This is a genomic window from Sanguibacter sp. HDW7 (genome assembly GCF_011300875.1).
Taxonomy (GTDB): Bacteria; Actinomycetota; Actinomycetes; order Actinomycetales; family Cellulomonadaceae; genus Flavimobilis.
Genome location: NZ_CP049862.1, coordinates 681,339 through 793,847, shown reverse-complemented (window position 1 = coordinate 793,847; position 112,509 = coordinate 681,339). Strand labels below are relative to the sequence as shown.

Annotated in this window: 112 protein-coding genes and 1 riboswitch (2 of these 113 running past the window's edge); of the genes, 25 read left to right on the top strand and 87 right to left on the bottom strand. The window is 71.9% G+C overall.

The genetic code is table 11. The features are described 5' to 3' along the window. On the top strand, positions 1–278 hold the 3' portion of the coding sequence (locus G7063_RS03675; RefSeq protein WP_166413183.1) for an aquaporin. Its footprint begins 718 nt before the window's first position; only the last 278 of its 996 coding nucleotides appear in the window; its start codon lies beyond the left edge, outside the window; the stop codon is at positions 276–278. 130 nt (positions 279–408) lie between these two features. Here the strand turns inward: G7063_RS03675 and G7063_RS03670 are convergent, their stop codons facing one another. Next, entirely contained in the window at positions 409–834 is a 426-nt protein-coding gene (locus G7063_RS03670; protein ID WP_166413182.1) for a DUF3017 domain-containing protein, read from the bottom strand. 106 nt (positions 835–940) lie between these two features. Here G7063_RS03670 and G7063_RS03665 point away from each other — a divergent pair, with 106 nt between their 5' ends. Next, a complete protein-coding gene (locus G7063_RS03665) occupies positions 941–2,443 on the top strand; it encodes an FAD-dependent oxidoreductase (RefSeq protein ID WP_166413181.1) in 1,503 nt (500 codons plus the stop codon). Between the two features lie 493 nt (positions 2,444–2,936). Here G7063_RS03665 and purH read toward each other — a convergent pair whose 3' ends face one another. Further along, positions 2,937–4,556 carry a bifunctional phosphoribosylaminoimidazolecarboxamide formyltransferase/IMP cyclohydrolase gene (purH, locus tag G7063_RS03660; protein WP_166413180.1) on the bottom strand — a complete coding sequence of 540 codons (1,620 nt, stop codon included), beginning with the start codon at positions 4,554–4,556 and terminating at the stop codon, positions 2,937–2,939. A 35-nt stretch (positions 4,557–4,591) separates the two neighbouring features. After that, positions 4,592–4,681: riboswitch (ZMP/ZTP riboswitch) on the bottom strand. A 39-nt stretch (positions 4,682–4,720) separates the two neighbouring features. After that, a complete protein-coding gene (locus G7063_RS03655; RefSeq protein WP_166413179.1) occupies positions 4,721–5,509 on the bottom strand; it encodes a TetR/AcrR family transcriptional regulator in 789 nt (262 codons plus the stop codon). A 125-nt stretch (positions 5,510–5,634) separates the two neighbouring features. Between G7063_RS03655 and G7063_RS03650 the strand changes: the two genes are divergently transcribed. Together G7063_RS03650 and G7063_RS03645 are read left to right on the top strand one after the other, a co-directional pair. Further along, positions 5,635–6,585: an NAD-dependent epimerase/dehydratase family protein gene (locus tag G7063_RS03650; RefSeq protein WP_166413178.1), complete on the top strand. Its 951-nt coding sequence runs from the start codon at positions 5,635–5,637 to the stop codon at positions 6,583–6,585. A gap of 50 nt (positions 6,586–6,635) precedes the next feature. Further along, positions 6,636–7,154: a ferritin gene (locus tag G7063_RS03645; protein ID WP_166413177.1), complete on the top strand. Its 519-nt coding sequence runs from the start codon at positions 6,636–6,638 to the stop codon at positions 7,152–7,154. A 172-nt stretch (positions 7,155–7,326) separates the two neighbouring features. Here the strand turns inward: G7063_RS03645 and G7063_RS03640 are convergent, their stop codons facing one another. The 8 genes from G7063_RS03640 to G7063_RS03605 form a co-directional block, all read right to left on the bottom strand. Beyond that, entirely contained in the window at positions 7,327–7,872 is a 546-nt protein-coding gene (locus G7063_RS03640; RefSeq protein WP_166413176.1) for a hypothetical protein, read from the bottom strand. A 258-nt stretch (positions 7,873–8,130) separates the two neighbouring features. Further along, a complete protein-coding gene (gene purN / locus G7063_RS03635) occupies positions 8,131–8,787 on the bottom strand; it encodes a phosphoribosylglycinamide formyltransferase (protein ID WP_166413175.1) in 657 nt (218 codons plus the stop codon). 57 nt (positions 8,788–8,844) lie between these two features. Then, the gene (locus G7063_RS03630; protein WP_166413174.1) at positions 8,845–10,500 is read right to left on the bottom strand and encodes a DUF6350 family protein; all 1,656 of its coding nucleotides are present in this window, start codon (positions 10,498–10,500) and stop codon (positions 8,845–8,847) included. A gap of 155 nt (positions 10,501–10,655) precedes the next feature. Continuing rightward, complete coding sequence (cydC, locus tag G7063_RS03625; protein ID WP_166413173.1) at positions 10,656–12,401, bottom strand: thiol reductant ABC exporter subunit CydC; 1,746 nt, start codon at positions 12,399–12,401, stop codon at positions 10,656–10,658. Further along, on the bottom strand, positions 12,398–14,080 hold the full coding sequence (locus G7063_RS03620; RefSeq protein WP_206188202.1) for an ABC transporter ATP-binding protein: 1,683 nt from the start codon (positions 14,078–14,080) through the stop codon (positions 12,398–12,400). The genes cydC and G7063_RS03620 overlap by 4 nt, the downstream gene beginning before the upstream one ends. 146 nt (positions 14,081–14,226) lie before the next feature. Further along, complete coding sequence (gene sucD / locus G7063_RS03615; RefSeq protein WP_166413172.1) at positions 14,227–15,117, bottom strand: succinate--CoA ligase subunit alpha; 891 nt, start codon at positions 15,115–15,117, stop codon at positions 14,227–14,229. A gap of 33 nt (positions 15,118–15,150) precedes the next feature. Beyond that, positions 15,151–16,329 carry an ADP-forming succinate--CoA ligase subunit beta gene (sucC, locus tag G7063_RS03610; protein WP_166413171.1) on the bottom strand — a complete coding sequence of 393 codons (1,179 nt, stop codon included), beginning with the start codon at positions 16,327–16,329 and terminating at the stop codon, positions 15,151–15,153. Positions 16,330–16,487: 158 nt separating this feature from the next. Then, entirely contained in the window at positions 16,488–18,509 is a 2,022-nt protein-coding gene (locus G7063_RS03605; protein WP_166413170.1) for an acyltransferase family protein, read from the bottom strand. Positions 18,510–18,791: 282 nt separating this feature from the next. Between G7063_RS03605 and G7063_RS03600 the strand changes: the two genes are divergently transcribed. Then, positions 18,792–20,726, top strand: coding sequence for an NAD(P)/FAD-dependent oxidoreductase (locus G7063_RS03600; protein WP_166413169.1), 1,935 nt, complete (start codon positions 18,792–18,794; stop codon positions 20,724–20,726). An 84-nt stretch (positions 20,727–20,810) separates the two neighbouring features. Here the strand turns inward: G7063_RS03600 and pcrA are convergent, their stop codons facing one another. From pcrA to G7063_RS03575, 5 genes are all read right to left on the bottom strand, one after another. Then, positions 20,811–23,321, bottom strand: a complete 2,511-nt coding sequence (gene pcrA / locus G7063_RS03595; RefSeq protein WP_166413168.1) for a DNA helicase PcrA — start codon at positions 23,319–23,321, stop codon at positions 20,811–20,813. Between the two features lie 50 nt (positions 23,322–23,371). After that, positions 23,372–23,854 (bottom strand): DUF456 domain-containing protein, encoded by a 483-nt coding sequence (locus G7063_RS03590; RefSeq protein WP_166413167.1) that lies wholly within the window; start codon positions 23,852–23,854, stop codon positions 23,372–23,374. Between the two features lie 105 nt (positions 23,855–23,959). After that, positions 23,960–24,316, bottom strand: a complete 357-nt coding sequence (locus G7063_RS03585; protein WP_166413166.1) for a hypothetical protein — start codon at positions 24,314–24,316, stop codon at positions 23,960–23,962. 78 nt (positions 24,317–24,394) lie between these two features. Further along, on the bottom strand, positions 24,395–25,066 hold the full coding sequence (locus G7063_RS03580) for a response regulator transcription factor (protein WP_166413165.1): 672 nt from the start codon (positions 25,064–25,066) through the stop codon (positions 24,395–24,397). Between the two features lie 124 nt (positions 25,067–25,190). After that, positions 25,191–26,504, bottom strand: coding sequence for an ATP-binding protein (locus G7063_RS03575; protein WP_240916172.1), 1,314 nt, complete (start codon positions 26,502–26,504; stop codon positions 25,191–25,193). A gap of 135 nt (positions 26,505–26,639) precedes the next feature. Between G7063_RS03575 and G7063_RS03570 the strand changes: the two genes are divergently transcribed. Both G7063_RS03570 and G7063_RS03565 read left to right on the top strand, forming a co-directional pair. Continuing rightward, the gene (locus G7063_RS03570; RefSeq protein ID WP_166413164.1) at positions 26,640–28,073 is read left to right on the top strand and encodes a PspC domain-containing protein; all 1,434 of its coding nucleotides are present in this window, start codon (positions 26,640–26,642) and stop codon (positions 28,071–28,073) included. Further along, positions 28,070–28,621 (top strand): hypothetical protein, encoded by a 552-nt coding sequence (locus G7063_RS03565; protein ID WP_166413163.1) that lies wholly within the window; start codon positions 28,070–28,072, stop codon positions 28,619–28,621. The genes G7063_RS03570 and G7063_RS03565 overlap by 4 nt, the downstream gene beginning before the upstream one ends. Positions 28,622–28,709: 88 nt before the next feature. Here G7063_RS03565 and G7063_RS15210 read toward each other — a convergent pair whose 3' ends face one another. The 3 genes from G7063_RS15210 to G7063_RS03550 form a co-directional block, all read right to left on the bottom strand. Then, entirely contained in the window at positions 28,710–29,309 is a 600-nt protein-coding gene (locus G7063_RS15210) for a hypothetical protein (protein ID WP_240916171.1), read from the bottom strand. A 322-nt stretch (positions 29,310–29,631) separates the two neighbouring features. Next, complete coding sequence (gene guaA / locus G7063_RS03555) at positions 29,632–31,209, bottom strand: glutamine-hydrolyzing GMP synthase (RefSeq protein ID WP_166413162.1); 1,578 nt, start codon at positions 31,207–31,209, stop codon at positions 29,632–29,634. Between the two features lie 50 nt (positions 31,210–31,259). Continuing rightward, complete coding sequence (locus G7063_RS03550; protein ID WP_166413161.1) at positions 31,260–31,664, bottom strand: DUF3817 domain-containing protein; 405 nt, start codon at positions 31,662–31,664, stop codon at positions 31,260–31,262. A 59-nt stretch (positions 31,665–31,723) separates the two neighbouring features. Here G7063_RS03550 and G7063_RS03545 point away from each other — a divergent pair, with 59 nt between their 5' ends. Together G7063_RS03545 and G7063_RS03540 are read left to right on the top strand one after the other, a co-directional pair. Beyond that, positions 31,724–33,502: an ABC transporter ATP-binding protein gene (locus tag G7063_RS03545; RefSeq protein ID WP_166413160.1), complete on the top strand. Its 1,779-nt coding sequence runs from the start codon at positions 31,724–31,726 to the stop codon at positions 33,500–33,502. Next, positions 33,499–35,241, top strand: coding sequence for an ABC transporter ATP-binding protein (locus G7063_RS03540; RefSeq protein ID WP_166413159.1), 1,743 nt, complete (start codon positions 33,499–33,501; stop codon positions 35,239–35,241). Before G7063_RS03545 ends, G7063_RS03540 begins: the two co-directional genes overlap by 4 nt. Positions 35,242–35,351: 110 nt before the next feature. Here the strand turns inward: G7063_RS03540 and G7063_RS03535 are convergent, their stop codons facing one another. Continuing rightward, positions 35,352–36,251, bottom strand: a complete 900-nt coding sequence (locus G7063_RS03535; protein ID WP_166413158.1) for an SURF1 family protein — start codon at positions 36,249–36,251, stop codon at positions 35,352–35,354. A gap of 324 nt (positions 36,252–36,575) precedes the next feature. On the opposite strand from G7063_RS03535, the gene pta reads away from it, so the two are divergent. After that, entirely contained in the window at positions 36,576–38,657 is a 2,082-nt protein-coding gene (pta, locus tag G7063_RS03530; protein ID WP_240916170.1) for a phosphate acetyltransferase, read from the top strand. A gap of 35 nt (positions 38,658–38,692) precedes the next feature. Then, positions 38,693–39,991 (top strand): acetate kinase, encoded by a 1,299-nt coding sequence (locus tag G7063_RS03525; RefSeq protein WP_166413156.1) that lies wholly within the window; start codon positions 38,693–38,695, stop codon positions 39,989–39,991. A 148-nt stretch (positions 39,992–40,139) separates the two neighbouring features. Here G7063_RS03525 and G7063_RS03520 read toward each other — a convergent pair whose 3' ends face one another. The 3 genes from G7063_RS03520 to G7063_RS03510 form a co-directional block, all read right to left on the bottom strand. Continuing rightward, positions 40,140–40,295 carry a hypothetical protein gene (locus G7063_RS03520; protein ID WP_166413155.1) on the bottom strand — a complete coding sequence of 52 codons (156 nt, stop codon included), beginning with the start codon at positions 40,293–40,295 and terminating at the stop codon, positions 40,140–40,142. A 35-nt stretch (positions 40,296–40,330) separates the two neighbouring features. Continuing rightward, positions 40,331–40,879, bottom strand: coding sequence for a hypothetical protein (locus G7063_RS03515; RefSeq protein ID WP_166413154.1), 549 nt, complete (start codon positions 40,877–40,879; stop codon positions 40,331–40,333). Positions 40,880–41,021: 142 nt separating this feature from the next. Next, the gene (locus tag G7063_RS03510; RefSeq protein WP_166413153.1) at positions 41,022–42,701 is read right to left on the bottom strand and encodes a succinic semialdehyde dehydrogenase; all 1,680 of its coding nucleotides are present in this window, start codon (positions 42,699–42,701) and stop codon (positions 41,022–41,024) included. 200 nt (positions 42,702–42,901) lie between these two features. Between G7063_RS03510 and G7063_RS03505 the strand changes: the two genes are divergently transcribed. Then, entirely contained in the window at positions 42,902–43,633 is a 732-nt protein-coding gene (locus G7063_RS03505; RefSeq protein WP_166413152.1) for a hypothetical protein, read from the top strand. A 99-nt stretch (positions 43,634–43,732) separates the two neighbouring features. On the opposite strand, the gene G7063_RS03500 is transcribed toward G7063_RS03505, so the two are convergent. Next, complete coding sequence (locus G7063_RS03500) at positions 43,733–44,857, bottom strand: GuaB3 family IMP dehydrogenase-related protein (RefSeq protein WP_166413151.1); 1,125 nt, start codon at positions 44,855–44,857, stop codon at positions 43,733–43,735. Between the two features lie 75 nt (positions 44,858–44,932). Here G7063_RS03500 and G7063_RS03495 point away from each other — a divergent pair, with 75 nt between their 5' ends. After that, entirely contained in the window at positions 44,933–45,412 is a 480-nt protein-coding gene (locus G7063_RS03495) for a nucleoside deaminase (RefSeq protein ID WP_166413150.1), read from the top strand. Between the two features lie 51 nt (positions 45,413–45,463). Here G7063_RS03495 and G7063_RS03490 read toward each other — a convergent pair whose 3' ends face one another. The 3 genes from G7063_RS03490 to aceA form a co-directional block, all read right to left on the bottom strand. Then, positions 45,464–46,846 carry a DUF4190 domain-containing protein gene (locus G7063_RS03490; protein WP_166413149.1) on the bottom strand — a complete coding sequence of 461 codons (1,383 nt, stop codon included), beginning with the start codon at positions 46,844–46,846 and terminating at the stop codon, positions 45,464–45,466. Positions 46,847–46,962: 116 nt separating this feature from the next. Then, entirely contained in the window at positions 46,963–48,612 is a 1,650-nt protein-coding gene (aceB, locus tag G7063_RS03485) for a malate synthase A (RefSeq protein WP_166413148.1), read from the bottom strand. Between the two features lie 65 nt (positions 48,613–48,677). Continuing rightward, positions 48,678–49,991: an isocitrate lyase gene (aceA, locus tag G7063_RS03480; protein WP_166415179.1), complete on the bottom strand. Its 1,314-nt coding sequence runs from the start codon at positions 49,989–49,991 to the stop codon at positions 48,678–48,680. A gap of 255 nt (positions 49,992–50,246) precedes the next feature. On the opposite strand from aceA, the gene G7063_RS03475 reads away from it, so the two are divergent. From G7063_RS03475 to G7063_RS03465, 3 genes are all read left to right on the top strand, one after another. Further along, entirely contained in the window at positions 50,247–51,035 is a 789-nt protein-coding gene (locus tag G7063_RS03475) for an exonuclease domain-containing protein (RefSeq protein ID WP_370520732.1), read from the top strand. 107 nt (positions 51,036–51,142) lie between these two features. Beyond that, positions 51,143–51,517, top strand: a complete 375-nt coding sequence (locus G7063_RS03470) for a TfoX/Sxy family protein (RefSeq protein ID WP_166413147.1) — start codon at positions 51,143–51,145, stop codon at positions 51,515–51,517. Beyond that, the gene (locus G7063_RS03465) at positions 51,514–52,668 is read left to right on the top strand and encodes an SGNH/GDSL hydrolase family protein (RefSeq protein ID WP_166413146.1); all 1,155 of its coding nucleotides are present in this window, start codon (positions 51,514–51,516) and stop codon (positions 52,666–52,668) included. The genes G7063_RS03470 and G7063_RS03465 overlap by 4 nt, the downstream gene beginning before the upstream one ends. Positions 52,669–52,765: 97 nt before the next feature. On the opposite strand, the gene G7063_RS03460 is transcribed toward G7063_RS03465, so the two are convergent. Together G7063_RS03460 and G7063_RS03455 are read right to left on the bottom strand one after the other, a co-directional pair. Then, positions 52,766–53,425, bottom strand: a complete 660-nt coding sequence (locus tag G7063_RS03460; RefSeq protein ID WP_166413145.1) for a bifunctional 2-polyprenyl-6-hydroxyphenol methylase/3-demethylubiquinol 3-O-methyltransferase UbiG — start codon at positions 53,423–53,425, stop codon at positions 52,766–52,768. A 55-nt stretch (positions 53,426–53,480) separates the two neighbouring features. Next, positions 53,481–54,335 carry a GPP34 family phosphoprotein gene (locus tag G7063_RS03455; RefSeq protein ID WP_166413144.1) on the bottom strand — a complete coding sequence of 285 codons (855 nt, stop codon included), beginning with the start codon at positions 54,333–54,335 and terminating at the stop codon, positions 53,481–53,483. A gap of 133 nt (positions 54,336–54,468) precedes the next feature. On the opposite strand from G7063_RS03455, the gene G7063_RS03450 reads away from it, so the two are divergent. Continuing rightward, positions 54,469–55,233 (top strand): hypothetical protein, encoded by a 765-nt coding sequence (locus G7063_RS03450; protein ID WP_166413143.1) that lies wholly within the window; start codon positions 54,469–54,471, stop codon positions 55,231–55,233. 4 nt (positions 55,234–55,237) lie between these two features. Here the strand turns inward: G7063_RS03450 and G7063_RS03445 are convergent, their stop codons facing one another. The 3 genes from G7063_RS03445 to G7063_RS03435 all read right to left on the bottom strand — a co-directional run bounded on the left by G7063_RS03445 (position 55,238) and on the right by G7063_RS03435 (position 58,862). Continuing rightward, positions 55,238–56,155 carry a pseudouridine synthase gene (locus G7063_RS03445; RefSeq protein WP_240916169.1) on the bottom strand — a complete coding sequence of 306 codons (918 nt, stop codon included), beginning with the start codon at positions 56,153–56,155 and terminating at the stop codon, positions 55,238–55,240. A 25-nt stretch (positions 56,156–56,180) separates the two neighbouring features. Then, on the bottom strand, positions 56,181–57,680 hold the full coding sequence (gene guaB, locus G7063_RS03440; RefSeq protein WP_166415176.1) for an IMP dehydrogenase: 1,500 nt from the start codon (positions 57,678–57,680) through the stop codon (positions 56,181–56,183). A 99-nt stretch (positions 57,681–57,779) separates the two neighbouring features. Continuing rightward, positions 57,780–58,862, bottom strand: coding sequence for a MerR family transcriptional regulator (locus G7063_RS03435; RefSeq protein ID WP_206188201.1), 1,083 nt, complete (start codon positions 58,860–58,862; stop codon positions 57,780–57,782). Positions 58,863–59,137: 275 nt separating this feature from the next. Here G7063_RS03435 and G7063_RS03430 point away from each other — a divergent pair, with 275 nt between their 5' ends. Further along, positions 59,138–59,431, top strand: coding sequence for a WhiB family transcriptional regulator (locus tag G7063_RS03430; protein WP_166413142.1), 294 nt, complete (start codon positions 59,138–59,140; stop codon positions 59,429–59,431). A 112-nt stretch (positions 59,432–59,543) separates the two neighbouring features. Here the strand turns inward: G7063_RS03430 and G7063_RS03425 are convergent, their stop codons facing one another. From G7063_RS03425 to G7063_RS03415, 3 genes are all read right to left on the bottom strand, one after another. Beyond that, the gene (locus tag G7063_RS03425) at positions 59,544–60,212 is read right to left on the bottom strand and encodes a GNAT family N-acetyltransferase (RefSeq protein WP_166413141.1); all 669 of its coding nucleotides are present in this window, start codon (positions 60,210–60,212) and stop codon (positions 59,544–59,546) included. A gap of 110 nt (positions 60,213–60,322) precedes the next feature. Then, positions 60,323–60,619 carry a co-chaperone GroES gene (gene groES / locus G7063_RS03420; protein WP_166413140.1) on the bottom strand — a complete coding sequence of 99 codons (297 nt, stop codon included), beginning with the start codon at positions 60,617–60,619 and terminating at the stop codon, positions 60,323–60,325. Positions 60,620–60,834: 215 nt separating this feature from the next. Next, entirely contained in the window at positions 60,835–61,644 is an 810-nt protein-coding gene (locus tag G7063_RS03415; RefSeq protein ID WP_166413139.1) for a magnesium transporter, read from the bottom strand. A gap of 368 nt (positions 61,645–62,012) precedes the next feature. On the opposite strand from G7063_RS03415, the gene G7063_RS03410 reads away from it, so the two are divergent. Next, positions 62,013–63,266 (top strand): class I SAM-dependent methyltransferase, encoded by a 1,254-nt coding sequence (locus G7063_RS03410; RefSeq protein WP_166413138.1) that lies wholly within the window; start codon positions 62,013–62,015, stop codon positions 63,264–63,266. A 1-nt stretch (position 63,267) separates the two neighbouring features. After that, positions 63,268–64,404 (top strand): glutamate--cysteine ligase, encoded by a 1,137-nt coding sequence (locus tag G7063_RS03405; RefSeq protein ID WP_166413137.1) that lies wholly within the window; start codon positions 63,268–63,270, stop codon positions 64,402–64,404. A gap of 135 nt (positions 64,405–64,539) precedes the next feature. Here the strand turns inward: G7063_RS03405 and tsaD are convergent, their stop codons facing one another. Further along, positions 64,540–65,583 carry a tRNA (adenosine(37)-N6)-threonylcarbamoyltransferase complex transferase subunit TsaD gene (gene tsaD, locus G7063_RS03400; protein ID WP_166413136.1) on the bottom strand — a complete coding sequence of 348 codons (1,044 nt, stop codon included), beginning with the start codon at positions 65,581–65,583 and terminating at the stop codon, positions 64,540–64,542. 92 nt (positions 65,584–65,675) lie between these two features. Between tsaD and G7063_RS03395 the strand changes: the two genes are divergently transcribed. Beyond that, the gene (locus G7063_RS03395; protein ID WP_166413135.1) at positions 65,676–66,305 is read left to right on the top strand and encodes a malonic semialdehyde reductase; all 630 of its coding nucleotides are present in this window, start codon (positions 65,676–65,678) and stop codon (positions 66,303–66,305) included. Positions 66,306–66,396: 91 nt separating this feature from the next. On the opposite strand, the gene G7063_RS03390 is transcribed toward G7063_RS03395, so the two are convergent. The 6 genes from G7063_RS03390 to G7063_RS03365 are packed head-to-tail and all read right to left on the bottom strand — an operon-like array spanning position 66,397 to position 71,951. After that, positions 66,397–67,278, bottom strand: coding sequence for a sulfurtransferase (locus G7063_RS03390; protein WP_166413134.1), 882 nt, complete (start codon positions 67,276–67,278; stop codon positions 66,397–66,399). Positions 67,279–67,289: 11 nt separating this feature from the next. Further along, the gene (gene rimI / locus G7063_RS03385) at positions 67,290–67,886 is read right to left on the bottom strand and encodes a ribosomal protein S18-alanine N-acetyltransferase (RefSeq protein WP_166413133.1); all 597 of its coding nucleotides are present in this window, start codon (positions 67,884–67,886) and stop codon (positions 67,290–67,292) included. 29 nt (positions 67,887–67,915) lie between these two features. Beyond that, on the bottom strand, positions 67,916–68,629 hold the full coding sequence (tsaB, locus tag G7063_RS03380; RefSeq protein WP_166413132.1) for a tRNA (adenosine(37)-N6)-threonylcarbamoyltransferase complex dimerization subunit type 1 TsaB: 714 nt from the start codon (positions 68,627–68,629) through the stop codon (positions 67,916–67,918). 5 nt (positions 68,630–68,634) lie between these two features. Beyond that, on the bottom strand, positions 68,635–69,147 hold the full coding sequence (tsaE, locus tag G7063_RS03375) for a tRNA (adenosine(37)-N6)-threonylcarbamoyltransferase complex ATPase subunit type 1 TsaE (RefSeq protein WP_166413131.1): 513 nt from the start codon (positions 69,145–69,147) through the stop codon (positions 68,635–68,637). Further along, on the bottom strand, positions 69,144–70,325 hold the full coding sequence (gene alr / locus G7063_RS03370; protein WP_166413130.1) for an alanine racemase: 1,182 nt from the start codon (positions 70,323–70,325) through the stop codon (positions 69,144–69,146). Before alr ends, tsaE begins: the two co-directional genes overlap by 4 nt. Positions 70,326–70,340: 15 nt before the next feature. Further along, a complete protein-coding gene (locus tag G7063_RS03365; RefSeq protein WP_166413129.1) occupies positions 70,341–71,951 on the bottom strand; it encodes an NAD(P)H-hydrate dehydratase in 1,611 nt (536 codons plus the stop codon). A gap of 72 nt (positions 71,952–72,023) precedes the next feature. Here G7063_RS03365 and G7063_RS03360 point away from each other — a divergent pair, with 72 nt between their 5' ends. Further along, entirely contained in the window at positions 72,024–73,010 is a 987-nt protein-coding gene (locus G7063_RS03360; RefSeq protein WP_166413128.1) for an LLM class F420-dependent oxidoreductase, read from the top strand. A 65-nt stretch (positions 73,011–73,075) separates the two neighbouring features. On the opposite strand, the gene glmS is transcribed toward G7063_RS03360, so the two are convergent. After that, positions 73,076–74,941 carry a glutamine--fructose-6-phosphate transaminase (isomerizing) gene (glmS, locus tag G7063_RS03355; protein ID WP_166413127.1) on the bottom strand — a complete coding sequence of 622 codons (1,866 nt, stop codon included), beginning with the start codon at positions 74,939–74,941 and terminating at the stop codon, positions 73,076–73,078. Between the two features lie 119 nt (positions 74,942–75,060). Here glmS and coaA point away from each other — a divergent pair, with 119 nt between their 5' ends. After that, positions 75,061–75,972 (top strand): type I pantothenate kinase, encoded by a 912-nt coding sequence (gene coaA / locus G7063_RS03350; RefSeq protein WP_166415174.1) that lies wholly within the window; start codon positions 75,061–75,063, stop codon positions 75,970–75,972. Here the strand turns inward: coaA and G7063_RS03345 are convergent. The 7 genes from G7063_RS03345 to G7063_RS03315 all read right to left on the bottom strand — a co-directional run bounded on the left by G7063_RS03345 (position 75,920) and on the right by G7063_RS03315 (position 82,945). Continuing rightward, positions 75,920–76,618 (bottom strand): DedA family protein, encoded by a 699-nt coding sequence (locus tag G7063_RS03345; protein WP_166413126.1) that lies wholly within the window; start codon positions 76,616–76,618, stop codon positions 75,920–75,922. The genes coaA and G7063_RS03345 overlap by 53 nt on opposite strands. A gap of 147 nt (positions 76,619–76,765) precedes the next feature. Further along, positions 76,766–77,449 (bottom strand): peptide deformylase, encoded by a 684-nt coding sequence (locus G7063_RS03340; protein WP_166413125.1) that lies wholly within the window; start codon positions 77,447–77,449, stop codon positions 76,766–76,768. Beyond that, entirely contained in the window at positions 77,446–78,810 is a 1,365-nt protein-coding gene (glmM, locus tag G7063_RS03335) for a phosphoglucosamine mutase (RefSeq protein WP_166413124.1), read from the bottom strand. Before glmM ends, G7063_RS03340 begins: the two co-directional genes overlap by 4 nt. A gap of 277 nt (positions 78,811–79,087) precedes the next feature. Continuing rightward, a complete protein-coding gene (rpsI, locus tag G7063_RS03330) occupies positions 79,088–79,579 on the bottom strand; it encodes a 30S ribosomal protein S9 (protein ID WP_166413123.1) in 492 nt (163 codons plus the stop codon). A gap of 48 nt (positions 79,580–79,627) precedes the next feature. Then, on the bottom strand, positions 79,628–80,071 hold the full coding sequence (rplM, locus tag G7063_RS03325) for a 50S ribosomal protein L13 (RefSeq protein ID WP_166413122.1): 444 nt from the start codon (positions 80,069–80,071) through the stop codon (positions 79,628–79,630). Between the two features lie 238 nt (positions 80,072–80,309). Then, positions 80,310–81,233 carry a rhodanese-related sulfurtransferase gene (locus tag G7063_RS03320; RefSeq protein ID WP_166413121.1) on the bottom strand — a complete coding sequence of 308 codons (924 nt, stop codon included), beginning with the start codon at positions 81,231–81,233 and terminating at the stop codon, positions 80,310–80,312. Positions 81,234–81,262: 29 nt separating this feature from the next. Then, positions 81,263–82,945, bottom strand: a complete 1,683-nt coding sequence (locus tag G7063_RS03315) for an ABC-F family ATP-binding cassette domain-containing protein (protein WP_166413120.1) — start codon at positions 82,943–82,945, stop codon at positions 81,263–81,265. A gap of 104 nt (positions 82,946–83,049) precedes the next feature. Between G7063_RS03315 and G7063_RS03310 the strand changes: the two genes are divergently transcribed. Next, positions 83,050–83,517 carry a DUF5709 domain-containing protein gene (locus G7063_RS03310; protein WP_206188200.1) on the top strand — a complete coding sequence of 156 codons (468 nt, stop codon included), beginning with the start codon at positions 83,050–83,052 and terminating at the stop codon, positions 83,515–83,517. 82 nt (positions 83,518–83,599) lie between these two features. Here G7063_RS03310 and truA read toward each other — a convergent pair whose 3' ends face one another. Next, positions 83,600–84,502, bottom strand: a complete 903-nt coding sequence (gene truA, locus G7063_RS03305; RefSeq protein WP_166415173.1) for a tRNA pseudouridine(38-40) synthase TruA — start codon at positions 84,500–84,502, stop codon at positions 83,600–83,602. Positions 84,503–84,773: 271 nt separating this feature from the next. Between truA and G7063_RS03300 the strand changes: the two genes are divergently transcribed. After that, on the top strand, positions 84,774–85,547 hold the full coding sequence (locus G7063_RS03300) for an ROK family protein (RefSeq protein WP_166415172.1): 774 nt from the start codon (positions 84,774–84,776) through the stop codon (positions 85,545–85,547). Positions 85,548–85,678: 131 nt separating this feature from the next. Here G7063_RS03300 and rplQ read toward each other — a convergent pair whose 3' ends face one another. From rplQ to G7063_RS03120, 36 genes are all read right to left on the bottom strand, one after another. Next, positions 85,679–86,200 (bottom strand): 50S ribosomal protein L17, encoded by a 522-nt coding sequence (gene rplQ / locus G7063_RS03295; RefSeq protein ID WP_166413119.1) that lies wholly within the window; start codon positions 86,198–86,200, stop codon positions 85,679–85,681. Positions 86,201–86,263: 63 nt separating this feature from the next. Continuing rightward, the gene (locus tag G7063_RS03290; RefSeq protein ID WP_166413118.1) at positions 86,264–87,268 is read right to left on the bottom strand and encodes a DNA-directed RNA polymerase subunit alpha; all 1,005 of its coding nucleotides are present in this window, start codon (positions 87,266–87,268) and stop codon (positions 86,264–86,266) included. 169 nt (positions 87,269–87,437) lie between these two features. Beyond that, a complete protein-coding gene (rpsK, locus tag G7063_RS03285; protein WP_102509332.1) occupies positions 87,438–87,845 on the bottom strand; it encodes a 30S ribosomal protein S11 in 408 nt (135 codons plus the stop codon). Positions 87,846–87,922: 77 nt separating this feature from the next. Then, on the bottom strand, positions 87,923–88,297 hold the full coding sequence (gene rpsM, locus G7063_RS03280) for a 30S ribosomal protein S13 (protein WP_166413117.1): 375 nt from the start codon (positions 88,295–88,297) through the stop codon (positions 87,923–87,925). Positions 88,298–88,479: 182 nt separating this feature from the next. Further along, positions 88,480–88,593: a 50S ribosomal protein L36 gene (rpmJ, locus tag G7063_RS03275; protein ID WP_098457534.1), complete on the bottom strand. Its 114-nt coding sequence runs from the start codon at positions 88,591–88,593 to the stop codon at positions 88,480–88,482. 78 nt (positions 88,594–88,671) lie between these two features. Continuing rightward, the gene (infA, locus tag G7063_RS03270; protein ID WP_012867920.1) at positions 88,672–88,893 is read right to left on the bottom strand and encodes a translation initiation factor IF-1; all 222 of its coding nucleotides are present in this window, start codon (positions 88,891–88,893) and stop codon (positions 88,672–88,674) included. Between the two features lie 246 nt (positions 88,894–89,139). Then, positions 89,140–91,704, bottom strand: coding sequence for a LuxR C-terminal-related transcriptional regulator (locus G7063_RS03265; protein WP_166413115.1), 2,565 nt, complete (start codon positions 91,702–91,704; stop codon positions 89,140–89,142). Positions 91,705–91,953: 249 nt separating this feature from the next. Beyond that, the gene (map, locus tag G7063_RS03260) at positions 91,954–92,793 is read right to left on the bottom strand and encodes a type I methionyl aminopeptidase (RefSeq protein ID WP_166413113.1); all 840 of its coding nucleotides are present in this window, start codon (positions 92,791–92,793) and stop codon (positions 91,954–91,956) included. An 18-nt stretch (positions 92,794–92,811) separates the two neighbouring features. After that, positions 92,812–93,390, bottom strand: coding sequence for an adenylate kinase (locus G7063_RS03255; protein WP_166413112.1), 579 nt, complete (start codon positions 93,388–93,390; stop codon positions 92,812–92,814). After that, the gene (secY, locus tag G7063_RS03250; RefSeq protein ID WP_166413110.1) at positions 93,387–94,670 is read right to left on the bottom strand and encodes a preprotein translocase subunit SecY; all 1,284 of its coding nucleotides are present in this window, start codon (positions 94,668–94,670) and stop codon (positions 93,387–93,389) included. The genes G7063_RS03255 and secY overlap by 4 nt, the downstream gene beginning before the upstream one ends. A gap of 212 nt (positions 94,671–94,882) precedes the next feature. Then, complete coding sequence (rplO, locus tag G7063_RS03245) at positions 94,883–95,362, bottom strand: 50S ribosomal protein L15 (RefSeq protein WP_166413108.1); 480 nt, start codon at positions 95,360–95,362, stop codon at positions 94,883–94,885. A gap of 2 nt (positions 95,363–95,364) precedes the next feature. Beyond that, the gene (gene rpmD / locus G7063_RS03240) at positions 95,365–95,547 is read right to left on the bottom strand and encodes a 50S ribosomal protein L30 (RefSeq protein ID WP_166415171.1); all 183 of its coding nucleotides are present in this window, start codon (positions 95,545–95,547) and stop codon (positions 95,365–95,367) included. Then, positions 95,547–96,206, bottom strand: a complete 660-nt coding sequence (rpsE, locus tag G7063_RS03235) for a 30S ribosomal protein S5 (RefSeq protein ID WP_166413106.1) — start codon at positions 96,204–96,206, stop codon at positions 95,547–95,549. The genes rpmD and rpsE overlap by 1 nt, the downstream gene beginning before the upstream one ends. A 37-nt stretch (positions 96,207–96,243) precedes the next feature. Then, complete coding sequence (gene rplR / locus G7063_RS03230) at positions 96,244–96,615, bottom strand: 50S ribosomal protein L18 (RefSeq protein ID WP_166415170.1); 372 nt, start codon at positions 96,613–96,615, stop codon at positions 96,244–96,246. 2 nt (positions 96,616–96,617) lie between these two features. Next, positions 96,618–97,157, bottom strand: coding sequence for a 50S ribosomal protein L6 (rplF, locus tag G7063_RS03225; protein ID WP_166413104.1), 540 nt, complete (start codon positions 97,155–97,157; stop codon positions 96,618–96,620). 20 nt (positions 97,158–97,177) lie between these two features. After that, complete coding sequence (gene rpsH / locus G7063_RS03220; RefSeq protein ID WP_102509343.1) at positions 97,178–97,576, bottom strand: 30S ribosomal protein S8; 399 nt, start codon at positions 97,574–97,576, stop codon at positions 97,178–97,180. A gap of 75 nt (positions 97,577–97,651) precedes the next feature. Continuing rightward, positions 97,652–97,837: a type Z 30S ribosomal protein S14 gene (locus G7063_RS03215; RefSeq protein WP_166413102.1), complete on the bottom strand. Its 186-nt coding sequence runs from the start codon at positions 97,835–97,837 to the stop codon at positions 97,652–97,654. A 1-nt stretch (position 97,838) separates the two neighbouring features. Then, a complete protein-coding gene (rplE, locus tag G7063_RS03210; RefSeq protein ID WP_166413099.1) occupies positions 97,839–98,402 on the bottom strand; it encodes a 50S ribosomal protein L5 in 564 nt (187 codons plus the stop codon). After that, positions 98,402–98,752, bottom strand: coding sequence for a 50S ribosomal protein L24 (gene rplX, locus G7063_RS03205; protein ID WP_166413098.1), 351 nt, complete (start codon positions 98,750–98,752; stop codon positions 98,402–98,404). Before rplX ends, rplE begins: the two co-directional genes overlap by 1 nt. Before the next feature lies 1 nt (position 98,753). Beyond that, positions 98,754–99,122: a 50S ribosomal protein L14 gene (gene rplN / locus G7063_RS03200; RefSeq protein ID WP_166413096.1), complete on the bottom strand. Its 369-nt coding sequence runs from the start codon at positions 99,120–99,122 to the stop codon at positions 98,754–98,756. Between the two features lie 127 nt (positions 99,123–99,249). After that, positions 99,250–99,522, bottom strand: a complete 273-nt coding sequence (rpsQ, locus tag G7063_RS03195) for a 30S ribosomal protein S17 (protein WP_102510575.1) — start codon at positions 99,520–99,522, stop codon at positions 99,250–99,252. Between the two features lie 8 nt (positions 99,523–99,530). Beyond that, positions 99,531–99,770, bottom strand: coding sequence for a 50S ribosomal protein L29 (gene rpmC, locus G7063_RS03190; RefSeq protein WP_166413094.1), 240 nt, complete (start codon positions 99,768–99,770; stop codon positions 99,531–99,533). Beyond that, the gene (gene rplP / locus G7063_RS03185; protein WP_102509349.1) at positions 99,770–100,189 is read right to left on the bottom strand and encodes a 50S ribosomal protein L16; all 420 of its coding nucleotides are present in this window, start codon (positions 100,187–100,189) and stop codon (positions 99,770–99,772) included. Before rplP ends, rpmC begins: the two co-directional genes overlap by 1 nt. Positions 100,190–100,191: 2 nt before the next feature. Then, positions 100,192–101,007 (bottom strand): 30S ribosomal protein S3, encoded by an 816-nt coding sequence (rpsC, locus tag G7063_RS03180; RefSeq protein ID WP_166413092.1) that lies wholly within the window; start codon positions 101,005–101,007, stop codon positions 100,192–100,194. Then, the gene (gene rplV, locus G7063_RS03175; protein WP_166413090.1) at positions 101,007–101,414 is read right to left on the bottom strand and encodes a 50S ribosomal protein L22; all 408 of its coding nucleotides are present in this window, start codon (positions 101,412–101,414) and stop codon (positions 101,007–101,009) included. The genes rpsC and rplV overlap by 1 nt, the downstream gene beginning before the upstream one ends. After that, on the bottom strand, positions 101,411–101,692 hold the full coding sequence (gene rpsS, locus G7063_RS03170) for a 30S ribosomal protein S19 (protein WP_102509352.1): 282 nt from the start codon (positions 101,690–101,692) through the stop codon (positions 101,411–101,413). Before rpsS ends, rplV begins: the two co-directional genes overlap by 4 nt. Before the next feature lie 14 nt (positions 101,693–101,706). Continuing rightward, positions 101,707–102,543, bottom strand: coding sequence for a 50S ribosomal protein L2 (gene rplB / locus G7063_RS03165; protein WP_166413088.1), 837 nt, complete (start codon positions 102,541–102,543; stop codon positions 101,707–101,709). A 34-nt stretch (positions 102,544–102,577) separates the two neighbouring features. After that, the gene (gene rplW / locus G7063_RS03160) at positions 102,578–102,880 is read right to left on the bottom strand and encodes a 50S ribosomal protein L23 (protein ID WP_102509354.1); all 303 of its coding nucleotides are present in this window, start codon (positions 102,878–102,880) and stop codon (positions 102,578–102,580) included. Beyond that, a complete protein-coding gene (gene rplD / locus G7063_RS03155; protein WP_166413086.1) occupies positions 102,877–103,572 on the bottom strand; it encodes a 50S ribosomal protein L4 in 696 nt (231 codons plus the stop codon). Before rplD ends, rplW begins: the two co-directional genes overlap by 4 nt. An 8-nt stretch (positions 103,573–103,580) precedes the next feature. Further along, a complete protein-coding gene (gene rplC, locus G7063_RS03150) occupies positions 103,581–104,237 on the bottom strand; it encodes a 50S ribosomal protein L3 (protein WP_166413084.1) in 657 nt (218 codons plus the stop codon). A gap of 17 nt (positions 104,238–104,254) precedes the next feature. After that, positions 104,255–104,563 carry a 30S ribosomal protein S10 gene (rpsJ, locus tag G7063_RS03145; RefSeq protein ID WP_102509357.1) on the bottom strand — a complete coding sequence of 103 codons (309 nt, stop codon included), beginning with the start codon at positions 104,561–104,563 and terminating at the stop codon, positions 104,255–104,257. 578 nt (positions 104,564–105,141) lie between these two features. After that, positions 105,142–106,338, bottom strand: coding sequence for an elongation factor Tu (gene tuf / locus G7063_RS03140; RefSeq protein WP_166413082.1), 1,197 nt, complete (start codon positions 106,336–106,338; stop codon positions 105,142–105,144). A 134-nt stretch (positions 106,339–106,472) separates the two neighbouring features. Then, a complete protein-coding gene (gene fusA, locus G7063_RS03135) occupies positions 106,473–108,575 on the bottom strand; it encodes an elongation factor G (RefSeq protein WP_166413080.1) in 2,103 nt (700 codons plus the stop codon). A gap of 93 nt (positions 108,576–108,668) precedes the next feature. Then, on the bottom strand, positions 108,669–109,139 hold the full coding sequence (gene rpsG / locus G7063_RS03130; RefSeq protein ID WP_102509360.1) for a 30S ribosomal protein S7: 471 nt from the start codon (positions 109,137–109,139) through the stop codon (positions 108,669–108,671). Continuing rightward, positions 109,139–109,513, bottom strand: coding sequence for a 30S ribosomal protein S12 (gene rpsL, locus G7063_RS03125; protein ID WP_166413078.1), 375 nt, complete (start codon positions 109,511–109,513; stop codon positions 109,139–109,141). Before rpsL ends, rpsG begins: the two co-directional genes overlap by 1 nt. Before the next feature lie 480 nt (positions 109,514–109,993). Continuing rightward, positions 109,994–112,509 carry the 3' portion of a DNA-directed RNA polymerase subunit beta' gene (locus G7063_RS03120; RefSeq protein WP_166413076.1) on the bottom strand. It continues 1,363 nt past the right edge of the window, so the window shows 2,516 of its 3,879 coding nt (coding positions 1,364–3,879); its start codon lies off the right edge, out of view — the gene reads right to left on this strand; its stop codon occupies positions 109,994–109,996.

Sequence of the window (112,509 nt, the reverse complement as noted above, 5' to 3'; positions counted from 1 at the left end):
CCCTCAAGCAGGTGTGGGTCTTCGTCGCCGCGCCCCTCGTCGGCGCCGTCCTCGCGGGGCTCGTCGCGCGCATCATCGCGCTCGGAACCGCGCCCGTCGCCCTCGAGGACGAGCCCGAGGTCGTCGAGATCGTCGAGCTATCCGAGGACGGCGAGCTCGTCGCCGCCGCGGACGAGGACGCCCCGGTCGCCGACGCGTCCGACGACGACGCGTCCGGTGAGGCTGCCTCGGACGAGACCGCCTCGACCGACGGTGACGCGGAGCCCGCGCGCTCCTGAACCGATGACGACGGCCCGGCGCCCCGAGACCACTCGGAGCGCCGGGCCGTCGTCATGCGCCGCGACTCGTAGCGCTCCTGCACACTCGAACGGTGCGGGAGCCCTCCGAGTCGTCGGGTGCGTGGGCTCGTCAGTCGACGGGCGCCGTGAGCGCGAGCGCGACGAGCGCGACCGCCGCACCGAGGTAGAACCCCACGTCGAGCCAGCGGCTGCGGACCTCGAGGCCCGCAACAGGCTCGCGCACGACGAGCCGCACGATGCCCGCGAGCGCCGACTGCGCCGCGAGCGCGAGCGCCGCAACCTGCGGCCCCGCCACGACGGCCAGCACGCAGACGACCGCGACGAGTCCGACGTTCACCCAGATCCACACGTTGCGACGAGGCGCGATCGCACGCGCAGCCTGCTCGGCGTCGTCGAAGTGCGCAGGGACGACCGCGTCCTCCGGCAGCTGTGCGTCCTCGGGCAACGGGGCGTCGTCTGACAACGGGGCGTCGTCGGGCACGACCGGGTCGCCAGCGACTGCCGGGTCCTGCCCGGGCTGCGCGCCCTCGCCCATCGGTCCTCCTCGTGACGTCACGACGTCCGAGCCTACCCGCGTCCCACGGTGCAGCTGTGCCGCACGCCACCCCGACGTGCACGTGACCCGCGACTACGGTGGGGTCGTGACCGAGACGCACCTGTTCGAGCCTGCAGCCCCCTTGCCGTCCGACGCGTCGGTGCTCGTCGTCGGCGCAGGTCTCGCGGGGCTCCGGACCGCGGCGCTGCTCCGCGAGCACGGTCACGCGGGCCCGGTGCACCTCGTCGGCGAGGAGCCGCACGCTGCGTACGACCGGCCGCCGCTGTCGAAGCACCTGCTCGACGACGGCTGGCACGTCGACCTCGGCGAGGACCTCGGCATCGACCTCCGAGCGCTCGACGTGGACGCGCTGCTCGGGACCAGGGTCACGCGGATCGACATCGACGGCGAGCAGTTCCGGGCAGCGCTCGTGCCGACGGGCTCCGACGGCACGGACGACGAGCTCGTCGTCGACGCCGTCGTCCTCGCGACCGGGTCACGCGCCCGCACCGTCCCGGGGTGGGAGCACGCGCTCACGCTCCACACGCACGACGACGCCGTCCGGCTGCGCGCGCTGCTCGGCGGGCGCGAGCGGCCGCGGCTCGTGTGCATCGGCGCCGGGTGGATCGGCTCGGAGGTCGCGGGGGTCGCGGCAGCGGCGGGTGCCGACGTCACGGTCGTCGAGGCCGCCCCGTTCCCGCTCGCGTCCGCGCTCGGCTCCGACGGTGCGCTCGTCGCCCCGTGGTTCGCGGCGGCGGGCGTGACGCTGCTGACGGAGACGGCGGTCGCAGCCGTCGAGCCCGACGGCGTCATCCTCACCGACGGACGCAGGTTCGACGCCGACGTCGTGCTCGCGGCCGTCGGTGCACGGCCGGCTCCCCTGCCCGACGGGTCGCTCACTGGCATGCTCGCGACGATGTTTGACGGCGACGTCGTCGTCGACAGCGGCATGCGCCCGCTCGCCGTCGGCGAGGTGCCCGATGGTCTCGACCTCGGGTCGCTCTCGACGGCCGACCCGTACGTGACGGCGACGTCGGGGCCGCTCGCCCGCGTCCGCGTCGTGGGTGATGCCGCCGTCCGGGTCTCGCACCGCGGCCTCGTCCGCAGCGGGCACTGGGACGCTGCGCTCACGACGCCCGACCTCGCGGTCCGCGCGTTGCTCGACCCGACCGCCGTGCTCGCCGACCCCGTGCCGTACGTCTTCTCGACGATGCTCGGGCACGAGGTCGCGATGTTCGGCGAGCGCCCCTCTGGCACCGTTCCCGTCCTGCGCGGCGACCCTGCAGGCGACGAGGGATGGGCGGCGCTGTGGTTCGTCGGCGAAGGTCCGTCGAGCGGGGAGGCGTCGAGCACGGAACCGTCGGGCACGGATCTGCCCGATGCGGAGCTGCCCGACGCGGGCGCTCTGCACGACCCGGACTCGCTGCACGACGCGGGCGCGACGCACGAAGCGAGCGCGACGCACGACGACGGCCTGCGCGCCCTCGCGGGGATCCTCGTCGTCGACCGTCCGCGCGACGTCGCGGCTGCCCGCCGCCTCTTCCGCGCGCCGTCGCTCCCCCGCCTCGACCCGGTCCGCGCTGCGGACCCGACGCTCCCTCTGCGTTGACCATCCCAGCGCCCCTGCGCTGAGCCCCCGGCCCCTGCGCCCCACCTTCGCCAGTGTTCCGATAGCCGATCCGACCACGTCACACGTACGGATCAGCTATCGAGCACCACCCCTTCGGCCACCCACCTGGCCCGGTCCACGATCGCGCTCCTCGATAGGCGATCCGGACAGCTCCCACGTACGGATCGGCTATCGAGCACCTCCCCTTGGGCCCTAGCCCAGCCCCACCCACCCCAGCGCTCCTCGATAGGCGATCCGACCACGTCACACGTACGGATCGGCTATCGAACGATGGTGCTCATGGCTCGATAGCCGATCGGGCCACCTCACACGCACGGATAGGCTATCGAGCCACTTCGGCGCCAGCAGGGAGGGCGCCGCGGCTGCGGCTCCACGGCAACGACTCAACGGCGATGACTCAACGGCAACGCCTCCGCGACGACGACAGCCCTCCCGCGCGCGGTGCGCGGGAGGGCCGTCGTCGATGAGTGGCTCAGTGCGCGAAGTGGCGCGTGCCCGTGAGGTAGAGCGTCACCCCGGCGGCTGCCGCGGCGGCGATGACCTCGTCGTCGCGCACGGACCCGCCCGGCTGGACGACGGCGCGCACGCCGGCGTCGAGCAGGACCTGGAGGCCGTCGGCGAACGGGAAGAACGCGTCCGACGCGGCGACGGACCCGGCCGCACGCTCGCCCGCACGCTCGACCGCGAGGCGGCACGAGTCGACACGGTTGACCTGGCCCATGCCGACGCCGACCGAAGCCCCACCGGTCGCGAGGAGGATCGCGTTCGACTTCACGGCACGCACCGCGCGCCACGCGAACGCGAGGTCCGCGAGCGTCGCGTCGTCGGCGGCCTCGCCGGTCGCGAGCGTCCACGTCGTCGGGTCGTCGCCCGCCGCGTCGAGGCGGTCGACTGCCTGGACGAGCATCCCGCCCGAGATGGGGCGCGTCTCGACGGGCGCGGACGGCGCCGCGTCGACGAGCAGGAGGCGCACGTTCTTCTTGGCGCGAAGGATGTCGAGGGCCTCGGGCTCGAAGCCGGGTGCAACGACGACCTCGGTGAAGACCTCCGCGATCTGGCGCGCGGCCTGCGGCGAGACGACGTCGTTGAGCGCGATGACGCCGCCGAACGCGGACAGCGGGTCGCACGCGTGCGCCTTGGCGTGCGCGTCGGCGATGTCGGTGCCGACCGCGATGCCGCACGGGTTGGCGTGCTTGATGATCGCGACCGTCGGCTGCTCGCCGTGGTCGTGCGCGGCGCGCCACGCGGCGTCGGCGTCGACGTAGTTGTTGTAGCTCATGGCCTTGCCGTGCAGCTGCGTGGCCTGCGCGAGCCCGTCCGTGGAGCCGTCGACGTAGAGCGCGGCGCGCTGGTGCGGGTTCTCGCCGTAGCGCAGGACGTCCGCGCGCGTCCACGTGCCGCCCATCCACGACGGGAAGCCCGTCGAGACCTGCTCGCCGTCGACCTCGACCGCGTCCGTCGGAGAGACGACCGAGCCCATCCACGACGCGACCGCGACGTCGTACGACGCCGTGTGGATGAACGCGGCGGTCGCGAGCGCCTTGCGCTCGGCGTACGTGAAGCCGCCCGCGCCGAGCGCCGCGACGACCGAGCCGTACTGCGCAGGGTCCGTGACGACGGCAACCGACGGGTGGTTCTTCGCGGCCGCACGCACCATCGTGGGGCCGCCGATGTCGATCTGCTCGACGCACTCGTCGGGGCTCGCGCCCGACGCGACGGTCGCCGTGAACGGGTAGAGGTTGACGACGACGAGCTCGAAGGGCACGACGCCCAGCTCGTCGAGCTGCGCGAGGTGGTCTCGCTTGCGGGTGTCCGCGAGGATGCCCGCGTGGACGCGCGGGTGGAGCGTCTTGACGCGGCCCTCGAGGCACTCGGGGAAGCCCGTGAGCTCCTCGACGCCCGTGACGGCGATGCCCGCGGCGGCGATCGTGCCGGCGGTCGAGCCGGTCGAGACGATCTCGACGCCCGCGTCCGCGAGAGCGCGGGCGAGGTCGATGAGACCGGTCTTGTCGTAGACGGAGACGAGGGCGCGGCGCACTGGGCGGCGGGCGTCGTCCGCGAGCGCGGGGGCGGGGGTGTGGGCGGCGGACATGAGGGGCTCCTCGGGGTTCGCGGACGGCGGGTGTGCCGGGACGCCCAGGCGGGCGGCGTACCTCGACGCGAACCTCGGCCGCTCCCCGGTGGTTCACCCCACCTGCGCCAGTCACGACCGGAACCATCCTAGCGGGCCGCACCGATCCGGGGCTGAGACGCCCGTCACGCCTGCGGGGCGCTCCCAGGGTCGGCATCGGCAGCGTCGAGATCAGCAGGGTCGACGCGCAGGCCGACGCCTGCGGCGAGGGTCGCGACGGTGACGTCGTACGCGTGCCCGTCGTCCGCGGCGACGCCCCGCGTGTGGGCGAAGAGCTCGGCGGAGACGGCTCCGACGAGGCCCGCGAAGAGGGTGAGGGAGCGCGCGACGGCGGCGGCGGCCTCGGGCTGCTTGTGGGGGGCGTCGGGGCCGAGGCCCGCGTGGGCGAACGTCATGGGCGTGACGGTGCGGGCGACGGCGTCGGGCGTGAGCTCGGGGCCGGCGGGGTCGAGCGTGCCGTCGGCGAGGCCGGCGTCGAGCACGGCGGCGAGGACGAGCCAGAGCCGGATCGCGGCGCGCACGGTGTCCTGCGGGGCCTCGTACGCGCGGACGGGAGTGCCGTAGACGAGCTCGAACGCGCTGCGGTCGCCCAGCGCCCACATGCGGAAGGCGCGCGCGACCTCGAGCCAGGTGCGCGCGGGGGTGTGCCCGGCGGCGCGCGAGGTCGCGTGGGCGTGCTCGACGGCGTCGCCGACCGCGTCGTAGGCGTCGATGACGAGGAGCGTGAGGAGCGCGTCGCGGGAGGGCACGTAGCGGTAGACGGCGGAGGAGACCATGCCGAGGTCGCGGGCGATGGCGCGGAGCGAGAGCCCGGCGGGGCCGTCGGCGGCGAGGCGCGCGCGGGCTGCGACGAGGAGGTCCGCCATGACGGCGGCCCGGGCGCGCTCGCGTGCGGTGCGGGGCGTGGAGGGCATGCCGCATGGTCTCGCGACTGAGCACCGCTCCGCAACGAGAGCACTGCTCTTGACCGCGCCGCCACAGCTGAGCGAGCATTGCTCACAACAGAGAGCACCGCTCACACTTCGTTCGAGGAGCCCCCATGACCACCACCCTCCACGCCGTCCTCGGCCACGGACCTGTCGGCGCGACCCTCTCCCGCCGCCTCCTCGAGGCAGGGCACGACGTCCGCGTCGTCACCCGCTCCGGAGCCTCGACCGACGGCGCCCCCGACGTCGAACAAGTCCGCGCCGACGCGTCCGACCCGACCGCCCTGCTCGCCGCCATCCGGGGAGCAGGCGTCGTCCACGTCTGCGCCAACCCGCCCTACCACCGCTGGCCGCAGACGTGGCCGACCCTCACGGCGAGCATCCTCGACGCCTCCGCCCGCGCGGGCGCCGACGTCGTCCTCGCCGGCAACCTCTACGCCTACGGCCGCCCCACCGGCCCCATGACCGAGGACCACCCGCTCGTCGCGACCGAGGCCAAGGGCCGCACCCGCGCCGACGTCTGGCGCGCCGCGCTCGCCCGGCACGAGGCCGGCGACCTCCGCGTCACCGAGATCCGCGGGTCCGACTACGTCGGCCCCCTCGCCCGCGCCACCGCGCACGCCGGCGAACGCCTCGTCGCACCCCTCCTCGCCGGCCGCACGCTGCGACCCATCGGCTCCGCCGACGCCCCGCACTCCTGGACCTACCTGCCCGACCTCGCCGACGCGATGATCGCCGCCGCAACGACCGACGCGGCCTGGGGCCACGCCTGGCACGCGCCGAGCCCGGAGCCGCTCACGTTCCGTGAGCTCGCCGCGCGGTTCGCGACCGCGGCCGACGTCCCTCTCCCGACGATCTCCGCCCTGCCCAGCACCGCCGTCCGCGCCGTGGGGCTCGTCGTGCCGATGATGCGCGAGCTCGGGCGCGTCGCCCACCAGCACGACGCCCCGTGGATCCTCGACTCGACCCGCAGCGAGGCCGTGCTCGGGCTCGCGCCAACCCCGTGGGAGACGATCGCCGACGCGACGATCGCCTGGTGGCGCGACGACGTCCGTGCCCGGTGAGCAGCACGGACCTCCTCGCGCGGGCGGCGGACGACGACTACCGTCGACCTATGAGCATCGACCCGCGTTTCGCCGCCGCCCTCGCCGACCAGATCACGCTCGAGCTCGAGTCGTCGATCGCCTACCTCCAGCTCTCGATCGCCCTCGAGGACCACGACCTGCCGGGCATGGCGCGCTGGATGCGCCTGCAGTCCGACGAGGAGCGCGTCCACGCCGCGAAGTTCACCGCGCACGCGACCGACCGCGGTCTCGCGCCGCAGATCGGCGCGATCGCGTCGCCCATCATCGACACGTCGAGCGTCGTCAAGTGCTTCGAGGCGTCCCTCGCCCACGAGAAGAAGGTCTCGGAGTCCATCCGCAACCTCTACCGCCTCGCGCACGAGGTCGGCGAGATCGACGTCGTCCCTCTGCTCCACTGGTTCATCGACGAGCAGGTCGAGGAGGAGGCGAGCGTCGGGGAGATCCTCGGCCGCCTGCGCCTCGTCGGGGACGACGGCTCCGGTCTGCTGCGCATCGACGACCAGCTCGGCTCGCGCCCGGGCACGGACCCGGCCGCCGCGACGGACTGACCCCGGCTCCCCGCTGCAGCGCAGCACGCCGCAGCACCTTCCGAGAACGACTCGTAGGCCCTCAGCACCGTTCGATGGTGCTGAGGGCCTACGAGTCGAAACCCTCTGGCTACTCGTAGCACCGTTGCACACTCCGCCGCGCACACCGCGTGCGCGGGAGCGTGCAGGGACGCTACGAGTCGAGGGGGTCGGGGGTTGCGAGAGCGTCGAACGACGTCGCGAGATCGTCGGGGAGACCGACGACGAGGAGCCCGTCGTCCAGCGGCACCTCCGTCACCGCACTCCGGCGACCGTCCGTCACCGTGACCCGCGCGACCGCTCCCGCACGCAGCACGACATCCCGACGGATCGCCGCGAGCCCCAGCCCAGGACGCATGCGGCCGAGCATCTCGTACCAGCCGCCGAGGTCGTCGAGCAGCTCGACCCACTTCTCGCGCGGCGTGATCGGCTCCTTCGGGAACCGCTTCGGCGTCCACACGCGCGGCGCCACCGGACCCAGTGCACCGGACACCGCCGCCTCGAGCCCGGCGTCGCTCACCACCAGAGGGACGACGACGGTGCGGCCTCCGACGAGCGCGAGGGTCGCGATCGAGCCACGTGCGTGGTCCGGCACCGCCTCACCGACGTCGACGGCCACGACGACGGGCTCGGCCTGACCGCGTTCGAGCGCCGCAAGGCGCAGCAGCAGTTCACCGGGCGCGAGTTGGCTCTCGTCCATCGTGCTCCTTCGGTCGTCGGTCTGCGGCTCACGCTACGCCGGTCGCGGACGGTAGGCGGGTCACCGCCAGGGCGCTGACCTGGCTGAGCTGGGCGGGTGGTCGGTCCCGTCCGGCCACCCCGCCCCGACTCGTAGCATCCCGACACACTCGAACGCTGCCCACGCAGTGTGCACACGCGCTACGAGTCGACTCGCTGGGATGACTCGTAGGGCCCCAGCACCATCGAACGGTGCTGGGGCCCTACGAGTCGGAACGCGTCAGCGGCCGATGCGCGTGCGGCGGCCATCGACGATGAGGCCGCCGCGCGCGATGCGTCCGACGTTCTCGACGAGCATCGCCCGCTCGACGACCTTGATGCGCTCGTGCAGCGTCTCCTCGATGTCGTCGTCGGTGACGTCGACCGCGACCTGCGCGACGATCGGACCCGTGTCGACGCCGGCGTCGACGACGTGCATCGTCGCCCCCGTGACGCGGGCCCCGCCCGCGAGCGCGTCGCGCACGCCGTGCGCGCCCGGGTACGACGGCAGCAGCGCGGGGTGCGTGTTGAGGGTGCGCCCGCCGAAGCGGGCGAGGAACGCCTCGCCGACGATCTTCATGAAGCCCGCCGAGACGACCCAGTCGGGGCTGAACACCGCGACGGCCTTCGTGAGGGCCGCGTCCCACTCCGCGCGCGTGCCGAAGTCGCCGACGCGCACGACGGCCGTCGGCACGCCCGCGTCCCGCGCGTGGTCGAGCCCGCCGATGCCCGGACGGTCCGCGACGACTCCGACGACGCGCGCCCCGTAGGCGGGGTCGTCGTGCGCGTCGAGCAGCGCGCGCAGGTTCGAGCCGGTCCCCGAGACGAGGACGACGAGGCGGACGACGTCGGTCCGTCCGGCGGCGGAGGGGTGGGGCGCGATGCTGGAGTCGTTCACGGCACCACGGTAGCGGCGCGGTCACGCTCGCCGCGCGGCGGTCCGTGCCCGGAGGGCTCAGCCCGCGGAGGGCGCGCTCGCGCTCGTCGTGGAGCTCGGCGCGGACGACGTCGTGCGGCCCGTGACGACGGTGCGCGTCGTCGGGGTCGTGAGCGTCGTGCGCGCGGTCCGGGCGCTCGCGCCGGTGCCGGCGGTCTGCGTCGTCGCGGAGGTGCCCGTCGTCGCGGTCGTACCCGCAGTGCGCGAGGACGCCGTGGTCCTGGAGGTCCCGGCGGTGCGCGAGGTCGCGCTCGAGCGCGGGGTCCCGGTCGTGCGCGCGGTCCCGGTCGTGCGCGCGGTCGACGACGACGCTCCCGTCGCCGACGACGAGCCCGTGCGGGCGCGGTCCGAGCCGTCGCCCGTCGTCCCCGTCGCAGCACCGTCGGCGGTATCCCCGCCCGCCACAGCAGCGCCGTCCCGCCGCACCGCGGCGCGGGCGCTGCCTGCGAGCCTGCGGAACCACGCGAGCGTCGCCGGGTGCAGCAGGACCGCCGTGAGCGCCGCGCCGACGAGCACCTCCCCCGCGACGACGAGGCCGACGACGACGGCGTCGGCGCCGACCTGCTGCATGCGGCCCGGGCCGACGCCGCCCGAGGCGAGCGACACGAGGACGCCCACCAGGACGCCGGAGGTCACGGCGACGGCGAGCAGCGAGCCGAGCAGCGTCGTCCAGCGGCGGTCCGGCACGCGCCGGTGCACGAACACCCCGGCGACGACGCCGACGAGCACGAGGACCGCCGGGACGACGACCCACGCGGCAGCGGGCTGCCCCGTCGGGATCGTGCCGACGAGCGGGACGACGGGCATGGGGCCGACGACCGCCGTCGTCGGTGAGAAGAGCGTGCCGGTGCCGAACGAGAAGCCGACGCCTGTGACCCAGGCGAGCGCCCACACGACGAGGTCGGCGGCGAACATCGCCTGCGCACCCGCGAGGACGACCGCGTCGAAGCCCGTGACGCCGAGCTGCTCGACGATGTCGAGCATGGGCCCACGCCCCGCGAAGATCCACACGACGAGCAGCACCGTCGCCGCCACGATGCCGAGCGCCGCCGCGACGAGCCCCGCGCGCATGCCGAGCCGCAGCCAGGCGGGCAGCCGCGACGTGAGCGGCTCGAGCGCGCCCGCGAGCCGCGGCCCGTCGGGATGCGTGACGTAGCCGGCGCCGAGGCCGAGCGCCGCGAGGACAGCGCCGCCGATCCCCGCCATGACGAGCTGCGGGCCGCCTGCGAGCCCCGCAGCGAGCACCAGGAGCACGGACGCGACCGCATAGGTCGCGATGCCAGCGCCGTAGGCCGCGCCGACGGGCCGCATGGTGCGGCGCGCGGACGCGTGGAGGACGAAGGCGCACAGGAGCGAGAGCCCGAGGGGCACCATCGAGATCATCGTGCCGCCGACCGCGACGGGCACGCCGTGCGCGAGCAGCCACAGCGCGAGCCCGACCTGCACGGACGCGTACCAGCTGACGTCGGCGTTCGACGGGTCGCCCGACGACAGCACGAAGACGACGAGCGCGGGCAGCGTGACGAGCAGGACAGTGAGGACGCACGCCTGCACGGCCGCGAGGACCCCCGACAGCCAGGGGGTGTGCTCGGTGCGGTGCGGTGCGGGCCCGCCGTCGATGACGCGGCCGCGGCGGCGTCCGAGGACGGCGAGCGCTCCTGTCGGTGCGCTCATCGTCCCATCGTCGCCCACTGCGGGGCCGCAGGCCGCGGGCGACACGCTCCGGCGACGTCACAGCGGCGTCGCGACGTCACAGCAACGCCCGCGCGCGGCCACGCGCGACCTTCCTGCCGCACGTACCGGCCGCCAGCGCCCGGCCCGCGCCCCGCTCAGCCGCGCGCGAGGAGCGCCGCGTACGCGCCGTCGGAGGCGACGAGCTCGTCGTGCGTCCCGGACTCGAGGACGCGACCCGCGTCGAGCACGACGATCCGGTCCGCGTGGCGCACGGTCTCGAGCCGGTGCGCGATCTGCACGACGGTGCGCCCGGCTGCGAGCTCGGCGAGCGCCGCCGTGATCCCGGCCTGGGTCGTCGCGTCGAGCTGGCTCGTCGCCTCGTCGAGCACGAGGACGGGCGCGTCCTGGAGGAACGCGCGCGCGATCGCGACGCGCTGCCGCTGCCCGCCCGACAGTCGCGTGCCGTGCTCGCCGACCCGCGTGTCGAGACCCTGCGGGAGGCCCTCGACGACGTCCGTGAGGCGGGCGCGCGCGAGGGCGTCGGCCAGCTCCGCGTCGGTCGCTGCGGGCCGGGCGAGCAGGAGGTTCTCGCGCAGGGTCGCGTGGAAGAGGTAGGGCCGCTGCGGCACGAGCGCGACCTGCGCACGCAGGTCGGCGAGCGTGAGGTCCCGCACGTCGGTGCCGTCGAGCGCCACGCGACCCACGTCGGGGTCGAAGGCGCGCAGGAGCATCTGGACGACGGTCGACTTGCCTGCGCCGGAGGCTCCGACGAGCGCCGTCGTCGACCCCGCGGCGAGGTCGAGGTCGATGCCGTCGAGCGCGGGCGTGAGCGCCCGGGCGTCGTCGGGAGCGGGGTAGGCGAAACGCACCCCCTCGAAGCGCACGGCGCGGCCGCCCGTTGCCGGGGCGAGGGCGACCGGGTCCGCGGGATCGGCGGTCGCGGGCGGTGCGTCCGTGATCTCGAAGAGGCGGCGCGCAGACGCGAAGGCCTGGTCGAGATCGGCGACGAACTCCTCGACGCCCGTGAGCGCAGGGAAGAGCCCGAGAACGAGGGCGATGGCCGTGACGAGCTCCGGCCAGCCGAGCGAGCCTGCGGCGACGAGACCGGCGCCGACCCATGCGAGCACAAGGACCGTGACGGGCACGAGGGCCGTCCCGGCGGCGCGCCGCACGGAGACCGCGTCGCCCGCACCGCGCAGCGCCCGGCCCGACTCCTCGCCGAGGCCGTCGAGCTCGGCGAGCCGCCGCTCGGTCGCGTCGAACGCGAGGATCTCGCGCACGCCCTGGACGTCGTCGGTGACATGCTGCGCGAGGCGGCCGCGCGCGACGCGCAGGTCGCGCGCGAGACCGTCGGTGCGACGCGCGCGCCACCTCGGCACGGCGAGTCCCGAGACCGCGAACGCGACAGCCGTGACGACCCCGAGCGCGGGATGCGTCCACGCGCCGACGACGAACGGGCCGGCAACGCCGACGATGACCGCGGAGGTCGCGGGCACGAGCGTGTGCGCGAAGAACACCTCGACACGGTCGACGTCTCGCGTCACGCGTGCGACGAGGTCGCCCGTGCGGCGGCCGTCCGTCGCGGCGGGCGCCTGCGGCTCGAGCGTGCGGAAGAAGTGGACGCGGAGGATCGCGAGCGAGCGGAACGCGACGAGATGGCCGAGGTACTGCTCGAGGTAGCGCGCCGCCCCCTTGCCGAGCGCGACGAGCGCGAGCGTCCCGAGGACCGCCCACGCGCCCGGGGCCCGGCCTGCGGCGGAGTCAGCGACCGCGCGCGCGGCGACGACGAGGAGGGCCGCGCCGGTCGCGAGCCCGAGCAACCTCATGACGAGGGAGCCGAGCAGCGGCGGCAGGACCGACCGGGTGAGCGCGAGCAGCCTGCGGGTGTCGGCGCGCCTCATGCCCGCCCCTCCTCGGTCGGTGCGGGGGTGGCGCCTGCGGCGTCGACCCGGACGGCGTCGTCGATCTGTCCGGCTGCGAGCCGGACCACGCGGTCGCCCGGTCGGACGGCGCTCGGACGGTGGGTGATCGTAAGGACCGTGCGGCCCACGCTCGCGGCGGCGAGAGCTGCCGTGACCTCGGCCTCGGACGCGAGGTCGATCTGCGCGGTCGGCTCGTCGAGGACGAGCATCGGTGCGTCGCGCAGGACTGCGCGCGCGATCGCGAGGCGCTGCGCCTGACCGCCCGAGAGGCTGAGGCCGCGCTCGCCGACGGGCGTCGCGAGGCCGCGCGGCATCGCGCGGACGTCGCCCGCGAGGTGCGCGACCTCGAGCGCCGCCCACAGGACGTCGTCGGTCGCGTCCGGAGCCGCGAGACGGAGGTTCTCGGCGAGCGTGCCCGTGAAGAGGTACGTGCTCTGGGAGACGGTCGCGACGAGCCGACGCACCTCGGCACGCGGCAGGTCCGAGGTCGCGACCCCACCGAGCCGGACCTCGCCCGCAGCGGGCAGCCACGTCCCGGCGAGGAGGTCGGCGATCGTCGACTTGCCCTCGCCCGAGCGTCCGACGAGCGCGACGCGCTCGCCCGGCGCGACCGTGAGGCGCGCGCCGTCGAGCACGGGCGTGCCGTCCGGGTACGCGAAGGTCACGGCGTCGAGCTCGACGGCGATGCCGGCCTCCTCGACGTCCGCCGTGCGGCCCGCGTCGGAGGGGTCGGCGACGAGCGGCTCGCGCGCGCAGAACGCGGCGATCTCCTTGCCCGCGGCACGGCCGGCCATGCCGATGTAGAAGAACTGGCCGATCCGGTCGAGCGGATCGAGCAGGAGCGTCGCGAGCAGCACGAGCGCGAAGCCCTCACCCGGCGTGAGCGCGCCGTCGCGGACGCCGAGGGTCGCGAGCCACGCGGCGAGGCCGACGAAGCCCATCCAGAAGACCGTGTCGGCGACGAGGATGATGAGCTGGTTGCCGAGGAGCATGCGCATGACCGCGCGGCGCACCCGCTCGGCGGCCGCGGCGAGCTCGAGCGCCCGGCGTTCGCCCGCCCCGAGGAGGCGCAGGGTCGTGAGGCCCTGGATCGAGTCGAGGAAGCTCGCGGCGAGGCGTCGCGAGGCCTTCCGGTAGTCGGTCGACGACCGCTGGAAGAGCCGCTGGAACCCGCCGACGACGACGGGGGCGAGCGGGACCGCGGGGAGCAGGAGGAGCGCGGTGCGGACGTCGAGCATGACCGCGACGACGACGAGCACGATGAGCGGGCTCGTGACGCTCGCGATCGCGGGGGCGACGAACGTGCCACGGTTGATGCCGACGCGCTCGCCCGCGTCGGTCGCGGTCGAGACGATGCGTCCCGTGCGCTCACCGACGAGCGCGGCCGGGCCGAGATCGGTGACGGTGCGCACGACCGCGCGCCGCGCCTCGGACTCGATGTCGGCCTGGCGGTGGGCGCCCTCGCGGACGACCCAGCCCTGCGCGATCCCGGCGACGACGGCGAGGGCGAGCCCGAGCACGAGGGGCTCCGCGCCGGGCGTGCGTCCCTCGAGGGCGTCGTCGAGGAGGGTTCCGACGACGAGGAAGACGCCGGCTGTTGCGAGAGTCGCCGCCCAGGCGACGGCGATGGTCCGCGCAGAGCGGCTGCGTGAGGTCACGACACGATGTCCTGTCAGTGCGTCAGATCGAAGGTGAGGTAAGCCTAAGCATGCTGGCCCGTCGCCGAGGGGACCTAGGTCCCGACGACGGCGCCCGCCCGGTCGGGAGACCGGGCGGGCGCCGTCGTCGTGCGTGTGCGGCGGCGTCAGGCGGAGAGGATCTCGCGCATGATCGCGGCCGTCTCCGACGGGGTCTTGCCAACGCGGACGCCGGCGGCCTCGAGGGCCTCCTTCTTCGCCTGCGCGGTGCCGGACGAGCCGGACACGATCGCGCCGGCGTGGCCCATCGTCTTGCCCTCGGGGGCCGTGAAGCCCGCGACGTAGCCGACGACCGGCTTCGTGACGTGCTCCTGGATGTAGGCAGCGGCCCGCTCCTCGGCGTCGCCGCCGATCTCGCCGATCATGACGATCGCGGCGGTCTCGGGGTCGTTCTCGAACGCCTCGAGCGCGTCGATGTGCGTCGTGCCGATGATCGGGTCGCCGCCGATGCCGATGGCGGTCGAGAAGCCGAAGTCACGCAGCTCGAACATCATCTGGTACGTGAGCGTGCCCGACTTCGAGACGAGGCCGATCTTGCCGGGGCCCGTGATGTCGGCGGGGATGATGCCGACGTTGGACTTCCCGGGGCTGATGAGGCCGGGGCAGTTGGGGCCGATGAGGCGGACGCCCTTGGCCTGCGCGTGCGCGAAGAACTCGGCGGTGTCCGCGACCGGGACGCCCTCCGTGATGATGACGGACAGGGGCATGCCCGCGTCGATCGCCTCCGTGACGGCGCCCTTGGTGTGCGCCGGCGGGACGAAGATGACGGAGACGTCGGCGCCCGTGGCCGCCATGGCCTCCGCGACGGTCCCGAAGACGGGGACCTCGACGGTGCCCTCACCCTGCGGGAAGGTGACGGTGGTGCCGGCCTTGCGCGGGTTGACGCCGCCGACGATGTTGGTGCCCGACGCGAGCATGCGCGTCGTGTGCTTCTGGCCCTCGGAGCCGGTCATGCCCTGGACGATGACCTTGGACGCCTCGGTGATGAAGATCGCCATGATTCGTGGATTCTCCTGTGTCGGTGAGGCGGGTCAGGCGTTGGCCAGCTCGGCGGCCTTGTCGGCCGCGCCGTCCATCGTGTCGGCGAGCGTGACGAGGGGGTGCGCGGCCTCGGTGAGGATGCGGCGGCCCTCGACGACGTTGTTGCCGTCGAGACGCACGACGAGCGGCTTGGTCGCCGCGTCGCCGAGGATCTCGAGGGCCGCGACGATGCCGTTGGCGACCGCGTCGCACGCGGTGATGCCGCCGAAGACGTTGACGAAGACGGACTTCACCTGGGCGTCGCCGAGGATGACGTCGAGCCCCGCGGCCATGACCTCGGCCGACGCGCCGCCGCCGATGTCGAGGAAGTTGGCGGGCTTGACGCCGCCGTGGTTCTCGCCCGCGTAGGCGACGACGTCGAGGGTGCTCATGACGAGGCCCGCGCCGTTGCCGATGATGCCGACGGAGCCGTCGAGCTTGACGTAGTTGAGGCCCGCAGCCTTGGCCTTCGCCTCGAGCGGGTCGGCCGCCGCGGCGTCCTCGAGCTCGGCGTGGTCGGCGTGACGGAACTCGGCGTTCTCGTCGATCGTCACCTTGCCGTCGAGCGCGACGATGTCGCCACCCTCGGTGAGGACGAGCGGGTTGACCTCGACGAGCGTCGCGTCCTCACCCTTGTAGACGTCCCAGAGCTTGACGAGGACGGGGGCGACCTTCGCGCCGGTCTCGGCCTCGAAGCCCGCGGCCGCGACGATCTCGGCGGCCTTGGCCGCGTCGATGCCGACGCGCGGGTCGACGGCAACCTTGGCGAGCGCCTCGGGGCGCTCGACGGCGAGCTGCTCGATCTCCATGCCGCCCTCGACGGAGCACATGGCGAGGTACGTGCGGTTGGCGCGGTCGAGCAGCAGGGAGAAGTAGAACTCCTGCGCGATCGCGGCGCCCTCGGCGATCATGACCGTCTTGACGACGTGGCCCTTGATGTCGAGGCCGAGGATCTCCTCGGCGCGCTCGAAGGCCTCGTCGGCCGAGCGGGCGAGCTTGACGCCACCCGCCTTGCCGCGGCCACCGGTCTTCACCTGGGCCTTGACGACGACGACGGGGGAACCACCGCGTCCGAGCAGCTCTGCGGCGCCGTTGCGGGCCTCGTCGGGAGTGGTGGCGACCACGCCACCCAGCACGGGCACGCCGTGCTTCTCGAAGATGTCGCGCGCCTGGTATTCGAACAGGTCCACCCTGCTTCGTCCTTCCATCGACCGGCATGAGTGTCTCGACGTCGAGACATCGTCTCCACCCTAGTCCGCTACGGCCCGGCGTGGGACCTCGGTCCCGTGTCACCCACCTCACACCGGGCGCTGCCGCCCACCCCTGCGGCCCGCGCCGCCGGTGCGCGTCAGGGTGCCGCCGGGACGCCCGCCTGCGCGAGCGTCTTCGCGAGGAGCTCCGCGAACGCCGTCATGCCCTTCATGCTCGCGTGGGTGCGGTCCGCGCCGAGCAGGCCCGGGGTCCGACCGACGACGGCGTGCCAGTCGGCGACGTACGTGCCGGGACGCTCGGCGGCGATCGCGCGCAACGCGTCGTTCGACTCCCCGACCCACCGGCTCACGCCGACGATCGTCACGAGGACGACCTTGCGGTCCGGCCCGAGGGCCGCGAGCGTGTCGCGCAGCGCCTGCTTGTGCGCGTCGTCGTGCAGGCCCGCGTTCGTGCCGAACACGAGGACGACGTTGTCCCGCAGCGTGCCGGCCTCTGACTGGGCGCGTACGGGGCCGACCGCGTCCGGCCACTGGCGGATCGGCTTCGCGTCGATCGCGACGCCCGGAACCTGGACGAGGACGCCCGGGACGACGCCCGAGAGCACCGAGTCGCCGAACGCCGAGACGACGCGGCCGTCGACCGGCCCCTTCGTCGCGGGTCTCGCCGGGGGCTTGTCGGTGGGCTGCGTCGAGGGCTTCCCGGCGGGTTCCGTCGTCGGCTTGTCGGTCGGCTCGTCGGTCGGCCTGCCCGACGGCTTGTCCGTCGGCGTTCCCGCCGGGGTCTGCGACGGCGGCGCGGTCGGCGCCGGCCCCTGCGCCTTGAGCCCCTCCTCGATCATGCGCTGCGCCGACGACATCGTCGGCGCCGTGACGAGCACGACGACGAGCGCGGCCGCCCACACGACGGGCACGCCGAGCGCCGTCCGTGCGAGCGCCGGCCGCGCGACGACGAGACGCTCCCGCGCCGCATGCCATGCCCCGCGGTACCCGAGCCGCCGCACCGGCGTCTCGACGTACCTGTATGAGAGCTCCGTGAGCACGACCGTCACCGCGAGCGTGAGGACCGCCGCGACGTGCCAGAGCGTCGTGCCGGGCGCCGCGCCGAGCGCAGCAGTGACGACGAGCAGCACGGGCCAGTGCCACAGGTACAGGCCGTAGGAGCGTTCGCCGACGACCCGCAGCGGCGTCGCGTCGAGCGCGCGCGTCCAGCGCCCGGGGCGCGTCGCCCCGAGGACGACGACGAGCGCGAGCGCCGAGACGAGCGCGATGCCGCCCCGGTACGTCCACGGCGAGTCGTCACGCAGCAGCACCATCGCCGCGACGACGCCCGCGAGCGCGACCGGCGGCGCCCACGGCGCGACGATCGGCCGGTCGTGCGCGGCGCGCCACGCGAGCGCGCCCGTGACGCCCAGCAGGACGCCGACGAGGTGGGTGTCCGTGCCGTAGTAGACGCGCGTCGGGTCGGCAGCGTCGACGAGCACGGCCATCGCGACGGCCGATGCGATCGCCCCCGCGCCGACGAGCACGGCCCTGCCCCGCCACGTCGGGACGACGACGAGCAGCACGACGAGGAGGATCGGCCACAGGACGTAGAACTGCTCCTCGATCGCGAGCGACCACAGGGGCTGCAGCAGGACGGGCGCGGTGCGGTCGAAGTAGCTGCCGCCGCTCGCGATCTCGAGCCAGTTCGTCGAGAACGTCGCGGCACCGAGCACCTGACGACGGATGCCGACGAGCAGGTCGCGCTCGACGAGTGCGGCCGCGACGGCGCTCGTCGCGACGACGAGGACGAGCGCGGGCAGGAGGCGCCGTGCGCGGCGCAGCCAGAAGCGCGGCAGGTCGATCTTGCGGTTGCGCTGCGCCTCGCGCAGCAGGAGCGTCGTGATGAGGAAGCCCGAGACGACGAAGAACACGTCGACGCCGAGGAACCCTCCCGGCAGCGCCACGGGCCACAGGTGGTAGACGAGGACGGCGACGACCGCGACCGCGCGCAGGCCGTCGAGCCCGCCGAGGTGCTGGCTGCCGGTGTGCGGGGCACCCTGCCCGTCGTGGGGCGTGGGCGCACGTCGCACGGTCCCCGGCTCGGCTCCGGGAGGCGGCGGGACCGGCCCTGGGCGTGCGGGACGCGGGTCGGTGTCGCGCAGGCCGTCGGTGCGCACGGTGCCTCCCTCCCGGGGCGCCGCCTGGCGCTCCCTGCTCCGATCCTCCCCCGCTCCGGGCGACGACACACGGTGCGGCACGCGGGTGCTCACCTGGCGCACACGCGGCCTTCACCCCGGTGACTCAGGCCTGGCGATGATCGGACGCGGCGGCGGAACTCAAGGACCATCGGCCCGCCCGGATGAGGACCTTGGCCCCGCCTGCACGACGTCGACGCCGAAAGACTCAGCTGGAGCCGGGTCGGTGCTGACCCGCGCACCGCACGCACACTGGAGCGAACCGTGACGACCTTCCCGACCCTCCTCTCCCCCGCACGATGGGGCAGCCTCGAGCTCCCCAACCGCACGTTCATGCCGCCCATGGGCACGCACACGGCGCTCCCGGACGGCACGATCTCGGACTCCGGCGTCGCCTACCTCGTCGCCCGGGCGCGCGGCGGCGTGGGCCTCATGTTCACCGAGTCGATCCAGGTGCAGGACGACTACGACATCGACACGGGCTCGGTCATCAAGCTCACGACGGACGCGCACGTCGGGCCGCTGCGCGCTGCCGTCGAGGCCGTGCACGCGGCGGGCGGGCTCATCGGCGCGAACCTCACGCCGGGCTTCGGCCGCGTCATCCCCGTCGCGCCCGACGGCGGGCCCGCCTGGTCGGCGTCGGACAACCCGACCCTCGCGCAGCCCGACGTGCGCTGCCGCGAGCTCTCGACCGAGCAGGTCGAGGACATCCTCACGAAGTTCCGCGCCGCGGTCCGACGCGCGCTGGCGGCCGGCTTCGACGCGATCGACATCCACGGGCACACGGGCTACCTCACCGACCAGTTCCTCGCCGCGTGCTGGAACCGCCGCACCGACCGCTTCGGCGGCGACACCGCAGGCCGCGCGACGTTCGCGACCGAGATGATCCGCGCGGTGCGCGAGGAGGCCGGCGACGACTTCCCGCTGTCCATGCGCCTCTCCGTGCGCCACATGTTCCCGGGCGGCCGCGAGGCGGCGGAGGGCCGCGAGCTCGCCCTCGTCCTCCAGGACGCGGGGCTCGACGTCCTCCTCGTCGACGCGGGCTCGTACGAGGCCATCGACTGGGCGTTCCCGCCGTACTACCTCGGCGACGGCGTCTACCTGCCCGACGCCGAGGCCGTGAAGCCTGCCCTGCGCATCCCCGTCGCCGCGAGCGGCAACCTCACCCCCGAGGTCGCCGAGCAGGCCCTCGCCGCGGGCGTCGTCGACTTCGTCGGCTTCGGCCGCCCTCTCATCGCCGACCCCGACCTGCCGCGCAAGCTCGCCGACGGCTGCCGCAGCTCCGTGCGCCCGTGCATCCGCTGCAACGAGATGTGCATCGGCAACGTCGTCGCCGGCAAGCCGGTCGAGTGCTCCGTCAACCCCGAGGCCGGCCACGAGGCGAGCCGTGTCCTCCTGCCCGCGCCGATCGTGCGGCGCGTCGCCGTCGTCGGTGCCGGCCCGGGCGGGCTCGAGGCCGCGCGCGTCGCGGCCGAGCGCGGCCACGACGTCGCGGTCTACGACCGTGCCGACGCTCTGGGCGGCGTCCTCGCGCCCGCCGCAGCCGTCGATTTCAAGGCCGAGCTCGCACGCACCGTCACGTACTGGGACGCGGAGCTTGCACGCCTCGGCGTGCCCGTCCAACTCGGGCACGAGGTCACGCCCGACGACGACGCGCTCGCGGGTGCGGACGCCGTCATCGTCGCATCGGGCGCCCGCTCATGGGTCCCGCCGATCCCTGGGGCGGACTCCGAGATCGCTGTCGACGTCGTCGACGTCCACCGCGGCGAGCCGGTCGGCAGGCGCGTCGTCGTGTGCGGCGGCGGGCTCTCGGGCGCGGACCTCGCGCTCGAGCTCGCCCACGACGGGCACGAGGTGACGATCGTCGAGCTCACCGGTGCGATCGCGCAGGACATGGTCGTCCACAACAAGGTCTCGCTGCTCACGGGACTCGCGACCGCGGGCGTCACGACCCTCACGGGCACGCGCGTCGTCGAGATCACCGGGTCCGGCGTGGTCGTCGAGCCGGCCGACGGCGGCGAGCGGACGGTCGTCCCCGCGGACTCGGCCGTGCTCGCGTTCGGCATGCGGCCCGACACGACGCTCGGCGACGCGCTCGCCGCGCGCGGGCTCGACGTCCGCACGATCGGCGACGCGGTGGCCCCGGGCAAGGCGGGCGACGCGATCCACGCGGGCTACCTCGCGGCGCTCGCCCTCTGACGGTCCAGCACCCCCAGCGACTCGTAGGTTCCCAGCCCCATCGCATGGTGCTCCAGACCTACGAGTCGCTCGGGGAGGGGCGCGCTAGAGCTTCTCGACGGGGGCGTAGCGCAGCAGCAGGCGCTTGATGCCGTCGGCACCGAAGTCGATCTTGGCCACCGCGTTCTTGCCCGTGCCCTCGACCGTGACGACCTTGCCCATGCCGTACGTGTCGTGCGTGACCCGGTCACCGACGGCGAGGTCCGGCGCGGGACCGTCGTTCTTGGTGCCCGAGCCGAAGGACGGCGAGGGCGGGTCCGCCCGGCGCGACGTCACGACGCTCGAGCGCGCGCCCGAGCCGCCCGGGCCGCCGCCGTCGCCCCAGCCACCCCGGTAACCGTCGGCGTCGCGGCGTGAGGCCCCGCCGTAGAGCGAGCCGCCGCGCAGCGCCGACATCGACGACTCCTTGCGACGCCAGTCGAGCAGCGGTTCGGGGATCTCGTCGAGGAAGCGGCTCGGCGGGAACTCCTGCGCCTGACCCCACGCGGAACGCACCGCGGAACGCGTGAGGTAGAGCCGCTCGCGCGCCCGCGTGATGCCGACGTACGCGATGCGTCGCTCCTCGGCGAGCTCGGCGTCGTCGTGCAGCGACCGCAGGTGCGGGAACGTGCCGTCCTCCATGCCCGTGAGGAACACGACGGGGAACTCGAGGCCCTTAGCCGTGTGGAGCGTCATGAGCGTGACCATTCCCTGCTCGACGACGGGTGCGCCGTCGCGGTCGCCCGAGGCGTCGTCGGCCGACGGGATCTGGTCGGAGTCCGCGACGAGCGAGACGCGCTCGAGGAAGTCCGCGAGGTCGCCCTCGGGGTCGAGCTGGCTGAACTCCGTCGCGACGGCGTGGAGCTCGGCGAGGTTCTCGACGCGGGTGGCGTCCTGCGGGTCCTCGCTCCCCCGCAGCTCGGCGAGGTAGCCCGTGCGGTCGAGCACGGCGGCGAGGACGTCGGCCGGCTTGGCGCCTGAGTCCGCGAGCGCGCGCATCTCGGACATGAGCTCGGAGAACGCGGCGAGCGGCTTCGTCGTGCGGCTCGTGAGGCCCGGGATCTCGTCGGCCCGGGCGAGCGCGGCGCCGAAGGAGATGCGCTCGCGCGCCGCGAGGTCCGCGACGACGGCCTCGGCGCGATCGCCGAGGCCGCGCTTGGGCACGTTGAGGATGCGGCGCAGGTTGACGTCGTCGTCCGGGTTCGCGATCGCGCGCAGGTACGCGACGGCGTCCTTGATCTCGCGGCGCTCGTAGAAGCGCGTGCCGCCGACGACCTTGTAGGGCAGGCCGACGCGGATGAGCACCTCCTCGAGCGCACGCGACTGCGCGTTCGTCCGGTAGAAGATCGCGACGTCGCCCGGGCGGACCCCGTCCGCGTCGTTGAGGCGATCGATCTCCTCGGCGACGAAACGGGCCTCGTCGTGCTCGTTGTCCGCGGTCCAGCCGACGATCTGCGCGCCGTCGCCCGCGTCCGTCCAGAGCTTCTTGGGCCGACGGTCGGCGTTGCGCGCGATGACGGCGTTGGCGGCGGAGAGGATCGTCTGCGTCGAGCGGTAGTTCTGCTCGAGGAGGATCGTGCGTGCCTGCGGGTAGTCCTTCTCGAACTCGAGGATGTTGCGGATCGTCGCGCCGCGGAAGGCGTAGATCGACTGGTCCGAGTCGCCGACGACGGTGAGCTCGCCCGCGGGCAGCGCGTGCGGGTGCTCGGCGTCGGGGCCCGTGCCCGTGAGCTCCTTGACCAGCACGTACTGCGCGTGGTTGGTGTCCTGATACTCGTCGACGAGGATGTGCCGGAACCGCCGCCGGTAGTGCTCGGCGACCGCGGGGAACGCCTGGAGCAGGTGGACGGTCGTCATGATGATGTCGTCGAAGTCGAGGGCGTTCGCGGCCTGCAGGCGCGCCTGGTAGCGCGTGTACGCCTGCGAGAGCACCGAGTCGAAGGCGCCGCCGGGCGTCGAGTCGTCCTCGCGGCCCGAGCGCGCCGCGAAGTCCTCGGGGTCGACGAGCTCGTTCTTGAGGTCGGAGACCTTGTTGAGCAGCTGCCGCGGCGGGAACTTCTTGGGGTCGAGGTCGAGCTCGCGGCACACGAGCGTCATGAGCCGCTGGGAGTCTGCTGCGTCGTAGATCGAGAAGCTCGAGCGCAACCCCGCGTGCTCGTGCTCGCGGCGCAGGATGCGCACGCACGCCGAGTGGAACGTCGAGACCCACATGCGGCGGGCGTCCGGCCCGACGAGCGCCTCGACGCGCTCGCGCATCTCCGCCGCCGCCTTGTTCGTGAACGTGATCGCGAGGATCTGCGACGGGTAGGCGCGACCCGTCGCGAGGAGGTACGCGATGCGGTGCGTGAGGACGCGCGTCTTGCCCGAGCCTGCACCCGCGACGATGAGCAGCGGCGAGCCGCCGTGCTCGACCGCAGCACGCTGCTCCGGGTTGAGCCCGACGAGCAGGTCCGCCGGGTCGGGGCCCGCGAGCCCGTCGTCGGCCTCCGGCTCCGTCCACGTGCGCGGCGCGACGGACGGCAGGCGCGCGGAGTCGTCGAAGCCGGGCAGGGACAGGGAGTCGAAGAGTGAGCTCATAGCGGGACCAGCCTATGCCGCGCCACCGACATCCGACCCCGCCCGCCGTCTCACGTGAGGAAGAGTCCGACGATCCACGCGACCGTCGCGACTACCGCCCCCGAGAGCTCGACGAGGATCGACAGGCCCGTCGCCTTGAGCGCGACGAGCGTCGCCCGCCACGCCGCCCCCGTGTCCCAGTCGCGCTTCGTCGCCTCGGCGACGTACACACCGAGCGGGAACCCGACGAGCATGCCGACGACAGGGATGACGAAGAACCCGATGATGCCGCCGACGACGCCCCACCACAGCGTCGAGGACCGCACGTCGTTGCGCAGCATGTACCGCCCCGCGACGAGATACTTCCCGACGGCCGCAGCCACCGTCGCGAACGCCGCGACCGCGAGCACCGCCCACGCGATCCCGCCCGTGAAGATCGCCCAGACGAGGATCGCGCCGAGCACGACGAACCCGCCGGGCAGCACCTGCACGAGCACGCCGAACAGGCCCAGCACGATGACGAGGCCGACGAGCAGCTCACCCCAGAGTTCCATAGGACGAGGCTACGACCTCTCCCTCGGAGGCAGGGACGGCGACGGCCCCGGGCGCGCCGAGGGGCGCGGCCGGGGCCGTCGGGTGGTGCGGGTGCCGCGGGTGCGTCAGGCGCCGTGCTTCTCGCCCCAGCCGATCGCGAGCGAGACGTTGACGACGATGAGCGCGAGGAGGCCGAGGAGGTAGCCCTTCGTCACACGCTCGGGCTTCTTCTCGCCGAGGATCGTCATGACGACGACGGCGATGGTGACGAGCGTCTTGATGCCGATCTTCATGTGGTTGACCTTGCCGTCGCCCATCTCGGCCAGGCCCACGAGGACGATGCCCGTGACGAACGCCGTGAGCGCCGCGTGCATGGTGCCCTTGGCGAGGCGCGGTTCCTTGAGGGAGACGACGACGCCGCCGAGGATCATGGCCCAGCTGAGCAGGTGGAGGATGAGGAAGATCTTGTAGACGAGGTCCATGGCGTCATCGTAGGGAAGGCCGGTGTCAGGGCGCGACCCTGAAACGACGCGGCGTCAGGAAGATGCTGGTGAGGTCGCTCACAGCAGGCGCCGGGCCGCCGCCCAGCGCGTGAGCTCGTGACGCGAGGAGAGCTGCAGCTTGCGCAGCACCGCGGACACGTGGGTCTCGACGGTCTTCACGGAGATGAAGAGCTCCGCCGCGACCTCCTTGTAGGCATAGCCGCGCGCGATGAGACGCATGACCTCCTGCTCGCGGGCAGAGAGCCGGTCGAGCTCGTCGTCGTGCACGGCCGTGTCCGCGGCCGCCGTGCCGAACGCGTCGAGCACGAAGCCCGCGAGGCGCGGCGAGAACACGGCGTCGCCCCCGGCGACGCTCACGACCGCGTCGCACAGCTCGGGTCCCTCGATCGCCTTGGTGACGTAGCCGCGCGCGCCGGCGCGGATGACCTCGACGACGTCCGCCGCGGCGTCCGAGACGCTCAGCGCGAGGAACTTCGTGGTGTCGCGCAGGTCCGCGCAGCGACGCAGCACCTCAGCGCCGCCGCCGCCCGCGCCGCCGGGCAGGTGCACGTCGAGGAGGACGACGGCCGGCCGCAGCCGCGTGACGATCTCGACCGCCGCGTCGACGTCCGCCGCCTCGCCCACGACGTCGACGCGCGCGTCGAGGCTCGCGCGCACGCCGGCGCGGAACATGTTGTGGTCGTCGACGAGGACGACGCTCACGGGACCGTCGGGCTCGGGCACGTTCATCTGGGGCTGTCCTCCCGGGCGTCCGCGCGGACGCCTCCGGGGTCCATCGTGCCCTACCTGCTCCCGTCGGGGAGCGGACCCCGGTCCCGGTCGGGACCGGCACCGGCCCGGCAGGGACAGGCGCCTACTGCTCCGCGGACGCGGGGGTAGGCGACGATACCGCGCCGTCCGGCTCGGCCCGCGGCACCGACAGCCGCACCTCCGTGCCCGCCCCCTCGCGCACGACGATCTCCGCGGTGCCGCCGCGCCGCCGCACGCGGCCGAGGATCGACTCGCGCACCCCGAACCTGTCCGTCGGCACGGCGTCGAGGTCGAAGCCCTCGCCACGGTCGCGCACGAACACCTCGACGCGGTCGTCGCGCACCTCGAGGAACAGCGAGACGGGCGGCGCGCCGTGCGTCACCGCGTTGACGAGCGCCTCCCGCGTCGCCTGGAGCAGCGCGGTCGTCGCAGGCGTCGGCACGCAGTCGCCGACGACGACCGTGTCGACCGTCCGTGCGGGCGCGTCCTCCCCGCCGCGGAAGTGCCCGTCCTCGATCTGCCCGACGAGCCGCTTGAGCTCGGCAGCGACGCTCGTGCCCTCCTGGGGGCGATCGTCGTAGAGCCATTCGCGCAGCTCACGCTCCTGGGCGCGGGCGAGGCGCGCGACCTTCTCCGGGTCGTCGGCGCCGCGCCGGATGAGCGCAAGCGTCTGCAGCACCGAGTCGTGGAGGTGCGCCGCGATGTCCGCGCGCTCGGCCTCACGGGCACGCGCGACGCGCTCCGCTCCGAGCTGACGCGAGAGGCGCAGCCACCAGGGCGCGGCGACGAGCGCGAGCCCCGCGAGCATGACGAGGGCCGCGACGAGCGACGTCCCGAGCTCGCCCGCCGTGAGCTCCGGCCCCAGCAGGAGCACGACACCGACGACGACGAGCAGCGCACCACCGACGATGCGCAGGAGCCCGACGGGCGTGCGTCCGCCCGAGCGGGCGAGCAGCCGACCCCGGTCGATCTCGTCGAGCTGGCTCCACGCCAGGAGCGCCCCGACCGCGATGACGAGCACGGGCAGCACCCACTCGATGCCGAGGTGCCGCCCGGAGCGCCACGCGACGAGCAGGCCGGCGCCCACGACGAGCAGCACCCCGATGAGCACGTCGCGCACGGGCAGGCGGCGCAGGCTTGCGACGGGGCCGCGGCTCAGCCGCGCCCTCGAGGCCGGGAGCGCCTCCCCGGCAGCCGCGACCGGGTCACCGGACGGCACGACGAGCCAGCAGAAGAGGTAGATCGTGACGCCGATGCCCGCGACGAACGACAGGCCGATGAGAGCGAGCCGCACGTGGCGCACCTCGAGCCCGAGGTGCGCGGCGAGGCCCGCGGCGACACCACCGACGAGCCGGCCCGCGTCGGGGCGGAGCAGCGGCAGCCGCTCGGGCGGCGTGGCAGGCAGGAAGGGGAGCACGCCCCCATCCTCGCCGACGGGGGCCACCCTGGGGAGGCCCCGCACCGAGGTTCAGGGTCGCGGCCAGGCAGAACCAGGGTCCGCTCAGGGTGACACCCGATGGTCGCGGTCGGTCCGGCAGGCGAGGCTTGAGCCATGGACACGACACCGCACCCCCAGGGACCGGGCCCCACCCCGCCGCCCCGCCCGTCAGGGCTCGACCGCTTCTTCGACTCGATCCGCGGCTGGGGCATCTACCGGGCCCAGGACCGCTGGATCGGCGGCGTGGCGCACGGGCTCGCCAAGCGCTGGGGCCTCGACCCCGTCGTCGTCCGCGCGCTCTTCGTCGCCTCGCTCCTGCTCGGCGGCATCGGTCTCGTCGCCTACGCGCTCGGCTGGGCGCTGCTCCCGGAGGAGGCCGACGGTCGCATCCACGCGCAGCAGCTCTTCCGCGGCGACTTCGACGTCGCGATCGTCGGTGCGTTCCTCATGCTCGCGACCGGCCTCTCGTGGATGGGCCCGTGGCGCCTCCTCGGCGGCTGGGGCGACGGTCTCACCGGCGCGTTCTGGGTCTTCGCGATCATCGGCGTCGTCGTGTGGGTCGCGACGTCGCGGAACCGCGGCGGGACGCCCCGGCCTCCCGTGGGCACGCCGCACGGCCCGGCCGCGCAGCAGCCGTGGACGAGCGCGCCCGCGGCGCCGGGCACTCCGCCGCCTGCCCCCGCGCCGGCCTGGGCGTCGAGCGCCTGGTCCGCAGCACCGTCATCGACGGCTCAGTCGCCGACGGAGCCGTCGTGGACGAGCAGCGCACCGACGGGTGCGTCGGCACCGCCCCCCGCGTGGTCGGCCCCTCGCCCCGCCACTGCCCCTGCCCCTGCCGCTCAGCCCGCCCCGGGCTGGAAGGCCCCGAAAGGACCCGTCGTCCTCGGCGCCGGCGCAGTCTCCGTGAGCCTCGTCGTCGGCCTCACCGCCCTCACGGTCGCGGGACTCATGGTCGCGGAGCGCTTCGATGCGTTCGACGGTCCGCTCCTGCTCAGCTCCCTCGCCGTCCTCGTCGTCCTCGCCGGCCTCGCGACGGTCGTCGCGGGAGTCCGCGGCCGCTCAGCCGGTGCGCTCGGCACGCTCGCGGTCCTCGCGCTCGTCGTCGGCACCCCGGCGGCCCTGTGGAACGGCGCGGGCAGCCCGCTCGACGTCCGTACGGCGGAGCGACTCGCTCTCGGCGACCGCACGAGCGCCCCGACCGACCGCACGGCCGCCGCGCAGGGGTTCGCCCTCGGGGCAGGCAGCTGGGCGATCGACCTCACGGACGTGCCGCTCACCACCACCGAGACGCTCGTCGTGCCCATGTCGTTCGGCATGGGCGACGCGACGATCACGTTGCCCGAGGGCGCCGCCTGGGTGGCCGACGTGAGGCTCGGTGCCGGCGACGTCCAGTCCCACCACGCCGACGGCACGGGCACGAGCACCGACGGCCTGGGCATCCGCCGCGTCGTCGAGTCCGAGGCCGTCCGCGACGGCGCCACCCCCACGCTTCGCATCGACCTGAGGGCGGGCCTCGGGTCCATCACCCTCACGGAGGAGTCCCGATGAGCATCGACCCCACCCAGCCCCTGCCCACGACGCCTGACAAGGACGCGACGTCCGCGCCGGAGACCGACGAGACCGTCGTGCTCGAGCCGGTCCTCGACGGTTCCACTGACGACCTTCCTGCGGACGGCGACGTCTTCCCGGACGGAGATGCCCTCCCGGACGCGTCCATGACGTCGCCCGCCGATCCAGCCGCCGGGGCAACCTTCGCGGACGGCTCCGCGCCGGACGCTCGCGCCACCGGCGCCGCGCCGGACGCGGGCACCACCGGCTACGTGCCGTCGGCCGAGGCCGCCGGCGCGTATCCGCCGCCCGCGTGGACGCCGCCGGCCGACCCGCCCCGTGAGGTCTCGACGAGCGTCCGCTCGAGCACGATCGTCTGGGGCGCGATCCTCGTCGTCGCAGGTGTCGTGCTGGCCGCGTCGGCCGCAGGGTTCACGCTCGACGTCGGGCTCGTCGCGATCGTCGCGCTCGCCGGCGCAGGCCTCGCGCTCCTCGTCGGGGCGCTCACGTCAGCGCTGCGGCGCAACCGTCGCGAACGCACCCGCTGACCACGCAGCACCACCACGACGACGAGGAAGGGCCTCACCCCTGGGGGTGAGGCCCTTCCTCGTCGTGTGCGCTGCGGTCAGCGCGGGGTCACTCCTTGGAGGAGATGACGGCCGGCGCGGGGACCGACGCGATGCGGTTGAACGCGAAGCCGATGGCCAGCATCATGACGCCGAGGCCCATGACGAGGGCGGAGACGCCGTAGGCGACGACCGAGGTGAAGAGCGAGGCGCGGAGGAACGAGCCGTTCATCACGGTGTTGCGCTGGCCCTGGGCCTTCGCAGCAGCCTCGGTGTTCGAGACGACGTCGGCGGAGGCGCCGAGCTCGGTGAGCTTGGCGATGTCCATCTTGTCGACCGCGGCGGCGATGTCCTCGGACTTCGTGGTGTCAGCGGCCTTCGCAGCGGCCTTGAACTCGTTGACCTTCGCACCGAGCTGCGCGTAGGTCTGGCCCTCGGAGCCCTTGAGGGCGTGCTTGTTGATGACCTCGGCCTGGGCGAACGCCGTGAACGGGCCCGCAACCTTCTTGCCGGCGAGCATGTCGGCGTCCGCGGAGATCGTGATCTCCTCGGCCTTGAGCTGGCTGGAGATCATGCCCCAGACGACACCGCCCGCGACGATGAGCACGGCGCCGGCGACGAACGACAGGATCGCGACGATCGAGACGGACTTCTTGACGTTGGCGTTCATTGTTTTTCTTTCCCCTCAGGTGCCGTCCCGGTGATTCCGGGCCGGTCGGTGGTTCTTGCCTCGGCTCCAAAGTTACGGACTGCAGAAGCCGTGACCTTGGGACCTTAGGCCACCTTTTCACGGCACCACCAAGTTCTTCCGTCAGAAAGAGCGTCGGCGTGTCCGTGCAGGTCACGCAGCATGCGCGCACTTGGGTACCACACCAGAAACCCGGCATGTCAGGACGTCTGTCCCATGCGAAACCGGGCTTTCCGCGCGCGCGACAGCGGCCCGTCACCTCCGCGGAGGTGACGGGCCGCTGGTCAGAGCCGCAGGAGGCGACTCACTCCCACTCGATGGTGCCCGGCGGCTTGCTCGTCACGTCGAGGACGACCCGGTTGACCTCCGGGACCTCGTTCGTGATGCGCGTCGAGATCTTCGCGAGGACCTCGTAGGGCACACGCGACCAGTCCGCCGTCATCGCGTCCTCGGACGAGACGGGGCGCAGGACGATCGGGTGGCCGTACGTGCGGCCGTCGCCCTGGACTCCGACGGAGCGGACGTCTGCCAGGAGCACGACGGGGCACTGCCAGATCTCGCCGTCGAGGCCCGCCGCCGTGAGCTCGGCGCGCGCGATCGCGTCGGCCGCGCGCAGGAGGTCGAGCCGCTCGGCCGTCACCTCGCCGACGATGCGGATGCCGAGACCGGGGCCCGGGAACGGCTGACGCGCGACGATCTCCTCCGGGACGCCGAGCTCGCGGCCGACCGCGCGCACCTCGTCCTTGAAGAGGTCGCGCAGCGGCTCGACGAGCTCGAACTGCAGGTCGTCGGGCAGGCCGCCGACGTTGTGATGGCTCTTGATGTTGGCCGCGCCCTCACCGCCGCCGGACTCGACGACGTCGGGGTAGAGCGTGCCCTGGACGAGGAACTTCACCTCGGCGCCGGTCTCGCCGGCCTCCTCGACCACCTGGCGCGCCGCGTCCTCGAAGACGCGGATGAACTCGCGACCGATGATCTTGCGCTTGGTCTCCGGGTCCGAGACGCCCGCGAGCGCGGTGAGGAACCGCTCCTTCTCGTCGCGGACGATGAGGCGGACGCCGGTCGAGTCGACGAAGTCGCGCTCGATCTGCTCGACCTCTCCGGCCCGCATGAGGCCGTGGTCGACGTGCACGCACGTCAGCTGGTCGCCGACGGCCTTCTGCACGAGCGCGGCCGCGACGGCGGAGTCGACGCCGCCGGAGAGCGCGCAGATGACGCGCGCGTCCCCGACCTGCGCGCGGATCGCCGCGACCTGGTCGGCGACGACGTTGCTCGGGGTCCAGTCGCCGGCGAGCCCGACGCCCTCGTAGAGGAAGTTCTCGAGGGCCTTCTGGCCGAGCGGCGAGTGCTTGACCTCGGGGTGCCACTGCACGCCGAAGAGCGCGCGGGCGCGGTCCTCGAAGGCCGCGACGGGCGAGCCGGGCGAGGTCGCGAGGACCTCGAAACCCTCGGGCGCGGCGTGGACCGCGTCGCCGTGGCTCATCCACGTCGTCTGCGTCGCGGGCGAACCCGCGAGCAGCGTGCCGGCGCGGTCGATCGCGACCTCGGTGCCGCCGTACTCGCGCGTGCCGGTCTGCGCGACCGTCCCGCCGAGGGCCTGCGCCATGGCCTGGAAGCCGTAGCAGATGCCGAGGACGGGGATGCCGGCGTCGAAGATCGCCGGGTCGACCGACGGCGCGCCCTCCTCGTAGACGGACGACGGCCCGCCGGAGAGGATGATCGCCGCGGGCTTCTTCTCGAGCATGCGCTCGACCGACCAGGTGTGCGGGACGACCTCGGAGTACACCCGGGCCTCACGCACGCGGCGCGCGATGAGCTGGGCGTACTGGGCTCCGAGGTCGACGACGAGAACGGGTCCGTCGGGGTTCGGGGTGTTGGTCACCGCACAAGGATAGACGCCCGTGCGTGCGGGCCGCGGCGAGCGCCCGTCGGTCAGGACGCGGACGCGCCCGACGGCTCCGTGGTGCCCGCTGCAAGGGCACGCTCGGCCCCGTCGAGGAGAGCCGTCGCCTCGGCGTGGACCTTCTTCTCGACGACGAACGACATGACGGGCACGACGCCCGCGAGGACCATCGTCGCGAGGCGCCCCGTGCCCCAGCGCATCTTGGCCCACAGGTCGACGACGGTGATGAGGTAGACGACGTAGATCCAGCCGTGCGCGAAGGGGATCCACGCGATCCACGACATGAGGTCGTCCGGCGCCTTGAACACGTACTTGACGAGCATCTCGACGCACAGCACGAGCAGGAACACGCCCGTGACGAGTGCGAGCACGCGGTAGCGCGCGAGCGAGCCGCGGGTCTTCGCGATGCGCTGCGTGAGGTCTGTCGTCGGCACGGAGGCTCCTGGGGGAAAAGGGTTCGGGGAATGTCGGTGGCTCGGTCCATGCTAGTCGGGTGCGTTCACTACCCCTCGACTCCCCCGGTATCCCCGACACCCGTTCTCCCGGCCGTTTCCTCTGGTGGCAGGCCCGGCAGCAGAAGGGCCCGCTGGCCCTCGCGCTGCTGCTCGGCGTGCTGACCTTCGCCTCCCAGACGGTCATGCCCTACGTCTTCGGCGTCGCCCTCGACTCCGGGCTCGAGCAGGGCCTGACGCCCGAGCTCTGGCGCTGGGCGGGCATCCTGCTCGCCGCCGCCGTCGTCCAGGTCGTCACCGCCGCGTGGGGCCACCGCGCGGACGTCGTCAACTGGCTGCGTGCGTCGTTCGCGTCCTCCGAGCTCATCGGCGACCGCATCGTCGACTCGGGCGACGCGATCAGCGAGGAGCTCCCCACCGGTGAGGTCGTCGCGACCGTCGCGTCCGACGCGCTGCGCATGGGCGACATCTACGCGAACGCCGCGCGCCTCGTCGGCTCGCTCTGCGCGTACGTCGTCGTCGCCGTCATCATGCTCAACATGTCGCTCCTCCTGGGGCTCGTCGTGACGCTCGGCCTGCCGATCGTCTCGGGCATGCTCGTGCTGCTGGTCAAGCCGCTGCAGGCGCGTCAGGCCGCGCAGCGCGAGGCCCAGGGCCGCCTCACGACGCTCGGCGCCGACACCGTCTCCGGCCTGCGGATCCTGCGCGGCATCGGCGGCGAGAAGGTCTTCGCCGACCGCTACCGGGCGCAGTCGCAGAAGGTCAAGGTCGCGGGCGAGCGCGTCGCGGTCACGCAGTCGTGGCTCGACGGGCTGCAGATCCTGCTGCCGTACCTCATGCTCGCGCTCGTCCTGTGGCTCGGTGCGCGGGAGGCCGTCAAGGGCAACATCACGGCCGGCCAGCTCGTGACGTTCTTCGGCTACGCCTCGTTCCTCACGTGGCCCATGCAGAACATCGTCGAGGTCATCCAGTTCGTCACGCGCGCGTTCATCGCGTCCCGCAAGATCCTCAAGGTCCTGCAGACGGGGTCCGCGACGCCGGGCGCCACGTCGCCCGCGCCGATGCCCGCCGCGGGTGCCGAGCTCGTCGACGAGACCACCGGTCTCGTCGTCGCACCGGGACGCCTCCTCGCGCTCGTGTGCCAGGAGCCCGACGAGTCCGCGGCGCTCGCGACGCGCCTGGGCCGTCTCGACGACGAGCTCGAGGCGTCGGACCCCGTCCGCCTCGGCGGAGTGCTGCTGCGCGACCTCGACAAGACGGCCCTGCGCCGCCGCGTCGTCGTCGGCGAGGCGACACCGCACCTCTTCACGGGCTCGCTCCGCGCGGGCCTCGACGTCCGCGGCGGCGCGTCGGACGAGCAGGTCCTCGCGGCGCTCCACGTCGCGGACGCCGCCGACGTGCTCGACTCGACGCCCGGCGGGCTCGACGGCGAGATCGCGGAGAAGGGCAGGACGCTCTCGGGCGGCCAGCGCCAGCGCGTCGCCCTCGCCCGCGCCCTCCTCACCGACGCCGAGATCCTCGTGCTCGTCGAACCGACGAGCGCCGTCGACGCCCACACCGAGGCTCGCATCGCCGAGCGCCTCGCGGGCGCCCGCCGCGGCCGCACGACGGTCGTCGTCACCGCGAGCCCGCTCGTCCTCGACCACGTCGACGAGGTCGCGCTCCTCGCGGACGGCAAGATCGTCGCGCGCGGAACGCACCGGAGCCTCGTCGCCGACGCGGGCGAGGACGGCCGTCGCTACCGTGCGGTCGTCGACCGCAGCATGACCGAGAACCACCACGACCAGACCAACCAGACCCCCGCGGAGGTGACCCGATGAGCGGGCGCAAGCTTCCCGTCGCCGACGGTCCCACGACGCGTCGGCACACCGCGGCGCTCCTGCGCCGACACCGCCGGCCCCTCGTCGGCATCACGGTGCTCCACACGATCGCGGCCCTCCTGGGCCTCGTCGGACCGCTGCTCGTCGGCCGCCTCGTCGACCAGATCGTCGCGGGCACGACGCTCGCTGCGGTCGACAGCGCGGCGCTCGTCTTCGTCGCCGCGATCGTCCTGCAGTCCGTCCTCGTGCGCTTCGCCCAGCGCAAGGCGCGCGTCTACGGCGAGTCGATGTTCGCCGAGCTTCGCGAGGACTTCCTCGACACCGTCACGGGCCTGCCCCTGTCGACCGTCGAGTCGGCCGGAACTGGCGACCTCGTCGGCCGCACGACGAACGACGTCGACCGCGTGCAGTTCGCCGTCCGCTTCGGCGTGCCGCGCGTGCTCGTCGCGGTCATCACGATCGTCGCGACCCTCGCCGCATCGTTCATCATCGCGCCGCAGGTGACGATCGTCATGGTGCTCACGGCGCCGATCGTCATCGTCGTCTCCCGCTGGTACCTCGCCCGGGCCACGCCGGGCTACCAGCGTGAGTCCGCCGCGTACGCGGCGCTCAACGGCACCATCACGGAGTCCGTCGAGGGTGCGCGCACGATCGACGCGCTCGGCCTCGAGCAGACGCGCCGCGAGCGGCTGCGTGCCGACCTGCGCGAGGCCTTCGAGGCCGAGCGGTACACGCTGCGGCTGCGGACCGTCCTCACGCCGGGCCTCGACACGCCGTTCATGCTCGCCCCGATCATCCTGCTGCTGTGGGGCGCGTTCCTCATCAGCCACGGCTGGACGACCGTCGGCGCGGTCACCGCGGTCATCCTCTACATGCGCATGATCATCGGCCCCATCTGGGAGCTCGTGTTCTGGCTCGACGAGATCCAGGTCGCCATGACGTCGCTCGGTCGCCTCTTCGGCGCCAAGCTCGTCGAGTCCGACCGCGTCGCGTCGGGTGTCGAGCCCACCGACGAGGTCGTGCGCACCGAGGGCGTGCGCTACGCGTACCGCGAGGGGCACGACGTCCTCCACGGCATCGACCTCGACCTGCGCCCGGGCGAGCGCCTGGCCGTCGTCGGGCCGTCGGGCGCCGGCAAGTCGACGCTCGGCCGCATGATCGCGGGCATCCACCCGCCCACGGGCGGCTCGGCGACGGTCGGCGGCGTGCCGCTCGTCGACCTCCCGCTCGAGGACCTGCGCGGCCACGTCGCGCTCGTCACGCAGGAGCACCACGTGTTCGTCGGCTCGCTCGCGGACAACTTGCGCCTCGCGGACGTCACGGCGAGCGACGAGGCGCTGCTCAACGCGCTCGACGCGGTCGCGGCCCGTGCGTGGGTCGAGGCCCTGCCCGAGGGCATCGAGACCGAGGTCGGCTCGGGCGGGCACCCGCTCACGCCGGCGCAGGCCCAGCAGGTCGCGCTCGCGCGGCTCGTGCTGCTCGACCCGCACACGCTCATCCTCGACGAGGCGACGAGCCTGCTCGACCCGCGCGCAGCGCGCGAGCTCGAGACCTCGCTCGGTGCGGTGCTCACTGGCCGCACGGTCGTCGCGATCGCGCACCGCCTCCACACGGCGCACGACGCTGATCGCGTCGCCGTCGTCGACGGCGGCCGCATCAGCGAGATCGGCCCGCACGCCGAGCTCGTCGCGGCGGGCGGCGACTACGCGGACCTCTGGCACTCCTGGCAGAGCGAGTAGGACCCCCGCCGCACCACGCACGAGGCCGCTGCTGGCGGGCTGGATCGTCGACCTGTGTCGACGGTCCAGTCCCTCGGCAGCGGCCTCGCGGTCGTTCCGGGTCGGAGCCGTCAGGACTGCTGGAACTGCTCCCAGCCGGTGAACGCGTCGGGATCCGCACCCGCGCGGGCCTCGTCGCGCACCATCTGCACCCACAGGCCGACCGCGAAGAGGCCGAAGATCCACCACTGCAGCGCATAGAAGAGGTTCTGCATGTTGACGCCCTCGCCACCCTGGACGGTCGGGCGCGGCAGGAGGGTGAGCGCCGGGGCGTCGGCCGGTGCGGTCGCGGACACGACGAGGTAGCCCGAGTAGATGGGCCCGCCCCACCGGTTGGCGAGCTGGCCCGACGAGATCGAGTCGGTGACGCCGTCGACGATCGCACCGTCTCCGACAGCCTCCGAGGACTGCAGGTAGCCGCTGACGTCGACCGTGCCGGTCGGAGCGGCCGGCGCGTCCGCAGGCGTCGCGACCCAGCCGCGCACGACCGGCAGGACAGGCGCGCCCGAGAGGTCTGCCCACGACGCCCCGCCGCTGCCGTCGTCGCTGACGCGCAGGGGCGCGAGCACGAGGTAGCCGGTGCGGCCGTCGACCGCGCGCCCCGAGACGAGCAGCTGGTCACCCTCGAACGTGCCGGTCACGGCGACGCTCGCGCCGACGGCCGCGCCCGGGAACGTGGTCTGCGGCGCGAGGACGTCGACGAGCGACCGCGGGCCGGCCTGCGCGATCTCGTCGAGCCGGTGCTGCTCGGCCTGCGCGCCACGCTCGTACGCGCGCGAGAGCTGCCAGATGCCGAGGTTCGCGCACACGACGACCGCGGCGACCATGACGGCGAACATCACGAGCACGCGCGGCACGAACGCGGCGCGCACGACGTCGGCGACCGACGGACGTCCCGCGGCAGGCGTCGGGACGTCGTCGGCGGACGGCTCGACGGTCTCGACCGGGGCGTCAGCGGCAGGCTCGTGCATGCGCCCACGCTATCGCGCGGGCACCGACCGTCTGCCCCGTCGGCCCCCGCCGTGACGTGCGCCGACGGCCCGTGGTGACGGACGTCTCGCCTCCCGGGCGCCGGTTCCCGTGACGTCGGGTGCACCGGGATGCGACCCTGTGGTGAGCCACACACAGAGGCATGCGGCGCGCGGGACCTCCGTCCCCCGTTCTTCCGTCAGCCACCGTGTTTGGTGGAACGAGAGCCCGCCGATCGGCAGGCTCGACCCGTGGACCAGCGACGATGCCGTCGTCGCCCCACGAACGGCGATCCGGAGGGGGTCGCCAGCACAGGAGGCGAGCAAGTGACTACGTCGGCCCGGAACATCTACATCACGTCCGCCGAGGGAGCGACAGGCAAGTCGACGCTCGCTCTCGGGGTCGTCGACCTCCTCACGCGTCGCGTGCAGCGGGTCGGCGTCTTCCGTCCCGTCGCGCGGTCGACGGAGACGCGCGACCACGTCCTCGAGCTGCTGCTCGCGCACGACGGCGTCGAGCTCACGTACGACGAGTGCGTCGGCGTGACGTACGACGAGCTCCACGCGGACACTGACGCCGCCCTGTCGACGATCGTCTCCCGCTTCCACGCGGTCGAGGCCAAGTGCGACGCCGTCGTCATCGTCGGCACCGACTACACGGACGTCGCCGGCCCGACGGAGCTGAGCGTCAACGCGCGCATCGCCGCGAACCTCGGCGCGCCCGTCCTCCTCGTGGTCTCGGGGGCGCGTCGCACGCCCGAGGCCGTCCGCCAGAGTGCGGACGTCGCGATCGCGGAGCTCGCGGCGCACCACGCGCACGCGATCGCGGTCGTCGCCAACCGTTGCGAGCCGGAGCAGATCGCGGCCGTCGCCGCGGCTCTCGCGGGCCCGCTGCCGAGCTGGGCCGTGCCGGAGGAGCCGTTCCTCTCCGCCCCGACGATGAGCCAGCTCTCCGACGCCGTCGGCGGTCGCCTGCTCCTCGGCGACCCCGCTCTCCTCGGCCGTGAGGTCCTCGACGTGCAGGTCGGTGCCATGAGCGTCGAGCACCTGCTCGGCCGCATCAAGGAGGGGTCCGTCGTCATCGCTCCCGGCGACCGCTCGGACATCCTTCTCGGCCTCGTCATGGCGAACTCTGCGGCGGGCTTCCCGAGCCTGTCGGGCATCATCCTCAACGGCGGGTTCACGCCGCCCGAGACGATCGCGCGCCTCGTCGAGGGTCTCGACCAGCGTCTTCCGATCGTCGCGACGGACCTCGGCACCTTCCGGTCGGCCTCGGCCGCGTACGAGACGCGCGGCATGGTGACGAAGGACGCCGAGCTCAAGGTCGCCGCGGCCCTCGCGCTCTTCGAGCAGCACGTCGAGGGCGATGCTCTCCTCGACCACCTGCAGCTCTCGCGCACTGACGTCGTCACGCCGCTCATGTTCGAGTACGAGCTGCTCGCGAGGGCGCGCGCCGACCGCAAGCACATCGTCCTGCCCGAGGGCAACGACGACCGCATCCTGCGCGCGGCGGCCCAGCTGCTGCAGCGTCAGGTCGCGGAGATCACGATCCTCGGCACGCCGCGCGACATCCAGGCGCGGGCCGCCGAGCTCGGTCTCGACCTGTCCGAGGCGCACCTCGTCGACCCGTCCGAGGGCGAGCTCCACGAGCGTTTCGCGCTCGAGTACACGGAGCTGCGCAAGCACAAGGGCATGACGGTCGACCGCGCCCGCGAGATCGTCCGGTCGGTGTCGTACTTCGGCACGATGATGGTGCAGCTCGGCCTCGCCGACGGCATGGTCTCGGGCGCTGCGCACACGACCGCGCACACGATCAAGCCGTCCTTCGAGATCATCAAGACCGTGCCCGACGTCTCCGTCGTCTCGTCGGTGTTCCTCATGTGCCTCGAGGACCGCGTGCTCGTCTACGGCGACTGCGCCGTCAACCCGGACCCGACGGCCGAGCAGCTCGCGGACATCGCGATCTCGTCGGCGGCGACGGCCTCCCAGTTCGGGGTCGAGCCGCGTATCGCGATGCTCTCGTACTCGACCGGCGCGTCCGGCTCGGGTGCGGACGTCGACAAGGTGCGTCTGGCGACGGAGATCGTGCGCGAGCGCCGTCCCGACCTGTCGGTCGAGGGCCCGATCCAGTACGACGCCGCCGTCGACGCGTCGGTCGCGCAGACGAAGCTGCCGGACTCCGCGGTCGCGGGCCGTGCGACGGTCTTCATCTTCCCGGACCTCAACACGGGCAACAACACATACAAGGCCGTGCAGCGCTCCGCCGGCGCGGTGGCCGTCGGCCCCGTCCTGCAGGGTCTGCGCAAGCCGGTCAACGACCTCTCGCGCGGCGCGCTCATCCAGGACATCGTCAACACCGTGGCCATCACGGCCATCCAGGCCCAGGGCGACACGCCCGCGGGCGCCTGAGAACCTCGTTCGAGAATCAAGGAGCACAACACCCCATGAACCCGGCAGTGTCCTCGGCGTCCAGCGAGCGGCTGGCCTCCTTCTCCGCGAACGGCGCCCACGGCTCGGTGCTCGTCATCAACTCCGGCTCGTCGTCGGTGAAGTACCAGCTCGTCAACCCGGTCGGAGGCGAGGCGATCGCGTCCGGCCAGGTCGAGCGCATCGGTCAGGACGACGGCATCGTCACGCACAAGTTCGCGGGCAACAAGACGACGCAGATCATCGACGTGCCGGACCACTCGGCCGCGCTGCGCATCATCATGGAGCTCTTCACGGTGCACGGCCCGGACCTCGCTGAGGCCGACGTCGTCGCCGTCGGGCACCGCGTCGTCCAGGGCGGCTCGTACTTCTCCGGCCCCGCCGTCATCGACGACGAGGTGCTCGAGAAGATCCGGTCGCTCATCCCGCTCGCTCCCCTGCACAACCCGGGTCACGTCGCGGGCATCGAGGTGGCGCGCGAGCTGCTGCCGCACGTGCCGCACATCGCGATCTTCGACACGGCGTTCTTCCAGACGCTCCCCGAGGCCGCGTACACGTACGCGATCGACAAGGACGTCGCGGAGGCGCACGCGATCCGTCGCTACGGCTTCCACGGCACGAGCCACCAGTACGTCTCGGGCAAGGTCTCGCGCGTGCTGGGCCGTCGCCTCGACGAGCTCAACCAGATCGTCCTGCACCTCGGCAACGGCGCGTCCGTGTCCGCCGTGCGCGGCGGCGTGGCGGTCGAGACGTCGATGGGCCTCACGCCTCTCGAGGGCCTCGTCATGGGCACGCGCTCGGGCGACGTCGACCCGGCGGTCATCTTCCACCTGGCGCGCAACGCGGGCATGTCGATCGACGAGATCGACGACCTGCTCAACAAGAGGTCCGGCATGAAGGGGCTCTCGGGCGAGAGCGACTTCCGTGCGATCCACGAGCTGGTCGCGCAGGGTGACGAGGCGACCAAGCTCGCGCTCGACATCTACATCCACCGTCTCAAGAAGTACATCGGCGCCTACCACGCGATCCTCGGGCGCGTCGACGTCATCACGTTCACGGCGGGCGTCGGCGAGAACGACGAGATCGTGCGTCGCCTCACGGTGCGGGGCCTCGAGTCGCTCGGCATCGCGATCGACGAGGGCCGCAACGACGAGCGCAGCCGCGACCCGCGGATCATCTCGCCCGACTGGACGTCGACGCTCGTCATGGTCGTCCCGACGAACGAGGAGCTCGCGATCGCGCGCCAGTGCGTCGCGGTCGTCGACGAGCTCGCGTCGGGCGCGGATGCGTCCGAGGACGAGCCCGCGGCGGTCTGACACCTCCCTGCACGACGACGCCGGCCCGGCACCCCTCACGGGGTGCCGGGCCGGTCTCGTACCTGCGGGGAGCTCAGGGCATCCGCAGCGCGAGCACCTGCGCGCCCGGAGCTGCTCGCTCCCGGGCTCGTGCCGGACACGCTCCGAGCTACTTCACACGAGTCGCGCGACGGTGCCACGCCACGGTGACGACGGCCGCGACTGCGAGTGCGACGAGGGCAGGTGGAGCCCACTCGATCATCGACGAGACCGTGAGACCGTCGAAGTCGCCCCGGGTGGGAGGGATGAACAGGCTGAGGTACATCGTCATCTCCGTTCAGATCTGGACAGACGTGACTGTCATCGTCCTTCAGGTCGCGGGACGAGTCCGCCGACCAGGTGCGCGTCCGGGCTGGCGAGAGCTGCATCTCGTCGCAGGGCTCTGTAGGCGAGCGCTCCGACGACGAGCGCGACGACGCCGAGCGCACTGACGTGCGCGACAGATCCGGTCGACGGAGCCGACATGCGGACGACCCCGGTGATGTCCAGCGGCATCAGCGCGCACGCGGCCGCGAACGTGATGCCCGCAAGGTACCCGCTGCCCCTCGAGGCGCCGATCCAGAGAAAGGAGAGAGCAGTCAACGTCGCCACGCCGGGAATCGGCGCTTGCACGGACAGGACCCCGAGCACGAGGGCGATGAACGCCGCCCAGCGGAACCCCCGGACATACAGAGGCTCCCCGAAAGGCACGGAGAGAGCGCGTGCGACGACGAGCGAGGCTGCGGGGAGGAAGACCGTCAGGAGCGAAGCGAGGGGGTGGTCGAGAGCACAGACGGCCGCAAAGAGGGCGACGGCTCCAGCCAGAACAGCAAGGTGACGCCCTACGAGCCGATCAGGGAGCCTCGACATGTGCGCCAACCTCGATTCCGTCGCGAGCCCGAGTGCTTGGAGCGCACCGTACCAGTTCGCAGGCTCGTGAGTCGGCGACATCGGACCCACCGGTCGAGCCGCTCTGTTCCGGCCCGACGGTAGCCACGGCGAGACAGACAGGTCAGGGCATGCGCAGCGCCCGCAGGGCGCGCAGCCCCGTCGTGAGGAGCTCCTGCCCCTTGCCGCCAGGGAGCTTGAAGAGCTCGTCGAGGCTCGCGCCGTGGCCGACGAGCCGCTGGACGACGATCGTCTGCGGCTCGGTCATCGCCTCGATGCTCTCGCGACCGTGGCGGCGGCCGAGGCCGGACTGCTTGAAACCGCCCATGGGTGCGGCGACGGAGCCCCACGCGGACGCGTAGCCGTCGTTGATGCCGACAGACCCGGCTTCGACGCGCGCAGCGAGCTCGCGGCCGCGGTGGGTGCTCGTCGTCCAGATGCTCGCGTTGAGGCCGTAGTCGGTGTCGTTCATGAGGCGCACCGCCTCGTCGTCGTCGCGCACGACGCGCAGCGTGACGAGCGGGCCGAACGTCTCCTCGCGCGCGCACAGCGCGTCGTCGGGGACGTCGGTGAGGACTGTCGGCTCGTGGAAGAGCGGACCGAGGTCGGTGCGGTGGACGCCGCCGACGAGCACGCGGGCGCCACGGCTCAGCGCGTCGTCGACGTGCTGGGTGACGCGCTCGAGCTGTGCGGGGGTCGTGAGCGAGCCGACGTCGTGCGTGTAGTCGAGGCCGACGCCGACGCGCAGCGCGCGCACGCGCGCGACGAATGCCGCGGTGAAGGCCTCGGCGACCTCCGTGTGGACGTAGAGTCGCTCGATCGACATGCAGAGCTGGCCGGTGTTGCCGAAGCACGCGCGGACGGCGCCGAGCGCGGCCGCGTCGACGTCAGCGTCCGCGGCGACGTAGAGGGGGTTCTTGCCGCCGAGCTCGAGGGTCGCGCCGACGAGGCGGCCGGCGGCCTGCGCGGCGACCTTGCGGCCGGTCGCGGTCGAGCCCGTGAAGACGACGTGGTCGACGGCGTCGACGAGTGCAGCGCCGACCTCTCCCCCACCCGCGACGACGCGCAGGACGCCGCGCGGCAGCCCGGCGCGCAGGAGCGCCTCGGCGGCCCACAGTGCCGTGAGCGTCGTCTGCGGGTCCGGCTTGAGGACGACGGCGTTGCCCGCGAGCAGCGCGGGAAGGGCGTCGGACAGCGCGAGCGTCAGCGGGTAGTTCCACGGCGCGATGACCCCGACGACCCCGACGGGACGACGGTGGACGCGCGCGGACGTGAGGACGGGCAGCATGCCCGGCACGCGCCGGTCACGCAGGTAGGAGGCGCCGCGGACGCCGTAGTGACGCGTCACCTGCGCGAGGTCAGCGACCTCCTCGAAGGCGCTCGCACGCGACTTGCCGTTCTCGAGCTGGACGAGGTCGAGCACGTCGGACTGCTCCGCGAGAACGATGTCCCCGAGCGCGAGCAGGACGCGTGCACGGTCGGCGACGGACCGCCTAGCCCACGCGCGCTGCGCGGCACGTGCCTCGGTGACCGCACGCGCGACGTCGTCGGCCGTCGAGACCGGCACCGACACGAGCGGCGCCCCGGTCTGCGGCGACCGCACGAGCGTCTCGGCGGCACCGGGCGACACGACGAGCTGCCGCAGCAGATGCGTGAGGTCCTCGGGCTCGAGGACGTACGTCGAGCCGACGTCCTCGGGATCGAGCGGCCCCTCGGTCGTCGGCGCGGCAGCGCCCGTGGTGGGCTCGGACAGGTTCTCCTCGCGGCCGGCGTCGTCGGCGGTCGCGTCGGGCTCGTGGCTCATGGTCCGAATCTACGTCCTGCCTCTGACAGTCCGCTGGGTTTCACCTCTCCGCGAACCGTGGAACCTCCCCGGCGCGGGGACGCTGCCGGTTGCGATGACGTCACGATGCGGGCGCCCCATGCCGCGATCCGGGCGCAGTTCGCTAACGTGCGCACAACAGGACGCGGATGCCCGCGTCGCCCCAGCCGGAGGTGCCCACCATGCCGTCCGCACGTCGAGGCGCCGCACTGCTCGTCGCGATCGTCCTTTCCGCCGTCGCCACCGGATGTACGGCGGACAGCCCAACGCCGACGGCGGCGCCCACGGCTCCGACCGGAGGGGCGTCCACCAGCACCGTGTGGGACCCGATGTCGTGGGAGCCGACCGTCAGGATCGAACCGATCGCGATGACCGAGGCCGAGAAGCTCGCCTGGCGCCAGGAGCAGATCACCGACGAGGCACATCACCTCGGCTACGACCCGGTCCCCGAAGTTGCTCTCGTCCGATGGACGACGAGCAACGTCGACTGGGCCACAGCTGTGGCCGAGTGCCTCACCGACGCCGGCTTCCCCGCCACCCCGGACAAGTACGGGGGCATCCTCTCGGAGGAGCTTCCGGAGGCGCAGGAGGCGGCCAACAGTCGCGCTCACTTCACCTGCAACGCGAAGTACACGACCGATCCCGTGATCTCCCAGGAGTGGACCAACGAGCAGCTCGGGCTCACCTACGACTACTGGGAGCAGTACTTCATCCCGTGCATGGCGGCGCACGGCATCGAGGTCGACCAGAGCAAGAAGCCGACGCGCGAGGCGTACATCGCTGCGTTCCACACGCCTGAACGCCTTGACTGGTGGCCCAACGGGGCGCTCGAGGCACTTCCCCCCGAGAAACGGGACGAGATCGCCCCGCAGTGCCCGTCCTACGTCCCGGCGGCATTCTTCTTCGGGTCCTGACGCCGAGCCGGCGGCGCGCGCAGCGAGGTCGACACCGGAACGCCGCAGCCCGCCGACGCGGAGGCGTCGGCGGGCTGCGGCGTACGTGCGGGAGGCGCGTCAGTGCGGCTGGTACGGCGAGACGACGACCTCGACGCGCTGGAGCTCCTTGAGGTCCGAGTAGCCCGTCGTCGCCATCGAGCGGCGCAGGGCGCCGACGAGGTTGAGCGTGCCGTCGGCGCGGTCGGACGGGCCGAAGAGGATCTGCTCGAACGTGCCGGCCTGGCCGACCTCGACGCGGTGGCCGCGCGGGAGCTGCATGTGGTGCGCCTCGGAGCCCCAGTGGAAGCCCTGGCCGGGAGCGTCGGTCGCGCGGGCGAGGGCCGCGCCGACCATGACGGCGTCGGCGCCGCACGCGACGGCCTTGACGAGGTCGCCCGAGCGGCCGATGCCGCCGTCGGCGATGACGTGCACGTAGCGGCCGCCCGACTCGTCGAGGTAGTCGCGACGCGCCGCGGCGACGTCGGCGACGGCCGACGCCATCGGGGCGTGGATGCCGAGCGTCGTACGCGTCGTGTGGGCGGCACCGCCGCCGAAGCCGACGAGGACGCCCGCTGCGCCCGTGCGCATGAGGTGGAGCGCGGCCTGGTAGGTCGCTGCGCCGCCGACGATGACGGGCACGTCGAGCTCGTAGATGAACCGCTTGAGGTTGAGCGGCTCGGCGTTGCCCGAGACGTGCTCGGCCGAGACCGTCGTGCCGCGGATGACGAAGATGTCGACACCGGCCGCGAGGACGTCCGCGTAGAACTCCTGCGTGCGCTGCGGCGTGAGGGCGCCCGCGACGACGACGCCCGCGTCACGGATCTCCTTGAGGCGCGCCTTGATGAGCTCGCCCTTGACGGGCTCGGAGTAGATCTCCTGCATGCGCGTGGTCGCGCGGGCCTCGTCGAGCGACGCGATCTCGTCGAGCAGCGGCTGCGGGTCCTCGTAGCGGGTCCACAGGCCCTCGAGGTCGAGGACGCCCAGGCCGCCGAGCCGGCCGAGCGCGATCGCCGTCGCGGGGCTCATGACGGAGTCCATGGGGGCGGCGAGGATCGGCGTCTCGAAGTGGAAGGCGTCGATCTGCCAGCCGACTGACACGTCCTTCGGGTCGCGCGTGCGCCGCGAGGGCACGATCGCGATGTCGTCGAAGGAGTATGCGCGGCGCCCGCGCTTGCCACGGCCGATCTCGATCTCGTTGCTCACGTCCCCCAGGGTACCGCGAGGAGGTGCCAGAACCCGTGACTGTCGTCCCGGCGACCGCTGCGGCAGAGTGGGGCCATGATCACGGACGACGACCTCACCCACCTGCGACGCTGCGTCGAGCTCGCGCGCGAGGCCCTCGACGACGGGGACGAGCCCTTCGGCTCGGTGCTCGTCGACGCGTCGGGCCGGGTCCTCGCTGAGGACCGCAACCGCATCAAGGACGGCGACCGGACACGCCACCCCGAGCTCGAGCTCGCGCGGTGGGCCGCGGCCCACCTCACGCCGGCCGAGCGCGCGGGCGCGACTGTCCACACGTCGGGGGAGCACTGCCCCATGTGCGCGGCGGCGCACGCCTGGGTGGGGCTCGGACGCATCGTCTACGTCGCGAGCTCCGCACAGCTCACGGAGTGGCTCACCGCGTGGGGCGTCGCGCCGGCCCCGGTGCTGCCGCTGCCCGTGCAGGCCGTCGCGCCGGGCGTCGTCGTCGAGGGGCCCGTGCCGGAGCTCGCCGGCGAGGTCCGAGCGCTCCATGCGCGTCTCCACGGCGCGCTCTGACAGCGGACCGGGGCCGGCCGGCGTCGTCGGGCTGCTCCGGCCACGCTCCCGTCAGGAGCCCGGGGTCCAGACGAGGGCGACGAGGATCAGCGCGAGCCCGAGGTAGCTGAGCACGATGCCGATGATCGCGACGGGGCGACCCCGCTCCCCGGTCAGCGCGATCTGGCGGAGCGCGACGTGCCCGAGGACCGCGCCGACGAGCCCGCCGACGCAGCCGAGGACGAGCGACAGGACGGCGGCGACGTTCACCGCCTCCGGGGCGGCACCCGGCACGGGAGGCGGCCCCTGCCCGTCGGCGGCGTGCCCACCGTCGACGCGGTCGAGCCGTCGCGAGGAAAGCAGTGCCACGACCCATCCCGCGAGGCCGAGCACGGTCACGAGCCCGAGAGCGCGCGGGTCTCCCACCTCCAGCTCGGGGACAGCAGGTCCGAGGACGGCGTCGGCGACGGTGCCGCCCAGCTCCGCGACGAGCAGGGCGGCGGCGACGAGCCCCAGGGAGAGCGCGAGCCGACGACACTTCCTGGCCCGCGCGGCGTCACGTCTGTCCGCCACGACGAGGAGGACGGCGCCGGCGATCCCCGCGGCGGCGGCCACCCCTCCGGCCAGGACGAGTCCGGTCGCGCCGAAGACGATCATCACGGCAATGTCTGTGTGGTCGAGCAGGGAGAGGTTCCACGGCCGCACGACCGCGAACGTGGCGACAGCCCCGACCGCCGCGCCGACGGCACCCACGACGGAGTACCTGGATCTCGGCGCCCGGAGCTCGGGCATCGACGCGGTCGGAGGCGACGCGGCCGTCGGCAACCTGACCCACGGTGTGGGCGGCGGAGGGGCGTCGCCGTCCGGCGCCTCGAGCGACACCCTGGGGACCTGCGGGACGACCGACCCGCCGCCACGGTTCCGGAGGTGCGTGAGGATCGCCGTGAGCGCGCCGAGCACCGCCACGGCGCGCGCGACCCACGTCGGCCAGGCGGAGGTCACGAGCCACCACCGGTCGAGAACCTCGTCACCACCCTCGGGCAGCGCACCTGCGTAGAGCATGAGGGCGAGGTTGACGAAGAACCACGGGACGAGGAAGACCGTCCAGAGGACGATGCCGACCTTCCGCGCGCGCAGCGAGAGCGCGACGAGGCCCGCGATCGCGAGAACCGCAAGCAGCGGGACGCCGAAGTACCACCCGATGAGCGTCGCGAAGTTGTCCCCGAACGGCGCGACGGGAAGATTGACGACGACCGCACAGAAGACCGCCACCGACGCACCGATGACCCCCACCACCTCGACCCAGGTGCGAACGCCCCGTGGCGGGGCGGGCAGGTCCTTCCAGCGGCGCTGGACGTCCGGGGGCGGCGTGCGGAACGGGTCCTCCCCGAAGCCCGGACCTGGCGGGTGCGGCGGACCGTGCGGGTGCAGCGGGCCGGGCGGCAGGTCGGTCATGTCGGCACCTCGATGTGCTCGCGAGCGCCCCTGTGCGGCTCGTCGTGGGCCGAACCTAGCAGACCAGCGGGATCCGTGGCAGTCCGGCCACGGATCCCGCCAGCCTCGACCTGGTGTCAGTCGAGCCGCGCGTAGGCGCCGATGGTGAGGAACGTCGGGAAGTCGTCCCCGCACGCGACGTCACGGAAGATCTGTGCGGCCTCCTCGATCCTGTCGCCCGGCGTGCGTGGCAGGTCCTCGACGATCTGCGCGAGCAGCGCCTCGACCCGTTCGACCGTCACGGGCGCTCCCCCGACGGTCCGCGTGCCGTTGTGGATCCACTGCCACACCTGCGAGCGCGAGATCTCCGCGGTGGCCGCGTCCTCCATGAGGTGGTCGATCGCCGCGGCGCCCGTGCCCCGCAGCCACGAGGCGATGTAGCGGACGCCCACGGAGATGTTCGCGCGCAGCCCCTCGGCGGAGACGCCCGCGCCGGCCGACGCCGACGAGACGTCGAGCAGGTCGCGCGCAGTGACGTGGGCGTCCTCGCGCAGCCGGTCACGCTGGTCGTCGCGACCCTCGAGCACGGCGTCGAACTCCTCGCGCGCGTACGGGATGAGGTCGGGGTGCGCGACCCACGTGCCGTCGAACCCGTCGGTCGCCTCACGACGCTTGTCCGCCCGGACCTGCGCCTCGGCACGCTCCGTCACCTCGGGCCGACGACGGTCGGGGATGAACGCGCTCATCCCGCCGATCGCCTGCGCCCCACGCTGGTGGCACGTCGCGACGAGCAGCTCCGTGTACGCCCGCATGAACGGGACCGTCATCGTCACAGCGCCGCGGTCCGGCAGGACGAAGAACGAGCCGCGACGGCGGAAGTTCTTGATCATCGAGAACAGGTAGTCCCAGCGGCCGGCGTTGAGGCCCGCGCAGTGGTCGCGCAGCTCGTAGAGGACCTCCTCCATCTCGAACGCCGCGGGCAGCGTCTCGATGAGGACGGTTGCGCGGATCGTGCCGTGCGGCAGGCCCAGGCGCTCCTCCGAGTACGAAAAGACTTCGTCCCACAGCCGCGCCTCGCGCCGCCCCTCGAGCTTGGGCAGGTAGAGGTACGGGCCGCGGCCGCGGGCGACCAGCTCGCGCGCGTTGTGGAAGAGGTAGAGGCCCGCGTCGACGAGCGACGCCGACGCAGGCGTCTCGGTGCCCGCGCGGTCGACGGACCGCAGGTGCTTCTCGATGAGGTGCCAGCCGCGCGGCCGGAAGACGATCGTCGGCAGGTCCGTGAGCGTGCTCGACGGCAGGCGGTACTCCTTGCCCTCGGGTGAGGTGTGCTCGAGCGTGCCGCGGATGCCGTCGTGCAGCGAGACCTGCCCGCCGACGACGTTCTCCCACGTCGGGCTCAGCGCATCCTCGTGGTCGGCGAGCCACACGTCCGCGCCGGAGCCGAGGGCGTTGATCGCCATCTTCGGGTCCGTCGGGCCGGTGATCTCGACGTGGCGACGCTCGAGGCCCGGGCCGGGACCGGCGACGCGCCACGTCCGGTCCTCGCGGACGTGCCGCGTCTCGGGCAGGAAGTCGGGGTCGATGCCGTCCTCGATCATCTGCCGGGCGCGCTGGCGCTCGACGAGGAGGTCGTGGCGGCGGGCCGCGAAACGGTCGTGGAGCTCGGCGACGAAGTCGAGGGCGTCGGGCGTGAGGATCTCCTCGCCGCGGGGGCCGGCGTCACGCGTCGGACGGATCGTCGGGCGCGTGCGGGGCGGGGACGTCGGGGAGTCGGTCGTGAGGGTCATGGCGTGCTCCTTCGGGAACGCCGGCGCGGGCACCTGGTGCCCGCGCCGGCACGTGCGGGGTGGGGTCAGAACTGCTCGGTCTCGGTGGACCCGACGAGCGCGAGGGTGGCGCTGTCGGGGTTGAGCACTCCTGCGACGCGGTCGAAGTAGCCGGTGCCGACCTCCCGCTGGTGGCGGGTCGCGGTGTAGCCGTCGGCCTCGGAGGCGAACTCGGCCTCCTGGAGCTCGACGTACGCGCTCATGCCGCGGTCGCGGTAGCCGCGGGCGAGCTCGAACATCGAGTGGTTGAGGGCGTGGAAGCCCGCGAGGGTGATGAACTGGAACGCGTAGCCGTAGCTCGCGAGCTCGCGCTGGAAGCGGGCGATGGTGTCGTCGTCGAGGTGCTTCTTCCAGTTGAACGACGGCGAGCAGTTGTAGGCGAGCATCTTGCCGGGGTGCTCGGCGTGGATGGCCTGGGCGAACTCGCGGGCCAGGCCGAGGTCGGGCTCGCCCGTCTCGACCCAGATGAGGTCGGCGTACGGGGCGTAGGCGAGGCCGCGCGTGATGACGGCGTCGAGGCCCGGACGCGTCCGGTAGAAGCCCTCCGAGGAGCGCTCGCCCGTGAGGAGCGGACGGTCGCGCTCGTCGATGTCGCTCGTGATGAGGTCGGCCGCGAGCGCGTCGGTCCGGGCGACGACGAGGGTCGAGGCACCGGCGACGTCGGCCGCGAGCCGCGCCGAGGAGAGCGTGCGCACGTGCTGCTGCGTCGGGACGAGGACCTTGCCGCCGAGGTGGCCGCACTTCTTCTCCGACGCGAGCTGGTCCTCCCAGTGCACGCCCGCCGCGCCAGCCGTGATCATCTGGTGCATGAGCTCGTAGGCGTTGAGGGGGCCGCCGAAGCCGGCCTCGGCGTCCGCGACGATCGGGGCGAGCCACTCGCGGGCGGGCCGGCCGAGCTCGGCGGTCTCGATCTGGTCGGCGCGCAGGAGCGCGTTGTTGATGCGGCGGACGACGGCCGGGACGGAGTTCGCGGGGTAGAGCGACTGGTCGGGGTAGGTCTGTCCGGAGAGGTTGGCGTCGGCGGCGACCTGCCAGCCGGAGAGGTAGATGGCCTTGAGTCCGGCGCGGACCTGCTGGACGGCCTGGTTGCCGGTGAGGGCACCGAGGGCCGGGATCCACTCCTCGGTGCGGAGGAGCTCCCAGAGGCGCTCGGCGCCACGGCGGGCGAGCGTGGGGTCCTCACGGACGGAGCCGCGCAGGGCGATGACGTCCTCGGCGGTGTAGTCGCGGCGGATGCCGACCCAGCGGGGGTTGGTCGCCCAGTCGTGGGCGAGCTCGGCGGCGGTCTGGGTCTGGTCGCCGGGCAGGACGCGTGCAGATGCGACGATCTTCTCGCCCATGCCGTCGGCGGTGGTGCTCCGGGGGGTGAAGGTGGTCGTGCTCACGGTGTCCTCCTTGGTCTGCGGCTCCTTGCTGGCGCCGTGAATCAAGGTTCTTCCGTCACGCAACCCTTTCGCAGCCCAACTCTCGCGTAAAGAATCCTTGTTCTTTACGCTGCGAGAAGTTCTCGGGGGCACGATGCGCCCAACGGGTCCAGGACGTTCCCGCGCTGCGGCCCACCAATGTCCGACGCACCTGCAAGGATCGTCCCGAGCGTGAGCACCACGCTCGGAACCGACGACGAACGGGCGATCATGACTGATGTGAACCGCGACGCAGCACCCGACCTCTTTTCCGACTCGTGGGCCTCGGGCCCCCTGCTCGGCTTCGACACCGAGACGACGGGCGTGAGCACGTCGTCCGACAGGATCGTCACGGCGGCGCTCGTGCGCCGCGACCCGCTGCGCGGGACGACGGTCGACACGTGGCTCATCGACCCGGGCGTCCCCATCCCGGAGGCCGCGTCCGCGATCCACGGCATCACGACCGAGCACGCACGCGAGCACGGCGTCTCCCCGTGGGTCGCCCTCGAGGAGATCGCTGCGCGCATCGCCGCCGACCTGCGCGCGGGCGTTCCCCTCGTCGCGTTCAACGCGACGTTCGACGTCTCGATCCTCGAGGCCGAGCTCGTCCGCCACGGCCTGCCGACGCTCGCCGACCGCCTCGACGGCCCCGTCGTCGGGGTCATCGACCCGCTCGTCATCGACCGCAAGGTCGACCGGTGGCGCAAGGGCAAGCGCAAGCTCGTCGACCTGTGCGGCGTCTACGGCGTCGACGACGCGGTCGCCCTCCACACGGCGGACGTCGACGTCATCGCGACCCTCGACGTCCTCGCCGCGATGGTCGAGCGCCACCCCGCGCTCGGCGAGATGTCGCTGCGCGACCTCCACGGCTTCCAGCAGGAGGCCCACCGCGAGTGGGCCGCGAGCTTCAATGCGTGGCGCGCGTCCAAGGGCCTCGAGGGCCCGGGCGCCGGCCTCGAGTGGCTCGTCGACGAGCGGTAGCACCCGCTTCTGCCGCAGGGCCGCCACGCGCCGCGGCGTACGCTGCGCGAGAGGGCCGACGACCCCGGTCTCTCGCACCGCAGGTCCCTTCGGCGGAGGTCGCAACGATGAGCACAGCACGCCCGGAACGTGAGCACGGCCGCGCGCTGCTCGACGACCTGCTGCCCCCGCTCCTCGCGCGCGGCGACGTCGACGTCGCACCGATGTTCGGCTCCCACGGCGCCCGTGTGCGCGGCAAGATGTTCGCGTTCGTCTCGACAGCTGGCGACCTCGTCGTCAAGGTGACCGAGCAGCGCGCGACCGAGCTCGAGGACTCCGACACCGGCGCGCGCATGGAGATGCGCGGCCGTGTCATGCGCGAGTGGATCGCCGTGCCCCAGACGCACCTCGACGCATGGCCCGTGATCCTCGCCGAGGCCTGCACGTATGTCGAGTCCCGCCTCCCCACCGACCGACCCGGAACGAGAACCGAACCCGCATGAGCCACACCGTCCCCCTCACGCTCGAGCACGTCCGCGGCGCCCTGCGCCTCGAGCCCACCGCGCGCGGCGTCGCGCCCCACCGCCTGCCCGCGTGGGCGCTCGCGCAGGCCGCGGACCCGCAGCTCTCGATGGTCGAGGCCCAGGGCGCGGGCGTGCGGATCGCCCTGCGCACCGCCGCAACCTCGGTGACGCTCACGGCCCACCGCACGCGCGTCACGTACGCGGGCGCTCCCGCACGGCCGGACGGCAGCATCGACCTCGTCGTCGACGGCGAGGTCGTCGCCCGACGGCGCACGAGCGGCGGCACGACGACCGAGCTCGACATGGCGACCGGCATCCCGACCCTCATCCCGGGCGACGACCTCGTCGTGACGTTCGACGGCCTGCCGGCCTACGCCAAGGACGTCGAGATCTGGCTGCCGTTCAACGAGACTGTCGAGATCGTCGAGGTGAGCGCGAACGCCCCTGTCGAGCCGCCGGCCTCGGCAGGTCGCCGCTGGCTGCACCACGGCTCGTCGATCAGCCAGGGCTCCAACGCTGCCCGCCCGACGGGCACGTGGGCTGCGGTCGCCGCCCGGCGCGGCGGCGTCGAGCTGCAGAACCTCGGCTTCGGCGGCGCCGCGCTGCTCGACCCCTTCGTCGCGCGCACCATGCGCGACACCCCGGCCGACCTCATCTCCGTGTCGCTCGGCATCAACCTCATCAACTCCGACCTCATGCGGCTGCGCGCGTTCCGCGCGGGCATGCACGGATTCCTCGACACGATCCGCGACGGCCACCCCACCACGCCGCTGCTCGTCGTCACGCCCCTGCACTGCGCCATCCATGAGGCGACGCCCGGTCCGGGCGCGTTCGACACCGAGGCGCTCGCCGAGGGCCGGCTCGCGTTCAAGGCCGTCGGCGACCCCGCCGAGGTCCCCGCCGGACGTCTCACGCTCGAGACGATCCGTGCGGAGACGACCCGCCTCGTCACCGAGCGCCAGGCGGGCGACCCGCACCTGTTCCTGCTCGACGGGCTCACGCTCTACGGCGCGGCCGACGAGGCCGCGCACCCCCTGCGCGACAGCCTCCACCCCGACGCCGACACCCACCGCTTCGTCGGCGATCGCTTCGCCCACGCGGTCTTCGCCGAGGGCCCGTTCGCGGGCTGAGCGCCGGTCTTGTTGCGTCGGGGCACCCCAGCTGGGTGCCGCGACGCAACGAACCGATCGCCCAGCAGAGGCCAGCAGGGTCAGGTCGGCCCCGCGATCAGTCCCGCCGCAGCACCACGACGGAGTCGTCGAGCTCGGCCTCGGTTCCGTCCGGCCCGACGGCCGCACGCCGGCGCACCTCGGCGACCTCGACCGTCCAGCCGTCGTCGACGAGACCGATCTCGGCGATCTCGGACTCAGGCGTCGGGAACTCCCTGTGGCCCGCGTGCTCGGCCGACATCCACGGCGGCGGCGCCGCGTGCGCGACGACGACGAGCCGCCCGCCCGGCACGACGTGCTGCGCGATGCGACGCAGGATGGCGCCGCGCGAGAGCTCGACGGGCGACTGCAGGAAGCTTGCGGTGACGAGCTCGAAGGTGCCGTCGGGCTCCCATGTCGCGAGGTCCCCGACGATGAAGCGCGCGTCGAGCCCCTCCGCCGCAGCGGCCTCGGCGCCGCGCGCGACGGCGGTCGGCGAGATGTCGACGCCCGTCGCGTCCCACCCGTGCCGTGCGCACCACGCGACGTCACCGCCCTCGCCACACCCGAGATCGAGCGACCTGCCGGGCTCGAGATCCTGCACGACGATGGCGGTCGACGCGTTGACCTTGCCCGACCAGCGACGCCCGCTCTCGGCGTACTGCGCCTCCCAGAACTCCGCCGGGGGCCGCTCGTCGTGCCCGTGACCGTGGGTTCCGTGACCGTGTGCGTCGCTCATGCCGCCAGCGTGCGCGACCACGACGCCCGGCCGCAAGTCCGCCCACTATCCCGCGTCAGCCCTGCCCGGCCCCGTCCCACCCGCTGAGGCGCGGCCCCTCGGGACGCGGCGCGCCCGGCCGCACGGGGTACGGCGTCACCTGCGGCCCGACGGCGATCCCCCGGAAGCGCATCCTCGAGTGCCCACGCCCGCCGAGGACGATCCGGTACTCGGCGTCGTCCCACGGCAGCGCCTGCTTCTGCTCGAAGCACCAGCGCAGCTGCACGGCCACGGGGTCGCCGCCGACGAGGGCCGCGACCCGCACGGACACCTCGCTGGCGTCGGCCGGGGACTCCGCGATCAACTCCTCCGCGCGACCTGACCACAGCGCGACGAGGAGGATCCGCTCGAACAGCGTCGGCGCACGCCCGGACAGCACGGTCGCCCGCAGGTCGGCCCGGTGCCGCCCGGGAACTGCCGGGTCGGCCGAGGTCCACGCGAGCGTCGCGAGCGTCGCGAGGATCGACCTGTCGACGCGCGGCCGCCCGACGAGCCCGAGCGCCGCGAGCCGCGTCCCGAGCACCTGGACGAGCGACCCGTCGAGCCCTCCGGGAGCCGCGTCGCGATCACGCGGATTCTCGTCGAGCACGAAGGGGTCGATCGCACGGATCGCGTCGGCCGGCACGAGCGGCACGTCGACGCGCACGCGGGAGGCAGCCGTGTCGAGCAGCTCGTCCCCCGTCGCGACGACGTCGCCTGCGAGGACGATCGGTCGGCCCCACGGGTCGAGGACGACCCTCAGGGCGTCGCGCGCGACGAGGTCGACGAGCACGGCCGCCGCGACCATGCGCTCGACGTCGAGCATCGTCCGCTCGACGCGCCCCGAGCCGGGGTCGACGAGGAGGAGCGGCAGCAGCTCGGCGGGGATCACGATCCGACGGTAACGGAGCGCACCTCGCTGGTCGCGCCGCGCTGCGCACCTCAATGCGCACGGCACTGTCGCGGAACAGTCGCGGCCACTAGCATGGGAACGCTTCCCGACGAGTCTGACGAGGTGGACATCGATGACGACACGCCCGCACCGTCGGCGCCGCGGCCTCGCCATGACGCTCCTCGTCGCGAGCCTCGGCCTCGCAGCCTGCTCGCTCCAGCTCAACCTGGGCAAGGACGACCAGACGCCGACGCCCGACCCGTCGATCGGCCAGCTGGGCGTGAGCTTCGAGATCGGCTCGCGCAACGAGCACCACCCGGACGGCGCGGGCCCGCTGCGCATCGGGGACCCCGACATCCTCCGGCAGAAGTACGTCGACGGCGGGTGGGACCTCCTCTCGTGGTCGACGCGCTACCGCTTCCCCGTCGCGGTGACGGACACCGAGGGCCGCACGTGGGAGGTCCAAGGCCTCACGGAGGACGCCGGGGCACTCTTCGACGGCGCGTTCCGCGCCGACGGACCGGTCGCTGTGACGGCCGACGTCGACGGCCCCGTGACGCTGCTCGTCCCCGACCTCACGGACGGCGACGGCACGTCGCCCAGGAAGCTCTTCGTCCAGCCGCTCGAGTCCGAGATGGAGTCGACCCTCCGCGACAGGCCCGAGCACCCGCGCCTCTACGTCGACGCCTCGACGTTCGGGTCGATCGTCGAGCAGGCGGGCGGCGTGGCCTGGCACGAGATCCAGAGCGCGGAACCGGGACGGGGCGGACCGGCCGAGCCGACGGTCGTCGACGTCTGGCTCATGTATGGCAAGAACGCTCTCAGCGACTCCGAGGCCTACGACTTCAACGCCACGATCGAGGCCGCGGGCTTCGACATCCCGGCTCACCTCGGCTGAGCCCTCAGCCAGCAGCAGTCAGCGTCCGCCGCGACGTGAACTCCCGCCGCTCCCCCGTCAACGGGTCGTCGAAGGCGATCGAGCGCGCGAGCAGCTGCAGCGGGTCGGAGTAGTCGTCGGGTGCGACCTCGCGCTCGACCGGGTAGAGACGGTCGCCGACGATCGGCGCACCGAGCCCCGCGAGGTGCACCCGCAGCTGGTGCGTCCGCCCCGTCTCGGGTCGGAGCTGCACGAGCGCGCGCCCGCCCGGGAGCGGGCGCATGAGCGACACGTGCGTCACCGCGTTGTCGTCGCCCGGCACAGTCACGGCCTGGTGGACGCCGTGCTGCTTGACGATCCGTGAGCGCACCGTCGTCGGCAGCTCGAGCCCTGGGGGCAGCGTGACGACCGCCTCGTAGACCTTTGCGACCTGCCTGCGCGCGAAGAGCTCCTGGTAGGCGCCGCGCTCCTCGGGCCGCGTCGTGAGGACGAGGACGCCTGCCGTCGGCCGGTCGAGCCGGTGCGCGGGCGAGAGCCCGGGCATCCCGAGCGAGCGTCGCAGCCGCGTGAGGACAGTCTCCGTCACCCACGCCCCGCGCGGTGTCACCGCGAGGAAGTGCGGCTTGTCGACGACGACGAGGTGCTCGTCGCGGTGGAGCACCTCGGACTCGAACGGCACGGGAGCCTCGGGAGCGACGTCCCGGTAGAGGAACGCGAGGCCTCCCCCGGGGTACGGAGAGGTGAGCGTGTACGGCCGGCCGAGCTCGTCGACGACCTCGCCCGCGCCCACCTGCTCGCGCAGGCGCTCGGCGTCGCCCGGGAAGCGCGCTTCGAGGTAGGAGACGAGCGAACCCCACGCCTCCTCGCGCGGCAGCGCGAGGCGCGTGGGGTTCAGCCCGTCCCGCACGGGCAGGGGCGCCGGTCGCCGGCCTCGCCGGCTCACGCGCGCCCCGCGTGCAGGCGACGCATCAGCGACCCGTGTAGTTCGGGGCCTCGACCGTCATCTGGATGTCGTGCGGGTGGGACTCCTTGAGCCCCGCCGCCGTGATGCGCACGAACTTGCCGCGCTGCTGGAGCTGCGGGATGGTGTGCGCGCCGACGTAGAACATCGACTGGTGCAGGCCGCCGACGAGCTGGTGCGCGACGGCACCGAGCGGGCCGCGGTAGGGCACCTGACCCTCGATGCCCTCGGGCACGATCTTGTCGTCGGAGGCGACGTCCGCCTGGAAGTAGCGGTCCTTCGAGTACGAGACCTTCTTGCCGCGCGACGCCATGGCGCCGATCGAGCCCATGCCGCGGTAGAGCTTGTACTGCTTGCCGTTGACGAAGACGAGGTCGCCGGGCGACTCGTCGCAGCCCGCGAGCAGCGAGCCGAGCATGACGGTCTCCGCACCCGCGACGAGCGCCTTGGCGATGTCGCCCGAGTACTGCAGGCCGCCGTCGCCGATGACCGGCACGCCCGCGGGGCGGCAGGCGAGCGACGCCTCGTAGATCGCGGTGACCTGCGGGACGCCGACGCCCGCGACGACGCGCGTCGTGCAGATCGAGCCCGGGCCGACGCCGACCTTGACGGCGTCGATGCCGGCGTCGACGAGCGCCTGCGCGCCTGCACGCGTCGCGACGTTGCCGCCGATGAGCTGGACGTCCTTGAAGTACGGGTCCTTCTTGAGCTTCGCGATCATCTCGAGCAGGAGACGTGCGTGACCGTTCGCGGTGTCCGCGACGAGCACGTCGACGCCCGCGTCGCGCAGGGCGCCCGCGCGGTCCATCGCGTCGCCGAAGAAGCCGATCGCGGCACCGACGCGCAGACGACCCTCGCCGTCCTTCGTCGCGTCCGGGTACTGCTCCGTCTTGACGAAGTCCTTCACCGTGATGAGGCCCTGCAGACGACCGTCGGCGTCGACGAGCGGAAGCTTCTCGATGCGGTTCTTGCCGAGCAGCGCCGCGGCGTCCTCGCGCGAGATGCCGACGGGGCCGGTGACGAGCGGCATGGGCGTCATGACCTCGTGCACCTTGCGGGCGCTGAAGTCCGCCGGGGGCACGAAGCGCAGGTCGCGGTTCGTGATGATGCCGACGAGGCGACGGTCGCCGTCGACGACCGGCAGGCCCGAGACGCGGTACTGGCCGCACAGCGCGTCGAGCTCGGCGAGCGTCGCGTCGGGGCCGACCGTCACGGGGTCGGTGATCATGCCGGACTCGGACCGCTTGACGAGGTCGACGTTCTTCGCCTGGTCGGCGATGGACAGGTTGCGGTGGATGATGCCGATGCCGCCCTGGCGCGCCATGGCGATCGCCATGCGCGACTCTGTGACGGTGTCCATCGCTGCCGAGAGCAGCGGGATGCGCATCGTGATCTCGCGCGTGAGGCGCGCGGTCGTGTCGACCTCCGACGGGATGACGTCGGTCTCGTTGGGAAGGAGCAGGACGTCGTCGTACGTCAGTCCTTCGAAGGCGAACGGGTTCGGCATGTCGGCGAGGAAGGCAGGCTCGGTCACCCGGTCATGGTACGTCCCGGGGACCGGGGCGCGCGGTGACGTCCGTCTCCTGAGCGGCCCGTGAGGCAGGGCTCAGGACAGGCGAGACGCGAACGCCTGCACCTCGTAGAACAGGCCGGAGAAGGAGCGCACACGCTGGACGTTCGCGGCGAGCGGCACGTTGGCGGCCGTGGCGTCGTCCGCGAGACCGACGAAGATCGGCAGCTCGGGCTCGTTCGCGTGAAGGTTCTCGACGATCCCGAGATCGGGCGACGGGTTGAGCGCGACGAGCGCGACCGCGACGGGGCGGACCATCGCGACGATCTCCTGGACACGGTGCGCGTCGGTGCGCCCGACGACGACCCTCGCCATGACGCCGCGTGCCGTGAGCGCGGAGGCGAGCGTGTGCGCGGCGAGCGGGTGCGGCTCGTCCTGCGGGATGAAGACGAGCACGATGCGGCGCATCTGGCTCGGGTGCGGCGTGCCGAACTCGTGCTCGTGCGCGGCCTGCCGGTCGCGCAGCGCGCGCAGCCCTGCGGCGACGAGCGGCGGGAGGAACGACTCTCCTGGCTTGGCGAGGACGGTCCGCTCGGAGAGCTTGGCGAACGCGGGGACGACGAGGTTCGTCCACCACGTGAGGATGTCGTCCGACGCGCCGATCGCGAGCAGCTCCGCGAGTCGCCCCTCGTCGAAGGTCAGCGCAGCCTCGACGACGTCGGAGGGTCCCACCTGCGCGGGGGCAGCGTCCGCGCGCGGCGCGAAGTGGACGACGCGGGGCTCGGGCTGCCCGGGGCCGCCCGAGTGCTCGGCGCGTCGCCGCGCCTCTTCCTGCTCGATGACGGCCTTGTCGCGGTTGGCGCGCTCGACCTCGAGGTCGGCCTCGAGCGCAGCACGGGCCGCATCGGCCGGGGCGACGCCCTCGATCGTCAGCCGCTGCATGACGAGGAGCCGCAGGACGTCGTCGCGCGTGTAGCGGCGGTGGGAGCCGGCAGAGCGCTCGGACGGCCCGAGCCCGTAGCGGCGGTCCCACGTCCGGAGCGTCGCGGGCGCGACACCGAGACGCTTGGCGACGACGGCCACCGCGACCCCCGGGTTCGCCGCCCGGACGGCAGCAAGCTCGACTGGCGCGTCGGGGACGCCGAGGGCGTCGTCGGCGACGTCTCGCTCACTGGTCATGGCTCGATTCTGCCCAGCGTCGCGCAACCGCGCCAACCGGGGCCCGCCTCGCCCGGCTTGCACCGGGCACGGGCACGCGCAACCGCGCCGACATCGCGTCGTCGGCGCGATTGGGGCCGGTGCCCGCGCGCAAAGCGTTGCACGGACGGGACTTGAACAAGTTCTGACCAAGTTGTAGCGTTCATGCAGCGCACAGGTCCTCCGAGGGGGAGATCAAGATCCGTGCCGAGGGGACGCAGGCCACCTCGCAGGCCTGCAACGAGGAGCAACCGAACATGACCGAGATCTCGCGCCTTCCCGGACCCGTGATGGACCTGTGGGAGTGGCAGTACCAGGGGAACTGTCGCGACGCCGACGACACGCTCTTCTTCCACCCGGAGGGTGAGCGCGGCAGCGCCCGCCGCCGTCGCGCCGAGGCGGCGAAGGCCATCTGCCACTCGTGCCCCGTTCTCCAGCAGTGCCGTGAGCAGGCGCTCCGCATCCGCGAGCCCTACGGCGTCTGGGGCGGCCTCTCCGAGGACGACCGCGCTGCGATCCTTGCCGACCCGCGCCGCGCGCAGGCCGTCTGACACCAGCATCGACGGACCCCGCAGCCCTCGACGGGCTGCGGGGTTCGTCGCGTCCGGGGCGCAGCGGCCCGCACGGTCGGGTCGACGCGGCCGTGGGCGTGGGCGCCAGTGATCAGTCTCGGGCCGGCTCGATCCCGAGCTGCCGCCGCACGCCCTCGATCCCCTGCAGCTCGACGGCCGGCCGCTCGGCCGCGAGCCACGCGGTGCGCGTGAGCCGGAAGCGACGCGACTCGACGACCTCGTCGCCCCGGGACGCACGGTGCACGCCGTTGTCGACGTAGCCGACCTTCTCGCTCACGCGCTGCGAGCGCGGGTTGTCGACGAACGCCTCCGACGTCACGTCCTCGGCGCCGAGGCCCTCGAACGCGAGGTGGACCACCGCGCGTCGCATGCGCGTGCCGATCCCCCTGCCCTGGTGCTCGAGCCCGAGCCACGAGCCCGACGCGACGGTCCGGCGGACAGGGAAGTGCTTCGCGAAGATCGACTGCATGCCGACGAGCTCGCCGCCGACGAGCACCGCCAGCTCGAGGTTCCAGGCGTCGGGGGCGAGCGCGGCCCGCGCGCCCCAGTGGTAGGCGAGCAGTCCGCGCCGCAGCGCGTCGGGCTCCGCCTGCGTCCACGGCACGAGGAAGGGCATCGCGTCGGGCGCGTGCACGCCGCGGACGGCAAGGTCGGCGAGCTGCAGCAGGAGCTCGTCGTCCGCGAAGCGCAGCTCGAGATCCCCCTCGATGACGCGGAGCGCGGCGATCGGCCAGGCCTCGGTGAGCGGTGTCGTCGTCATGCCGGAACGCTACCCGCGCGGCCTCGGCGACGCACGGACTTTTGTCCGGGTATGACGGAACCCCGCCGCCCCAGGAGGGGCGGCGGGGTTCCGGCGTCGCGGGGCTGGTGTCAGCCGGCGACAACGGCGAGGATGTCGCGCACGGAGAGCACGAGGTACTCCTCGCCCGCGTACTTGACCTCGGTGCCGCCGTACTTGGAGTAGATGACCTTGTCACCCACGGCGACGTCGAGCGGGATGCGGTTGCCCTTGTCGTCGACACGGCCGGGGCCGACAGCGAGGACCTCGCCCTCCTGCGGCTTCTCCTTGGCGGTGTCCGGGATGAACAGACCGGAGGCGGTGGTCGTCTCGGCCTCGATCGCCTTGATGACGATCTTGTCCTCGAGCGGCTTGATGGGGACCGACACGTCGGACCTCCCCTTCACGTTGTGGCTACGGATAGGTGGGCGTGGACGGGGACTGCCGGGCGCCGTCGCGGGGGTCGCACCGAGTCCTCGTCCCATCTCGCGAGGAGATGTTCCACCCCCAAATCTAGGCCCGGGTTAGCACTCGGTCAACATGAGTGCCAGCACGCCCAGGGCTGTCCGCCACGGGCGGAACACCGAGGCGCGACGCACCCCGTTCAGCCGCCGAGCTGCGTGACGAGCACGCTCGCGACGGACAGGTAGATGACGAGGCCCGTGCCGTCGACGAGCGTCGTGATGAGCGGCCCGGAGACGACAGCCGGGTCGACGCCGAACCTCCGCAGCACGAAAGGCAGCGTCGAGGCCAGGAGCACCGACCACAGGACGATGAGCACGATCGCGACCGAGACCGTGAGCGCAACCTCCCCACCAACGCCGAGCACGAGCGCGCGCACCCACGCGAGGCCCGCGATGCACGCCGCGAGCAGCACGCCCGTCGTCATCTCCTTGCGGACGACCGCGAGCACGTGCCGCGCCCGCACCTCCCCGAGCGCCATCGCGCGCACGAGCGTCGTCGTCACCTGGGTCCCGGTGTTCCCTCCCGTCCCGATGAGCAGCGGGATGAAGAACGTCAGCGCGACGACGGTCGCAAGCTCGTCCTCGAAGTGCCGCAGCACCGAGCCCGTGCACATCTCGGCGACGAAGAGCACGGCGAGCCAGCCGACGCGCCGCCGCCACAGGAGCCACGGCGACGCCTCGAGGTAGGGCACGTCGAGCGGGGACGAGCCGCCCTGACGGTCGGCGTCCTCGGTCGCCTCGGCATCGGCGGCCACGGACATCGCGGCGCGCAGGTCTGCGACGAGCACGTCGGTGCGGCTGCCGTCGGGCCCCACGACGCCGACGCGGGTACCCGGGTCGGCAAGCAGGTCCAGGAGCGCGGTCTCCGCGCGCGTCGTGACCTCGGCCGGATCGGCAGTGGTGGCAGGGCTGACAAGGGTCGTGCTGGGGATGAAGGACTCGGTACGCATGCGTCCGCCTCTCCTCGTCCGGGCGCACGGCGGCGCCCGGATACGGGTTCGTGGGCGGGGCGTCGAGGACGCCCGTCGTGGCGCGCGGCAGGTGCCGGGCACGCACGAGGCGACGACGGGGTCGGTGCGTCCGGGCGCTCAGAAGGAGCGCGTGGTCAGCGCACGAGGACGGGCCGTCGCTCGGGACGGAGAATGGCTGGGGGGCTCCACGACGGTCACCTCCTCGGGTCGGGCTGCACGGCCCGCACGGCGCGGGCACCTCGCACCCTAGGCGATCCGCCCTCGAACGGCCAGGTCCGGGGCCGCGACGGGCGTGTCCGCCACGGGTGCCCGTCGCCGCGGCCCACGGGGCGTGGAAGGATTCACGCATGGACCGCACCGCCCTCTCACTCCTGCTCCAGCCCGACGGGTGGGAGCTGTTGCAGGCCATGCCGCCGTACCACGAGGAGACGGCGATGCAGGTCTCGGAGAAGCTCCGCGCCGCGGGCGTCGACCCCGCGCTCGTCGCCGCGGTCCTCACGCAGTCGCGTCTGCGCACGAAGGCCCGGGACAAGTTCGGCGAGTTCGCGGACGGCATGCTCTTCACGCCCGACGGCCTCGAGCAGGCGACGCGTCTGCCGGTCGCTGCGCGCCACGCGCAGCGATTCCTCGCTGCGGGCGTCACGAAGGTCGCCGACCTCACGTGCGGGCTCGGAGCGGACTCCATGACGTTCGCGGCCTCGGGCCTGCGCGTCCTCGCTGTCGACCGCGACGAGGAGACGGCGGCCCTCGCGACCGTCAACCTCCGCCACTTCCCCGAGGCCGAGGTCCGCCTGGGCGACGGCCTCGCGCTCGACCTCGCGGCCGAGGGTGTCGACGGCGTCTACGCCGACCCCGCCCGCCGCACGGGGACGGGCACGCGCATCCTCGACCCGCGCGCGTACGCTCCGCCGCTCGACGACGTGTGGCACCTGCGCTCGACGGTCCCCGCGGTCGGCATCAAGGTGGGCCCCGGCATCCCGCACGCAGGCATCCCCGACGACGCAGAGGCGCAGTGGGTCTCGCTCGACGGGCACGTGCTCGAGGCCGGCCTCTGGTTCGGCCCGCTCGCCGAGGCGCCCGGTCGCTCGGCGCTCGTGCTGCGCACGCGCCCCGACGGTTCCGTGAGCGCTCGCTCGCTCGCCCCGGTCCTGTCCGACGACGACGTCGAGGTCGGCCCCGTCGGTGCGTACCTCTTCGAGCCCGACGGCGCCGTCGTCCGGGCCGGCCGCGTCGCGACCGCGGCCCGCGAGCTCGGTGGACGCCTCCTCGACCCGACGATCGCGTACGTGACGACCGACGCCGTCCCGCAGGACTGGGCCGACGCCCGCGCCGCGGGCGAGGCGACGATCGCGACCGGCTACCGCGTCCTCGACACGCTGCCGTTCTCGCTCAAGCGCCTCAAGGCGTACCTCCGCGAGCGCGGCGTCGGCCGCCTGACGATCAAGAAGCGCGGCACGGCCGTCGTCCCCGAGCAGCTCCGCAAGCAGCTCGCGCTCCACGGCCCGCACGAGGGGCACATCGTCCTCACGCGCATCGCAGGAGCCCAGTCGGTCCTCGTCGTCGAACCCCTCACCCCTGCCACGTCCGGGACGGAGCACTGACATGCACCTGCCGTTCGCACCCTCCGAGCGCTCGACCGTCGGCATCGAGTGGGAGCTCGCGCTAGTCGACAAGGACTCGGGCGACCTGCGCCAGGTCGCGCAGACCGTGCTCGACGCCGTCGAACCCGCAGGCGGCGGCCAGCACCCGCACATCCGCCAGGAGCTCCTCCTCAACACCGTCGAGGTCGTCTCGGGCGTCAACCGCACCGTGCGCGCCGCGGGCGACGACCTCGAGCGCGCGATCGAGGAGATCCGCACGGTGACCGACCCGCTGCGCGTCGAGCTCATGTGCGCCGGCACGCACCCGTTCGCGCGGTGGGCGCAGCAGAAGGTCACGGACAAGCAGCGCTACGCGACGCTCATCGACCGCACGCAGTGGTGGGGCAGGCAGATGCTCATCTACGGCGTCCACGTCCACGTGGGCATCGAGGACCGTTCCAAGGTCCTGCCCATCGCGCGCGGCATGCTCGCGTACTTCGGCCACCTGCAGGCCCTGTCCGCGTCGAGCCCGTTCTGGGGCGGCAAGGACACCGGCTACGCGTCGAACCGTGCGCTCATGTTCCAGCAGCTGCCGACGGCCGGGCTGCCGTTCCAGTTCGAGCAGTGGGACGAGCTCGAGGGCTACGTCGACGACATGGTGCGCACGGGCGTCATCGACGCGTTCGACGAGGTCCGCTGGGACCTGCGCCCCTCCCCCCGCTTCGGCACGCTCGAGACGCGGATCTCCGACGGCACGTCGAACATCACCGAGGTGCTCGCGCTCGCCGCGCTCACGCACTGCCTCGTCGAGCACCTCTCGACGTTGCTCGACGAGGGCAAGGAGATCCCGACGCTGCCACCGTGGTTCGCGCAGGAGAACAAGTGGCGCTCGGCGCGCTACGGCATGGACGCGATCCTCATCCTCGACCGCGACGGGGAGGAGGAGCTCGTGCGCGACGCCGTGGCCCGCCTGCTCCACGAGCTCGAGCCGACGGCGGCGCGGCTCGGCTGCCTCGACGAGCTCGACCACGTGCGCACGATCCTCCGCAAGGGGGCGGGCTACCAGCGGCAGCGCGCCGTCGCGCGACGCAACGGGGGCGAGCTGGGCCCGGTCGTCGAGAACCTCGTCGCCGAGCTCCGCGCAGGACGCCCCCTCTGACCCACCCCTCCCGACGGATCGACGCGTCCCCGTCCGTCCACGCCAGTCCCTCCGCTCCCCCTCTTCCCGACGGATTGACGCTTTCCCCCCATCGAATGGGGGGAAAGCGTCAATCCGTCGGGAATGGAGGGTGGTTCAGACGTGCGTGACCGTGAGCGCCATCGACGAGTCGACGGGGATGTCGAGGCTCGACGGCGCGACGTCCGCACGCACGAGCGCCGAGCCGAGCGCCGCGATCATCGCGCCGTTGTCCGTGCAGTAGCGGATCGGCGGGATGCGCAGCGTGATGCCGGCCTCGGCGCACCGCTCCGCCGCCATGTCGCGCAGCTGGGAGTTCGCGGAGAATCCTCCGCCGACGACGAGCGTGTCGACCCCGTGCAGCTCGCACGCGCGGATCGTCTTCGCCGTGAGGACGTCGGCCACGGCGGCCGCGAACGATGCCGCGACGTCGTGGAGCGGGATCTCCTCGCCCGCGTCGCGCCGGGCCTCGACCCAGCGCGCGACGGCGGTCTTGAGGCCTGAGAACGAGAAGTCGTACGCGTGGTCCGCCTGGTCCTTCGGCAGCGTGAGCGCACGCGGGAAGCGGATCGCGGTCGGGTCGCCCTCGCGCGCGAGACGGTCGATGTGCGGGCCGCCCGGGTAGGGCAGGCCGAGCAGGCGGCCGACCTTGTCGAAGGCCTCCCCCGCGGCGTCGTCGAGCGTCGAGCCGAGCTCGGTGACCTTCGTCGCGATGTCGTCGACGAGCAGCAGCGAGGAGTGACCGCCCGAGACGACGAGCGCCATGGCCCGCTCGGGGAACGCGCCGTGGACGAGCTCGTCGACGGCCGCGTGCCCGATGACGTGGTTGACGCCGTAGAGAGGCTTGCCGAGCGCGACCGAGAGCGCCTTCGCGGCCGAGGCGCCGATCGTCAGCGGGCCCTGGAGCCCGGGCCCTGCGGTCACCGCGACCGCGTCGACGTCCGCGAGGTCGACGTCCGCCTGCTCGAGCGCCCGGCGGATCGTCGGGACCATGGCCTCGAGGTGCGCCCGCGACGCGATCTCCGGGATGATCCCGCCGAAGCGCGCGTGCTCGTCCATCGACGACGCGACGGCGTCGAACAGCAGCTCGCGGCCCCTCACGAGGGCCACCCCCGTCTCGTCGCAGGACGTCTCGATGCCAAGGACGAGGGGTTCGCTCATGCCTTCCAGGATACGGCGCGCACGGACGTGACCTGCCTCACGGCCGGGGAGATCCGGGAAGATCCCAAGACCTCCGGCGCGTTCACCCCTCCATGACCACCATGCTCGACTCCGACGCCACGACCCTGTCGATCGACGACGCGACCGCGGACCTCCTGTTCCGCGAGGCCCGCACCGTCAAGCGATTCACCGACGAGGAGGTCACGGACGAGCACATCGCCGCGGCCTACGACCTCATGCGGTGGGGACCGTCCGCGATGAACATCTCGCCGCTGCGCTACCTCGTCGTCCGTGGTTCGGAGGCGAAGGACCGCCTGAACGCGTACACGATGGAGGGCAACCACGCGGGCATCCAGGCGGCCCCCGTGACCCTCGTCCTCGCAGCGGACGTGGACTTCCACGTGCACATGGACAGGCTCACCCCTCACGCCCCGGGCGTCGGCGCGCACTTCGCGTCCCAGCCTGAGCTCAGCGAGTCCATGGGCCGCATGAACGCCGCCCTCCAGGCCGGCTACTTCATCACCGCCCTGCGCGCCGCGGGCCTCCAGGTCGGCCCCATGGGCATCGCCGACAGCGCGGCTCTCGACGCCGACCTCCTCGCGGGCACGGCGTGGAAGTCGCTGTTCCTCGTCAACGTCGGCCACGCCGTCGCGGACGCCGAGGGTGCGACGCGCCCGCGCGCCGCGCGCCTCGAGGCACACGAGGTCTCGCGCGTCCTCTGACGCCTGCGCACGACCCGCCGCACGCTCGACGGCCCGGCACCCCACGCGGGGTGCCGGGCCGTCGTCGTTCGTGAGAATCCGTGGTGGAGCGTCAGTCGCCCGTCGCGACCTCGCGCGCCGGGTCGCTCGACCACTGCGACCAGGATCCCGGGAAGAGGGTCGCGGACACCCCGACGCTCGCGAGCGCCGCCACCTGGTGCGCAGCCGTGACGCCCGAGCCGCAGTAGACGACGACGGGCAGGTTGGGGCGCGGGTCGCCCGGCTGCCACGCGGCGACGTCGACGCCGAGGCCCTCGAAGCGCGCCCGCAGCGCCGCCTCGCCGAGGAAGCGGCCGTCGGCCCCGAGGTTCTCCGCGGTCGGCGCGCTCACCGCGCCCGGCACGTGGCCCGCCCGCGGGTCGACGGGCTCGACCTCGCCACGGAAGCGCTCGCCCGCGCGCGCGTCGAGCACGACACCCGCGCCGCGGTCCACCGCGAGGGCCCCCGTGCCCTCGGCGTCCGTCACGGACATCTGCCCGCCTCGCAGGACGATCGTGCCGCGTTCGGCGCGGCGGTCGCCCGTCTCGAGCCCGCCGCCCGTCGCGGTCCACGCCGGCAGGCCACCGTCGAGGATCCGCACGTCCGCGACACCGGCCCAGCGCAGCAGCCACCAGGCGCGCGCGGCGCTCGTGCCGCCCGCGTCGTCGTACACGACGACGGTCGAGCCCGCGGAGATCCCCCACCGCCGGGCCGACGCCTCGAGGTCCTCGAGCGCGGGCAGCGGGTGGCGTCCCTCGGCTGCCGACGGCGCCGCGGCGAGCTCGGTGTCGAGGTCGACGTACACCGCCCCCGGAACGTGGCCCGCGACGTACCGCTCGTGCCCGTCAGCCCGCCCGAGCGCCCACCGTACGTCGAGCAGCACGACCGGCCGCGCAGAGTCGATGAGGCCGCGCAGGGCCGCAGGGCCGACAAAAACCTCGTCACGCACGGACATGTGGACCTCCGTCAGGAACCGGCCGCCCCGTCGCGGAGCGGAAGCTGCATCGTGTAGGCGTCGACGTCCTCGGGCTGGTAGTACCGCTTGCGCAGCCCGATCGTCGTGAAGCCTCGCGAGGAGTACATCGCGATCGCCCGCTCGTTGTCGACGGCGACCTCGAGGAGCAGGGAGATCGCGTCGATCTCGCGTGCGCGCTCGATGAGCGCGTCGAGCATCGCTCCGCCGAGGCCGTGGCCCGCGACGCGCGGGTCGACGCCGATCGTCATGAGGTGGCAGCTGTCGCCGTCGAACCACAGCCCCGCGTAGCCGACGAGCGGCGCGGGCACGCCCTGGCCGTCGGGCTGGGCCGCGACGTACCAGCGGCCGCGGCCGCGCAGCTCCTCGGTGAGCATGCCCATCGTCCAGGCGCTCGGGCCGAAGAGCTCGACCTCGAGCGCCGCGACGCGCGTGATGTCGGCCCACGCGAGGGGCCGCAGGTGGTAACCCTCGGCGATGGGGCTGTCCGCGGCGATCTCGGGTCGCACGCGCGCAGCCGACACCGCGGCGTCGTGCTCCGCGTACGCGGCCTCGACGACCTCACGCTGCGCGTTGAGGTCGATCGTCATCTCGAGATCGTCCGGGGGCGTCACGTCGCTCATCCGGTCGCCCGCTTGCTCGCGCCCGGCACCTGGGCGTCGGGACGGCGCAGGTAGAGGGGCGCAGGGTCGAGGTCGTCGCCCCGCGCAGCAGCAGCCGCCGCGAGACGCACGAGGACGGCAGGCTCGGGCTGGGAGACGGCGTCCGCGTGGAGCGCGGCCGCACCGGCCGCAAGCACGTCGCCGTAGAGGGCGACCCCGGGGCCGACGACGACCGCGCCCGCGGTCGTGCCGTCCTCGACGAGCATGGCGGGCGTCGCGACGCCCGGGCCGGCCGTGCGCACGAGCGCCGCGGCGTCGACACCGACCGTGTAGCGACCCCAGTAGACCTCGCGCCGCTTGGCGTCCGTCGTCACGAGGACCGACGTGCCGGGCTCGAGCCCGAGCACCGCGGCGGCCTGGACCGCGAGCGCGTCGAGCGAGCACACGCCGTGCACGGGGGCGTCGATCGCGAGCGCGAACGTCTGTGCGGAGACGAGCCCGACGCGCAGGCCCGTGAAGGGAGCGGGCCCCGTGCCGACGACGACCTCGGCGACGTCCCGGGGCGAGGCCCCGGACTCGGCGAGGACCTCGGCGAGCAGCGGCGCGAGCCGCTCCGCCTGGAGGCGCGCGGCGTCGGAGGCACGCTCGGCGAGGACCGTCCCGTCGGCGCGCGTGAGCGCGACCGCGACGGCGACCGACGTGTCGATGCTGAGGACGAGCTGCGAGGGCATGGTGCTCAGCCTACGTGGGGTCGTGGGACGACGACGTCCGACCACCGGTCCCCGACCGCCCGGACGCTCACGTGGCGCACACCCGCGGACGCGTCCTCGTCCTCGTCGAAGTCGCCGCGCGGCCGCGCGAGCGTCACCTCGAGACGGTCGTCGGCGAGTCCCTCGACGAGTCCTTCGCCCCACTCGACGATCGTCACGGAGTCCTCGAGGGACGTGTCGAGGTCGAGCGCGTCGACGTCGTCGAGCGACCCGAGCCGGTACGCGTCGACGTGGACGAGCGCGGGCCCGTCGTGCAGCGGCGGGTGGACGCGCGCGATGACGAACGTCGGGGACGCGACCTGCCCGCGGACGTCGAGGCCTGCACCGATGCCCTGGGTGAGGGTCGTCTTGCCAGCGCCGAGGTCGCCCGTGAGGACGACGAGGTCGCCCGCGCGCAGGAGGCCCGCGAGCGCGGTGCCCCAGGCCCGCGTCGCGGCGGCGTCGGGCAGGTCGAAGGTCGTCGTGGTCGGAGCGGTCACGCGGGGGTCTCCTCGGCGTGGAGGTGGACGCGCGGCACGCGCGCGCCCAGGCGGGTGGTGATCTCGTAGCTGATGGTGCCGCACGCGTCGGCCCAGTCCTGGGCCGTCGGGACGCCCGTGGCGCCATCGCCGAAGAGCGTCACGGTGTCGCCCGCACGCTCGGTGGCGTCCGGCCCGAGGTCGACCATGAGCTGGTCCATGCAGACGCGGCCCGTGACGTGCAGCGTGCGCGCGGCGGGGCCCGCCCCGACGCGGAGCGGTGCGCCGGGGACGTCCTGCGTGCCCGACGCGTGGCGCGGGATGCCGTCGGCGTAGCCGAGCGGCACGTCGCCGAGCAGGGTCGGCTGCGTCGTCCGGTAGGCGTGGCCGTAGGACACACCCTGCCCGGCCGGGACCGCCTTGACGGTCGCGAGACGGGCCTCGAGCGTCATCGCGGGCCGCAGACCGTAGGCCTCGGGACCGCCGAGCTGCGGCACGGGCGAGAGCCCGTAGACGGCGAGCCCCGGGCGCACGAGCTCGTGGTGGACGCGCGGCGTCGTGAGGGTCGCGGCGGAGTTCGCGAGGTGGCGCACCTCGAGGTGCGCGCCCGCACGCTCGGCGAGGTCGACGGCGCGGTCGAAGACGTCGGCCTGCCCACGCACGGTCGGGTGCTCGGGCTCGTCGGCGAACGCGAGGTGGGACCACACACCGACGAGCTCGAGGAGCCCGTCGGCCTGGAGCGCGACGAGCCGCGCGAGGACCTCGGGCAGGTGCTCGGGCAGGATGCCCGAGCGGCCCAGACCCGTGTCCACCTTGAGGTGCACGCGCGCTCGGCGGCCCGTGGCACGGGCCGCGGCAGCGACCTCCTCGACGGCCCACGGCGCGTGGACGGAGACGTCGACGTCGGCCGCGACGAGCTCGGCGAGCGGGGCACCGGGGGCGTAGAGCCACGTGAAGGTGCGCGCCGTGATCCCGGCAGCGCGCAGCGCGAGGGCCTCGGAGGGCTGGGCGACGCCGAGCCACGTCGCACCGGCCGCGAGCGCGGCGTGCGCGACGGGAAGGAGGCCGTGCCCATAGGCGTCGGCCTTGACGACAGCCATGACGGCAGCGCCCGGGGCGGCGTCGCGGAGCACTCGGACGTTGCTGCGGACCGCGTCGAGGTCGACGACGGCCCGCGCGGGGTACCAGGGCTCGTTCACCCTGTCATTCTCCCACTACGCGCGGGCCGCGAGGAGCCGGGCGATCGTCCGCGGGAGCTGCGCGACCACGGCCGACGCGCTCACGGGACCGCCCGGGTTGGCGTCGTGGGCCGCGCGTCCGTGGACGAGCGCGGCGAGCGCCGCGAGCCGGGCGACGAGCGCGGGGTCCCGCACCGCGTCGGCGGCGCGCGCAGCGAGGAGCGTGCCGAGGAGCCCCGCGAGGACGTCGCCCGCCCCTGCGGTCGCGAGCCAGGCGGGGGCCTCGGCCTGCGCGAGCACGCCGCCGCGACCGACGACGACCGTCGTCGCCCCCTTGAGCAGCACGGTCGCGCCCGTGAGCCGCGCGGCCTCCGCGGCGTGCTCGGCGGGTGCGGCCTCGACCGCGGAGCGCGAGACGCTGCGGCCGCGGGACGTGAGGAGGCGGGCGAGCTCGCCCGCGTGGGGCGTGAGGACGACCCACGGCGCGCAGCGCGTCGGCAGGAGGGCGAGCGCCCCCGCGTCGACGACGACGGGCACGACGCCGCCGTCCACGGCGCCCGCGCCCGAGCCCCACACGCCCGTCGCGGCGAAGTGCCCCTCCGAGCCTGCGCCGGCGCGGCCGAGGGCTGCGCGCACGAGCCGCTCGGTGTCCTCGTCGTCGGGCTCGAGCCCCGGGCCGACGACCCACGCCTGCGCGCGGCCGTCGCCCGGAACGACCTCAGGGTGCGCCGCGAGGACGAGGTCCTCGGCACGTCGTGGACCGACGTAGCGCACCATGCCCGCGCCCGACGCGACGGCGGCGCCGGCGCACAGCACACCCGCCCCCGGGAAGGGGCGCGACCCTGCGACGACCGCGACGACGCCGCGCGCGTACTTGTCGTCGGTCGCGTGCGGCACGGGCCACAGCTCGCGCACGTCCGCGTCCTCGACGCGCCGGACGACCTGCTCCCCCGGCTCGGGCACGTCGACGCCGAGGTCGAGGACCTCGACGACGGGGGCGAGCCGGGAGGCCGGCGGCAGGAGGAGTCCCGCGACGGGGCCGCCGCACGCGAGGACGAGGTCGGCCGCGAGGACGGGCCCGGGGACGACGCCGTCGTCGACGCCGATCCCGCTCGGCACGTCGACGGCGACGACGTACGGCGACGCCGCCACGTCACGCCCCCGGTTGATCTCGCGGACGACGCGCGCCGCCGAGCCGCGCAGGGCGCCGCTCGCACCGATGCCGCACAGCGCGTCGACAACGACGTGGGCGGCGAGCGCCTCGCGCGCGACGGCGACCTGCGCGGCCCGCGGCACGTCCGGGTCCGCGGCGCGGCGGTCCTTGCCGGGGCTCGCGACGAGCCGCACGCCCGCGTCGCGCGCGGCCGCGAGCCCTGCGGCGTGCGCCCGCTCGGCGAGGAGAGCCGCCGTGACGCGCGCACCGCGCCGCGCGAGGAGCGCGGCCGCGTGCAGGCCGTCGCCGCCGTTGTTGCCCGGGCCGACGAGCACGAGGACGCGCGCCCCCGCGACCGCCCCGGCGCGCGTCCGCAGGACGTCCGCGACCCGCAGCGACACGAGGTGCGCCGCCCGTTCCATGAGAGGCACCCCCGCAGCGAGCAGCGGCCCCTCGGCCGCACGGATCCTGTCGCTCGTCACTGCCTCGATCATGCGTCCATCCTCACCCACAGCGGCGCGGTGCGCGCGGGAGGACCAGCCCCGCAGCCCGGTTACGGTGTGCGTATGGAACTCGGACTCTTCATCCCCCAGGGCTGGCGCCAGGACCTCACGGGCATCGCGCCGGCCGATCACTGGCAGGTCATGTCGGGCCTCGCCCGCCGCGCCGACGAGGGCGACACGTTCGCCTCGATCTGGGTGTACGACCACGTGCACACCGTTCCGGAGCCCGTCGCGGAGGCGACGCACGAGGCATGGACGCTCATGTCCGCGTTCGCCGCCTCGACGTCGCGCGTGCGCCTCGGCCAGATGTGCACGTGCATGGGCTACCGCAACCCCGCCTACCTCGCGAAGGTCGCGGCGACGGCCGACGTCATCTCGGGCGGGCGCGTCGACATGGGGATCGGTGCCGGCTGGTACGAGCACGAGTGGCGCGCGTACGGCTACGGCTTCCCGCGTGCCGGGGAGCGCCTCACGATGCTCGACGAGGGCGTCGAGATCATGAAGCAGATGTGGGAGACGGGCTCGGCGACGTTCGCGGGCGAGCACTACACGGTCGACGGCGCGATGTGCTACCCGCAGCCCCTCGCGGGCCGCCTGCCCACGTGGATCGCGGGCGGCGGCGAGAAGCGCACGCTGCGCACCGCGGCACGCTACGCCGACTACACGAACTTCGCAGGCGACCCCGAGGTCTTCGCGCACAAGAGCACGGTGCTCGAGGCCCACTGCCGCGACCTCGGCCGCGACTACGGGGAGATCACGCGGTCGGCCAACTTCAACCTCGTCCTCGGCGAGACCGAGGCGGAGGTCACCGAGACGGTCGAGCGCTACGGCGAGCACCTGCGACGCACCGTGTCGGCCGAGGCCGCCGAGCGCGAGGTCGCCAGCCTCCTCGGCGCGCCGGGGGTCGGCACGCCCGAGCAGGTCGTCGAGAACCTGCGCGGCATGGGCGCGCTCGGCATGGGGTACGCGATCTTCTACGTGCCGCTCGTCTCGTACGAGACGCGCTCGCTCGACCTCTTCGAGCAGCTCGTCGCGCCCGAGCTGCGCTGACACGCACGCCCCGCGCACGACGGCCGCGGTCCCTGTCGGGACCGCGGCCGTCGCGCGTCAGACGGTCACTCGACCGTGACGGACTTCGCGAGGTTGCGGGGCTGGTCGACGTCGAGGCCCTTCGCCGTCGCGAGCTCGCACGCGAAGATCTGCAGCGGCACGACGGCGAGCAGGGGCGACAGGAGCGACGGCGAGGCCGGGATACGGAAGATCTCGTCGGCGAACGGCACGACGTCCTCGTCGCCGTCCTCCGCGACGACGAGCGTGCGCGCACCGCGCGCCCGCACCTCCTGGATGTTCGAGACGACCTTCGAGTGCAGCGAGTCCCGTCCCTTCGGGGAGGGGACGACGACGATGACGGGCTGCCCCTCGTCGATGAGCGCGATCGGGCCGTGCTTGAGCTCACCTGCCGCGAAGCCCTCGGCGTGGATGTACGCGAGCTCCTTGAGCTTGAGCGCTCCCTCCATCGCGACGGGGAAGCCGACGTGGCGACCGAGGAAGAGCACGCTCTTCTCCTCGGACATCGAGCGCGCGACGTCGCGCACCGACTCCGCGCGGTCGAGGATGATCTGGATCTTCGACGGCATCTCGCGCAGCTCGGCGAGCGTCTGGCGGATCTCGTCGGGGAACTTGTTGCCGCGCAGCTGGGCGAGGTAGAGGCCGAGCACGTAGGCGGCGGTGATCTGCGAGAGGAACGCCTTCGTCGACGCGACCGCGATCTCGGGACCGGCGTGCGTGTAGAGGACGGCGTCGGACTCGCGGGGGATCGTCGAGCCGTGCGTGTTGACGATCGCGACGACCTTGGCACCCTGCTCGCGTGCGTGACGCACGGCCATGAGCGTGTCCATCGTCTCGCCCGACTGCGAGACGGCGACGACGAGCGTGCGCGGCGTGACGATCGGGTCGCGGTAGCGGAACTCGTGCGCGAGCTCGACCTCGACGGGGATGCGGCACCAGTGCTCGATCGCGTACTTCGCGACGTGCCCGGCGTAGGCCGCGGTACCGCACGCGATGACGATGATCTTGTCGACCGAGCGCAGGAGCGCCTCGTCGATGCGCAGGTCGTCGAGCTGCAGGCGACCGCGCTCGTCGAGCCGGCCGAGGAGGGTGTCCGCGACGGCCTTGGGCTGGTCGTGGATCTCCTTGTCCATGAACGAGCCGAAGCCGCCCTTCTCGGCGGCGGACGCGTCCCAGTCGACCGTGTAGCGGCGGGCCTCGGCGGGGTTGCCGTCGAAGTCGGTCACGGTGACGGCGTCGGGCGTGATCGTCACGACCTGGTCCTGGCCGAGCTCGAGCGCCTCGCGCGTGAACGCGATGAACGCGGCGACGTCGGAGCCGAGGAAGTTCTCTCCCTCGCCGAGCCCGACGACGAGCGGGGAGTCGTGCCGGGCGCCGACGACGACGTCGGGGTGGTCGGCGTGGACCGCGAGGAGCGTGAACGTGCCCTCGAGGCGGCGGGCGACGGCGCTCAGCGCGGCCGTGAGGTCGCCCGTCGCCGCATACTCGCGGGCGAGGAGGTGCGCGGCGACCTCGGTGTCCGTCTCCGAGGCGAACTCGACGCCGGCGGCGAGGAGCTCAGCCTTGAGCGGCACGAAGTTCTCGACGATGCCGTTGTGGATGAGCGCGAGGCGGCCGCCGTCGGCGATGTGCGGGTGCGCGTTGACGTCGGTCGGCGCTCCGTGCGTCGCCCAGCGGGTGTGCCCGATGCCTGCGGTCGCGGCGGGGAGCGGGTGGAGCTCGAGGGCCGCGCGCAGGTTCGCCAGCTTGCCTGCTCGCTTCGCGGAGGCGACCCTCGGTGTGTCCGGGACCGCGAGCGCGACGCCCGCGGAGTCGTATCCGCGGTACTCGAGGCGGCCGAGACCCTCGAGGAGAACCTCGAGGGTGCGGCCCGAGGGCTGCTGGGACGAGACGTGTCCGACGATTCCACACATGGGTGCGATCTTAGGGGCAGCGCTCCCACGATGCCCGCGCGTTTCGCCCCCGGCCTCGTGGGGTGGACAATCGCACGGTGACCCCGACGCCTCCGGTCCCCCGCTCCCCGTACGTGGAGATGGACCGCACCGCCTGGAGCAGGCTCGCTGCCTCGACGCCGCTGCCGCTCACCGCGACCGACCTCGACGGCCTGCGCGGCCTCGGTGACCCGATCGAGCTGCCCGAGGTCGAGGCGATCTACCACCCCCTGTCCCGCCTGCTCAACCTCTACGTCACCGCGACGCGCGGCCTGCACTCCGCGACGTCGACCTTCCTCCACGAGGACGCTCCGGTCACGCCGTACGTCATCGGCGTCGCCGGGTCGGTCGCGGTCGGCAAGTCGACGACGTCTCGCGTCCTGCGCCACCTGCTCGCCCGCTGGCCCGAGACCCCCAACGTCCAGCTCGTGACGACCGACGGGTTCCTCCTGCCGAACGCAGAGCTCGAACGGCGAGGCCTCATGGAGCGCAAGGGCTTCCCCGAGTCCTTCGACCGGCGCGCGCTCGTGCGCTTCCTCACGAAGGTCAAGGCCGGCCACGCCGAGGTGCGCGCGCCGGTGTACTCCCACCTCACGTACGACATCGTCCCGGACGAGCACGTCGTCGTGCGGCGTCCTGACGTCCTCATCGTCGAGGGTCTCAACGTCCTGCAGCCTGCGCGCTCGGCCGTCGACTCCGCGTCGAGCCTCGCCGTGAGCGACTTCTTCGACTTCTCGATCTACGTCGACGCCCGCACCGCGGACGTCAAGCAGTGGTATGTCGACCGCTTCCTGTCGCTGCGCGCGACCGCGTTCGCCCGCCCCGAGTCGTACTTCCGCCGCTACGCGGACCTCACGGACGACGAGGCGATCTCGAAGGCCGAGTCGATCTGGGACACGATCAACGCCCCCAACCTCGTCGAGAACATCCTGCCGACGCGCTCACGCGCGACGCTCGTCCTCACGAAGGGTGCGCACCACTCGATCCAACGGGTGCGGCTTCGGAAGCTGTGACGGTGGCGGGCTCCTCGGCCCGCGCAGCCCGGCGCCGCGCGACCCACGCCATGATCCGGTCGATCGCGACGCCCGTGACGACACCGCCGACGACGCCGACCGCCATCGCGAGCAGCGTCGAGTGGCCGAGCCACGTCGCGGCCGCGAGGCCGATGAGCACCGAGTAGACCGCCCACATGACGGCGGCCACCGCCGTCACCGCGACGAAGCGCTCCCGCTTGTACCCGACGGCGCCCGCGGTCATGTTGACCGCGACCCTGCCGATCGGCACGTATCGCGCGCCGAGGATGAACGACGCGCCGCGGTGCGCGATCGCCCGTTCGGCCCGCTCGATCGTTCTCCGACCACGGTCGGACCGCAGCCACGGGATGCGATCGGTCCCGATCCATCGGCCGAGGGAGAACGCGATCTGGTCGCCGCACCACGCGCCGGCCATCGCGACGACGAGGACGAGCCAGATGTTCGGAGCACCGGTGGTGTGCGCCGTGACGGCGAGCGTGATGACGATCGACTCGCTCGGCACGGGCGGGAAGAAGCCGTCGATCGTGCAGAGCGCGAAGAGCGCGACGAAGACCCACCACGACGACGTGAGCGCGAGGATCCACGCCTCGACGTCGCGGGCGATCTGCGAGACGAGCTCGATCATGGCGTCCTGTCGTCCGGAGGGATGGTGTCCCTCCACGCTAGGTGCGTCGGTGGGCGGGCGGCACGGGGAAAGTCCCTCGCGGGCCAGGTGCCACGTCCATCCTCGGCGCCCGTGCCGCGGCTCACATCATCCCACGGGCGGAACCGCTCACCGCCCCGGGGCGGAGGCGACCTCGAGCGGGAAGCCGAGCTCGTGCGACGCACGCCGCGGCACGGCCTCGTCGGACCACAGCGCTGCGTACGTCGCGTTCGCGCACAGCGAGCGCGTCTCGGCACGATCGACGTAGAGCGTGCCGTGCAGGTGGTCGGTCTCGTGCTGGACGATGCGCGCGGGCCAGCCGTGCACGACCTCCTCGACGACCGCACCGGAACCGTCGAGCCCGCGCACGCGCACCGAGCGGTGGCGTGCGACCGACGCCTGATAGCCCTCGACGCTCAGGCACCCCTCGTAGAACGTCACACGCTCGTCGCCGACAGCCTCGTACGTCGGGTTGACGAGCACCCGGAGCGGGAGCGCGGCACGCTCGCGGGCGTCCGCGACCGTCCCGTACCCCGCGGGGAGGCCCGGGTCCTCGAGGACAGCGATGGCGAGGCCCACGCCGATCTGCGGGGCGGCGAGGCCGACGCCGGGCGCGGCGTGCATCGTCGCGACCATCGCGGCGAGCAGGTCGTCGAGCACGTCTCCGAGCTGGCCCGTGTACGTCGCAGCCACCTGCCGCAGGACGGGGTGCCCGGCCTGGACGATCGGCAGCACGCCGTCCGGATGGGCGTCGAGGAGCCCGCGGACGGCGTCACGCAGCTCGGGGAGGACGGGACCTGGAAAGCTGTTCACAGGGAGAGCCTGTCACGCACCACGTCGGCGAGGCGAGCTGCGACCCCGTCGGCCTGCAGCTGCGTCGCGGCCTCGACCATGACGCGCACGAGCGGCTCGGTGCCCGAGGACCGCAGGACGACGCGTCCCGAGCCACCGAGGAGCTTCTCGGCGTCCTGGACCGCAGCGAGCAGCCCCTCGTCCGTCGCGGCACGGACCTTGTCGACGCCGGTCACGTTGACGAGGGCCTGCGGCAGGCGCGGGATCGCCGAGGCGAGCTCGTCGAGCGTGCGCCCCGTCGACATGATGCGGTGCGCGAGCGTGAGCGCCGTGAGGACGCCGTCGCCGGTCGACGCGTGGTCGGCGAGGATGATGTGGCCGGACTGCTCGCCGCCGAGCGAGAACCCGCCCTCGCGCATGGCCTCGAGCACGTAGCGGTCGCCGACGCCCGTCTGGACGGTCGTGATGCCCGCGTCGCGCATGGCGAGGAGCAGCCCGAGGTTGCTCATGATCGTCACGACAAGGGTGTCGTGCGCGAGCCGGCCCTCGTCCTTGAGCGCGAGCGCGAGGACGCCCATGATGGCGTCGCCGTCGACGAGCTCGCCGCGACGGTCGACCGCGAGGCAGCGGTCCGCGTCGCCGTCGAACGCGACTCCGAAGTCGGCGCCCGACGCGACGACGACCGCCTGGAGCTGCTCGGGGTGCGTCGAGCCGCACTTCTCGTTGATGTTGCGCCCGTCAGGGCTTGCGTTGATGACGACGACATCGGCACCCGCGGCACGCAGCGCGGCCGGGCCGACCTCGCTCGCGGCGCCGTTGGCGCAGTCGACCGCGACGCGCAGGCCCTCGAGCGGTGTGCTGTCGCCGTCGGCGCCGATCGCACCGATGAGGTGCTCGACGTAGGCCTCGACGGCAGTCCCGCGATCCGAGGTGATGTGCCCGACGGCCGCGCCGGTCGGGCGCTCCCACTCCTCGTGGAGGCGCGCCTCGATCGCGTCCTCGACGTCGTCGGCGAGCTTGAGGCCCCCGCGTGCGAAGAACTTGATGCCGTTGTCAGGCATGGCGTTGTGCGACGCGGAGATGACGACGCCGAGGTCGACGTTCGCGGTCGCGGTGAGGTGGGCGACGCCTGGCGTCGGCAGGACACCGAGGTTGACGACGTCGACGCCGGCGCTCGCCAGACCGGCGCAGAGCGCGGACGAGAGGAACTCGCCCGAGACCCGGGGGTCGCGCCCGACGACGGCGCGCGGCCGCAGTCCCTTGAACCCGCCCGACGTGCCGAGCACGTGCGCGGCGGCGGCGCCGAGATCGAGCGCGAGCTCAGCGGTGATGTCCCGGTTGGCGAGCCCTCGCACACCGTCGGTCCCGAACAGCCGACCCATGGGTCGCTCCTTGCCCCGCGGGCCGTGGGCGGACCGCGTCTGTCGCTGGTGCCCGGTCGCCCGGGCTCTGACAGCGCCGCCGTGCGCGCGGTATCCCTCCGCACGACGCCCTGCACCGCTCCTCCGCGACGCAGGGCTGACCGGTCGCCGCAGACCAGCCTACCGCCCGCGGACGCGCTTCCACGGCAGGGTGTCGCCGCAGGGCACGGCCCCGGAACGCCCGAAGGGCCCGACGGCGAACCGTCGGACCCTTCGGAGCAAGCAGCGCGGGGCTGGCTCAGCGCTTGGAGTACTGAGGAGCCTTGCGGGCCTTCTTGAGACCGGCCTTCTTGCGCTCGACGGCACGGGGGTCACGCGTGAGCAGACCGGCCTTCTTGAGCGCGGGGCGGTTGGCCTCACGGTCGATCTCGTTGAGCGCACGGGCGATGCCGAGGCGCAGAGCGCCGGCCTGGCCCGAGGTGCCGCCGCCCGAGATGCGGGCGATGACGTCGAAGCGACCCTCGACGTCGACAGTCGCGAACGGGGAGTTCACGAGCTGCTGGTGCACCTTGTTGGGGAAGTAGTCCTCAAGGGTGCGACCGTTGATCTTCCACTGACCCGTGCCGGGGACGAGGCGCACGCGCGCGATCGCCTCCTTGCGGCGACCGAGGGCCTGACCGGGAGCAGTGATGCTCTGGCCACGGCCCTGCTGCGCAGCAGGGGTCTCGGAGGTGTAGCTGCTGGGCACGTCCTCGCCCAGGGTGTCGTTGTCGACGATGGTGTCGGCCACTGTAGGTGTCCTCGCGTCCTTGGATGCGTCCGATCAGCAGGCGGGAGCCTACTGAGCGACCTGGGTGATCTCGTACGGCTTGGGCTGCTGCGCGGTGTGCGGGTGCTCTCCACCCGCGTAGACCTTGAGCTTGCCCAGCTGCTGACGGCCGAGCGTCGTCTTGGGGAGCATGCCGCGGACGGCCTTCTCCACCGCGCGCTCGGGGTTCTTCGCGAGCAGCTCGGAGTAGGAGGTGGCCGTAAGGCCACCCGGGAACCCGGAGTGGCGGTAGGCCTTCTTCTGCTCCCGCTTGTTGCCCGTGAGGGCAACCTTGTCAGCGTTGATGATGACGACGAAGTCGCCGCCATCGACGTGCGGGGCGAAGGTGGGCTTGTGCTTGCCACGCAGCAGGGTTGCCACCTGGCTGGCGAGACGGCCCAGGACGACGTCGGTCGCGTCGATGACGTACCAGTCGCGCTGGACGTCGCCGGGCTTCGGGGTGTACGTACGCACGGTCGTAGCCTTCGTTTCGGTTGCTGTGTCTTCTCCGGCGCGTCTGGACGCTCCGGCGAGGTCGGTTGAAGGCTTCTCTCACGACCTGGCGAGTGGGGGGCACCGGTCACGGCTGGAAGCACAACGACTTGCAAGGATAGCCGCCACGGCACCACGGGGTCAAAGCGCCACGGGAGCCACGTGCGTCACACCGTGGGCGCGGAGCATTCTCCGGCCCGTCCGAGCAGGTCGGGACGGGTCACAGAACCACGGTCGCGGGCCGCGGCGACCACGCCGCAGGCCGCTCGGACACGCACGCCGGGCACCGATCGTGCGCCGTCGCGGGCGCGCACGCCTCGCACACGAGCCGCTGCGTGCGGCAGCCTGCGTCCGCGCAGTTCTCGAAGCGGGCGGTCGACGCCCCGCACCGCTCGCACTCCCCGAGCGAGCGCGCACCCGCAGCCTCGACGTGCCCGCGCCCGTCGAACACGTAGAGCGAACCGTCCCAGAGCCCCTCCGTCCCGCGCGCCTCGACGTACCGCACGATGCCGCCGTCCATCTGGTAGACGTCGCTGAACCCACGGTCCTTGAGGAGCACCGACAGCACCTCGCAGCGGACGCCGCCCGTGCAGTACGTGACGACCGGCCGGTCCTTGAGGTGGTCCCAGCGCCCCGCGTCGATCTCGCCGAGGAAGTCGCGGCTCGTCGTGACGTCGGGCACGAAGGCCCCGCGGAAGCGCCCGATGCTCGCCTCGTACGTGTTGCGGCCGTCGAGCATGACGACGTCCTCGCCCCGCTCCGCGACGAGCGCGTCGAGACCGTCGGCGTCGAGACGGGCGCCACCACCCTCGATCCCGTCCGGGCTCAGACGCACAGCCTCAGGTGCCCCGAACGCGACGAGCTCGGGGCGCACCCTGACGCTGAGCCGCGGGAAGTCCTCCCCCGTGCCGGCCGCCCACTTCGCGTCCAGACGCTCGAACCCGGGGTACTGCCGTGTGCCCTTGACGTACTGCTTGAGGTCCTCGACACGCCCGCCGAGCGTCGCGTTGATGCCGTGCGGCGCGACGACGACGCGGCCCGTGAGGTTCCACCGACCGGCAAGCTCGCGCTGCCAGAGGCGGACGGCGGCAGGGTCGGCGACGGGTGCGAACGCGTAGAAGAGGACGGTGCGGTAGGTGGCCACTCCCCCAGCCTAGGCCGTGCGTGCGGGCCTCAGCGGGCGCGCTCGACGCGTCCGGCGTCCCACACAGGCTCGTCGGACTCGATGACGACGCCGTCGGCCCCGAAGACGAGGAAGCGGTCGAAACCGCGCGCGAACCAGCGGTCGTGCGTCACCGCGAGCACGGTGCCGTCGAACGCCGCGAGCCCCCGCTCGAGGGCCTCGGCCGAGTGGAGGTCGAGGTTGTCCGTCGGCTCGTCGAGCAGCAGGAGCGTCGCCCCGCCGAGCTCGAGCAGAAGGATCTGCAGACGGGCCTGCTGCCCGCCCGAGAGCGTCTCGTAGCGCTGCTCGGCCTGCTCGACGAGCTCGTAGCGGTCGAGCGCCTTCGACGCCTGCTCGCGTCCCATGCCTGCGCGGTGGCCCTCGCCGCGGTGGAGGATGTCGAGGAGCGTCGTGCCGACGAGCTCGGGGTGCGGGTCGTTCTGCGCGAACCAGCCGGGTCGCACGCGCGAGCCGAGCATCGCTCGTCCCGTGTGCTCGACACGGGCGACGCGTCCCGGCTCGACGGGAGCCTGGTCCGGTCCGGGCTCGGTGCCGCCGCCTGCGAGGAGGCGCATGAAGTGCGACTTGCCCGAGCCGTTCGACCCGAGCACCGCGACACGCTCGCCGTACCAGACCTCGGTCGAGAACGGCTTCATGAGGCCCGCGAGCCCGAGCTCCTCGCACACGACGGCACGCTTGGCGGTGCGCCCGCCGACGAGCCGCACGCGGACGTCCTGCTCACGCGCGACGAGCTGGGGCGGGCCGGCCTCCTCGAACTTGCGCAGGCGCGTCTGTGCTGCCTGGTAGCGGCTCGCGAGCCCGTCGTTGAAGGCGGAGCGCGTCTTGAGCGTCATGACGAGGGTGCGGAGCTTCGCGTGCTCCTCGTCCCAGCGCCGCCGCAGCTCCTCGAGCCGCGCCATCCGGTCCTTGCGCGCCTCGAGGTAGGTGTCGAAGCCGCCGCCGTGCACCCAGACGTCGCCGCCGAGCGACGTCTGCTCGATCGTCGCGACGGACGTGGCCGTCCGTGCGAGGAGCTCGCGGTCGTGCGTCACGTAGAGGATGGTCTTGGGCGACGTGACGATCTGGTCCTCGAGCCAGAGCTTGGTCGGGACGTCGAGGTAGTTGTCGGGCTCGTCGAGCAGCAGGACCTCGTCCGGCCCGCGCAGGAGCGCAGCGAGGACGAGCCGCTTCTGCTCGCCGCCCGAGAGCGTCCGCAGCTCACGGTGCTGCGCCCGGTCGAACGGGATCGAGAGGACCTCGTCCGTCACCTCGTCCCACGTCGCCTCAGCCTCGTAGCCGCCGACGTCCGCCCAGTCGGCGATCGCCTGCGCGTAGCGCATCTGCGTCGGCTCGTCGTCGCGCTCCATCATGAGCGTCTCGGCAGCGTCGAGCTCGCGGGAGGCCGTGCGGATCGCGTCGTGCGCGAGGTCCGCGAGGACGTCGCGCACGGTGCGCGCGTCGTCGACGCGCCCGATCATCTGGTCCATGACGCCGAGCCCGCCCGAGCGCGACACCTTGCCCGCGTGCGGTGCGAGCTCCCCGGTGACGAGGCGCAGCAGCGTCGTCTTGCCGGCGCCGTTCGGCCCGACGAGCGCGACCTTGGCGCCGTCGCCCACGCGGAACGAGACGTCCGCGAGAAGCTCGCGGCCGTCGGGAAGCGTGTAGGAGATCCCGGAGACGTCGACATGACCCATGGGTCCATCCTCCCAGTGCCCGAGGGGCTCGGGCGACGGAAAATGAGGACTGGCCACGTCGCGCGCGACGTGGCACCGTGGGGAGGGACGCGAAGGAGCGCACCATGACGGACTCGACGGGCGCCGAAGACGGCGCGGAGCAGGGCACCGACCAGGCCTCGCTCGAGGACATGCTGCTCGACGACCAGGGCGCCGACGTCCTTGATGCGGGCTACGACCCGCCCTTCGAGGATGCGACGGAACGCTGGGGCCAGACCGCGTGGGAGTCGGGACAGGACGAGCCGCTCCGCGGGCGGCTCGCGCAGGAGCTCCCCGAGGACTCGCGCGACGGCGCGCGCGACGACAGCCTCGCCGGTCGCCTCGTCGCGGACGACGGCGGCATGCCCGAGCGCGAGAACGACGTGTACGCGACGTCCGTCGGCGTCGACGGCGGGGCGCCCACCGAGGAGGAGCTCGCGGTGCACGTCGTCACGCAGGAGAGCCTCGAGTCCGAGGACGCCCGCACGGCCGGCGAACCTGTCGACGACGCGGACGACGACGCGGACCTCGACGTGCGCGACGAAGGAGCCTGAGGGGCCGACCGCGGGTCAGGCGTCACGTCGCGCCGTGGCTCCGGGTCCGCGCGAGTCCTGCGGACGGTGGGCGAGCGACGCGTCAGGCGTTCGGTGCCTCGGGCACGACGTTCCCCGACGCGTCGAGAACCTCCTCGTCGAGCCGCCGTGCGCGCACCCGCTCGGCGCGCGCCGCGAGCTCGGCGTCGGGCGGGTAGACGACCTCCTCGAGCACGAGCCCGTGAGGAGGCACGACGGTCGGCCCGCCGACGCGTGTGCGCGCCTCGAGCACCTCGAGCGGCCACGACTCGGGGCGGCGCCCCTCTCCCACGGCGATCGACGCCCCGACGAGCGCGCGAACCATGTTGTGGCAGAACGCGTCGGCCTGGACCGACGCAAGGACGAGCCCCGCCTCCGGCCCCGCCGTCTCCCGGCGCCACGTGAGCTCCTGGAGCTCCCGGATCGTCGTCGCGCCGGGGCGCGGCTTGCAGTACGACGCGAAGTCACGCAGCCCCGTGAGCGGCGCGGTCGCACGACGCATGGCGTCGACATCGAGCGGCTTGCGGTTCCACAGCACGTGGTCGCGCGCGAGGGGGTCGAACCTCGCGGGCGTGTCCGCGACCCGGTAGGTGTACCGGCGACGCAGCGCGCCGAAGCGCGCGTCGAAGCCGTCGGGCGCCGGCGTGGCCGCGTGGACGACGACGTCCGTCGGCAGGACGCCTGCGAGACGGGCGACGAGCGCGTCCCCGGGCGTCCGACCAGAGCGCCCCGGCAGGGCGTCCCACGCGTCGAGCGGGACGTCGAGGTGCGCGACCTGCCCGCGGGCGTGCACGCCCGCGTCCGTGCGTCCCGCCACCGTGAGCCGCACGTCGTCGAGACGCAGGACCCGCGCGAGACCCTCCTCGAGGGCGCCCTGCACGGTGCGCAGCGCGGGCTGGCGGGCCCAGCCGGCGAAGTCGGTGCCCCGGTAGGCGAGGTCGAGTCGGACGCGGATCACGCCGACCATCATCCCGCACCGCGCACGACGCCACTGACCACGCCGCATCCCGCCCCGGCCCCAGCCTGAGGCCTAGCCCTAGCCCCTCCCCCGCCCGTGCCCTGTTGCCTGTCGCCTGCCGCCTGCCGCCCGCCGCCTGCCGCCTGTCGCCTGTCGCCTGTCGCCTGCGACGGTACCGCCGGGCCTACCAGCCGCGAGCACCCTGGGTTCCGTGCGCACCCTGCGCGCCGTGGGCGACGTGCGTACGGTGAGCGACCAGCCCGGCCGCTACCGTGGACCGATGGAGCAGCGCCACAGCCCTCTCACGCTCGCCGTCGACTGCGGGGGCGGCGGCCTCAAGGCCGCGGTCCTCGACGAGGCAGGAACGCTGCACGCCCCGGCGACCCGCGTCCCGACGCCCTATCCGCTGCCCCCCGAGCTGCTGGTGCGCACGATCGTCGACATCGCACAGACCCTGCCGCGCGCGGGCCGGCTCTCGGTCGGGCTGCCCGGGATGATCCGGCACGGGGTCGTCGTCGCGACCCCGCACTACGTCACGGTCGCCGGTCCGCGCTCACGCGTCGACCCCGGTCTCGTCCGCGCATGGGACGGTCACGACCTGCGCGCTGCCCTCGTCACCGCAACCGGGCTGCCGACGATCGTCGTCAACGACGCCGAGCTGCACGGTGCGGGCGTCGTCGCGGGCGTCGGGCTCGAGCTCGTCCTCACCCTCGGGACGGGGCTCGGCTCCGCCCACTTCGACGGCGGCGTCCTCGCGCCGCACCTCGAGCTCTCCCACGCGCCCGTGCGGCGGGGCACGACCTATGACCAATACCTCGGCGAGCCCGAGCGCAGGCGCCTGGGCGACGGGCTGTGGTCGCGGCGCGTCCTGCGCGCGGTCGAGGGCCTCGTCCCGGTGTTCCGCTGGGACCGGCTCCACCTCGGTGGCGGCAACGCTCGCCGCGTCTCACCCGCTGTGCTCGACCGGCTCGGCCCGGACGTCGTCGTCGTCCCGAACTCGGCCGCGCTCGTCGGCGGGGTGCGGGCGTGGCAGCTGTGGGACGGAGCGGCCTGACCTCGACCGCACATCCACCAGGAACGACCAGCGAGAGGACACGACCGCACGATCGACCCGCAGACGCAGGCCGGACAGCACGAGAGCCCGTGCACCACAGGTGCACGGGCTCTCGTCGAGAGGACTCAGGCTCAGGCCTTCGTCTCCTCCGTGGTCTCCTCGGCCGAGGGGGCCGACGGCGCCGAGTCAGCCGACTCGGGCGAGTCCGCCGACTTCGCGGACGCCGGCGTGGGGACCTTGGCGGCCTTCTCGGCGGCCTTGGTCGCCTCACGGACGACAGCCTGCTTCGGCGAGACGGGCTCGGTGACGAGCTCGATGACGGCCATGGGCGCGTTGTCGCCCTTGCGCGGCGCGACCTTGATGATGCGCGTGTAGCCGCCCTGACGCTCCGCCATCTGCGGGGCGATCTCCGTGAAGAGGATGTGGACGACCGTCTTGTCGGTCAGCGTGCGCAGCACACGACGACGCGCGGCGAGGTCGCCACGCTTCGCGAACGTGATGTGACGCTCGACGACGGGACGGAGGCGGCGGGCCTTCGTCTCGGTCGTCGTGATCTGGCCGTGCGTGATGAGCTGCGACGCGAGGTTCGCGAGGATCTTGCGCTCGTGCGACGGGCTGCCACCGAGCCGTGCGCCCTTGCTGGGGGTAGGCATTGAAGTTGCTCCTAGAGATGGGTTCGGTCGCCTCGGTGCGGGTCAGGCACCGGGCGGACCACGTCAGTACTGCGCGGAGTCGTAGTCGCCCGCGTCACCGTCGCCGTAGGCGCCGGTGTGGTCGAAGTCGATGATCGAGTCCTTGAGACCCAGGCCGAGACCGGCCAGCTTCTCCTTGACCTCGGTGATCGACTTGGAGCCGAAGTTGCGGATGTCGAGGAGGTCCGCCTCGCTGCGCGACACGAGCTCGCCCACGGTGTGGACGCCCTCGCGCTTGAGGCAGTTGTACGAGCGGATCGTGAGCTGGAGCTCCTCGATGGGCAGCGCAAGGTCCTGGGCGAGCGCGGCGTCCGTCGGGGACGGGCCGATCTCGATGCCCTCGGCCTCGACGTTGAGCTCACGGGCGAGGCCGAAGAGCTCGACCAGCGTCTTGCCCGCGGACGCGAGGGCGTCGCGCGGGGAGATCGCGGGCTTCGTCTCGACGTCGACGATGAGCTTGTCGAAGTCCGTGCGCTGCTCGACGCGCGTCGCCTCGACCTTGTAGGTCACCTTGAGGACGGGCGAGTAGATCGAGTCGACGGGGATCCGACCGATCTCGGCGTCGAACGACTTGTTCTGCGCGGCCGAGACGTAGCCGCGGCCACGCTCGACGGTGAGCTCGATCTCGAGCTTGCCCTTCTCGTTGAGGGTCGCGATGTGGAGGTCGGGGTTATGCACCTCGACGCCCGCCGGCGGAACGATGTCCGCGGCGGTGACCGCACCGGAGCCCTGCTTGCGCAGGTACATGACGACGGGCTCGTCGTTCTCCGAGGAGACGACGAGACCCTTGATGTTGAGGATGATCTCGGTGACGTCCTCCTTGACACCCGGCACCGTGGTGAACTCGTGGAGCACACCGTCGATGCGGATCGACGTCACGGACGCGCCGGGGATCGACGACAGGAGCGTACGGCGCAGCGAGTTGCCGAGCGTGTAGCCGAAGCCGGGCTCGAGCGGCTCGATGGAGAAGCGGGAGCGGTTCTCCGAGATGACCTCTTCGGTCAGCGTGGGGCGCTGTGCGATCAGCACTGGTTCTGTCCTTTCAGTGAGCGTCCGCCATATGACGTCTCACAGATGAAGAGCTGCCTGACGGGTGGACCCGCGAGACAAACGACGTGGTGAGTCGTGTGCCGCACCGTGGTGCGGCGCTGCTCCGCCGGGCCGGTCGAGCGACCGGCCCGGCGGTGCGTTGCGCGGATCAGACGCGGCGGCGCTTCGGGGGACGGCACCCGTTGTGAGCCTGGGGCGTGACGTCCTGGATCGAGCCCACCTCGAGGCCGGCGGCCTGGAGCGAGCGGATCGCGGTCTCACGGCCGGAGCCGGGTCCCTTGACGAAGACGTCGACCTTCTTCATGCCGTGCTCCTGCGCACGACGCGCAGCGGCCTCGGCGGCGAGCTGGGCGGCGAAGGGCGTCGACTTGCGGGAGCCCTTGAAGCCAACCTGGCCCGAGGACGCCCACGAGATGACAGCACCCGTGGGGTCGGTGATCGAGACGATCGTGTTGTTGAACGTCGACTTGATGTGGGCCTGGCCCACGGCGATGTTCTTCTTGTCCTTGCGACGAGGCTTGCGCGCGGCGGACGCGGCACGAGTCTTGGGAGGCATGTCCTAAATCTCTCCTGGTTGAGGTCATCGAACCACGCTGCAGCCGGGAGGGCGCTGCGTGGACTGCTGCTAGAGCGTCAGCGGGCCTTCTTCTTGCCGGCCACGGTGCGCTTGGGGCCCTTGCGGGTACGCGCGTTGGTCTTCGTGCGCTGACCGCGCACGGGAAGGCCACGACGGTGACGCAGGCCCTCGTAGCAGCCGATCTCGACCTTGCGGCGGATGTCGGCAGCCACCTCACGACGGAGGTCACCCTCGAGCTTGAAGTTGCCCTCGAGGAAGTCACGCAGAGCGACGAGCTCTGCCTCGCCGAGGTCCTTGACGCGAACCTCGGGGCTGATGCCGGTCGCGGCGACAGCCTGCTTGGCGCGGGTGCGACCCACGCCGTAGATGTAGGTGAGCGCGATCTCGACCCGCTTCTCGCGGGGGAGGTCGACGCCGACAAGACGTGCCATGTGTTCTGGCTCCTGTGGTGCGTTCGGAGGTCTGGTGCATCATCTCCCCGCGAGTCGCGGGCCCCGGCCTCCGAGCCGAGGGTTCCTCACGTCCGTGGACGGTCGGTGGTGATGCGCTGGCGCCCCGTCGTGGGGCTGGTCTGCTCGTACCTACACGTGCAGGCTGGTGCTGATCCGGTGGATCAGCCCTGGCGCTGCTTGTGCCGCACGTTCTCGCAGATGACCTGGACGCGGCCGTGGCGACGGATCACCTTGCACTTGTCGCAGATCTTCTTGACGCTGGGCTTGACCTTCATCGTGGTTCCTCCGCCTCGCCCGGCCGCCCGCACCTCGCGGTGCGCACGTCCGTCCGACGGCAGTGTCTCGGGGACGGGTTACTTGTAGCGGTAGACGATCCGGCCGCGGGACAGGTCGTACGGGCTCAGCTCGACCACCACACGGTCCTCGGGGAGGATCCGGATGTAGTGCTGTCGCATCTTGCCCGAGATGTGCGCGAGGACCTTGTGGCCGTTGGCCAGCTCCACGCGGAACATCGCGTTCGGCAGGGCTTCGACAACGCTGCCCTCGATCTCGATGACGCCGTCCTTCTTCGCCATGTCCTCCGCTGCTCCTGGTTGTACGTCCCATCCGGACCGACGCCCGGCGGACGTCTTCAGGCACGGTCCGACCGACGGTGCTCCGCCGAGAGGTACGTGCCAGGGATGGTTGGCATGCATGACACATGCCAACGCACCATCCTACGCGATGGAGCAAGGATGAGAAAGTCCGGATCTCGTGGTCGCTGTCACACGTCGGGGCGGGGCCTCTCGGCCCCGCCCCGACGCGCCATGCTCCTTCTCGGCTCAGCCCTGCGGCGGCTCGATGAGCCCGCACTCGACGGCCCGCTGCACGGTCTCTGCCGCGGAGTGGGTGCCAAGCTTGCGGTAGATCGAGCGCAGGTGGGTCTTCACCGTGTTCGTCGTGAGGTAGAGCCGACGGGCGACGGCCCCGAGCGAGTCGGCGCTCGCGAGCGCTTCGAGCACCTCACGCTCCCGCTCGGAGAGCTCGGCGACGACGCGCGGCGCAGGGAGGATGTCGGGGACACCCCGGGCCTCGAGGTCGTCGAGCGCCTCGGCCAGACCCGGCACGTCGTCGCACAGGCTGCGCAGGACGTGGCGGGGCGTGTACGCGAGGTACTGGAGGAGGCCGGACGTCGTGCACACGGCGAGCGCCTCACGGGCCGCGTGCGCGGCCTCGGCCTCATGCCCTCGTGCCGACTCTGCGGCGGCGAGCACGAGGAGCATGCCCGCCTGCAGCCGAGGAACCGCCGGCTGGACCGCGATGCCCTGGCGTGCGAGCGCGACGGCGCGCGCGAAGTCGCCGCCGTGGTACGCCGTCCGCGCGCGAGCGAGGAGGTAGGCGGTTCCCTGGCCGGCGGCACGGGCGAGGAGCGACCGCGCCTGGAAGATCCTGCTCTGGGCGAGCAGCAGGTCGATGCGGGCGGAGGTCGCGATGCTGCCGACGAGGTCCTCCGGCTCACCGGCGGTCGACCGAGCGGCTGCCGCCTCGTCTGCCTCCGCCATCACGTCGTGGTCGCCTCGCACGAGTGCCGCGAGGAGCCGGACGGTCACCGCGAGACCACGCGCCTCGTCGACGACGTCGTCGGCGGCGAGGAACGACTCGAGCTCCGGGGCCCGCGGGTCGAGGCGCCCGACGGCGACGAGCGCCTGGGTCGCGGCGACGAACGTCGCGAGCGCGGGCTCGGTCGCCAGAACGTCCGGCGCGTCGTCGTCGAGGGTCGCGAGCCAGCGCGCAGCCGACGAGATCTCCCCGTGGACGACGTCGACCAGCGCCGCGCCCACCGCAGCACGGGTCCGCAACCGCGCGTCGGCCAGCTCGTCGGCGAGCAGGTGCGCGTCGGCGAACGCGACGCGCGCGACGGGCGAGTCGCCCGCGACGAGCCGCTCGGTGGCCCACTCGCACAGCACGAGGGCGAGCCGGCGACGCACCTGAGGTTCGACGTCCCGGTAGCGCACGGTCGGGTCCTGGGCGCGCGCGATCGGCTCGACGCCTGGGACCTCGAAGACACGGCGCAGCAACGGAGCGAGCGTCCCGGGCACCGCGGGCGCGACGCCCTGGACCTCGGCACCCGTGCTTCTCACCGCGACGTAGTCCCGCAGCACGACGAGGCGCGCGCTGCGCGCGACGACCTCGGCGGGAAGCCGCTCCAGCAGACCGAGCAGCTCGTGCTCGCCGTACCCGACGAGCGCGTGCCATCCAGACTCGACGCTCTCGACGAGCTCGTCCCACAGGCGTGCCCGCACGAGGTGGACGACAGCGGTTCCCGCGCGCCCCTCGGCGAGAAGCTCACGCGCGACGGTACGGGAGAGCTCTGCGAAGAGCTCGGGCTGCTCGGCACGCAGCCGCTGCACGCACTCGCGGCGGACGGCGGTGAGGTGCGAGAGCACCGTGGTACCCCCGACGGTGCGGCTCCGCACGAGCCCTGCGCCCTGGAGGACGGAGAGGCAGGCCTTGACGTCGACGCCGGGACACAGCGCCGCCGCCTGCTCCACCGTGAACTCGGCGAGGAGCGAGGTCCGCAGGACGAGGTCGGCGAGACCGGGCGTCGCGAACTCGTCCCAGGCGGCGCGAAGGAACCAACGTCCCGCGTCGAGGTCGACGACGACGTCGTCGGCACCGAGGTGGGCGACCGCGGTCCCGGCGAGCACGACACGGACGAGGGCGGGCCAGCCGCCGGTGTCCTCGACGAGCTGCGCCGCTGCCTCGCGGCCGAGCGGGAGGCCCTGCTGCGCAGCGAGCGCCGAGACGTCCTCGGCGCTGAGCGCAAGGTCTGCCGGGCGGAGCACGCGCGAGTCGACGGTTGCTGCGCCGACGACCTCGAGGAGCCCGACCTCTCGTGCGCACACGATGAGGTGGAGCTGCTCCGCCGCCTTGACGAGGTCGAGGAGCGAGCTCTCGAGGGCGTGGCCGGCGCCGGGCAGCTGCTCGAGACGGTCGATGACGACGACGACGGGCCGCTCGCGCGAGAGCAGCACGTGCAGCGCGTCGTCGGGACCGGCGGCGCCGAGGGGTGCCCTGCTGCCCGGTGTCACCTCGATGAGGCGGGCGACGAGCTGGTGCCAGAAGGCGGCTGCAGGGGCCTCGTCGGGCACCGGGACGATGTCCGCTCCGAGCCAGACGACGTCGAGGTCCTCCTCCTGGAGAGCCCGCAGCCACTGTGCGGCGAGCGTCGACTTGCCGAAGCCGTGCGGGGCCCGGACGATCGTCAGCGGTTCAGGACCGCTGGTGTTGGCGAGGTTCCTGGAGAGAGGCGCCCTGGACGACTGGGTCCTGGGAAGGCCTCGGTAGTTGGTTCTTGCGGCTGGTTGGTGCGCGGCATCCGCGCGCACGGGTACTCCGATGGTCATGTCAACACGCTCCCCCGAGACGTGGCTGGTGTGGACCGCCCGGTTGGGGCGGCTGCGACCACGCTAGACGGCTCGCCCGGGGTGAGCCTGAGTGTCCGCACCCAGGCGAGGGAGGCCGCACGCGGAGATCGCGGTGCAAACTGGGCCCTACGACCCAGACATCACGCCACGGTAGGTGCACGTAGGACATCTCGCACGCCGAGTTCAATCATTGTGGACGCCGAGGGGTGCTACCACCCTGTGGGGGCCTCAGCCACGACTCATGGCGCTGAGCGGAACCCCTGCGGCCGCGAGCATCTCCGCACCGCCGTCCGCAGCCGTGAGCACCCAGAGACCGTCCTCGAGCACGGCGACAGTGTGCTCCCAGTGCGCGGCGCGGGCCCCGTCGTCGGTGACGACGGTCCAGTCGTCCTCACAGACCTGCGTGAAGCGTTCGCCGCGGCAGACCATCGGCTCGATCGCGACGCACATGCCCGGGCGCACCCGCGCACCCTTCTCGCGCGACCGGAAGTTCGGGACGTCGGGCGTCTGGTGCATCTCAGTGCCGATGCCGTGACCCACGTACTCCTCGACGATGCCGTAGACCAGGCCGTGCTCCTCCCCCGCCGCGGTGATCGCCTCGTCGATCGCCGCGCTCACCTCGCCGATCCGGGAGGCATCGTGCAGGGCGGCGATGCCGGCCCACATCGCGTCGTGGGTCGCACGGCTCAACGCGACGTCCTCGGGGTCAGCGTCATCGAGCACGACCGTCACCGCAGAGTCGCCGTGCCATCCGTCGACGATCGCGCCGCAGTCGATCGAGACGACGTCGCCCGGTTCGAGGACACGCGACCCCGGGATGCCGTGGACGACCTCGTCGTTGACCGAGATGCACGTGCTCGCAGGGAACCCTTGGTAACCGAGGAACGACGCCGTCGCCCCGGCCGCCGTGATGACAGCCGCCGCGATGGCATCGAGCTCGGCCGTCGTCACGCCCGGTCGGGCGGCCTCCTGGACCGCTGCAAGCGCACGGACCACGACGAGGCCCGCCTCACGCATGAGACGGACCTCGTCAGGTGTCTTGAGCTCGACACGCTCGATGCCGAACATCGACGTTCCTCGCGCGGGTCAGCCGACGAGCGGTGCGATCGCCGCGAGCAGCCGGTCGGTGACCTCGTCGAGCTCGCCGATTCCGTCGACGGCGACGAGCGCGTCGCGGTCCGCGTAGAGGCCCGAGACGGGGGCCGTCTGCTCGCCGTAGATCGCGAGGCGCGTGCGGATGACGTCCTCCGTGTCGTCGACGCGGCCTTCGATCTCGGCACGCTTGAGAAGACGCGCGGTGACGATCTCGGGGTCAGCCGTGAGCTCGACGGCGCCGTCGAGCTCGACGCCGAGCTCACCGAGGATGACGTCGAGCTCGGCCACCTGCGCGGTGTTCCGCGGGTAGCCGTCGAGCAGGAAGCCCTCGGCCGCGTCAGGCTCGGCGAGGCGCGCGCGCACCATGTCGTTCGTCACCGAGTCCGGGACGAGCTCGCCCTTGTCGGTGTACGACTGCGCAAGCCTGCCAAGCTCGGTGCCACCCTTGATGTTGGCGCGGAAGATGTCGCCCGTGGAGATGGCGGGGACGCCGAGGCGCTCGGAGAGGCGGGCGGCCTGCGTGCCCTTGCCCGCACCCGGTGCACCGAGGAGGACCAGACGTGCGCTCATCGGAGGAACCCTTCGTAGTGACGCTGCTGGAGCTGGGAGTCGACCTGCTTGACCGTGTCGAGGCCGACACCGACGATGATGATGATCGACGTCCCGCCGAACGGAACGTTCGAGATGCCCAGCAGGATGAACACGAACGTCGGGATGAGCGAGACGAGCGCGAGGTAGAGCGCGCCGACCGTCGTGATGCGGGTGATGACGTAGTCGAGGAACTCGGCCGTCGGACGGCCCGCGCGAATCCCGGGGATGAAGCCGCCGTACTTCTTCATGTTGTCCGCGACCTCGTCCGGGTTGAACGTGATCGCCGTGTAGAAGAACGCGAAGAACACGATCATCACGGTGAAGAGCACGAGGTGCAGCGGCGCGCTCGGGAGGGCGAGGTTCTCGCTCACCCAACGCACCCAGGCTCTGTCCGCCGGCCCGAACTGCGCGAGCATCGTGGGCACCTGGAGGATTGACGACGCGAAGATCACGGGGATGACGCCCGCGATGTTGATCTTCACGGGGATGTAGGTGCTCGTGCCGCCGTACATGCGGCGTCCGACCATGCGCTTGGCGTACTGCACGTTGATGCGACGCTGAGACTGCTCGACGAAGACGATGACGGCGACCACCGCGACGACCATGACGACGAAGATCAGGGTGTTGCGGAAGCCGTTGTTGCCACCGGCGACGGAGCTGATGATCCCGGGGAAGCCCGCAGCGATCGAGGTGAAGATGAGGAGGGACATGCCGTTGCCGACGCCGCGCTCCGTGATGAGCTCACCCATCCACATGATGACGCCGGTGCCGGCGGTGAGCGTGAGGATCATGAGCCCCGCGGTCCCCCACGAGTCGTCGACGAGCAGGCTCTCTGTGCCTCCGAAAAGCTGACCCGTCCGCGCAAGGGTGACGATCGTCGTCGCCTGGAGGATGCCGAGGCCGATCGTCAGGTAGCGCGTGTACTGGGTGAGCTTCGTCTGACCCGACTGCCCCTCCTTGTGGAGGGCCTCGAAACGGGGGATGACGACCCGCAGCAGCTGGATGATGATGCTCGCGGTGATGTACGGCATGATGCCGAGCGCGAGGATCGACAGCTGGATGAGAGCCCCACCGCTGAAGAGGTTGATCATGTCGAGCAGAGCGTTCTCGCCGGAGGAGAAGCTCTGGACCTTCGCGTAGTCGACCCCCGGTGCCGGGATGAAGGACCCGACACGGTAGAGCGCCATCATCGCGATCGTGAAGAGCAGCTTCTTCCGCAGGTCGGGTGTGCGGAATGCCCGTCCGAATGCGCCAAACACGAGTTCCTCCTGCCCCGCCGAGCGACGGGAATCGTGGCACCGCACAGCGATGCTGTCCAGGGCGACCGCGCGGTCGCCCTCGGCACTCTAGCGTGGATCACGCCGGTGCGTGGTCCCCGACCGGTCGTCATCCTCGGCGAGGACGACGTCAGGGTCCGGGACGCGGACGAGGCCGGGGGTGCATATGCACCACCCGGCCTCGACCGTGAATCTCAGGCCTCGGTCACCGAGCCACCCGCGGCAAGGATCTTCTCCTTGGCCGAGGCGGACACGGCGTCGACCGCGACGTTGAGCTTGACCGTGAGCTCGCCGGTGCCGAGCACCTTGACGAGCTGCCCCTTGCGGACCGCGCCCTTGGCGACGAGGTCCTCGACGGTGACGACGCCACCGGCGGGGTAGAGAGCACCGAGCTTGTCCAGGTTGACGACCTGGAACTCGACACGGAACGGGTTCTTGAAGCCGCGCAGCTTCGGAAGGCGCATGTGGAGGGGCATCTGCCCACCCTCGAAACGCTCCGGAACCTGGTAGCGGGCCTTCGTACCCTTGGTACCGCGGCCTGCGGTCTTGCCCTTGGACGCCTCACCACGACCCACACGGGTCTTGGCGGTCTTGGCGCCCGGGGCGGGACGCAGGTGGTGGACCTTGAGCGCCGTGCCCTGCACGGTCTCCTCGGTCTTCTTGGCCTCGGCCATGATCAGTCGACCTCCTCGACGGTGACGAGATGCGCCACCGTGGCGACCATGCCGCGGATCTCCGGACGGTCCTCCTTCACGGCGATGTCGCCGATCCGCTTGAGGCCCAGAGTACGCAGCGTGTCACGCTGGTTCTGCTTGCCGCCGATGGCGGACTTCTTCTGGGTCACCTTGAGTCGCGCCATCATGCACCAACCTCAGCAGCCTGGGCCGCCTTGCCGGCAGCCTGTGCACGGAGCAGCGACGCCGGGGCGACGTGCTCGAGCGGCAGGCCACGACGCGCCGCAACAGCCTCAGGCTGCTCGAGCGCGCGCAGACCGGCCACGGTCGCGTGCACGATGTTGATCGCGTTGGAGGACCCGAGCGACTTCGAGAGCACGTCGTGGATACCCGCGCACTCGAGGACCGCGCGCACCGGACCACCGGCGATAACGCCGGTACCCGGAGCGGCGGGGCGCAGGAACACCACGCCCGCCGCGGCCTCACCCGTCACCGCGTGAGGGATCGTGCCCTGGATGCGGGGGACGGCGAAGAAGTTCTTCTTCGCCTCCTCGACACCCTTGGCGATCGCCGCGGGGACCTCCTTGGCCTTGCCGTAGCCGACGCCGACCGTGCCGTTGCCGTCACCGACGACCACGAGGGCGGTGAAGCTGAAGCGACGACCACCCTTCACGACCTTCGAGACGCGGTTGATGGTGACGACGCGCTCGACGAAGGCGCTCTTCTCGGCCGCGTCGCCGCGGCGGTCGTTGCGACGGCCGTCGCGGTCGCCGCGACGGCGATCGCCCTGCTCGTTGCTGGCGCCGCCCGCAGGGGCGCCCGTGTTGCGCTGCCCAGCAGCCATCAGATCGTCCTCTTCTTCTCGGAGTGGGTACGCGCCGTCACAGGGACAGACCGCCCTCACGGGCGCCGTCGGCGACCGCAGCGACCCGACCGTGGTACTTGTTACCACCACGGTCGAACACGACGACGTCGATGCCGGCAGCCTTGGCACGCTCGGCGACGAGCTCGCCGACCTTGCGGGCCTTCGCCGACTTGTCGCCGTCGAGCGCACGCACGTCGGCCTCGAGCGTCGAGGCGGACGCCAGGGTGCGACCCACGGCGTCGTCGACGATCTGAGCCGTCATGTGGCGCGTAGAACGCGTCACGACGAGACGGGGGCGAGCAGCGGAGCCCGAGATCTTCTTGCGGAGGCGCAGGTGACGACGCTTGCGCGCCACCGCCGTGCCCTTGCCCAGAACCTTGATCGCCATGGTCACTTACCAGCCTTTCCGGCCTTGCGGCGGACGTTCTCGCCGGCGTAGCGCACACCCTTGCCCTTGTACGGCTCAGGCTTGCGGATCTTGCGGATGTTCGCAGCGACCTCGCCGACCTGCTGCTTCGAGATACCGGCCACGGAGAACTTCGTGGGGCCCTCGACAGCGAACGTGATGCCCTCGGGCGGCGTGATGACGACCGGGTGGCTGAAGCCGAGCGCGAACTCGAGGTCCGTGCCCTTCGCGACGACGCGGTAACCCGTGCCGACGATCTCGAGCTTCTTCTCGTAGCCCTCGGTCACGCCGATGACGACGTTCGAGAGGAGCGTGCGCGTGAGGCCGTGCAGCGCGCGGGAGTCGCGGTCGTCCCCACGACGGGTGACGACGATAGCGCCGTCCTCGTCGCGCGCGACCTCGATCTGAGCGGGGACGACGTGCTCGAGGGTGCCCTTGGGCCCCTTGATGGTCACGAGGGCACCGCTGATGGTGACGTCCACTCCGGCCGGGACCGGGACGGGGATCTTACCGATGCGAGACATGGTTTTCTCTCCTCTCCCGATTACCAGACGTAGGCGAGGACTTCCCCACCCACGCCCTTCTCTGCGGCCTGCTTGTCCGTGAGGAGGCCCGAGGACGTGGAGAGGATCGCCACGCCCAGACCGCCGAGGACCTTCGGCAGGTTGGTGGACTTCGCGTAGACGCGGAGGCCGGGCTTGGAGACCCGGCGGACGCCCGAGAGGGCGCGCTCGCGCGACTGCGAGTACTTCAGCTCGATCGTGAGGGTCTGGCCGACTGCGGCCGCCTCGACGTTCCAGCCCGAGATGTAGCCCTCACGCTTGAGGATCTCGGCAATGTTCGACTTCAGCTTCGAGTACGGCATGGAGACCGTGTCGTGCTGAGCCCGGTTTGCGTTACGCAGACGCGTCAGCATGTCTGCGATGGGGTCAGTCATCGTCATTGGGCTTGTGCCCTTCCTCGTCGGGGTATCCGTGCCGCCACCCGGAGGCATCGGCTCGGACCTGCGACGTAGTTGTTACCAGCTGCTCTTCGTGACGCCCGGGAGCTCGCCACGGTGGGCCATCTCACGGACGCACACACGGCAGAGACCGAACTTGCGGTACACCGAGCGCGGACGACCGCACTTCTGGCACCGGGTGTAGGCGCGGACACCGAACTTGGGCTTGGCGGCGGCCTTGTTGACGAGGGCCTTCTTAGCCATGTCAGTTCTCCTTGAACGGGAAGCCGAGCTGACGGAGGAGCGCGCGGCCCTCGTCGTCGGTCTTCGCGGTCGTCACGACGGTGATGTCCATGCCGCGGACGCGGTCGATCGCGTCCGGGTCGATCTCATAGAACATCGACTGCTCGTTGAGGCCGAACGTGTAGTTGCCGTTGCCGTCGAACTGCTTCGGCGACAGACCGCGGAAGTCACGGATGCGCGGAAGCGCAACCGAGAGGAGGCGGTCGGCGAACTCCCACATGCGGTCGCCGCGGAGCGTCGTGTGCGCACCGATCGGCATGCCCTCACGGAGCTTGAACTGTGCGATGGACTTGCGGGCCTTCGTCACCTGGGGCTTCTGGCCCGTGATGAGCGTGAGGTCGCGGATCGCACCCTCGATGAGCTTCGAGTCCTTCGCAGCGTCACCGACACCCATGTTGACCACGATCTTGGTCAGACGCGGGACCTCGTTGACGTTGCCGTAGGAGAACTGCTCCTGCAGGGCAGGAACGATCTCGGCGGCGTAGCGCGCCTTGAGGCGCGGCTTCGTGGTGGTCTCGGTGCTCATCAGATGTCCTTCTCAGCGTCGCCGTGGCCGCGGGTCACGCGGACGCGGACGTTCTTGGAACGACCGTCACGCTCGACCTGCTCCGTACGGCTGCCCAGACGCTTGGCGCGCTTGGCGTCAGCGTCGTAGTACTGCACGTTGGAGATGTGGATCGGGGCCTCGACACGCTCGATGCCGCCCGAGGTCGCACCGCGCTGGGTCTGGCCAGCCTTGGTGTGCTTCGTGACGACGCCGACGCCCTCGACGATGACGCCGTCGGAGTCCTTGAGGACCTCGAGGACGCGACCCGTGAGGCCCTTGTCCTTGCCGGCGATGACGACGACCTGGTCGCCCTTCTTGATCTGCGCCATGTCAGATCACCTCCGGTGCGAGCGAGATGATCTTCATGAAGCGCTTGTCGCGCAGCTCACGCCCGACGGGACCGAAGATGCGCGTGCCGCGCGGCTCCCCGTCGTTCTTGAGGATCACGGCCGCGTTCTCGTCGAACTTGATGTAGGAACCGTCGGCGCGGCGGCGCTCCTTGACGGTACGGACGATGACCGCCTTGACGACGTCGCCCTTCTTGACGTTGCCGCCAGGGATCGCGTCCTTGACGGTTGCGACGATGGTGTCGCCGATTCCGGCGTAGCGACGGCCCGAACCACCGAGAACGCGGATGCAAAGGATTTCCTTGGCGCCCGTGTTGTCGGCGACACGAAGTCGCGACTCCTGCTGGATCATGTAGTGAACTCCTGTCGTCGAGCTGGTTCTCGCGCTGCGAGCCTTGCCGAACGGATACTTTCCAATGCTGCGGCGAAGCGGAGTCTACCTCCTTCGGGAGGCAGACCCCACTTCGCCGTCAGACGTGCTACTTGGCCTTCTCCACGATCTCGACCAGACGCCACCTCTTCGAGGCGGACAGCGGACGAGTCTCCATGATGACGACCAGGTCGCCGATCCCCGCCGAGTTCTGCTCGTCGTGGGCCTTGACCTTGCTCGAACGGCGGATGACCTTGCCGTAGAGCGGGTGCTTGACGCGGTCCTCGACCTCGACGACGACGGTCTTGTCCATCTTGTCGGACACGACGTAGCCGCGGCGGGTCTTGCGCTGGTTGCGCGCGTCGGTGGTGTTCTCGCTCATCTCAGCCTTCACTCACTCACGCTCGGGGCGGTACGGATGCCGAGCTCACGCTCACGGAGGATCGTGTAGATCCGAGCGATGTCACGGCGGACCGCCTTGAGGCGGCCGTGGGACTCGAGCTGACCCGTCGCGGACTGGAAGCGGAGGTTGAACAGCTCCTGCTTCGCCTTGTCCAGCTCGGCGACGAGCTTGTCGTCGTCCATCGCGTCCAGCTCGATCGCGGCCAGGTCCTTGCTACCGACAGCCATCAGTTGACACCACCCTCGCGCACCACGAAACGGCACTTCATCGGGAGCTTGTGCATCGCACGGCGCATGGCCTCACGGGCCAGCTCCTCGTCGACGCCGGCCAGCTCGAAAACGATGCGGCCGGGCTTGACGTTGGCGATCCACCACTCGGGCGAACCCTTACCGGAACCCATGCGGGTCTCGGCGGGCTTCTTCGTGAGCGGGCGGTCGGGGTAGATGTTGATCCACACCTTTCCACCACGCTTGATGTGACGCGTCATCGCGATACGAGCGGACTCGATCTGACGGTTGGTCACGTAGGCGGGCTCCAGAGCCTGGATGCCGTACTCGCCGAACGCGATCTGGGTACCGCCCTTAGCAGCACCCGAGCGGCTCGGGTGGTGCTGCTTGCGGTGCTTGAGCCTGCGCGGGATCAGCATGCTCAGGCCTCCGTTCCGGACTCAGCGGCCGCGGGCGCCTCCTGGGCGGGGGCCTCGGCCGAGGCGGGGGCGTCGGCAGCAGCCGGACGCTCCGGACGACGACCACCACGGGCGGGACGCTCGCCACGGCCACCACGGCCGCGCGGGGCCTGGGAGGCCTGCTCGCGAGCGAACTCCTTCTCCGTCATGTCGCCCTTGTAGATCCACACCTTGACGCCGATGCGACCAAAGGTGGTGCGGGCCTCGAAGAAGCCGTAGTCGATGTTCGCGCGAAGCGTGTGCAGCGGCACACGACCCTCGCGGTAGAACTCCGAACGGCTCATCTCGGCGCCGCCGAGACGCCCGGCGCACTGGACACGGATGCCCTTGGCGCCGGCGCGCTGCGCGGACTGCATGCCCTTGCGCATCGCACGACGGAAGGAGACGCGGGAAGCAAGCTGCTCCGCGATGCCCTGAGCGACGAGCTGAGCGTCGATCTCGGCGTTCTTCACCTCGAGGATGTTGAGCTGGACCTGCTTGCCCGTGAGCTTCTCGAGCTCGCCGCGGATGCGGTCGGCCTCGGCGCCACGGCGACCGATGACGATGCCCGGGCGCGCCGTGTGGATGTCCACGCGGACGCGGTCACGGGTGCGCTCGATCTCGACCTTGGAGATACCCGCGCGCTCGAGTCCCTCGGACATGAGCTTGCGGATCTGGACGTCCTCACGGACGTAGTCGCGGTACCGCTGACCGGCCTTGGTCGAGTCGGCGAACCAGCGCGACCGGTGGTCGGTGGTGATGCCGAGTCGGTACCCCAGCGGGTGAATCTTCTGTCCCACTAGCGGGCACTTCCCTTCAGGTCACGCGGCTCGACGACCACGGTGATGTGGCTCGTCCGCTTGAGGATGCGGCCGGCACGTCCCTGCGCGCGGGGGCGGAAACGCTTGAGCGTCGGGCCCTCGTCCACGAAGATCTGCGTCACGACGAGGGACTCGCGGACGAGACCACCGTTGTTGACCGCGTTGGCGGCAGCCGACTCGACGACCTTGAGGACGTCATCGGCGGCCGACTGCGGGGCGTAGGTCAGCGTGAGCACCGCGTCGGCCACGGACGAGCCGCGGACGAGGTCGGCGACACGGCGGACCTTCTGGGGGGTGGCGCGGACGAACCGGGCGATCGCGAAGTCTCCCGCGGCATCGCCGAGCAGGTTGTCCCGCCGGGTGCGCTTGTCAGTGACTGCGCTCATCGCCTTCTACCCTTCTTGTCATCCTTCACGTGCCCCTTGAAGGTGCGCGTGGGGGCGAACTCGCCCAGCTTGTGGCCGACCATCGACTCGGTGACGAACACCGGGACGTGCTTGCGACCGTCGTGAACGGCGAAGGTGTGACCGAGGAAGTCGGGCGTGATGACCGACCGGCGGGACCACGTCTTGATGACGTTCTTCGTCCCGGCCTCGTTCTGGACATCGACCTTCTTCTGAAGGTGTCCGTCGACGAAAGGACCCTTCTTCAGGCTGCGTGGCATCTGTCAGGCTCCTATCAGCGCTTCTTGCCAGTACGACGGCGACGCACGATGAGCTTGTCGCTCGCCTTGTTCGGACGGCGGGTGCGGCCCTCCGGCTTGCCCCAGGGGCTGACCGGGTGACGACCACCGGACGTACGACCCTCACCACCACCATGCGGGTGGTCGACGGGGTTCATGACGACACCACGGACGGTCGGGCGGACGCCCTTCCACCGCATGCGGCCGGCCTTGCCCCAGTTGATGTTCGACTGCTCGGCGTTGCCGACCTCGCCGACGGTCGCGCGGCAGCGCGCGTCGACGTTGCGGATCTCGCCGGACGGCATACGCAGCTGGGCGTAGGGGCCGTCCTTCGCGACGAGCTGCACCGAGGTGCCGGCCGAACGCGCGATCTTCGCGCCGCCACCGGGGCGGAGCTCGATCGCGTGGATGACCGTACCGGTCGGGATGTTGCGCAGCGGCAGGTTGTTGCCGGGCTTGATGTCGGCCGAGGGACCTGCCTCGACGACGTCGCCCTGCGACAGCTTGTTCGGCGCGATGATGTAACGCTTCTCGCCGTCCGCGTAGTGAAGGAGCGCGATGCGCGCGGTGCGGTTGGGGTCGTACTCGATGTGAGCGACCTTGGCCGGCACGCCGTCCTTGTCGTGGCGACGGAAGTCGATGACGCGGTAGGCACGCTTGTGGCCACCGCCCTTGTGACGCGTCGTGATGCGACCGGTGTTGTTACGGCCACCCGTCTTCGTCAGCGGGCGGACCAGCGACTTCTCCGGCTCCGATCGCGTGATCTCGACGAAGTCCGCGACGCTCGCGCCGCGACGACCCGGCGTCGTCGGCTTGTACTTACGGATTCCCATGGGAACTTGTCCTCAATCTGCTGTTCGACCGGCGTCAGCCGACCGGGCCGCCGAAGATGTCGATCGAGCCCTCGCGGAGGGTGACGATCGCGCGCTTCGTGTCCTTGCGCTTGCCGATGCCGAAGCGGGTGCGACGCGACTTCCCCTTGCGGTTGATCGTGTTCACCGACTCGACCTTGACGCCGAAGACCTTCTCGATAGCGATCTTGATCTCGGCACGGTTGGCGTCGGGGGCCACGACGAAGGTGTACTTACCCTCGTCGAGGAGCCCGTAGCTCTTCTCGGAGACGACCGGCGCGATCAGGATGTCGCGCGGGTTCTTCTGCAGAGCGCTCACTTGGCGTCCTCCTCGGCGATCTCGGCGGACGAGGCCACAGCGGTGGCGGAACGTCCGGTGGTCGGCCCGGCCAGGAACGCCTCGAGGGCGCCCTGGGTGAAGACGATGTCGTCCGAGATCAGCACGTCGTAGGTGTTGAGCTGGTCAGCGACCAGCAGGTGCACCTGCGGAGCGTTGCGGAGCGACTTCACCGTGAGGTCATCGCCCCGCTCGAGCACGACGAGGACGTTCTTGCGCTCGGAGAAGCCCGCGAGGACCTTGAGCGCCGAGCTCGTCGACGGCGCGCCGTCGATGCCGAAGCCGGTGACGACGTGGACGCGACCGTGACGGGCGCGGTCCGAGAGGGCGCCACGGAGAGCAGCGGCCTTCATCTTCTTGGGGGTGCGCTGCGTGTAGTCACGCGGCGTCGGGCCGTGGACGACGCCACCGCCGGCGAACTGCGGCGCGCGGGTCGATCCCTGGCGGGCACGACCGGTGCCCTTCTGCTTGTACGGCTTGCGCCCACCACCGGAGACCTCAGCACGGGTCTTGGTGTCGGCCGTGCCCTGGCGCGCAGCAGCGCGCTGGGCGACGACGACCTGGTGGATGAGCGGGACGTTCGTCTGGACGTCGAACACCTCGGCAGGAAGCTCGGCGGTGCCGGCCTTCTTGCCCTTCGGGTCGATGACGTCGACGGTCAGCGTGTCAGCCATGATTGCGGTCACGCTCCCTTCACGGCGCTACGCACGAGGACGACGCCGCCCTTGGGGCCGGGAACAGCGCCCTTGACGAGCAGCAGGCCCTTCTCAGCGTCGACCGCGAAGACGGTCAGGTTCTGGGTGGTCTGGCGCGCGTTACCCATGCGGCCGGCCATGCGCTGGCCGCGGAAGACGCGACCGGGCGTCGAAGCGCCACCGATCGAGCCGGGCTTGCGGTGGTTACGGTGCGCACCGTGGGAGGCGCCAACGCCGGAGAAGCCGTGGCGCTTCATGACACCGGCAAAGCCCTTGCCCTTGGTCGTGCCGACGACGTCGACCACCGCGCCGGCCTCGAAGGCCTCCGCGTTGATCTCCTGGCCGAGCGTGTACTCGGCAGCGTCGGACGTCCGGACCTCGACGAGGTGACGGCGCGGCGTGACGCCGGCCTTCTCGAAGTGGCCCTTGAGGGGCTTGGTGACCTTGCGAGGGTCGATCTGGCCCGTAGCGAGCTGGACGGCCGTGTAGCCGTCGTTCTCGAGCGAACGGATCTGGGTCACGACGTTGGCACCGACGCGCACGACGGTGACGGGCACGATGCGGCCCGACTCGTCCCAAGCCTGCGTCATGCCGAGCTTCGTGCCGAGAACCGCCGTCACGGGGCGGTCGTTCTGAGCGGTCATGTTCTTCGTCCTCCCGCTCAGAGCTTGATCTCGATGTTCACGTCCGCAGGCAGGTCGAGACGCATGAGCGAGTCGACGGCCTTCGGCGTGGGATCGATGATGTCGATGAGCCGCTTGTGCGTGCGCATCTCGAAGTGCTCGCGGCTGTCCTTGTACTTGTGAGGCGACCGGATGACGCAGAAAACGTTCTTCTCCGTCGGCAGCGGCACCGGACCCACGACCGTTGCACCAGCGCGGACCACCGTGTCGACGATCTTGCGCGCCGAGCTGTCGATGACCTCGTGGTCGTAGGACTTGAGCCGGATGCGGATCTTCTGTCCCGCCATGGCGTCGTCTGACTCTCTCTCTAGAACTGCAGGAAGTCCGACCCACGCGCTCGGGCGTGTCGCTATGTGCGGCACACCCGGTCACACGCTCCCCTGAGGGATATCGGGCCGGGGGTGTGTCGTTCCGGTTCTCGCAGGCGATCACCGGGACGTCACGACGTTCGGAGGCCTGTCGGGCGCTCACCGTGAGGGGCATTCAATCTGTGCGCACAGAGAGTCCACCTCACGGGATAGACCCGCGGATCAACACACTGTTCGACACTTGAATGAGCGCGCCCGTGACAGGCAACTTGACCATCCTGCCATGACAACCCGCCTCCGCACAAACTCTCGCGCCCGTGACCTGCGTCTCATCGCTTCCGCAGCCGGGTGGGAGGAGGCCATCGGGCACCGATGGCGACACGTGTCGACGGCGTACGCCGGGCCGCCGGCGACGAGAGTCACTCTCGCGCGGGCGAGCCCTCAACGACCGGTCGTCTACCGCGGCCGTACATGCCGCTAGGCCCGGCCCCCGCGGACGGGGACCGGGCCTAGCAGTGGTTGCAGCTCACGCGAGCCGCGGACCAGGGATCAGAAGATCACTTGAGGATCTTCGTGACCTGGCCCGAGCCGACCGTGCGGCCACCCTCGCGGATGGCGAAGCCGAGGCCCTCGTCCATCGCGATGGGCTGGATCAGCGTGACCGTCATCTCGGTGTTGTCACCAGGCATGACCATCTCGGTGCCCTCGGGCAGCGTGATGACGCCGGTGACGTCCGTGGTGCGGAAGTAGAACTGCGGACGGTAGTTCGAGTAGAACGGGTTGTGACGGCCACCCTCGTCCTTGGCGAGGATGTAGACACGCGCCTCGAACTCGGTGTGGGGCGTGATCGAGCCCGGCTTGACGACGACCTGGCCGCGCTCGACGTCCTCGCGCTTGATGCCACGCAGGAGGAGACCGGTGTTGTCGCCGGCCTGAGCCTGGTCCATCTGCTTGTGGAACGTCTCGATGCCCGTGACCGTGGTCTTCTGGACCGGACGGATACCGACGATCTCGACCTCGGAGTTGACGTCGAGCGTGCCACGGTCGACCTTGCCGGTGACGACGGTGCCACGACCGGTGATCGTGAAGACGTCCTCGATCGGCATGAGGAACGGCATGTCGAGGTCACGGACGGGGTCCGGGACGCTCTCGTCCACGGCCTCCATGAGCTCGATGATCTTCGCCGCCCACTCCGGGTCGCCCTCGAGAGCCTTGAGGCCCGAGACGCGGATAACGGGAGCGTCGTCGCCGGGGAAGCCCTGCGACGAGAGAAGCTCACGCACCTCCATCTCGACGAGCTCGAGGATCTCCTCGTCGTCGACCATGTCGGACTTGTTGAGGGCGACGAGGAGGTAGGGAACGCCGACCTGGCGCGCGAGCAGAACGTGCTCACGCGTCTGGGCCATCGGGCCGTCGGTGGCGGCGACGACGAGGATCGCACCGTCCATCTGGGCCGCACCCGTGATCATGTTCTTGATGTAGTCAGCGTGACCCGGCGCGTCGACGTGCGCGTAGTGACGCTTCGGCGTCTCGTACTCGATGTGCGAGATGTTGATCGTGATGCCGCGCTGCTTCTCTTCGGGAGCCTTGTCGATCTCGTCGAAGTTGCGCTGCTTGTTCGCGGGCAGGTCGGGGAACGTGTCCGCGAGCGTCTTCGAGATCGCAGCCGTCAGCGTGGTCTTGCCGTGGTCGACGTGACCGATGGTTCCGACGTTGACGTGCGGCTTGCTCCGCTCGAACTTGGCCTTCGCCACTGGGGTCCTCCTGGGACTTGGGTAGTTGTGCCGAACGATGCAGGTTCCCGGCCCCCGAGGGGGCCGGGCACCTGCCGGGCGTGCGGGTCGCTACAGGTTGATTGATTGAAACTTGCTGGTCGACCTGTGGGGACTCACTCGCCCCGGGTCTTCTTGATGATCTCTTCGGCAACGTTCCGAGGAACCTCGGAGTAGCTGTCGAACTGCATCGAGTACACGGCGCGTCCCTGCGTCTTGGAACGCAGGTCACCGATGTACCCGAACATCTCGGAGAGCGGCACCTGGGCACGCACCACCTTGACGCCGGTGGCGTCCTCCATGGACTGGATCATGCCACGGCGCGAGTTGATGTCGCCGATGACGTCACCCATGTACTCCTCGGGAGTACGAACCTCGACGGCCATGACGGGCTCGAGGATGACGGGGTCCGCCTTGCGGATGCCCTCCTTGAGAACCATCGAGCCGGCGATCTTGAACGCCATCTCCGAGGAGTCGACGTCGTGGTACGCACCGTCGATGAGCGTCGCCTTCACACCCACGAGCGGGAACCCGGCGAGGACGCCGAGCTGCATCGCTGACTGGATACCGGCGTCGACCGACGGGATGTACTCACGCGGGATGCGACCACCGGTGACGGCGTTGACGAACTCGTAGAGCTGGCCGTCGGTCGTGTCGAGCGGCTCGAAGGTCACCTGGACCTTGGCGAACTGACCCGAACCACCGGTCTGCTTCTTGTGCGTGTAGTCGACCTTCTCCGCCGTGCGGCGGATGGTCTCGCGGTACGCGACCTGCGGCTTGCCGACGTTCGCCTCGACCTTGAACTCGCGACGCATGCGGTCGACGAGGATGTCGAGGTGAAGCTCGCCCATGCCGCCGATGACGGTCTGACCGGTCTCGTCGTCGAGCTTGACGCGGAAGGTCGGGTCCTCCTCGGCGAGCTTCTGGATCGCGATGCCGAGCTTCTCCTGGTCGGCCTTCGTCTTCGGCTCGATCGCCACGTCGATGACGGGCTCGGGGAAGGTCATCGACTCGAGGACCACCGGGTTCGCCGGGTCGCTGAGCGTGTCACCCGTGGTGACGTCCTTGAGGCCGATGAACGCGTAGATGTGGCCGGCGCTCGCCGAGTCGACCGGGTTCTCCTTGTTGGAGTGCATCTGGAAGAGCTTCCCGACGCGCTCCTTCTTGCCCTTGGTCGCGTTGAGGATCTGCGCGCCCTGGTCGACCTTGCCCGAGTAGACACGGACGTAGGTGAGCTTGCCGAAGAACGGGTGCGTGGCGACCTTGAACGCCAGAGCCGCGAACGGCTCGTCGGCGTCGGGGTGACGCTCGATCTTGATCTCCTCGTCACGGGGGCTCGAGCCCTCGATGGCGGGGACGTCGAGCGGCGACGGCAGGTAGTCGATGACCGCGTCGAGCATGGGCTGGACGCCCTTGTTCTTGAACGCCGAGCCACACAAGACCGGGAACGCCTCGCCCGCGATGACGAGCTTGCGGATGCCGGACTTGATCTCGGCGACCGTGAGCTCCTCGCCACCGAGGTACTTCTCGAGGAGGTCCTCGTCGGCCTCCGCGACGTCCTCGATGAGCTGGGCACGGTACTGCTCAGCCTTCTCCTGGAGGTCGGCCGGGATCTCCTCGATGTCGTACTGCTCGCCGAGCTTGGTCTCGCCGCGCCAGACCATGGCCTTCATCTCAAGGAGGTCGACCATGCCGATGAAGTCGTTCTCAGCGCCGATGGGCAGCTGGACGACGAGCGGCTTCGCCTTGAGGCGCTCGACGATCGTCTTGACCGTGAAGTAGAAGTCCGCACCGAGCTTGTCCATCTTGTTGACGAAGCAGATGCGCGGGACGTTGTACTTGTCGGCCTGGCGCCAGACGGTCTCGGACTGGGGCTCGACGCCCTCCTTGCCGTCGAACACCGCGACGGCACCGTCGAGGACGCGCAGCGAGCGCTCGACCTCGACCGTGAAGTCCACGTGCCCGGGGGTGTCGATGATGTTGATCTGGTTGTCGTGCCAGTAGCAGGTCGTCGCGGCGGACGTGATCGTAATGCCGCGCTCCTGCTCCTGCTCCATCCAGTCCATCGTCGAGGCACCGTCGTGCGTCTCGCCGAGCTTGTAGTTGACACCCGTGTAGAACAGGATGCGCTCGGTGGTTGTGGTCTTGCCGGCATCGATGTGGGCCATGATGCCGATGTTGCGGACCTTGTTCAGGTCGGTCAGCACGTCAAGTGCCACGAGTTTTCCCCTTAGTGGTGGGAGGTCGACGTCGAACGGGCGCGAGCCCGCGTGCCGGAGGCGCCCCGGGGTGTCCGGGGCGCCTCACGGTGATCACCAGCGGTAGTGCGCGAACGCCCTGTTGGACTCCGCCATCTTGTGCATGTCCTCGCGGCGCTTGACCGCGGCGCCGAGGCCGTTCGAGGCGTCGAGGATCTCGTTCATGAGGCGCTCGGTCATCGTCTTCTCGCGGCGAGCGCGCGAGAAGTCGGTGAGCCAGCGGAGCGCGAGCGTCGTCTGACGCGTCGGGCGGACCTCGACGGGCACCTGGTACGTGGCACCACCGACGCGGCGCGAGCGGACCTCGAGCGCCGGGCGGATGTTCTCGAGCGCGCGCTTGAGCACGACGACGGGGTCGCCGTCGACCTTGGCGCGAACACCCTCGAGGGCGCCGTAGACGATCGCCTCGGCGGTCGTCTTCTTGCCGTCGAGAAGAACCTTGTTGATGAGCTGCGTGACGACGGGCGATCCGTAGACCGGGTCGACGATGATCGGCCGCTTCGGGGCCGGACCCTTACGAGGCATCAGGCCTTCTCCTTCTTCGCGCCGTAGCGGCTGCGGGCCTGCTTACGGTTCTTGACGCCCTGCGTGTCGAGCGCGCCACGGACGATCTTGTAGCGAACACCGGGAAGGTCCTTCACACGACCGCCACGCACGAGCACGATGGAGTGCTCCTGGAGGTTGTGGCCGACACCGGGGATGTACGCGGTGACCTCGACCTGGCTCGAGAGGCGCACACGGGCGACCTTCCGGAGCGCCGAGTTCGGCTTCTTGGGGGTGGTGGTGTACACACGCGTGCACACGCCACGCCGCTGCGGGGAGCCCTTGAGCGCGGGAGTCTTCGACTTCCCGGGCTTGGAGGTCCGCCCCTTGCGGACGAGCTGCTGGATCGTAGGCACTACGTCTCCGTTGTCTTCTCGAGCTGAGCGGGGCCGAGCCCCGCCGGGTGTGGTCTGTGTCGCGCCTGCAGCGTCGGCGCACACCCGTCCCCAACTCCGTGGGGACGGAACGCCAACTACCACCGGCTCGATGGTCCGTCGGGGCTGGCGTGCGCCAGTCCGTCCGGAATACCTGCATGACCGTCGGGGACATCCGTGCGTGGCACGGCGTCGATCCCCCGGGAGGCCGGCGTGGCACCTAGGTGTCACGCCCACTTCGCGGAGCATCGCCTCCGCCGCGTCCGCCGGGCGAGCCGGCCGTGCGCATGCGGATGCCCGACGGTGCGGGCACAGTGTCCAACAGTAACGACGGCGATCCCGCACTGTCAAAGGACGCGGACACGTCGCGGGTGTGATCCCGCGCACCGCTCCCCTCCGACGGCCGAGGGGCCCGCCGCACGTGTGCGACGGGCCCCTCGGACATGCAGGCTGCTCAGCGACTCACTGGTAGTCGCCGAAGTCGATCTCGTCGAGCGGGATCGCGTCCCCAGAGCCCATGCCGAGCGTCGGGAAGTCGATCTCGTCGTACCCGAAGCTCGGGTAGAGCTCGGCCTTCGCCGCCTCGGTCGGCTCGACCGTGACGTCGCGGTAGCGGGGCATACCCGTACCGGCAGGGATGAGCTTACCGAGGATGACGTTCTCCTTGAGCCCGAGGAGCGGGTCACGACGGCCGCTCATCGCGGCCTCCGTGAGCACGCGCGTCGTCTCCTGGAACGACGCCGCGGACAGCCACGACTCGGTCGCGAGCGACGCCTTCGTGATGCCCATGAGCTCGGGACGACCCGAGGCCGGGCGACCGCCCTCGGCGACCGCGGCCCGGTTGGCGTCCTCGAAGCGCGAACGCTCCGCGAGCTCACCCGGGAGGAGCGTCGTGTCGCCCGACTCGAGCACCGTCACGCGACGGAGCATCTGACGGACGATGACCTCGATGTGCTTGTCGTGGATGTCCACGCCCTGCGAGCGGTAGACCTCCTGGACCTCGTCGACGAGGTGCTTCTGCGTCTGGCGCGGGCCGAGGATGCGCAGGACCTTCTTGGGGTCCACCGCACCCTGGACGAGCTGGGCACCGACCTCGACGTGCTCACCATCGGAGATGAGCAGACGGGCACGCTTGGTCACCGGGTACGCGATCTCCTCGCCGCCGTCGTCCGGCGTGAGGACGAGGCGACGCGAACGGTCGGACTCGTCGATCGTGATGCGGCCGGAGAACTCCGCGATCGGCGCCTCACCCTTGGGGGTGCGGGCCTCGAAGAGCTCGGTGACACGGGGAAGACCCTGCGTGATGTCGTCCGCCGAGGCCACACCACCGGTGTGGAACGTACGCATCGTCAGCTGCGTGCCGGGCTCACCGATCGACTGGGCCGCGATGATGCCGACGGCCTCGCCGATGTCGACGAGCTTGCCGGTCGCGAGCGAACGGCCGTAGCACTTCGCGCACGTGCCGACGCGCGACTCGCACGTGAGGACCGAACGAACCTTGAGGTCCGCCACGCCGGCCTCGACGAGCACGTCGATGAGCACGTCGCCGACGTCCTCGCCCGCCTCGCCGACAACCTTGCCGTCGACCTCGACCGCGGTCGCGAGCGTCCGCGAGTAGATCGAGGTCTCGACCTTGTCGTGACGCGTGAACGAGCCGTCGCGGCCCTTCTTCGCGACCGGGAGCGTGAGGCCACGCTCCGTGCCACAGTCCTCCTCGCGGACGATGACGTCCTGCGAGACGTCGACGAGACGACGCGTGAGGTAGCCGGAGTCCGCCGTACGGAGGGCCGTGTCGGCCAGACCCTTACGGGCACCGTGCGTCGCGATGAAGTACTCGACGACCGAGAGGCCCTCACGGTAGTTGGACTTGATCGGGCGCGGGATGATCTCGCCCTTCGGGTTCGCCACGAGACCGCGCATACCGGCGATCTGACGGACCTGCATCCAGTTACCACGCGCGCCCGAGCCGACCATGCGGTAGACCGTGTTGCGGCTGCGTCCCTCGAAGTTCGAGCGCATGGCAGCAGCGACCTTGTCCGTCGCCTGCGTCCAGATCTCGATGAGCTCCTGACGACGCTCGTCGTCCGTGATGAGGCCCTTCTCGTACTGGCCCTGCACACGGAGCGCGCGCTCCTCGTGAGCGTCGAGGATCTCGCGCTTGTCGTTCGGCGTCGTGACGTCGGAGATCGCGATGGTGACGCCCGAACGCGTCGCCCAGCGGAAGCCCGCGGACTTCAGCGCGTCGAGCGACTCGGCGACGTCAGCCTTGGGGTACTTCTCCGCGAGCTCGTTGACGATCGCCGAGAGCTGCTTCTTGTCGACGACACCGTTGACGTACGGGTAGTCGATCGGGAGCGTCTCGTTGAAGAGCGCGCGACCGAGCGTCGTCTCGACGAGGAGCGACGTGCCGGACTCCCAGCCCTCGGGGGCCTCGAAGTCCACGGGCGGCACGAAGTCGTCCATGCGGATCTTCACGATCGCGTTGAGGTCGAGCGAACCCTGGTCGAACGCCATGATCGCCTCGGCGACCGACGCGAACGCGCGGCCCTCGCCCACAGCGTCCTCACGGTCCGACGTCAGGTGGAACAGACCGATGATCATGTCCTGCGAGGGCATGGTCACCGGACGGCCGTCCGACGGCTTGAGGATGTTGTTGCTCGAGAGCATGAGGATGCGCGCCTCGGCCTGGGCCTCGGCGGACAGCGGCAGGTGGACAGCCATCTGGTCGCCGTCGAAGTCGGCGTTGAACGCCGCGCAGACGAGCGGGTGCAGGTGGATGGCCTTGCCCTCGACGAGCTGCGGCTCGAACGCCTGGATACCCAGACGGTGCAGCGTGGGAGCACGGTTGAGGAGGACAGGGTGCTCGGTGATGACCTCTTCGAGGACGTCCCACACGACCGGGCGCGCGCGCTCGACCATCCGCTTGGCGGACTTGATGTTCTGCGCGTGGTTGAGGTCGACGAGACGCTTCATGACGA

Bases quoted from the DNA above. Each gene is read 5' to 3' on its own strand.
- G7063_RS03670 (WP_166413182.1), bottom strand. From the start codon at position 834: ATGGGCGAGGGCGCGCAGCCCGGGCAGGACCCGGCAGTCGCTGGCGAC.
- purH (WP_166413180.1), bottom strand. From the start codon at position 4,556: ATGTCCGCCGCCCACACCCCCGCCCCCGCGCTCGCGGACGACGCCCGC.
- G7063_RS03655 (WP_166413179.1), bottom strand. From the start codon at position 5,509: ATGCCCTCCACGCCCCGCACCGCACGCGAGCGCGCCCGGGCCGCCGTC.
- G7063_RS03650 (WP_166413178.1), top strand. From the start codon at position 5,635: ATGACCACCACCCTCCACGCCGTCCTCGGCCACGGACCTGTCGGCGCG.
- G7063_RS03645 (WP_166413177.1), top strand. From the start codon at position 6,636: ATGAGCATCGACCCGCGTTTCGCCGCCGCCCTCGCCGACCAGATCACG.
- G7063_RS03640 (WP_166413176.1), bottom strand. From the start codon at position 7,872: ATGGACGAGAGCCAACTCGCGCCCGGTGAACTGCTGCTGCGCCTTGCG.
- G7063_RS03630 (WP_166413174.1), bottom strand. From the start codon at position 10,500: ATGAGCGCACCGACAGGAGCGCTCGCCGTCCTCGGACGCCGCCGCGGC.
- cydC (WP_166413173.1), bottom strand. From the start codon at position 12,401: ATGAGGCGCGCCGACACCCGCAGGCTGCTCGCGCTCACCCGGTCGGTC.
- sucD (WP_166413172.1), bottom strand. From the start codon at position 15,117: ATGGCGATCTTCATCACCGAGGCGTCCAAGGTCATCGTCCAGGGCATG.
- pcrA (WP_166413168.1), bottom strand. From the start codon at position 23,321: ATGAGCTCACTCTTCGACTCCCTGTCCCTGCCCGGCTTCGACGACTCC.
- G7063_RS03590 (WP_166413167.1), bottom strand. From the start codon at position 23,854: ATGGAACTCTGGGGTGAGCTGCTCGTCGGCCTCGTCATCGTGCTGGGC.
- G7063_RS03585 (WP_166413166.1), bottom strand. From the start codon at position 24,316: ATGGACCTCGTCTACAAGATCTTCCTCATCCTCCACCTGCTCAGCTGG.
- G7063_RS03580 (WP_166413165.1), bottom strand. From the start codon at position 25,066: ATGAACGTGCCCGAGCCCGACGGTCCCGTGAGCGTCGTCCTCGTCGAC.
- G7063_RS03570 (WP_166413164.1), top strand. From the start codon at position 26,640: ATGGACACGACACCGCACCCCCAGGGACCGGGCCCCACCCCGCCGCCC.
- G7063_RS03565 (WP_166413163.1), top strand. From the start codon at position 28,070: ATGAGCATCGACCCCACCCAGCCCCTGCCCACGACGCCTGACAAGGAC.
- G7063_RS15210 (WP_240916171.1), bottom strand. From the start codon at position 29,309: ATGAACGCCAACGTCAAGAAGTCCGTCTCGATCGTCGCGATCCTGTCG.
- G7063_RS03540 (WP_166413159.1), top strand. From the start codon at position 33,499: ATGAGCGGGCGCAAGCTTCCCGTCGCCGACGGTCCCACGACGCGTCGG.
- G7063_RS03535 (WP_166413158.1), bottom strand. From the start codon at position 36,251: ATGCACGAGCCTGCCGCTGACGCCCCGGTCGAGACCGTCGAGCCGTCC.
- G7063_RS03525 (WP_166413156.1), top strand. From the start codon at position 38,693: ATGAACCCGGCAGTGTCCTCGGCGTCCAGCGAGCGGCTGGCCTCCTTC.
- G7063_RS03520 (WP_166413155.1), bottom strand. From the start codon at position 40,295: ATGTACCTCAGCCTGTTCATCCCTCCCACCCGGGGCGACTTCGACGGT.
- G7063_RS03515 (WP_166413154.1), bottom strand. From the start codon at position 40,879: ATGTCGAGGCTCCCTGATCGGCTCGTAGGGCGTCACCTTGCTGTTCTG.
- G7063_RS03510 (WP_166413153.1), bottom strand. From the start codon at position 42,701: ATGAGCCACGAGCCCGACGCGACCGCCGACGACGCCGGCCGCGAGGAG.
- G7063_RS03505 (WP_166413152.1), top strand. From the start codon at position 42,902: ATGCCGTCCGCACGTCGAGGCGCCGCACTGCTCGTCGCGATCGTCCTT.
- G7063_RS03495 (WP_166413150.1), top strand. From the start codon at position 44,933: ATGATCACGGACGACGACCTCACCCACCTGCGACGCTGCGTCGAGCTC.
- G7063_RS03490 (WP_166413149.1), bottom strand. From the start codon at position 46,846: ATGACCGACCTGCCGCCCGGCCCGCTGCACCCGCACGGTCCGCCGCAC.
- aceB (WP_166413148.1), bottom strand. From the start codon at position 48,612: ATGACCCTCACGACCGACTCCCCGACGTCCCCGCCCCGCACGCGCCCG.
- aceA (WP_166415179.1), bottom strand. From the start codon at position 49,991: ATGGGCGAGAAGATCGTCGCATCTGCACGCGTCCTGCCCGGCGACCAG.
- G7063_RS03470 (WP_166413147.1), top strand. From the start codon at position 51,143: ATGAGCACAGCACGCCCGGAACGTGAGCACGGCCGCGCGCTGCTCGAC.
- G7063_RS03465 (WP_166413146.1), top strand. From the start codon at position 51,514: ATGAGCCACACCGTCCCCCTCACGCTCGAGCACGTCCGCGGCGCCCTG.
- G7063_RS03460 (WP_166413145.1), bottom strand. From the start codon at position 53,425: ATGAGCGACGCACACGGTCACGGAACCCACGGTCACGGGCACGACGAG.
- G7063_RS03450 (WP_166413143.1), top strand. From the start codon at position 54,469: ATGACGACACGCCCGCACCGTCGGCGCCGCGGCCTCGCCATGACGCTC.
- guaB (WP_166415176.1), bottom strand. From the start codon at position 57,680: ATGCCGAACCCGTTCGCCTTCGAAGGACTGACGTACGACGACGTCCTG.
- G7063_RS03435 (WP_206188201.1), bottom strand. From the start codon at position 58,862: ATGACCAGTGAGCGAGACGTCGCCGACGACGCCCTCGGCGTCCCCGAC.
- G7063_RS03430 (WP_166413142.1), top strand. From the start codon at position 59,138: ATGACCGAGATCTCGCGCCTTCCCGGACCCGTGATGGACCTGTGGGAG.
- G7063_RS03425 (WP_166413141.1), bottom strand. From the start codon at position 60,212: ATGACGACGACACCGCTCACCGAGGCCTGGCCGATCGCCGCGCTCCGC.
- G7063_RS03415 (WP_166413139.1), bottom strand. From the start codon at position 61,644: ATGCGTACCGAGTCCTTCATCCCCAGCACGACCCTTGTCAGCCCTGCC.
- G7063_RS03410 (WP_166413138.1), top strand. From the start codon at position 62,013: ATGGACCGCACCGCCCTCTCACTCCTGCTCCAGCCCGACGGGTGGGAG.
- G7063_RS03405 (WP_166413137.1), top strand. From the start codon at position 63,268: ATGCACCTGCCGTTCGCACCCTCCGAGCGCTCGACCGTCGGCATCGAG.
- tsaD (WP_166413136.1), bottom strand. From the start codon at position 65,583: ATGAGCGAACCCCTCGTCCTTGGCATCGAGACGTCCTGCGACGAGACG.
- G7063_RS03395 (WP_166413135.1), top strand. From the start codon at position 65,676: ATGACCACCATGCTCGACTCCGACGCCACGACCCTGTCGATCGACGAC.
- G7063_RS03390 (WP_166413134.1), bottom strand. From the start codon at position 67,278: ATGTCCGTGCGTGACGAGGTTTTTGTCGGCCCTGCGGCCCTGCGCGGC.
- rimI (WP_166413133.1), bottom strand. From the start codon at position 67,886: ATGACGATCGACCTCAACGCGCAGCGTGAGGTCGTCGAGGCCGCGTAC.
- tsaB (WP_166413132.1), bottom strand. From the start codon at position 68,629: ATGCCCTCGCAGCTCGTCCTCAGCATCGACACGTCGGTCGCCGTCGCG.
- G7063_RS03365 (WP_166413129.1), bottom strand. From the start codon at position 71,951: ATGATCGAGGCAGTGACGAGCGACAGGATCCGTGCGGCCGAGGGGCCG.
- G7063_RS03360 (WP_166413128.1), top strand. From the start codon at position 72,024: ATGGAACTCGGACTCTTCATCCCCCAGGGCTGGCGCCAGGACCTCACG.
- glmS (WP_166413127.1), bottom strand. From the start codon at position 74,941: ATGTGTGGAATCGTCGGACACGTCTCGTCCCAGCAGCCCTCGGGCCGC.
- coaA (WP_166415174.1), top strand. From the start codon at position 75,061: ATGGACCGCACCGCCTGGAGCAGGCTCGCTGCCTCGACGCCGCTGCCG.
- G7063_RS03345 (WP_166413126.1), bottom strand. From the start codon at position 76,618: ATGATCGAGCTCGTCTCGCAGATCGCCCGCGACGTCGAGGCGTGGATC.
- glmM (WP_166413124.1), bottom strand. From the start codon at position 78,810: ATGGGTCGGCTGTTCGGGACCGACGGTGTGCGAGGGCTCGCCAACCGG.
- G7063_RS03315 (WP_166413120.1), bottom strand. From the start codon at position 82,945: ATGGGTCATGTCGACGTCTCCGGGATCTCCTACACGCTTCCCGACGGC.
- G7063_RS03310 (WP_206188200.1), top strand. From the start codon at position 83,050: ATGACGGACTCGACGGGCGCCGAAGACGGCGCGGAGCAGGGCACCGAC.
- truA (WP_166415173.1), bottom strand. From the start codon at position 84,502: ATGGTCGGCGTGATCCGCGTCCGACTCGACCTCGCCTACCGGGGCACC.
- G7063_RS03300 (WP_166415172.1), top strand. From the start codon at position 84,774: ATGGAGCAGCGCCACAGCCCTCTCACGCTCGCCGTCGACTGCGGGGGC.
- rplQ (WP_166413119.1), bottom strand. From the start codon at position 86,200: ATGCCTACCCCCAGCAAGGGCGCACGGCTCGGTGGCAGCCCGTCGCAC.
- rpsK (WP_102509332.1), bottom strand. From the start codon at position 87,845: ATGCCTCCCAAGACTCGTGCCGCGTCCGCCGCGCGCAAGCCTCGTCGC.
- rpsM (WP_166413117.1), bottom strand. From the start codon at position 88,297: ATGGCACGTCTTGTCGGCGTCGACCTCCCCCGCGAGAAGCGGGTCGAG.
- rpmJ (WP_098457534.1), bottom strand. From the start codon at position 88,593: ATGAAGGTCAAGCCCAGCGTCAAGAAGATCTGCGACAAGTGCAAGGTG.
- infA (WP_012867920.1), bottom strand. From the start codon at position 88,893: ATGGCGAAGAAGGACGGCGTCATCGAGATCGAGGGCAGCGTTGTCGAA.
- G7063_RS03265 (WP_166413115.1), bottom strand. From the start codon at position 91,704: ATGACCATCGGAGTACCCGTGCGCGCGGATGCCGCGCACCAACCAGCC.
- map (WP_166413113.1), bottom strand. From the start codon at position 92,793: ATGTTCGGCATCGAGCGTGTCGAGCTCAAGACACCTGACGAGGTCCGT.
- G7063_RS03255 (WP_166413112.1), bottom strand. From the start codon at position 93,390: ATGAGCGCACGTCTGGTCCTCCTCGGTGCACCGGGTGCGGGCAAGGGC.
- rplO (WP_166413108.1), bottom strand. From the start codon at position 95,362: ATGGCCGAGGCCAAGAAGACCGAGGAGACCGTGCAGGGCACGGCGCTC.
- rpmD (WP_166415171.1), bottom strand. From the start codon at position 95,547: ATGGCGCGACTCAAGGTGACCCAGAAGAAGTCCGCCATCGGCGGCAAG.
- rpsE (WP_166413106.1), bottom strand. From the start codon at position 96,206: ATGGCTGCTGGGCAGCGCAACACGGGCGCCCCTGCGGGCGGCGCCAGC.
- rplR (WP_166415170.1), bottom strand. From the start codon at position 96,615: ATGGCGATCAAGGTTCTGGGCAAGGGCACGGCGGTGGCGCGCAAGCGT.
- rplF (WP_166413104.1), bottom strand. From the start codon at position 97,157: ATGTCTCGCATCGGTAAGATCCCCGTCCCGGTCCCGGCCGGAGTGGAC.
- rpsH (WP_102509343.1), bottom strand. From the start codon at position 97,576: ATGACGATGACTGACCCCATCGCAGACATGCTGACGCGTCTGCGTAAC.
- G7063_RS03215 (WP_166413102.1), bottom strand. From the start codon at position 97,837: ATGGCTAAGAAGGCCCTCGTCAACAAGGCCGCCGCCAAGCCCAAGTTC.
- rplE (WP_166413099.1), bottom strand. From the start codon at position 98,402: ATGAGCACCGAGACCACCACGAAGCCGCGCCTCAAGGCGCGCTACGCC.
- rplX (WP_166413098.1), bottom strand. From the start codon at position 98,752: ATGGCGCAGATCAAGAAGGGCGACCAGGTCGTCGTCATCGCCGGCAAG.
- rplN (WP_166413096.1), bottom strand. From the start codon at position 99,122: ATGATCCAGCAGGAGTCGCGACTTCGTGTCGCCGACAACACGGGCGCC.
- rpsQ (WP_102510575.1), bottom strand. From the start codon at position 99,522: ATGAGCGAGAACACCACCGACGCGCGCAACCAGCGCAAGACCCGCCGC.
- rpmC (WP_166413094.1), bottom strand. From the start codon at position 99,770: ATGGCTGTCGGTAGCAAGGACCTGGCCGCGATCGAGCTGGACGCGATG.
- rplP (WP_102509349.1), bottom strand. From the start codon at position 100,189: ATGCTGATCCCGCGCAGGCTCAAGCACCGCAAGCAGCACCACCCGAGC.
- rplV (WP_166413090.1), bottom strand. From the start codon at position 101,414: ATGAGCGCAGTCACTGACAAGCGCACCCGGCGGGACAACCTGCTCGGC.
- rpsS (WP_102509352.1), bottom strand. From the start codon at position 101,692: ATGCCACGCAGCCTGAAGAAGGGTCCTTTCGTCGACGGACACCTTCAG.
- rplB (WP_166413088.1), bottom strand. From the start codon at position 102,543: ATGGGAATCCGTAAGTACAAGCCGACGACGCCGGGTCGTCGCGGCGCG.
- rplD (WP_166413086.1), bottom strand. From the start codon at position 103,572: ATGGCTGACACGCTGACCGTCGACGTCATCGACCCGAAGGGCAAGAAG.
- rplC (WP_166413084.1), bottom strand. From the start codon at position 104,237: ATGACCGCTCAGAACGACCGCCCCGTGACGGCGGTTCTCGGCACGAAG.
- rpsJ (WP_102509357.1), bottom strand. From the start codon at position 104,563: ATGGCGGGACAGAAGATCCGCATCCGGCTCAAGTCCTACGACCACGAG.
- rpsG (WP_102509360.1), bottom strand. From the start codon at position 109,139: ATGCCTCGTAAGGGTCCGGCCCCGAAGCGGCCGATCATCGTCGACCCG.